Annotated in this window: 107 protein-coding genes and 3 pseudogenes (1 of these 110 running past the window's edge); 67 read left to right on the top strand and 43 right to left on the bottom strand. The window is 53.7% G+C overall.

The window, feature by feature from the left end; translation table 11 throughout:
• From KVT28_RS11020 to KVT28_RS11000, 5 genes are all read right to left on the bottom strand, one after another.
• Nucleotides 1-1,792, bottom strand: partial view of a MacB family efflux pump subunit gene (locus tag KVT28_RS11020; protein WP_217548386.1) — the 5' portion only. 146 nt of this gene lie to the left of the window's left edge; the window shows 1,792 of its 1,938 coding nt (coding positions 1-1,792); it begins with the start codon at nucleotides 1,790-1,792; the stop codon falls past the left edge of the window.
• Nucleotides 1,789-2,964 carry an efflux RND transporter periplasmic adaptor subunit gene (locus KVT28_RS11015; protein WP_217548383.1) on the bottom strand — a complete coding sequence of 392 codons (1,176 nt, stop codon included), beginning with the start codon at nucleotides 2,962-2,964 and terminating at the stop codon, nucleotides 1,789-1,791. Before KVT28_RS11015 ends, KVT28_RS11020 begins: the two co-directional genes overlap by 4 nt.
• Before the next feature lie 354 nt (nucleotides 2,965-3,318).
• Entirely contained in the window at nucleotides 3,319-5,019 is a 1,701-nt protein-coding gene (locus KVT28_RS11010) for an ABC-F family ATP-binding cassette domain-containing protein (RefSeq protein WP_217548381.1), read from the bottom strand.
• A 364-nt stretch (nucleotides 5,020-5,383) separates the two neighbouring features.
• Nucleotides 5,384-6,532 (bottom strand): glycosyltransferase family 4 protein, encoded by a 1,149-nt coding sequence (locus KVT28_RS11005; RefSeq protein ID WP_217548379.1) that lies wholly within the window; start codon nucleotides 6,530-6,532, stop codon nucleotides 5,384-5,386.
• 391 nt (nucleotides 6,533-6,923) lie between these two features.
• On the bottom strand, nucleotides 6,924-7,808 hold the full coding sequence (locus KVT28_RS11000; protein WP_110866803.1) for a LysR family transcriptional regulator: 885 nt from the start codon (nucleotides 7,806-7,808) through the stop codon (nucleotides 6,924-6,926).
• A gap of 173 nt (nucleotides 7,809-7,981) precedes the next feature.
• Between KVT28_RS11000 and KVT28_RS10995 the strand changes: the two genes are divergently transcribed.
• From KVT28_RS10995 to KVT28_RS10970, 6 genes are all read left to right on the top strand, one after another.
• The gene (locus KVT28_RS10995; RefSeq protein ID WP_217548377.1) at nucleotides 7,982-9,118 is read left to right on the top strand and encodes an alpha/beta hydrolase; all 1,137 of its coding nucleotides are present in this window, start codon (nucleotides 7,982-7,984) and stop codon (nucleotides 9,116-9,118) included.
• Nucleotides 9,119-9,425: 307 nt separating this feature from the next.
• Entirely contained in the window at nucleotides 9,426-10,607 is a 1,182-nt protein-coding gene (locus KVT28_RS10990) for an MFS transporter (RefSeq protein ID WP_217548374.1), read from the top strand.
• A 94-nt stretch (nucleotides 10,608-10,701) separates the two neighbouring features.
• A complete protein-coding gene (locus tag KVT28_RS10985; RefSeq protein ID WP_101761592.1) occupies nucleotides 10,702-11,184 on the top strand; it encodes a glutathione peroxidase in 483 nt (160 codons plus the stop codon).
• Nucleotides 11,185-11,342: 158 nt separating this feature from the next.
• A complete protein-coding gene (locus tag KVT28_RS10980; protein WP_110866807.1) occupies nucleotides 11,343-12,101 on the top strand; it encodes a MurR/RpiR family transcriptional regulator in 759 nt (252 codons plus the stop codon).
• A gap of 117 nt (nucleotides 12,102-12,218) precedes the next feature.
• Nucleotides 12,219-13,727 carry a PTS transporter subunit EIIC gene (locus KVT28_RS10975; RefSeq protein WP_217548371.1) on the top strand — a complete coding sequence of 503 codons (1,509 nt, stop codon included), beginning with the start codon at nucleotides 12,219-12,221 and terminating at the stop codon, nucleotides 13,725-13,727.
• 18 nt (nucleotides 13,728-13,745) lie between these two features.
• Entirely contained in the window at nucleotides 13,746-15,179 is a 1,434-nt protein-coding gene (locus tag KVT28_RS10970) for a 6-phospho-beta-glucosidase (protein ID WP_217548369.1), read from the top strand.
• Nucleotides 15,180-15,217: 38 nt separating this feature from the next.
• On the opposite strand, the gene KVT28_RS10965 is transcribed toward KVT28_RS10970, so the two are convergent.
• Nucleotides 15,218-15,904, bottom strand: a complete 687-nt coding sequence (locus KVT28_RS10965) for a hypothetical protein (RefSeq protein ID WP_217548553.1) — start codon at nucleotides 15,902-15,904, stop codon at nucleotides 15,218-15,220.
• A 178-nt stretch (nucleotides 15,905-16,082) separates the two neighbouring features.
• Between KVT28_RS10965 and KVT28_RS10960 the strand changes: the two genes are divergently transcribed.
• The 4 genes from KVT28_RS10960 to KVT28_RS10945 all read left to right on the top strand — a co-directional run bounded on the left by KVT28_RS10960 (nucleotide 16,083) and on the right by KVT28_RS10945 (nucleotide 18,665).
• On the top strand, nucleotides 16,083-16,436 hold the full coding sequence (locus tag KVT28_RS10960; protein WP_101761588.1) for a DUF1428 domain-containing protein: 354 nt from the start codon (nucleotides 16,083-16,085) through the stop codon (nucleotides 16,434-16,436).
• A gap of 225 nt (nucleotides 16,437-16,661) precedes the next feature.
• Entirely contained in the window at nucleotides 16,662-17,303 is a 642-nt protein-coding gene (locus KVT28_RS10955; protein ID WP_217548366.1) for a LysE family translocator, read from the top strand.
• Between the two features lie 121 nt (nucleotides 17,304-17,424).
• Nucleotides 17,425-18,288, top strand: coding sequence for a substrate-binding domain-containing protein (locus KVT28_RS10950; protein WP_217548363.1), 864 nt, complete (start codon nucleotides 17,425-17,427; stop codon nucleotides 18,286-18,288).
• Between the two features lie 26 nt (nucleotides 18,289-18,314).
• Entirely contained in the window at nucleotides 18,315-18,665 is a 351-nt protein-coding gene (locus tag KVT28_RS10945) for a DUF3147 family protein (protein WP_008102074.1), read from the top strand.
• A gap of 199 nt (nucleotides 18,666-18,864) precedes the next feature.
• Here KVT28_RS10945 and KVT28_RS10940 read toward each other — a convergent pair whose 3' ends face one another.
• On the bottom strand, nucleotides 18,865-19,155 hold the full coding sequence (locus KVT28_RS10940; RefSeq protein WP_101761585.1) for a hypothetical protein: 291 nt from the start codon (nucleotides 19,153-19,155) through the stop codon (nucleotides 18,865-18,867).
• A 117-nt stretch (nucleotides 19,156-19,272) separates the two neighbouring features.
• Nucleotides 19,273-19,524, bottom strand: coding sequence for a regulatory protein YcgZ (ycgZ, locus tag KVT28_RS10935; RefSeq protein WP_110866812.1), 252 nt, complete (start codon nucleotides 19,522-19,524; stop codon nucleotides 19,273-19,275).
• A 274-nt stretch (nucleotides 19,525-19,798) separates the two neighbouring features.
• Between ycgZ and KVT28_RS10930 the strand changes: the two genes are divergently transcribed.
• The 3 genes and pseudogenes from KVT28_RS10930 (at nucleotide 19,799) to KVT28_RS10925 (ending at nucleotide 20,499) form a co-directional block, all read left to right on the top strand.
• On the top strand, nucleotides 19,799-19,984 hold the full coding sequence (locus KVT28_RS10930; RefSeq protein ID WP_217548361.1) for a type II toxin-antitoxin system RelE/ParE family toxin: 186 nt from the start codon (nucleotides 19,799-19,801) through the stop codon (nucleotides 19,982-19,984).
• A gap of 31 nt (nucleotides 19,985-20,015) precedes the next feature.
• Nucleotides 20,016-20,180 (top strand): annotated as a pseudogene (locus KVT28_RS28190) (type II toxin-antitoxin system RelE/ParE family toxin); the annotation flags it as partial.
• A complete protein-coding gene (locus KVT28_RS10925; protein ID WP_217548358.1) occupies nucleotides 20,173-20,499 on the top strand; it encodes a DNA-binding transcriptional regulator in 327 nt (108 codons plus the stop codon). The pseudogene KVT28_RS28190 and the gene KVT28_RS10925, both read left to right, overlap by 8 nt.
• Nucleotides 20,500-20,601: 102 nt before the next feature.
• On the opposite strand, the gene KVT28_RS10920 is transcribed toward KVT28_RS10925, so the two are convergent.
• Entirely contained in the window at nucleotides 20,602-21,435 is an 834-nt protein-coding gene (locus KVT28_RS10920) for an oxidoreductase (protein WP_217548356.1), read from the bottom strand.
• Nucleotides 21,436-21,546: 111 nt separating this feature from the next.
• On the opposite strand from KVT28_RS10920, the gene KVT28_RS10915 reads away from it, so the two are divergent.
• Together KVT28_RS10915 and KVT28_RS10910 are read left to right on the top strand one after the other, a co-directional pair.
• Nucleotides 21,547-22,482: an AraC family transcriptional regulator gene (locus KVT28_RS10915; RefSeq protein ID WP_217548354.1), complete on the top strand. Its 936-nt coding sequence runs from the start codon at nucleotides 21,547-21,549 to the stop codon at nucleotides 22,480-22,482.
• Nucleotides 22,483-22,536: 54 nt separating this feature from the next.
• Nucleotides 22,537-23,739 (top strand): FAD-dependent oxidoreductase, encoded by a 1,203-nt coding sequence (locus tag KVT28_RS10910; RefSeq protein ID WP_217548351.1) that lies wholly within the window; start codon nucleotides 22,537-22,539, stop codon nucleotides 23,737-23,739.
• A gap of 158 nt (nucleotides 23,740-23,897) precedes the next feature.
• On the opposite strand, the gene yddG is transcribed toward KVT28_RS10910, so the two are convergent.
• Both yddG and KVT28_RS10900 read right to left on the bottom strand, forming a co-directional pair.
• Entirely contained in the window at nucleotides 23,898-24,785 is an 888-nt protein-coding gene (gene yddG, locus KVT28_RS10905) for an aromatic amino acid DMT transporter YddG (RefSeq protein ID WP_217548349.1), read from the bottom strand.
• A gap of 126 nt (nucleotides 24,786-24,911) precedes the next feature.
• Nucleotides 24,912-25,763 (bottom strand): Vmh family MBL fold metallo-hydrolase, encoded by an 852-nt coding sequence (locus KVT28_RS10900; RefSeq protein WP_217548347.1) that lies wholly within the window; start codon nucleotides 25,761-25,763, stop codon nucleotides 24,912-24,914.
• Nucleotides 25,764-25,885: 122 nt separating this feature from the next.
• Between KVT28_RS10900 and KVT28_RS10895 the strand changes: the two genes are divergently transcribed.
• On the top strand, nucleotides 25,886-26,764 hold the full coding sequence (locus KVT28_RS10895) for a LysR family transcriptional regulator (RefSeq protein WP_217548345.1): 879 nt from the start codon (nucleotides 25,886-25,888) through the stop codon (nucleotides 26,762-26,764).
• A gap of 120 nt (nucleotides 26,765-26,884) precedes the next feature.
• Here KVT28_RS10895 and KVT28_RS10890 read toward each other — a convergent pair whose 3' ends face one another.
• Entirely contained in the window at nucleotides 26,885-27,655 is a 771-nt protein-coding gene (locus tag KVT28_RS10890; RefSeq protein WP_217548343.1) for a helix-turn-helix transcriptional regulator, read from the bottom strand.
• A gap of 117 nt (nucleotides 27,656-27,772) precedes the next feature.
• On the opposite strand from KVT28_RS10890, the gene KVT28_RS10885 reads away from it, so the two are divergent.
• On the top strand, nucleotides 27,773-28,561 hold the full coding sequence (locus tag KVT28_RS10885) for a sulfite exporter TauE/SafE family protein (RefSeq protein WP_217548341.1): 789 nt from the start codon (nucleotides 27,773-27,775) through the stop codon (nucleotides 28,559-28,561).
• Between the two features lie 93 nt (nucleotides 28,562-28,654).
• Here KVT28_RS10885 and KVT28_RS10880 read toward each other — a convergent pair whose 3' ends face one another.
• Both KVT28_RS10880 and KVT28_RS10875 read right to left on the bottom strand, forming a co-directional pair.
• On the bottom strand, nucleotides 28,655-29,725 hold the full coding sequence (locus KVT28_RS10880; protein ID WP_217548339.1) for an ABC transporter substrate-binding protein: 1,071 nt from the start codon (nucleotides 29,723-29,725) through the stop codon (nucleotides 28,655-28,657).
• A gap of 87 nt (nucleotides 29,726-29,812) precedes the next feature.
• Entirely contained in the window at nucleotides 29,813-30,463 is a 651-nt protein-coding gene (locus KVT28_RS10875) for a TetR/AcrR family transcriptional regulator (RefSeq protein ID WP_254633520.1), read from the bottom strand.
• Nucleotides 30,464-30,554: 91 nt separating this feature from the next.
• Between KVT28_RS10875 and KVT28_RS10870 the strand changes: the two genes are divergently transcribed.
• The 3 genes from KVT28_RS10870 (at nucleotide 30,555) to KVT28_RS10860 (ending at nucleotide 31,716) form a co-directional block, all read left to right on the top strand.
• Nucleotides 30,555-30,812 (top strand): YdgH/BhsA/McbA-like domain containing protein, encoded by a 258-nt coding sequence (locus KVT28_RS10870; protein ID WP_217548336.1) that lies wholly within the window; start codon nucleotides 30,555-30,557, stop codon nucleotides 30,810-30,812.
• Nucleotides 30,813-30,888: 76 nt separating this feature from the next.
• Complete coding sequence (locus tag KVT28_RS10865; protein ID WP_217548333.1) at nucleotides 30,889-31,332, top strand: DUF417 family protein; 444 nt, start codon at nucleotides 30,889-30,891, stop codon at nucleotides 31,330-31,332.
• Nucleotides 31,333-31,380: 48 nt separating this feature from the next.
• A complete protein-coding gene (locus KVT28_RS10860; protein WP_217548331.1) occupies nucleotides 31,381-31,716 on the top strand; it encodes a multidrug efflux SMR transporter in 336 nt (111 codons plus the stop codon).
• Between the two features lie 39 nt (nucleotides 31,717-31,755).
• Here the strand turns inward: KVT28_RS10860 and KVT28_RS10855 are convergent, their stop codons facing one another.
• The gene (locus KVT28_RS10855) at nucleotides 31,756-32,808 is read right to left on the bottom strand and encodes an SDR family oxidoreductase (RefSeq protein WP_217548329.1); all 1,053 of its coding nucleotides are present in this window, start codon (nucleotides 32,806-32,808) and stop codon (nucleotides 31,756-31,758) included.
• Between the two features lie 97 nt (nucleotides 32,809-32,905).
• Between KVT28_RS10855 and KVT28_RS10850 the strand changes: the two genes are divergently transcribed.
• The 4 genes from KVT28_RS10850 (at nucleotide 32,906) to KVT28_RS10835 (ending at nucleotide 37,465) form a co-directional block, all read left to right on the top strand.
• Entirely contained in the window at nucleotides 32,906-33,805 is a 900-nt protein-coding gene (locus KVT28_RS10850) for a LysR family transcriptional regulator (protein WP_192413109.1), read from the top strand.
• Between the two features lie 199 nt (nucleotides 33,806-34,004).
• Nucleotides 34,005-35,453 carry an amidase gene (locus KVT28_RS10845; protein WP_217548326.1) on the top strand — a complete coding sequence of 483 codons (1,449 nt, stop codon included), beginning with the start codon at nucleotides 34,005-34,007 and terminating at the stop codon, nucleotides 35,451-35,453.
• On the top strand, nucleotides 35,446-36,765 hold the full coding sequence (locus KVT28_RS10840; RefSeq protein WP_217548324.1) for a cytosine permease: 1,320 nt from the start codon (nucleotides 35,446-35,448) through the stop codon (nucleotides 36,763-36,765). The genes KVT28_RS10845 and KVT28_RS10840 overlap by 8 nt, the downstream gene beginning before the upstream one ends.
• The gene (locus KVT28_RS10835; protein WP_217548322.1) at nucleotides 36,758-37,465 is read left to right on the top strand and encodes a cysteine hydrolase family protein; all 708 of its coding nucleotides are present in this window, start codon (nucleotides 36,758-36,760) and stop codon (nucleotides 37,463-37,465) included. Before KVT28_RS10840 ends, KVT28_RS10835 begins: the two co-directional genes overlap by 8 nt.
• On the opposite strand, the gene KVT28_RS10830 is transcribed toward KVT28_RS10835, so the two are convergent.
• Nucleotides 37,462-38,364 (bottom strand): alpha/beta hydrolase, encoded by a 903-nt coding sequence (locus tag KVT28_RS10830; protein ID WP_217548320.1) that lies wholly within the window; start codon nucleotides 38,362-38,364, stop codon nucleotides 37,462-37,464. The two genes, KVT28_RS10835 and KVT28_RS10830, sit on opposite strands and share 4 nt — an antisense overlap.
• Before the next feature lie 150 nt (nucleotides 38,365-38,514).
• On the opposite strand from KVT28_RS10830, the pseudogene KVT28_RS27795 reads away from it, so the two are divergent.
• Nucleotides 38,515-38,730: pseudogene (locus KVT28_RS27795) on the top strand (hypothetical protein); the annotation flags it as partial.
• Nucleotides 38,731-38,772: 42 nt separating this feature from the next.
• On the opposite strand, the gene betA reads toward KVT28_RS27795, so the two are convergent.
• From betA to betI, 3 genes are read right to left on the bottom strand one after another with little or no spacing between them, the layout of a single operon-like run.
• A complete protein-coding gene (gene betA, locus KVT28_RS10825) occupies nucleotides 38,773-40,452 on the bottom strand; it encodes a choline dehydrogenase (protein ID WP_101761565.1) in 1,680 nt (559 codons plus the stop codon).
• A 28-nt stretch (nucleotides 40,453-40,480) separates the two neighbouring features.
• Nucleotides 40,481-41,953 (bottom strand): betaine-aldehyde dehydrogenase, encoded by a 1,473-nt coding sequence (gene betB / locus KVT28_RS10820; RefSeq protein WP_217548317.1) that lies wholly within the window; start codon nucleotides 41,951-41,953, stop codon nucleotides 40,481-40,483.
• A gap of 13 nt (nucleotides 41,954-41,966) precedes the next feature.
• The gene (betI, locus tag KVT28_RS10815) at nucleotides 41,967-42,560 is read right to left on the bottom strand and encodes a transcriptional regulator BetI (protein WP_101761563.1); all 594 of its coding nucleotides are present in this window, start codon (nucleotides 42,558-42,560) and stop codon (nucleotides 41,967-41,969) included.
• 255 nt (nucleotides 42,561-42,815) lie between these two features.
• On the opposite strand from betI, the gene KVT28_RS10810 reads away from it, so the two are divergent.
• Both KVT28_RS10810 and uvsE read left to right on the top strand, forming a co-directional pair.
• Nucleotides 42,816-44,846 carry a choline transporter gene (locus KVT28_RS10810; RefSeq protein ID WP_192234750.1) on the top strand — a complete coding sequence of 677 codons (2,031 nt, stop codon included), beginning with the start codon at nucleotides 42,816-42,818 and terminating at the stop codon, nucleotides 44,844-44,846.
• Nucleotides 44,847-44,929: 83 nt separating this feature from the next.
• Nucleotides 44,930-45,904, top strand: a complete 975-nt coding sequence (gene uvsE, locus KVT28_RS10805) for a UV DNA damage repair endonuclease UvsE (protein ID WP_217548315.1) — start codon at nucleotides 44,930-44,932, stop codon at nucleotides 45,902-45,904.
• Here the strand turns inward: uvsE and KVT28_RS10800 are convergent.
• The 3 genes from KVT28_RS10800 to KVT28_RS10790 are packed head-to-tail and all read right to left on the bottom strand — an operon-like array spanning nucleotide 45,891 to nucleotide 48,137.
• Nucleotides 45,891-46,364, bottom strand: coding sequence for an OmpA family protein (locus KVT28_RS10800; protein WP_217548312.1), 474 nt, complete (start codon nucleotides 46,362-46,364; stop codon nucleotides 45,891-45,893). The two genes, uvsE and KVT28_RS10800, sit on opposite strands and share 14 nt — an antisense overlap.
• Nucleotides 46,361-47,575: a diguanylate cyclase gene (locus KVT28_RS10795; RefSeq protein ID WP_137387329.1), complete on the bottom strand. Its 1,215-nt coding sequence runs from the start codon at nucleotides 47,573-47,575 to the stop codon at nucleotides 46,361-46,363. The genes KVT28_RS10800 and KVT28_RS10795 overlap by 4 nt, the downstream gene beginning before the upstream one ends.
• Nucleotide 47,576: 1 nt before the next feature.
• Entirely contained in the window at nucleotides 47,577-48,137 is a 561-nt protein-coding gene (locus KVT28_RS10790; protein WP_192413482.1) for a YfiR family protein, read from the bottom strand.
• 475 nt (nucleotides 48,138-48,612) lie between these two features.
• Between KVT28_RS10790 and KVT28_RS10785 the strand changes: the two genes are divergently transcribed.
• A complete protein-coding gene (locus KVT28_RS10785) occupies nucleotides 48,613-50,661 on the top strand; it encodes an FUSC family protein (RefSeq protein WP_217548310.1) in 2,049 nt (682 codons plus the stop codon).
• Between the two features lie 176 nt (nucleotides 50,662-50,837).
• Here KVT28_RS10785 and KVT28_RS10780 read toward each other — a convergent pair whose 3' ends face one another.
• The gene (locus tag KVT28_RS10780) at nucleotides 50,838-52,274 is read right to left on the bottom strand and encodes a 6-phospho-beta-glucosidase (protein WP_101761556.1); all 1,437 of its coding nucleotides are present in this window, start codon (nucleotides 52,272-52,274) and stop codon (nucleotides 50,838-50,840) included.
• A gap of 11 nt (nucleotides 52,275-52,285) precedes the next feature.
• Nucleotides 52,286-53,737: a PTS cellobiose/arbutin/salicin transporter subunit IIBC gene (gene ascF, locus KVT28_RS10775; protein ID WP_217548308.1), complete on the bottom strand. Its 1,452-nt coding sequence runs from the start codon at nucleotides 53,735-53,737 to the stop codon at nucleotides 52,286-52,288.
• Between the two features lie 249 nt (nucleotides 53,738-53,986).
• Between ascF and KVT28_RS10770 the strand changes: the two genes are divergently transcribed.
• Nucleotides 53,987-55,006: a LacI family DNA-binding transcriptional regulator gene (locus KVT28_RS10770; RefSeq protein WP_217548305.1), complete on the top strand. Its 1,020-nt coding sequence runs from the start codon at nucleotides 53,987-53,989 to the stop codon at nucleotides 55,004-55,006.
• Between the two features lie 123 nt (nucleotides 55,007-55,129).
• On the opposite strand, the pseudogene KVT28_RS10765 reads toward KVT28_RS10770, so the two are convergent.
• Nucleotides 55,130-55,288: pseudogene (locus KVT28_RS10765) on the bottom strand (acyl-CoA thioesterase); the annotation flags it as partial.
• 232 nt (nucleotides 55,289-55,520) lie between these two features.
• On the opposite strand from KVT28_RS10765, the gene KVT28_RS10760 reads away from it, so the two are divergent.
• From KVT28_RS10760 to KVT28_RS10725, 8 genes are all read left to right on the top strand, one after another.
• Nucleotides 55,521-55,946 carry a RidA family protein gene (locus KVT28_RS10760; protein ID WP_008106850.1) on the top strand — a complete coding sequence of 142 codons (426 nt, stop codon included), beginning with the start codon at nucleotides 55,521-55,523 and terminating at the stop codon, nucleotides 55,944-55,946.
• A 13-nt stretch (nucleotides 55,947-55,959) separates the two neighbouring features.
• Nucleotides 55,960-56,634, top strand: coding sequence for a DUF1028 domain-containing protein (locus KVT28_RS10755; protein WP_101761553.1), 675 nt, complete (start codon nucleotides 55,960-55,962; stop codon nucleotides 56,632-56,634).
• 8 nt (nucleotides 56,635-56,642) lie between these two features.
• A complete protein-coding gene (gene argE / locus KVT28_RS10750) occupies nucleotides 56,643-57,794 on the top strand; it encodes an acetylornithine deacetylase (RefSeq protein WP_192234766.1) in 1,152 nt (383 codons plus the stop codon).
• A gap of 39 nt (nucleotides 57,795-57,833) precedes the next feature.
• On the top strand, nucleotides 57,834-58,982 hold the full coding sequence (locus KVT28_RS10745) for an ABC transporter ATP-binding protein (protein ID WP_217548303.1): 1,149 nt from the start codon (nucleotides 57,834-57,836) through the stop codon (nucleotides 58,980-58,982).
• An 18-nt stretch (nucleotides 58,983-59,000) separates the two neighbouring features.
• The gene (locus KVT28_RS10740) at nucleotides 59,001-59,999 is read left to right on the top strand and encodes an NAD(P)H-quinone oxidoreductase (RefSeq protein ID WP_254633500.1); all 999 of its coding nucleotides are present in this window, start codon (nucleotides 59,001-59,003) and stop codon (nucleotides 59,997-59,999) included.
• Nucleotides 59,996-60,607 carry a glutathione S-transferase family protein gene (locus KVT28_RS10735; protein ID WP_217548299.1) on the top strand — a complete coding sequence of 204 codons (612 nt, stop codon included), beginning with the start codon at nucleotides 59,996-59,998 and terminating at the stop codon, nucleotides 60,605-60,607. Before KVT28_RS10740 ends, KVT28_RS10735 begins: the two co-directional genes overlap by 4 nt.
• 64 nt (nucleotides 60,608-60,671) lie before the next feature.
• Complete coding sequence (locus KVT28_RS10730) at nucleotides 60,672-61,121, top strand: type II 3-dehydroquinate dehydratase (protein WP_137387340.1); 450 nt, start codon at nucleotides 60,672-60,674, stop codon at nucleotides 61,119-61,121.
• Complete coding sequence (locus KVT28_RS10725; RefSeq protein WP_217548297.1) at nucleotides 61,118-62,047, top strand: glyoxylate/hydroxypyruvate reductase A; 930 nt, start codon at nucleotides 61,118-61,120, stop codon at nucleotides 62,045-62,047. The genes KVT28_RS10730 and KVT28_RS10725 overlap by 4 nt, the downstream gene beginning before the upstream one ends.
• A gap of 32 nt (nucleotides 62,048-62,079) precedes the next feature.
• Here KVT28_RS10725 and KVT28_RS10720 read toward each other — a convergent pair whose 3' ends face one another.
• The gene (locus KVT28_RS10720; protein ID WP_101761546.1) at nucleotides 62,080-63,042 is read right to left on the bottom strand and encodes a LysR substrate-binding domain-containing protein; all 963 of its coding nucleotides are present in this window, start codon (nucleotides 63,040-63,042) and stop codon (nucleotides 62,080-62,082) included.
• Between the two features lie 79 nt (nucleotides 63,043-63,121).
• On the opposite strand from KVT28_RS10720, the gene KVT28_RS10715 reads away from it, so the two are divergent.
• From KVT28_RS10715 to KVT28_RS10695, 5 genes are all read left to right on the top strand, one after another.
• Nucleotides 63,122-63,421 (top strand): hypothetical protein, encoded by a 300-nt coding sequence (locus KVT28_RS10715; RefSeq protein ID WP_192234777.1) that lies wholly within the window; start codon nucleotides 63,122-63,124, stop codon nucleotides 63,419-63,421.
• Nucleotides 63,411-64,442, top strand: a complete 1,032-nt coding sequence (locus KVT28_RS10710; RefSeq protein WP_217548295.1) for a polyamine ABC transporter substrate-binding protein — start codon at nucleotides 63,411-63,413, stop codon at nucleotides 64,440-64,442. The genes KVT28_RS10715 and KVT28_RS10710 overlap by 11 nt, the downstream gene beginning before the upstream one ends.
• A gap of 63 nt (nucleotides 64,443-64,505) precedes the next feature.
• Nucleotides 64,506-65,360 carry an ABC transporter permease gene (locus KVT28_RS10705; RefSeq protein WP_101761544.1) on the top strand — a complete coding sequence of 285 codons (855 nt, stop codon included), beginning with the start codon at nucleotides 64,506-64,508 and terminating at the stop codon, nucleotides 65,358-65,360.
• A gap of 1 nt (nucleotide 65,361) precedes the next feature.
• Nucleotides 65,362-66,180 (top strand): ABC transporter permease, encoded by an 819-nt coding sequence (locus KVT28_RS10700; RefSeq protein ID WP_101761543.1) that lies wholly within the window; start codon nucleotides 65,362-65,364, stop codon nucleotides 66,178-66,180.
• A gap of 126 nt (nucleotides 66,181-66,306) precedes the next feature.
• Nucleotides 66,307-67,557, top strand: a complete 1,251-nt coding sequence (locus tag KVT28_RS10695; protein ID WP_217548293.1) for an NAD(P)/FAD-dependent oxidoreductase — start codon at nucleotides 66,307-66,309, stop codon at nucleotides 67,555-67,557.
• 90 nt (nucleotides 67,558-67,647) lie between these two features.
• Here KVT28_RS10695 and mqo read toward each other — a convergent pair whose 3' ends face one another.
• Nucleotides 67,648-69,294 carry a malate dehydrogenase (quinone) gene (gene mqo, locus KVT28_RS10690; RefSeq protein ID WP_137387347.1) on the bottom strand — a complete coding sequence of 549 codons (1,647 nt, stop codon included), beginning with the start codon at nucleotides 69,292-69,294 and terminating at the stop codon, nucleotides 67,648-67,650.
• A gap of 456 nt (nucleotides 69,295-69,750) precedes the next feature.
• Here mqo and leuC point away from each other — a divergent pair, with 456 nt between their 5' ends.
• The 4 genes from leuC to KVT28_RS10670 are packed head-to-tail and all read left to right on the top strand — an operon-like array spanning nucleotide 69,751 to nucleotide 73,714.
• Nucleotides 69,751-71,172 (top strand): 3-isopropylmalate dehydratase large subunit, encoded by a 1,422-nt coding sequence (gene leuC, locus KVT28_RS10685; RefSeq protein WP_217548291.1) that lies wholly within the window; start codon nucleotides 69,751-69,753, stop codon nucleotides 71,170-71,172.
• 1 nt (nucleotide 71,173) lies between these two features.
• Nucleotides 71,174-71,809: a 3-isopropylmalate dehydratase small subunit gene (gene leuD / locus KVT28_RS10680; RefSeq protein ID WP_217548289.1), complete on the top strand. Its 636-nt coding sequence runs from the start codon at nucleotides 71,174-71,176 to the stop codon at nucleotides 71,807-71,809.
• The gene (locus tag KVT28_RS10675; RefSeq protein WP_217548287.1) at nucleotides 71,806-72,720 is read left to right on the top strand and encodes an alpha/beta fold hydrolase; all 915 of its coding nucleotides are present in this window, start codon (nucleotides 71,806-71,808) and stop codon (nucleotides 72,718-72,720) included. Before leuD ends, KVT28_RS10675 begins: the two co-directional genes overlap by 4 nt.
• A gap of 31 nt (nucleotides 72,721-72,751) precedes the next feature.
• A complete protein-coding gene (locus KVT28_RS10670) occupies nucleotides 72,752-73,714 on the top strand; it encodes a LysR substrate-binding domain-containing protein (protein ID WP_217548285.1) in 963 nt (320 codons plus the stop codon).
• Between the two features lie 23 nt (nucleotides 73,715-73,737).
• Here KVT28_RS10670 and KVT28_RS10665 read toward each other — a convergent pair whose 3' ends face one another.
• The gene (locus KVT28_RS10665) at nucleotides 73,738-74,043 is read right to left on the bottom strand and encodes a DUF1471 domain-containing protein (protein WP_101761538.1); all 306 of its coding nucleotides are present in this window, start codon (nucleotides 74,041-74,043) and stop codon (nucleotides 73,738-73,740) included.
• 350 nt (nucleotides 74,044-74,393) lie between these two features.
• Nucleotides 74,394-76,262, bottom strand: coding sequence for a low affinity potassium transporter Kup (gene kup / locus KVT28_RS10660; protein WP_137387352.1), 1,869 nt, complete (start codon nucleotides 76,260-76,262; stop codon nucleotides 74,394-74,396).
• A gap of 348 nt (nucleotides 76,263-76,610) precedes the next feature.
• Here kup and KVT28_RS10655 point away from each other — a divergent pair, with 348 nt between their 5' ends.
• On the top strand, nucleotides 76,611-77,720 hold the full coding sequence (locus tag KVT28_RS10655) for an SDR family oxidoreductase (protein ID WP_217548282.1): 1,110 nt from the start codon (nucleotides 76,611-76,613) through the stop codon (nucleotides 77,718-77,720).
• A gap of 41 nt (nucleotides 77,721-77,761) precedes the next feature.
• Here the strand turns inward: KVT28_RS10655 and KVT28_RS10650 are convergent, their stop codons facing one another.
• The 3 genes from KVT28_RS10650 to KVT28_RS10640 form a co-directional block, all read right to left on the bottom strand.
• Nucleotides 77,762-78,562: a MetQ/NlpA family ABC transporter substrate-binding protein gene (locus KVT28_RS10650; RefSeq protein WP_217548281.1), complete on the bottom strand. Its 801-nt coding sequence runs from the start codon at nucleotides 78,560-78,562 to the stop codon at nucleotides 77,762-77,764.
• Nucleotides 78,563-78,653: 91 nt separating this feature from the next.
• Nucleotides 78,654-79,457, bottom strand: coding sequence for an MBL fold metallo-hydrolase (locus KVT28_RS10645; RefSeq protein ID WP_199559699.1), 804 nt, complete (start codon nucleotides 79,455-79,457; stop codon nucleotides 78,654-78,656).
• Nucleotides 79,458-79,598: 141 nt separating this feature from the next.
• Nucleotides 79,599-79,928 carry a gamma-glutamylcyclotransferase family protein gene (locus KVT28_RS10640; RefSeq protein ID WP_137387355.1) on the bottom strand — a complete coding sequence of 110 codons (330 nt, stop codon included), beginning with the start codon at nucleotides 79,926-79,928 and terminating at the stop codon, nucleotides 79,599-79,601.
• A 134-nt stretch (nucleotides 79,929-80,062) separates the two neighbouring features.
• Between KVT28_RS10640 and KVT28_RS10635 the strand changes: the two genes are divergently transcribed.
• Nucleotides 80,063-81,082: an MBL fold metallo-hydrolase gene (locus KVT28_RS10635; protein WP_217548279.1), complete on the top strand. Its 1,020-nt coding sequence runs from the start codon at nucleotides 80,063-80,065 to the stop codon at nucleotides 81,080-81,082.
• A gap of 27 nt (nucleotides 81,083-81,109) precedes the next feature.
• On the opposite strand, the gene KVT28_RS10630 is transcribed toward KVT28_RS10635, so the two are convergent.
• The 5 genes from KVT28_RS10630 to KVT28_RS10610 all read right to left on the bottom strand — a co-directional run bounded on the left by KVT28_RS10630 (nucleotide 81,110) and on the right by KVT28_RS10610 (nucleotide 93,028).
• On the bottom strand, nucleotides 81,110-81,655 hold the full coding sequence (locus tag KVT28_RS10630; protein ID WP_217548277.1) for an RNA polymerase sigma factor: 546 nt from the start codon (nucleotides 81,653-81,655) through the stop codon (nucleotides 81,110-81,112).
• Between the two features lie 5 nt (nucleotides 81,656-81,660).
• Nucleotides 81,661-82,104 (bottom strand): hypothetical protein, encoded by a 444-nt coding sequence (locus tag KVT28_RS10625; RefSeq protein ID WP_217548275.1) that lies wholly within the window; start codon nucleotides 82,102-82,104, stop codon nucleotides 81,661-81,663.
• Between the two features lie 139 nt (nucleotides 82,105-82,243).
• On the bottom strand, nucleotides 82,244-82,954 hold the full coding sequence (locus tag KVT28_RS10620; protein ID WP_217548273.1) for an SDR family oxidoreductase: 711 nt from the start codon (nucleotides 82,952-82,954) through the stop codon (nucleotides 82,244-82,246).
• A gap of 134 nt (nucleotides 82,955-83,088) precedes the next feature.
• The gene (locus tag KVT28_RS10615) at nucleotides 83,089-84,459 is read right to left on the bottom strand and encodes an amidohydrolase (protein WP_217548271.1); all 1,371 of its coding nucleotides are present in this window, start codon (nucleotides 84,457-84,459) and stop codon (nucleotides 83,089-83,091) included.
• 106 nt (nucleotides 84,460-84,565) lie between these two features.
• Nucleotides 84,566-93,028 carry a glucoamylase family protein gene (locus KVT28_RS10610; protein ID WP_254633499.1) on the bottom strand — a complete coding sequence of 2,821 codons (8,463 nt, stop codon included), beginning with the start codon at nucleotides 93,026-93,028 and terminating at the stop codon, nucleotides 84,566-84,568.
• A gap of 406 nt (nucleotides 93,029-93,434) precedes the next feature.
• On the opposite strand from KVT28_RS10610, the gene KVT28_RS10605 reads away from it, so the two are divergent.
• Nucleotides 93,435-93,596 carry a YnfU family zinc-binding protein gene (locus tag KVT28_RS10605; RefSeq protein WP_217548267.1) on the top strand — a complete coding sequence of 54 codons (162 nt, stop codon included), beginning with the start codon at nucleotides 93,435-93,437 and terminating at the stop codon, nucleotides 93,594-93,596.
• 4 nt (nucleotides 93,597-93,600) lie between these two features.
• A complete protein-coding gene (locus tag KVT28_RS10600; protein WP_101761527.1) occupies nucleotides 93,601-93,846 on the top strand; it encodes a hypothetical protein in 246 nt (81 codons plus the stop codon).
• A gap of 17 nt (nucleotides 93,847-93,863) precedes the next feature.
• Here KVT28_RS10600 and KVT28_RS10595 read toward each other — a convergent pair whose 3' ends face one another.
• A complete protein-coding gene (locus tag KVT28_RS10595) occupies nucleotides 93,864-94,136 on the bottom strand; it encodes a hypothetical protein (protein WP_217548264.1) in 273 nt (90 codons plus the stop codon).
• Between the two features lie 195 nt (nucleotides 94,137-94,331).
• Here KVT28_RS10595 and KVT28_RS10590 point away from each other — a divergent pair, with 195 nt between their 5' ends.
• Entirely contained in the window at nucleotides 94,332-94,808 is a 477-nt protein-coding gene (locus KVT28_RS10590; RefSeq protein WP_137387363.1) for a ferritin-like domain-containing protein, read from the top strand.
• Nucleotides 94,809-94,974: 166 nt separating this feature from the next.
• A complete protein-coding gene (clcA, locus tag KVT28_RS10585; protein ID WP_217548262.1) occupies nucleotides 94,975-96,357 on the top strand; it encodes a H(+)/Cl(-) exchange transporter ClcA in 1,383 nt (460 codons plus the stop codon).
• A 108-nt stretch (nucleotides 96,358-96,465) separates the two neighbouring features.
• Here the strand turns inward: clcA and ampR are convergent, their stop codons facing one another.
• Nucleotides 96,466-97,350, bottom strand: a complete 885-nt coding sequence (gene ampR, locus KVT28_RS10580; RefSeq protein ID WP_101761523.1) for a LysR family transcriptional regulator AmpR — start codon at nucleotides 97,348-97,350, stop codon at nucleotides 96,466-96,468.
• 116 nt (nucleotides 97,351-97,466) lie between these two features.
• Here ampR and blaPSZ point away from each other — a divergent pair, with 116 nt between their 5' ends.
• Together blaPSZ and KVT28_RS10570 are read left to right on the top strand one after the other, a co-directional pair.
• Nucleotides 97,467-98,600: a PSZ family class C beta-lactamase gene (gene blaPSZ, locus KVT28_RS10575; protein ID WP_217548549.1), complete on the top strand. Its 1,134-nt coding sequence runs from the start codon at nucleotides 97,467-97,469 to the stop codon at nucleotides 98,598-98,600.
• 65 nt (nucleotides 98,601-98,665) lie between these two features.
• Nucleotides 98,666-98,806 (top strand): hypothetical protein, encoded by a 141-nt coding sequence (locus KVT28_RS10570; RefSeq protein ID WP_167391175.1) that lies wholly within the window; start codon nucleotides 98,666-98,668, stop codon nucleotides 98,804-98,806.
• Here the strand turns inward: KVT28_RS10570 and KVT28_RS10565 are convergent.
• From KVT28_RS10565 to KVT28_RS10555, 3 genes are read right to left on the bottom strand one after another with little or no spacing between them, the layout of a single operon-like run.
• Nucleotides 98,793-99,905, bottom strand: coding sequence for an MFS transporter (locus tag KVT28_RS10565; protein ID WP_217548260.1), 1,113 nt, complete (start codon nucleotides 99,903-99,905; stop codon nucleotides 98,793-98,795). The genes KVT28_RS10570 and KVT28_RS10565 overlap by 14 nt on opposite strands.
• Entirely contained in the window at nucleotides 99,902-100,444 is a 543-nt protein-coding gene (locus tag KVT28_RS10560) for a TetR/AcrR family transcriptional regulator (RefSeq protein WP_210080351.1), read from the bottom strand. The genes KVT28_RS10565 and KVT28_RS10560 overlap by 4 nt, the downstream gene beginning before the upstream one ends.
• 58 nt (nucleotides 100,445-100,502) lie before the next feature.
• On the bottom strand, nucleotides 100,503-101,450 hold the full coding sequence (locus KVT28_RS10555; protein ID WP_217548258.1) for a MurR/RpiR family transcriptional regulator: 948 nt from the start codon (nucleotides 101,448-101,450) through the stop codon (nucleotides 100,503-100,505).
• A 288-nt stretch (nucleotides 101,451-101,738) separates the two neighbouring features.
• Between KVT28_RS10555 and KVT28_RS10550 the strand changes: the two genes are divergently transcribed.
• From KVT28_RS10550 to KVT28_RS10490, 13 genes are all read left to right on the top strand, one after another.
• Nucleotides 101,739-102,047, top strand: coding sequence for a PTS sugar transporter subunit IIB (locus KVT28_RS10550; RefSeq protein ID WP_101761519.1), 309 nt, complete (start codon nucleotides 101,739-101,741; stop codon nucleotides 102,045-102,047).
• A 59-nt stretch (nucleotides 102,048-102,106) separates the two neighbouring features.
• Entirely contained in the window at nucleotides 102,107-102,448 is a 342-nt protein-coding gene (locus KVT28_RS10545; protein WP_110866883.1) for a PTS lactose/cellobiose transporter subunit IIA, read from the top strand.
• Nucleotides 102,441-103,754, top strand: coding sequence for a 6-phospho-beta-glucosidase (locus KVT28_RS10540; protein ID WP_217548256.1), 1,314 nt, complete (start codon nucleotides 102,441-102,443; stop codon nucleotides 103,752-103,754). Before KVT28_RS10545 ends, KVT28_RS10540 begins: the two co-directional genes overlap by 8 nt.
• Nucleotides 103,755-103,785: 31 nt before the next feature.
• Complete coding sequence (celB, locus tag KVT28_RS10535) at nucleotides 103,786-105,138, top strand: PTS cellobiose transporter subunit IIC (protein ID WP_137387379.1); 1,353 nt, start codon at nucleotides 103,786-103,788, stop codon at nucleotides 105,136-105,138.
• Between the two features lie 442 nt (nucleotides 105,139-105,580).
• Nucleotides 105,581-105,841, top strand: a complete 261-nt coding sequence (locus KVT28_RS10530; RefSeq protein WP_101761515.1) for a biofilm/acid-resistance regulator YmgB/AriR — start codon at nucleotides 105,581-105,583, stop codon at nucleotides 105,839-105,841.
• Between the two features lie 158 nt (nucleotides 105,842-105,999).
• On the top strand, nucleotides 106,000-106,341 hold the full coding sequence (locus KVT28_RS10525) for a hypothetical protein (protein WP_137387380.1): 342 nt from the start codon (nucleotides 106,000-106,002) through the stop codon (nucleotides 106,339-106,341).
• Between the two features lie 209 nt (nucleotides 106,342-106,550).
• Nucleotides 106,551-107,015: a nucleoside deaminase gene (locus KVT28_RS10520; protein WP_217548254.1), complete on the top strand. Its 465-nt coding sequence runs from the start codon at nucleotides 106,551-106,553 to the stop codon at nucleotides 107,013-107,015.
• A gap of 214 nt (nucleotides 107,016-107,229) precedes the next feature.
• Complete coding sequence (locus KVT28_RS10515) at nucleotides 107,230-107,940, top strand: FadR/GntR family transcriptional regulator (RefSeq protein ID WP_217548251.1); 711 nt, start codon at nucleotides 107,230-107,232, stop codon at nucleotides 107,938-107,940.
• Entirely contained in the window at nucleotides 107,927-109,093 is a 1,167-nt protein-coding gene (locus KVT28_RS10510; protein WP_217548249.1) for a PLP-dependent transferase, read from the top strand. The genes KVT28_RS10515 and KVT28_RS10510 overlap by 14 nt, the downstream gene beginning before the upstream one ends.
• Nucleotides 109,094-109,113: 20 nt before the next feature.
• On the top strand, nucleotides 109,114-110,385 hold the full coding sequence (locus tag KVT28_RS10505) for a sugar ABC transporter substrate-binding protein (protein ID WP_217548247.1): 1,272 nt from the start codon (nucleotides 109,114-109,116) through the stop codon (nucleotides 110,383-110,385).
• A 24-nt stretch (nucleotides 110,386-110,409) separates the two neighbouring features.
• Nucleotides 110,410-111,330 (top strand): carbohydrate ABC transporter permease, encoded by a 921-nt coding sequence (locus KVT28_RS10500; RefSeq protein WP_217548245.1) that lies wholly within the window; start codon nucleotides 110,410-110,412, stop codon nucleotides 111,328-111,330.
• 9 nt (nucleotides 111,331-111,339) lie between these two features.
• Nucleotides 111,340-112,164: a carbohydrate ABC transporter permease gene (locus KVT28_RS10495; RefSeq protein WP_217548242.1), complete on the top strand. Its 825-nt coding sequence runs from the start codon at nucleotides 111,340-111,342 to the stop codon at nucleotides 112,162-112,164.
• 3 nt (nucleotides 112,165-112,167) lie between these two features.
• Nucleotides 112,168-113,235 (top strand): ABC transporter ATP-binding protein, encoded by a 1,068-nt coding sequence (locus KVT28_RS10490; RefSeq protein ID WP_217548240.1) that lies wholly within the window; start codon nucleotides 112,168-112,170, stop codon nucleotides 113,233-113,235.
• Nucleotides 113,236-113,276: 41 nt separating this feature from the next.
• On the opposite strand, the gene KVT28_RS10485 is transcribed toward KVT28_RS10490, so the two are convergent.
• Nucleotides 113,277-113,498, bottom strand: coding sequence for a hypothetical protein (locus KVT28_RS10485; RefSeq protein ID WP_101761506.1), 222 nt, complete (start codon nucleotides 113,496-113,498; stop codon nucleotides 113,277-113,279).
• Nucleotides 113,499-113,750: the final 252 nt, after the last annotated feature.

Here is a 113,750-nt window from a genome sequence, read left to right as displayed (position 1 = left end):
CCAGCAGGCTGATAATCGGTCCAATCACCAGCGCCAGCGCGACGCCGAGCGATCCGCCCACCAGACAGACTAAAACTGCTTCGATCATAAACTGCTGCATGATGTCGCCGCGCCGTGCGCCCACCGCCATGCGCACGCCGATTTCATGGGTACGCTCCGTTACCGACACCAGCATGATATTCATCACGCCGATGCTGCCAATCATCAGTGCAATTGAGGCGACCAGCAGAATCAACAGCGTTAACGTCGCGGCGGCATCTTCAATCGCTTTGCGGTATTTGTCGCGGTTGAACACCAGGAAATCTTTGCTGCCGTGACGCGCAGTTAGCAGTTGCGTCAGCGATTCCACCGCCGGGCCGCTCACCACATCGTCCTTCAGTTTAATGCTGATGCTGGTTAGCGCGGTTTGCCCGCTAATGCGATACATCACGGTGCTCCACGGCAGCCACACGCTGAGCCGATTGGGCGACATGCCATCGTTATTATCCGCCACGCCAATCACGCGCACCGGCACCGAACCCAGCACGATCATCTTGCCAATTGGGCTTTCCCCGTCTTCGCCAAACAGTTTGTTGCGCGTGTTGGTATCGATAATGATCTCCTGACGTGCGTGGCGTTCATCGCTGAAGTTGCTGCCTTCCAGCAATTTAATGCCCTGAATCTGGAAATACGCTTTGCCGACGCCATACACCGAGGTTTTGGACGCATTAGAGAGATAGCGAATCGGCTGATTGGCGATCATCTCCGGGCTGACCGCTGCGACAAACTGCTGACGCCCAATCACGTCGGCATCGGCCATCACCAGCGTCAGCACCGGATGCGCTTCATCCTCGACAAAATCACCGCCGGCATAGATCGACACCACGTTGGTGCCGAGCCCGGAAATACTCTCCAGCGTTTTTTGCCGCGCGCCCTGGCCGAGCGCCACCACCGTGACCACCGCCGCGATGCCAAAAATAATCCCGGTCATGGTCAGCGCGGTGCGCAGCCGATGCGCGTTCATGGCATTCAGCGCCATGCGCAATGATTCGCGAAAGCGATCGAGCAAGCCGCGCAGCTTGCTCTGGCTTTTAGGCGCGGCGGGGACATATTGCGCGCGGGTTGCATCCTGTTTGCGGCCGCTGTCGGCAAAAATCTCGCCGTCCTGAATCTCAATAATGCGATCGGCGTGCTGCGCCACTTTCATGTCGTGCGTGACGATGATCACCGTGTGACCTTCGCGATTGAGATCGTGTAGGATGCGCAGCACCTCTTCGCCGGAATGCGAATCCAGCGCGCCGGTCGGTTCATCGGCAAGAATAATTTCGGCACCGTTAATCAGCGCGCGCGCGATACTGACGCGCTGCTGCTGGCCGCCGGACAGCTCGCCCGGTTTATGATGTTCGCGGCCCTGCAAACCTAAACGTGCCAGCAGATCCGCCGCGCGCTGCAGCCGTGCTTTGCCCTGCAGATTGGAGTAGATCGATGGAATCTCGACGTTGCTCAAGGCGCTGAGATCCGGCATCAGATGATAACGCTGGAAGATAAAGCCGATATGCTCGCGGCGGACTTTCGCCAGAGCATCCGGCGACAGCGTGGCGGTGTTTTGGCCACTAATGAAATAGTCGCCGCTATCCGGCGCATCCAGGCAGCCAAGAATATTCAGCAGCGTCGATTTACCCGAACCGGACGGCCCGATAATCGCCACCAGCTCGCCGCTAGCGATACTCAGGTTAATGTCTTTCAGCACATGCAGAGATTGCGAACCGTTAACATAGCTGCGCTGGATGTTTTTCAGTTCGATGATATTCACATCAACACCTCGTCAGTGCCCGCCGTCTGCGTAGCAAGGATCACTTTCTCGCCGACTTTTAAACCGCTCAGCACCTGAATATCAACGCTGTCAGTGATGCCAGTGGTGATGATGCGTTTGACCGGCTGGTTATCCTGATCGGGGATTTCCACGTAGGTTTTGCCATCCGCGTCTTTCTTCGTCGCCTGCACCGGCACCAGCAAAGCATCTTTAGCGGAATCACGCAGCAGGTTGACCTGCGCCGTCATGGAGATGCGCAGCGCGTTGTCGGGGTTTGGCACATCCAGCAGCGCGTTGTAATAGACTGCGGCGTTGGTGATACTGGCTGGCGTGCTTTCGCTGTTGCCCATCAGCGCGTCATCTTTCATCACCGATTCCGGCGCCAGTTCGAGGCTGCGCAGCGTGGCGTTGTAGCGCTTGTCTGGATTGGAGAAGGTAGTGAACCACGCTTGCTGGCCTGGCTGCACGTTGTTGATGTCGGCTTCGGAGATCTGCACTTTAATCGTCATGGTGCCGAGCTGCGCCAGCTTGGCGATGGTTGGCGCGGTTTGTACCGCGTTCACCGTTTGACCTTGCTTAGTGACGATGGCGATGACCGTGCCGTCCATTGGCGCCATGATGCGGGTATAACCGAGATCGAGCTGCTTCTTATCCACCTCAATCTGCGCCTGAATCACGCGCGCTTTTTGCGCGGTTAGCTCGGCGCGTGCACTGCGCCACTCTTGTTCGGCGGTATCAAAATCCTGACGCGAGATCGCATTGGTTTTAATCATTTGCTGCAAGCGCTGATATTGCGCTTGCTGTCGCACCAGCGCGGCTTCGCGGGTTTCCAAATCGGCCTGCGCCACGCTCAGCGCCGCCTGCGCGTTACGCAAATCGCTGCGCTGCGGTTGATCATCAATTTCGGCGATTAGCTGGCCTTTGCTGACGCTATCGCCAGATTTGATATAGAGCTTTTTCACCTGACCAGAAACCTGCGCACCGACGTTGACACGTTCAACCGCATCCATTTTGCCGGTGGCAGCAATCACGTTTTCGATATTTCCCTGACGCACTTCGGCGGTGACCACCGCGTTAGGTTTATGGCGTGAACCGGCGAAATGCCAGATCAACAGCAGGAGAATGACGGCAGCGAGCGTGGCGAATAGCCACTTTTTTGAGATATTGAGCATAAGCGTCCCTTATATGAAGTGAGAATCATAATCACTAAAGGGAACAAACTGGAGAAAATTCGCCGGATTTATCTGGGTAATGCGCGCTGGTTGAAAAATGATTAAAGTTTTCCGAATAGAAAGGGCGGTTAGGTTGTTTACAGCGTATCTGAGTCACTGATTGGGCGTAGGGTCGCCATTTATGGCGTAATGTTTGTCAGTTAAGCCATGAAACCCCCTCATCACCGAGAGCACACATTGTAGCGGCGCAATTTATTGCGCGATAAGTCGCGCCGTTACGGAAGGTGCGGTGATTTGATACAATGCTTAACTGAGCGGCATTACGCCATTTATGGCGACCGTTTCACTGCCGATTTACAGATCGAGCTGGGTTTTCAGCTTCGCGATCTCCTCACGCCACTGCGCTTGCAACGCGGGTTTCTGATGCTTCGGCTTACGCGCCAGATCCTCATCCAGTTTGCTTTCCACCTCTAATAACGCCAGCAGCAAAGCATCTTCATCCAACGCGTTTTCCGTCGCCGCAGGTGCAACAACCTCAGACATGGATATCACCTGTTCAGCACGCAGGCGCTCGGTCACCGCGTCAAAATCGTGCCACTGGCTGAGTTGCTGGTCCTCTATCAGCCAGAAACGATTGCAGCTGTTGGCGATTAACTGACGATCGTGCGACACCAGCAACACCGCGCCCTCGAACTGATTCAGCGCCTCCGCCAGCTCCTCTTTCCCTACCATATCCAGATGGTTAGTGGGTTCATCGAGCAGCAGCAGTGAATAGCGCGCCAGCGTCAGCCCCACAAACAGTAAACGCGAGCGCTCGCCGCCGCTCAGTGATCCAATCAGCTGCTGGTGACGCAGATACGGAAAACCCGCAGCGATCAACGCCATCTTGCGCTGCTCATCGCTGAGCGGCGCAAAATGCGCCAGCGCATCACTTAGCGTTTCCGCATCGTGCAATTGATGCAGACTTTGATCGTAATAACCGAGGCGCGCGCGGGGATGAAAAAGCGTGCTATCTGCTTGTTGAAATTCACGCCACAAATGGCGCAGCAGCGACGATTTACCGCAACCGTTGCGGCCAACGATCGCTACGCGATCGCCACTTTTCACCTGCAGCGTTGGTAGTGAAAACAGTGCAGGTGCGTCATCGGCCGGCCGAATCGACATCTGCGGCAACGCCAGCACGCGATCGGCGTCCAGCGCTTCACCTTGCAGCTGCAGCCGCCATAGCGATCCTTCGCTCAGCGTGGTTTGTGCTTCTTTCAACCAATTGGCGCGTTTCTCCATCTGCTGCGCTTTGCGCGACAAACCTTCGTTATCGTAAGTGCGGCCCCAGATCGCCAGACGTTTGGCGCTTTTCTCTACGCGTTCGATCTCTTTCTGCTCGGCCTGATAACGCTGCGTGTCAGCGTCATCCTGCTCGATCAGCGCCTGACGCGCCGCGCTGCAGGGCAGACGGAAGAATTGCAGACCGCGATCGCGCAGAATCCAGCTGCAGTTGGTCACCCGATCGAGCAGGGTGCTGTCATGGGAAACCAGCACGAAGCTGCCGCTCCAGCCGTTGAGGAAATTCTCCAGCCACAATAGCGTCGGCAAATCGAGGTGGTTGCTGGGTTCATCGAGCAGCAGCAGATCCGGTTGCAGGATCAGCGCACGCGCCAGCAGCAGGCGCATATGCTGACCGCCACTTAGCGTTGCGGCAATTTGCGTTTGTTGCTCAGCGGTGAAACCCAGGCTGCCCAGCAGCGCTTCGGCGCGCCAGCGATCGGCTTGTTCCGGTAAGCGCGCCATCACGCCATCCAGCAGCGACGCGTTGTGCAGTTCTGCTGGCAGATGCTGCTCGATGCGCGCCAGTAAACAGTGATTAGCCGACGTGACGCTGCCGTGGCTGGCTTCCAGTTCACCACTGAGAATTTTCAATAAGGTGCTTTTACCGGTGCCGTTATCACCCAGCAAACCGATGCGATCGCCCTTTTTCAGGCTGAAATGGATATCGTGAAATAACGTGCCGAAGGCGTTATCGAAACCGACAGCGTGGGCGGACAGTAAAGTGCTCATGTGCTTACTCATAAGTTGCAGGCGCAAAAAGGCCCGACGTCAGAAATCGCTGACGACAACCCGGTAAGCCGGAGGAAGGGATTAGATTTTCAGTTAACTTCGCTCAGGACGGATTATCGCAGCACGAGTGCGGAAATGCCTGAACGCGGCCAATTACTGTAGAAGTGTGAGTAAATAAACAATTCACACAGTGGCATAGTAATCCTCCTTAGTTATCAGTGGGTGAATAAGTGAGCTGATGATAGTGGCGGAAAGGTCTGTTTTCCAGTTAAGAATGCCCGAAATGTTGGGAGGGCAGGTTATCCGTATGAGCAATGTGAACAATACCCATACAGAAAACGGTTAATTTCTTTATTTGTCTGGCTCAAAACCCCCTGTATATCGCACTCAGGTAATTTCTGAACTCCACAGGATCGTGTTCATTACGTATGCGAGCGACTGACTGTATAGCGCGCACTTTGACAATTTTTCTGTCGCTTAAGATATGTAAAATATGGGCTTTTAACTGAGAAACGATGGTGCTTCTCAGTGCGGCTTTATCATTGAGCGATCCAACCGTCAGCTCCGACATGCTATTCAGTGGACAGCGAATCAGCCAGCCGGCATTTTCCGGATTGATTTCCGGCAAGGCTCTGACATTCGTCGTTATTACCGGGCAGCCGCAGGCCTGCATTTCCAGAACGGAAAAGCCGTATGTCTCCTGCCATGTGGGCAGCAGCCCGACATCAGAGGTCTTAATCAACGCCAGTACCGCGTCGTTGGTCAGCGACGTATGGTGCTGGAATAGAGGGCATTCACGAAGTGTGTCCTCCACGCTTCTTCTAAATGCGTCATCATCCTGGAACGCCTGGTGAGCCACGTTATGCATTTTGCCAGGATCACCAACCAGATTTACGCGTACGTCGTTCACACTTATCAGGTTTTCCCTTAATAACTGGCTAAAGGCTAGCACAACTTCTGCCCCTCCTTTGCGATAGAACTCCTTGCCCACGAAGGTAAAATTCAGCGGACCTCTTTCAACCAGAGCATTTTTTTCCTGCAGTACCGGCTGCGGGGGATGCAGTACGTGCAGTTTGGGCCCAATGATAGCCTGCTCCCTGGGGAAATGTTCCAGCAGCCGCAGTTGGATCTGTCGTGTGGCTTCTGAGATAGCGATGATACCTTTGCAGCGCGGAGAGCAGACGTACCGGAGTTCCCGCGCCAGCTCGGGGTTGGCAAATTTGGGTATTCCCTCAACGGGAAGAACACGGGGCAGTTCGGTTTCAAAGGTCGCTACCCAGTCGCCTGGCGCCGAAGAAACTTCGTTAAAAAGGTGGATAATGTCCGCATCACCTGAAGACATCAGGGGAAGCGGTCGAAAAATAAACAGTTTATTTTTATGCAATAAGCGCCGCCTTATAACGTTGATCCAGGTCCAGATATTTCTGGGACGGTAATCCAGATAGCGATTTGCAGGGTCTGTAATGATGTTTCTCTTTTCTGGGTAGCCGTTTCCACCGACGATAATCTTCATTCTTCCCCCTGCTGGCGAGTGCAAAAAATTAACAGAATTAATTTAAATGTCCTCGTTATTAAGAGGATAAAAAAGTATTTGGGTTATGTAGGCTATGTTTTTTCAGATAAGATCTGAATTCATCATGGTTATTCAGACTGTTGATACCAGAGCAAAATCTGCTTTTTGCGCCGCTTCCCGACATTTCTAATTATGCACGGCCAAACAGCAAAAATACGTGTATTTGCTGGTGTTTAATCGATTTCCAGAAAACGTCGGGAGGGAGAGTGCCAATGCTGATTAAAGTTTCAGGTTGCTAAGAAGCCTTTATTTACTTCAGGATTAATTAACAGTGGGCGAATGAGAGAGATGATGATATTGGCAGGTATACATATTTTCCATTGAAAACCTTTTAAATTCTCAATGTATCAATAACCGCGCGCAAAGCGGGTGACACATTGCGATGCGGATAATAGAGAAATGAAGCTTCCAGACGTTGGCTGTGCCGTTGCAGAACCCTGATCAGCTTTCCTTGTTCCAGATCCTCAGAAACCAGCTCTTCCGGGACATAAGCCAGCCCGAGCCCGAGAGTAGCGGCTTTCGCTTCCATATAGCTGTCAGCAAAAACCCATTGCCCTTGCGGCCTATGGGTGATTTTTTTGCCATCCTGATGAAGTTCCCAGGCATAAAGGCTGCCATCGCCTAACTGATAAGCGATGCAGGGATGAACGGCCAAATCTGCGGGGATCTGCGGAAAGCCGTAGCGACGAAAGTGTTCTGGCGTACCGACAACGGCCATCTCCATGTCGGGCGAAATGCGTACAGCGATCATGCCGCTGCCAACCTCCGGCCCCAGACGTACACCCGCATCGAATCTCTCCGCAATGATATCCACAAACCGGCTTTCGCTGATGAGCTCCAGTCTGATATCGGGATAGCGTTGTTTGAATACCGCAAGTTTTGGCAGGAGTACTTTATCTATCGCGTGCTGGCTGGCATTGATACGCACAGTACCGGATGGGGTCTGGCGATAGTGGGCCAGCTTAGCGAGCCCCATATCTAAAGCATCGAATCCTGACTCAACGGTTAGATAAAGCTGCTCACCGGCATGGGTGAGCGATAATCTGCGCGTGGTGCGAACAATGAGTTGAACGCCAAGTCTTTCTTCAAGTTCACGCACTGAACGACTGATACCTGATTGTGCCAGGCCAAGGCGTTTCGCCGCAGCGGTAAAACTCCCCTCGCGCACCACCAGCATGAACAGGTAGAGATCGTTGTAGTTTTCCCGTTTTGCCATCATCCCGCCCTTATGACTACATCGTTATTTGGAACAATTTGATATCAATCTTAGCAAAAATTCCCCTCTAATCAGAACACATGCTGCTAACTAGAATGTGCACATTGCAACAAAGCACAGCAGCGTTGTCGGTATGAAACCTGCCTCTTTGATGTTTATTCAGGAGGATTTTAATGACTGTTTTCACTAAAAAATTGACAGCAGTGTTACCTGCAATGCTGCTATGCGCATCATTAAGTGGAGTTACAACGATGAGTTATGCTGATACCAGCAATCCGAACGCACCTATTTCGCTGGTCAAAAATTGGGATAAAACCTTTGCTGAAAGTACGAAAGTTGATCACCGTAAGGTTACCTTTCAGAACCGCTATGGGATCACTTTAGTTGGGGATCTCTATCTTCCAAAGGATCGCGGCGAGCGCAAGCTGGCAGCCATTGCCATCAGCGGGCCCTTCGGTGCAGTCAAAGAACAATCCAGCGGCCTGTACGCGCAAACGCTGGCTGAAAAGGGATTTGTCACCCTCGCGTTTGACCCTTCATATACGGGCGAAAGTGGCGGCTACCCGCGTAATGTGGCGTCTCCGGATATCAATACTGAGGATTTCAGCGCGGCAATTGATTTCTTAGGTCTGCAAAATGAGGTAGACCGCGACCATATCGGTCTACTCGGTATTTGCGGTCTGGGCGGCATGGCGTTAAACGACGCTGCGATGGATACACGCGTTAAAGCAGTAGCAACCAGCGTGATGTATGACATGAGCCGCGCGATGGGCCACGGCGTAGGCGATGGCAAAGATCGTTACACCAGCGCCGATCGTCGTGCTGTGTTGCAGTATCTGAACGCGCAGCGCTGGAAGGATGCGGAAAACGGCACTTTCGCGCCCGGTGGTCACGACATTGATGTTGACGAAAAAGGCAAAGTCAGCGCTTCTGAGCGTATTCTGCCGGAAACGTTACCCGCTAATCCAAATCCAGTCTTGAAAGAATTCTTTGATTATTACCGCATGCCACGCGGTTTCCATGCGCGTTCGGTCAACTCAACCGGCGCATGGAATGCAACAATGCCACTGTCATTTATGAATATGCCGCTGCTGAGTTATGCAAATGAAATCACTATCCCTGCGCTTGTTGTGACCGGTGAAAAAGCCCATTCACGTTATTTTGCTGAAGACGCTTTTAAGGCGATCGGGAGTAACAAGAAAGAGCTGGTGATTATTCCCGGGGCAAATCATGTGGACTTATATGGCAACGTGGCTGGAAAGATCCCGTTTGCTAAGTTTGAACAATTTTTCAAATCAAATTTAAGGTAATTTTCTGAAATAATTTGCATTTACCATGCCACCCCTACTTCACGGCTGGCATTAACTCCCCTGATGCCGTTCAGTTAAGCGCCGTATCAAATCGCCGCACCTTTTGTAGCGGCGCGATTTATCGCGCAATAAATTGCGCCGCTACAATGCGTGCTCTCGGTAATTACGGGTTTTCATGTCTTAACTGACGAGCATTAGGCATTAACTCGCCTGATGTAACGCAGTGAAATGATGATGTTATTCCCTGAAAAGCGCATCTCCCACTTTCGCCTGAATCAGGTCGGATCGATTTGAAGAGTAGTTGATAATGTCCACAGTAAATATTAAATCCTCTCACCATAAAACTCAGTCGTATTGGGGGGGCGTTTTTGCCATGACGCTCTGCGTTTTTGTATTGATCGCTTCTGAATTTATGCCGGTCAGTCTGCTAACACCTATTGCCCGCGACTTGCATGTCACGGAAGGACTGGCAGGACAGGGAATTGCCATCTCTGGCGCGCTGGCGGTGATTACCAGCCTGACTATCTCCCGCATTGCCGGGGACCTGAATCGGAAATATCTTCTGCTGGGACTAACGATTTTGATGGCGGTATCGGCAATCATTGTCGCGCTGGCGGCCAGTTATTCGGTTTATATGCTCGGGAGAGCGTTGATTGGAATCGTCATCGGTGGATTCTGGTCAATGTCGGCCGCAACAGCCATTCGGCTGGTACCACAGCACAAGGTTACCCGCGCGCTGGCGACTTTTAACGGCGGGAACGCGCTGGCCACCGTTGTGGCGGCACCGCTGGGTAGCTACCTGGGGGCGACTGTCGGATGGCGGGGTGCCTTTTTATGTCTGGTACCGCTTGCGATAGTTGCGTTCATCTGGCAATGCCTCAGCCTGCCTTCGATGGAAAGCGATAATGCGCGCAAGCCACAGGGATCGGTGCTTGGTCTTTTCAGAGCCTCTATCGTATCAATGGGGCTGTTGGCTTGCGGACTCTTCTTTATGGGGCAGTTTTCCTTATTTACTTACGTGCGACCGTTTCTGGAGAACGTGACCGGAGTGAGCGCGCCTGGCCTGTCCTGGATTTTACTTGCTATAGGCGCAGCAGGTTTTATCGGCACAACGTTTGTTTCGACCATCCTGAACTCAAGGTTTTATCCGACATTAATCTTGATACCACTGCTTATGTCAGCGATTGCCGGTACGTTACTTTTGTTTGGCCACAGCATGTGGATTGTTGCCGTTTTGCTGAGCCTGTGGGGAATGCTTGCGACAGCCGCGCCAACCGGATGGTGGACATGGCTCGCGCGGACGCTACCCGAAGATGCAGAGGCAGGTGGTGGTCTGATGGTTGCTGTCATCCAACTCTCCATTGCGCTGGGATCAACCGTTGGGGGTTTGATTTTCGACAGTCTGGGTTGGCAAAGTGCTTTCGGCTTGAGTGGTTTATTACTTCTTGGTGCGGTAGTCATGACTTTTCACACATCACGTCTAACATGAATCGCAGGCGCTTTAATCATAGAATAAGGCGCAGAGGCCGCTGATTAAAGCACCGTCTTTAATGCCGAACTGATTCTGCTCTGAGGATTGATACATGACCACCTTTCATCAACTTAATGCCATCAGCTTGCGAGGCCAGCCCATCTCTATGGCCGATTACGCCGGGAAGCTGGTTCTGGTGGTGAATACCGCCAGCCATTGTGGATTTACTCCTCAATATGCAGGCCTTGAAGCGCTCTACAAGAAGTACGCGGACAATGGGCTGATGATATTGGGTTTCCCCTGCAATCAGTTTGGCAAGCAGGAACCTGGCGGAGCCGATGATATCGCGCAGACCTGCCTCATCAACTACGGTGTGAGCTTCCCGATGTTCGAGAAAGTCGAAGTTAACGGCGCCGCAACGCACCCCGTATTTCGCTACCTGAAAGCCGAATTACCCGGTGTGTTGGGCGGGCGGATCAAATGGAACTTCACAAAGTTTCTGATCGGGCGTGACGGCAAACCGATCAAGCGATTTGCACCGATCACCAAACCAGAAAAAATGGAAGCGACGATCCTTACTGCGCTGGAAAACTAATATGCATTCCGCCATGCTTGATCCAAATTGTGCGAGCTATCACAATTAATACAATTTCTTTTGGTTTGCCGCGCGGGTTTACTCGTTAAACATCCCTCAGATGTCACGGTTTGTGACATGATAAGCGTCATAATTGAATCGTCAGGATGTTTGAATAGATGTTTAACGCCAGAAAACTATCAACCTTAAATGCCCTCGAAAGCAGCGTGCATAATTACATTATTAAAAACATCAATGCCGTTATTTATATGACGATAAGAGAGCTAGCTGATAATTCTGGCGTATCTACCGCGACTGTTCTGAGATTCTGTAAAAAAATGGATTTCAAAGGTTACTCAGAACTCAAAGCCAGTATGAAGTTGCACCTGAACAAAAATAGCACATTACTGATTCCTCATGGAGCTGAGGAAATATTGACCTTTTTTAAAAGCATCAGAAACGATGAATTTGATGAGATGATCAATCAGGCGGCTCAATACATTCGTGATGCCGAACGGGTGTTCTTTGCTGGCGCAGGCAGCTCTGGCACGCTTGGCAGGTATGGTGCGCGTTTCTTCTCTAATGTAGGCAAGTTCAGTAATCACATTGATGATCCCTATTATCCGGTGAGTACCGATATGGTGCAGAGTTCAGTGGCTATCGTGCTTTCTGTCTCTGGCGAAACTCCCGAAATATTGAAGCTTGCCAGGCAGTTTGTTATTCACAAGTGCAAAGTGATTTCTATTACCTGCAACCCGGATTCAACACTGGCAAAACTTTCTGACTTTATTGTTCCTTACCATGTTTCTCGCATTTTGATTGAAAGCGAATACGATATTACCACTCAGGTTCCGGTCATTTTTATTCTTGAATCGATAGGCAGAAAGCTGGTGGTGAATAATGTCAGCGATATGTCACGCGGTGTGACATTTTTGTAATTAGCGACCCGTTATAACATATTGTGACCTCGTGACATTGCCGGGATGATTTTCTAACATTGCCGGAATTAGTCCGCTCCTGACGGGCTGAATTCCCTCTGGCAATGGAAGAAAACCATGGCAATAGATTATGCGGATTCTGCGAAAGAGATCGTTAGACTGATAGGTAGCGATAATAATGTGATAAGTGTGACACATTGCGCTACACGTCTGAGGTTTGTGCTGAAAGATTATTCTCTGGTCGAGGTTGAATCACTAAAGCGGGTAAAAGGCGTTATCACCGCGATGCAGGCCAGCGGCCAGATGCAGGTGGTGATTGGCAATCACGTTGGTGATGCTTATCGCGAAGTGCAGAATCTACTCACTTTCGACGAAAGTACAGCAGTACCACCGCCTAGTGTCGGTATGGTTAGCCGCATTATGGATATCATCTCCAGCATATTTGCGCCTTTTCTCTATCCACTGGCAGCCTGCGGTGTGCTGCAGGGCATCATTTCGCTGCTGACCGCCATCGACCTAATGGATCCGGCAAGCGGCACTTATCGCATCCTTAACTTCGTTTCGTGGACCGGCTTTACCTTCCTGCCCGTGATGGTGGCGTTTACCGCCGCCAAAAAATTCAACGTCAATCCGTTCACAGCGGTTATCTCCGCCTGCGCGCTGGTGTCGCCGGATTACCTGAATATGTTGACGGCCAACAAAATCCTTACCGCCAACTCAGCCGATCCAGCAGTGCAGGCTTTGATGAAGAGCGCGGTTGAAAATCCCGAGATTTCAAGGGTGATGGTGCAGATCGCTGGCATTCCGCTTGATGCCGCGCCGCTGACCTTTATGGGGCTGCCGGTAGAGTATTTGAGTTACACCTCGTCGGTAATACCCATTATTTTGATGGTGTGGGGCATGTCGTATGTACAGCGTTTCTTCGAGCGCCTGCTTCCGATGGTGATACGCAACCTGTTCACGCCCATGTTCTGCCTCGCCATCATGGTTCCGTTCACGCTTCTGGCATTCGGTCCGATCGGCAATATGATCGGCGGCGCCATCGGTGGCGTCTATAACACCCTTTATCATCTCAGTCCTGCCATTGCCGGATTTGTGGTGGGTGCCTTCTGGATGCCACTGGTTACCTTGGGCGTGCATTGGGGCATCACGCCAGTGACCGTCGGTAACTATGCCACCCTGGGCTACGACACTTTTACCGGACTGCAAGCCTCCGCGGTATTCGGTATGGCGGGCGCGGTGCTGGGCGTATACCTGAAGGCGAAAGACGCTGAGCTTAAGCGCATGGCGCTTTCTGCGGGTGTAACGGCGCTGTTCGGCATCACTGAACCCGCCATTTACGGTGTGGCTCTGCGTCTTAAACGACCGATGATTTGTGGCTGCCTGGCGGGCGCTGCCGGCGGCATGATCGCCGGGGCTTTCAACGCGGTTTCATGGAGTTACTGCATTCCCGGCATTGCCGTCCTGCCGGTGTTCTTTAAAGAGGGGCACATGACGCAGTTCCTCGGCTTCCTGGTATCCATATTCGTCGCCTTCATATTGGGCATGGTTTTCTCTTGGGTCGCGGGATTCAAAGAAAACAGCCAACCTGACGTTCGCTCTGTGCCGCAGCCTGGCACCCTCTGATAAATAGAGATACAGATTATGAATAAGCCATTTCCAGAAAATTTCATGTGGGGCGGTGCTGTTGCCGCTCATCAGGTCGAGGGAGCCTGGGATAAAGGCGGTAAAGGCCCGAGCATAGTCGATGTCCTGACCAGCGGGGCGCACGGTGTTGATCGCGTCATCACCGCCGACATTCAGGATGACTGCTTTTATGCCAATCACGAGGCATCAGACTTTTACCATCGCTATCCTGAGGATATCGCGCTGTTGGCAGAAATGGGCTTCCGCTGCTTCCGCACCTCAATTGCCTGGTCGCGTATTTTTCCACGCGGCGATGAAGCCGAGCCGAACGAAGAGGGGTTGCATTTTTACGATGCGCTATTCGATGAGCTGCTGAAATACGGGATTGAACCGGTAATTACGCTGTCCCATTTTGAGATGCCAAACTTCCTGGTAACCGAATATGGCGGCTGGAAAAATAGAAAAGTTTTGGAATTCTTTGTCCGCTTCAGCGCGGTGGTCATTAATCGTTTCCAGCACAAAGTAAAATACTGGATGACCTTCAACGAAATTAATAATCAGCGCAACTGGAAAACCTCGCTGTTTGGTTATTGCTGCTCGGGCGTTATTTTCACCCACGAGCCTAATCCTGAAGAGTGCATGTATCAGGTTCTGCACCATCAATTTGTGGCGAGTGCTCAAGTGGTGAAGTTGGGACATGAAATTAATCCTGCACTACAAATTGGCTGCATGATCGCCATGGTGCCGCTCTATCCGTTTTCCTGTCATCCGGATGACGTGATGTATGCTCAGGAAGCGATGAGGGAGCGATTCCTATTCAGTGACGTGCACATGCGCGGTCATTATCCGGCTTATATTCTCAATGAATGGCAACGCAAGGGATACCATATTGCAATGGAAGTCGATGATGCGCAGATCCTGCGGGAAGGCTGTGCCGATTATATCGGGCTGAGTTATTACATGAGTAATGCGATCAGTAAAGAAAATGCCGGCAGCGGGACGGCGCTTTCTGGCTTTGAGGGCAGCGTACCGAACCCGCACGTTAAAGCCTCAGATTGGGGCTGGCAGATCGATCCGGTTGGGCTGCGTTATGTACTTAATATTTTGTACGAGCGTTACGAAAAGCCGCTGTTCGTGGTGGAAAACGGTTTTGGTGCCATCGACAAAATGGATGAAAAGGGCGAGATCAATGATGACTACCGCATCGATTATCTGCGGGAGCATATTGAACAAATGAAGAAAGCCGTGACCGAAGATGGCGTCGATCTTATGGGATATACCCCTTGGGGATGTATTGACTGCGTATCTTTCACCACCGGCCAATACAGCAAGCGCTATGGTTTTATTTACGTAAATAAAAACGATGATGGTAGCGGAGATTTTTCCCGCTCGAAGAAAAAGAGTTTTGACTGGTATCGCCGGGTCATCGCCAGCAACGGCGAAGAACTTTAGCGAAATATGTGCGACAGGGATGTCGCACATTGAGATCCTTATGGCTTCTCTTTTTCGTCTTCAACTGGAATCAGCGGTTCATCAATAGCGATGGATGAATTGGATTTCAGCAACTGAATATCCAGAATCACGTAGGTCATGGTGGTGATGAACAGTGAAATCACGCTGCCAATCACGCCGCTGGTGGTGAACGTGAAATAGTTATACATCACCACCCAGGTCACACAAATATACAGCGCTAGCGCAACGTTAATTGCCGATTGCGAATAATCAGTGGTGCGTGATCCCATTTCATTAATTTGCCGACTGAAATTCGCGCCGCTGTATTTCTCCAGCACAAATATTCCCTGTTCCCAATTACGCAAGCGTCGAGCGCCACTGCGAGTCAGAAATACGTACAGCAGCGAGATGAATAAACCAGAAAAAGCAATCAGTACCGGCACCGCTTCCAGCGCGTAAGCGAGGCTTTTATGGCTCGATGCCTGCGGCGTGAGATCCAGCGTTAACGACGCACCGAGTGCGGCATATAAAAATACAAACAGTAGCAGAAACAGCGCGTTGCGGCGCCAGTCGAGGTCGGCTTCGTGATTCTTCTGCTGTCGTGCGCTGTGTAGCGCCTGCTGTAATAAGGTGGCATCGGTGGATGCGGTGTCAATACTCTCAATCTCTTCACCCAACAAACGGTGAATAAACGGCTGATCGGCCGGTTCAATGGTGATGCGCATAGATTTCTCGGTGACGTAACGATCAAAGGCGTCAGTGTAACGTAAATCGTCTGGCGCGCGCAGAATCTGCGAGTAAGCGCGCAAATTTTCATCTCTGTTTCGGCTCAGCTTGCACATCATTTATACAATTAATGCGCGGTTATTACTGACCGCGCAAATGACGACGGAGTAACGAGCTATGTCGTATGTAGATGGTTTTGTTGTAGCGGTGCCGGAGGCTAATAAGGAGGATTATCGTGCCATGGCGGCTAAAGCCGCACCGCTGTTTAAAGAGTTTGGCGCCACGCGTGTTGTCGAGTGCTGGGCAGACGATGTTCCCGAAGGCGCGCAGACCGATTTTTATCGCGCGGTAAAAGCCGAAGAGGGCGAAACGGTGGTGTTCAGCTGGATCGAATACCCATCGCAGGAAGTACGTGACGCCGCCAATGCCAAAATGATGTCCGATCCGCGTATGAAAGAGATGGGCGAGAATATGCCGTTCGATGGTAAGCGTATGATCTATGGTGGATTCGCGATTTTGCTGGAGGCGTAGTTGAGCATTTGCAACTGCAGTGAACCGTAGCGGCGCAATTTATTGCGCGGTAATTCGCGCCGCTACAAAATGTACGGTGATTTGATGCGGTACTTAATTGATCGGCCTTACGCGATTTATTGCGCTATTTTTTTAATCATTGTGTGTCTCTTACTTCTATTGTGTGCAATTAATTGCGCCGCTACGATAGGCGCTGGAATTATTCACCTTTCACAAGGAGTCACTATGCTGGATATCACGCACTTTCCGCTTTTCCTCGCATCCGTATTTCTGCTGTGTATTACACCGGGACCGGATTTAGCTTATGTCGTAGGACAAAGCGTAGCGAATGGACGACGTAGCGGTGTGTTATCAGCGAGTGGCGTAGCGCTAGGAAGTTGCACGCATGCCATTGCCAGCGCCGTCGGTTTGACGGCGCTAATTACCGCTTCGCCACTGTTATTTACGGTGATTAAATATATCGGTGCGGCGTATTTAATTTATCTGGGCAGTAAAATGGTGTGGGGAACTTTTTTTAGCCGTGAAGAAGAGAAAACACCGCAGGCTGAAATTCCACGCTCTAATACGCGCAGCTTATTAATTCGCGGTTTTATTACATCGATTACCAATCCAAAAGTATTGCTGTTTTTCATCTCCTTCTTTCCACAATTCGTGGTAGTTGATGGCGATCATCATGCCAGCTCGTTTCTGTTGCTCGGCCTGACGTATGCGGTTGTGGGTTTAATGACTGACGTGATATTTGCTCTGGTTGCTGGCAGCGCGGCTAGCGCGGTGTCGCGCAATGTGATGTTGCAGAAATTGCTTGATCGTGTGGTGGGCATCACCTTTATCGGTTTAGGCGTGCGCCTGGCGCTGACGCGTCGTTAACAAATTCATCTTAGGAACAACGGCCAGCGATTGGCGCTCGCGGATTATTCGGGTAACGTGGAATGCTTAACTTTGTTACCTACAATAATTACCGCACGCTAAGTTGCAGGAGAGTCATTTCATGGCCGTTAATTCTAATATCGTCGGCATTGTCAGCGATGAGTTCATCAATCCCAACACCGTAAAGCTGCTTAATGAAGTCACGCGCCAGTTGAATGAGCGTGGTTTTATTACGCTGCTGCTGAATGCGAATTCCCGCGAAAGTTTTCAAAGCGCGCTGCGTAATGCGGCGCAACTTCCTGTCGGCGGCTTGGTTTTTCTGACTTCGCTGTTTAGCGATGAATTGAGTGTGTCGGCCGAGATTCTGCCGCAGACGGCAACGGTTCATCTCAGCCACAGCGCCAGCGCGGATGCTAACGTTGTGATTGCGGATGGTTATGACGCAGGCGAAGAGATGGGACTGCTGCTGCTGTCGCAAGGTCATCAACGTTTCGGCTTTATGCACAGTCAGGAAAATAGCGCGCCGGCGCGCCAGATGGACGGTTTTGTCGCTAGCCTGCAAGCTGAACAGAAAGAACTGAATATCGAGCTCTCTGCCGGTGGCAACGATCGCGAACTGGCTTATCAGGCAATGATGGCGTACTTGAAGAAAACGCGCGCTGCCGAGCGCATCAATGCGCTGTTTTGCGAAAGTGATGTGCTGGCGTTCGGCGCGTTACAAGCGGTGCGCGACTTCGCGCAAGGCGCACATGTTGCGGTGGTGGGTTTTGATGATGTCGATGAGGCGCGCGCGTCAACCTGGCATCTCACCAGTTGGGCGCAGCGAAGGGATTTGCTGGTGGCCGAAGCGCTGAATCGTTTACTGGAAAACCGTGCCGATACCAGTAACGCCTGGCAGCAGGGCGAATTGCAGGTGCGCCATTCACATCACGGCAAACATGTGCCGGGCGAAATGTCGCAGTGCGGATGTGCGATTCGGCATTAATCGCCTGCAGCAGGAAGGAAAATCGGATGCTCTGGCTCATCGCCAAATACGCCATAACCGCTGGCATGGTGGTGCTGATATCTGAAGTGGCTAAGCGTAGCGATCGCCTTGGCGGGCTGATTGCCGCGCTGCCTTTGGTTACGGTGCTGGTGCTGATTTGGATGAAGCTGGAAGGCCAAAGTCAGGCCAAAATTGCCAGTCACGCGTGGTACACCTTCTGGTATGTGGTGCCAACCTTGCCGATGTTTGTCGCCTTTCCATTTCTCTATCAACGCCTCGGATTCTGGCCGACGTTGATCGCGAGTTGCGTACTCACCATCTTGCTATTTCTACTTTGGGCCACGCTGCTCAAGCGTTTTGGTATTGAGTTGATGTAAGTTTATTAGGATAACGCTTCACCAATGTCCGATCTTGCAATGCATCCATCTGCATTTCAGGAATAAGCTAAGTCAGGAGGCTGCTCTCGGCGAAAGGCGATCCTTCCGGTCCAGTGTGGCGCGCAAAGAAAACAAGCATGATGTGTTTACATTGAAAAACAAAAGGGCGAACGCGGATCAACCAGCATTCGCCCAACGTTTAGTGCTTGGTTCCATTACCTGAACCGTCACGATTGCGGAAAATATGCGTCACGTTATCGGTGTTTTTGATCGCTATTCCGCTCTGCTGCGGGGTTTCGATATGATTCATCACTTCCGACATCGCACGGCTCAGCGCTTGCTGGCGCGGCGGATCGCGTTCAATCGAAGCCATCACGCGCAATTTATCAAGCAGCGCGCGAGTAGAAACCGGGCCGGATTTTTTCAGCAACTGTAAAATCGCATCGCCCATGATGATGTCGGTGAGCCGTTCTTCATCACTTCTGTACATATATTCTCTCTGATTACCGCGGCAGACCTGCGGCAAATAACGAAGTGGATTCAGTCTAACCAGTAGCTGAATGAGGCGGAAACCACTTGGTTAATTCTCAGGCCAGCGGCGCCTGATTTAGGCTTCTCGTTCTACGGAAAACATCAGGCCGATTAATTGCTGATAGTGAATTTCCGCTTCAGTACCGCGTGCTTGCTCCATACGGCACAGCAGCTTGGTGCATAGCGTTTTACGGCTTAACGTTCGGCCTGAACGCAAGATCTCGACCACAATCTGCCCCAGCGTTTCCTGCTGCGAAGGCAATGAGGCTTCTTTGAAGTAGCGTGCAATAGCTTCCGACGCTGTGGAAAAGTTACGATCCTGACGCATGGTTCCATCCTCAAGGTTGACGTATAACTTTAGCCATCAAACTTATACAAGTTTAATTAATATGTACAGGAATATGGCGAATCAGTAGCGTAGTCATTTGGCCAAAAGTGCTAATTTATTGTTAACAATCACTTAAGGAACAGGTCAGGGAGGTTGAGTGTATTTCATACAATGCTCAGTGATGAAGGCTGTTCTTGAGTATATGTATTGCACTTAGTACAATAGGTTTCCATGCCAGGACAAGGAGAGTCCTCATTAAGAACGGAGGGAACACATGGCAATTTATGTCTTAAAGCCATTCGATAGAAACACCAAAGGTGACGCTATCGATAGTGCAAAATTATGCAAAGCGGCGCTGGAAGTCATGGCAGGGATTTATGAAGCCAGTTTCGGCGGGGGAGTTTACAAGAAGCGCATTCCTTTAGTTGCTGGAAAAGTGGCGGGGCCCGGGCGGTTGTAGCCTTTAAAACTGAAAAACATCTTTTTTCGTCAACGGCTATGCTAAATCCGCATTCAAAAGTAGTGGTCGAGAGATATCTGAATCTGATCTCGCTCTCTACAAGGAAGTGGCCAAACAACTGTTTGAAATGACATCAGAACAAGCAAAAGTAGCCATTAATACTGGCAAAATGCGTGAGGTAAAATGTGATGGTTAATCATCTGAAAGATTTACAAGAGATCGCCAAGGATTTTAATGAAATTGGCGTGCTCACCGATGAGCTAAAAGAAAAAATTGATTCTCGTGTGAGATTGCGTGAATTGCGCGCTTCGCTACCTGTCCTGCACATGATGTCGGGAGATGAAATAAATCAGTTACGTCAACGTTATAATCTGAGCCAGGCGATGCTGGCCGCCTACGTCGGCATGTCAGTGGGGACGGTAGTGAAGTGGGAACGAGAAGAGAAAAAACCTAACGGAGCAGCACTGCGATTGCTCAATCTTATCGAGCGAAAGGGGTTGGAAGTGCTGCAATAATGCCTGTCAGTTGAGGGTAAACCGGTCGCCATGAATGTCAGCGTGGCGAGATTTTATAGGGTGCGCATTCATGCGCACCTGAATATCACCGCAATTATTCCATCAGCCATCCGTCGATCGCGTCAGTGCTTCCCAGCGATCAATCTCCGCGCTAAATGATTCCATCTTCTGCCGCACCAATGCCAAAGCATCGCTGCCCAGCAACAGATGCGCGGGTGGATTGCTGCTTTCGATCACATCGAGCATCGCGCTGGCGGCTTTAAACGGATCGCCCAACTGTTTGCCACTCTTCTCTTCACGCGCCTGTCGAATCGGATCGAACAGCGCATCATAATCGGCGATGCTGCGTGCGCTGCGCACCATCGAACGCCCGGCCCAATCGGTGCGAAACGATCCGGGTGCGACGGCGGTCACATGAATATTGAACGGCGCCAGCTCTTTGCTCAGGGTTTCCGAAATCCCTTCCAGCGCAAACTTGCTGCCGCAGTAATAGCTGATGCCAGGCAGGGTGATAAAACCGCCCATCGAGGTGATGTTGAGAATGTGGCCCTGACGGCGCTGGCGCATAAAGGGCAGCAGCGCTTTAATCATCGCCACCGCGCCAAACACGTTGACGTTAAACTGGCGGCGCATCTCGTCCAGTGATGATTCCTCCATCACGCCTTCGTGACCGTAACCGGCGTTGTTCACCAGCACATCAATTGGGCCAACGCGGGTTTCAACATCGGCAATTACCGCCTCAATGGCGGCGAAATGGGTAACATCCAATTTATAGGCGAAGGCATTTTCCGTGTGCAAATTTTCAAACTCGGCTTTTGCCGTAGCATTGCGCACCGTACCGAACACGCGATAGCCACGATTTAGCGCAACCTGCGCCAGCGCGCGCCCAAATCCGCTGCTGACGCCAGTGATGAATAATGTTTTAACGTTGGACATTTGCGGTTTCTCCTCAAAAAGTAGAGGATGCATAATATTCTGGCGATGAAACAGCCATAAGGCCTTATCTTGTTTAATTCTTGCCTAATATTATGAAGGTGATGTTATTCGATGAAAGAAACGCTCCAGCAGCAAACCGTACAACTGCTTAAAACGTTAGCGCCGCAGGAAGGTTACAACCTCACCGCGTTGCCGGACGTGCGCATCCTGCGTTCCAATCGGCCGCTGGCGCGTACGCCGGTGCTGTACGACCCGGGCATCGTGATTGTTTGTCAGGGATCGAAACGCGGCTTCTTTGGCGATCAGGTTTATCTCTACGATGAGCAGCACTATCTGGCGGTTGCGGTGCCGGTGCCTTTTACCATGGAAACCGCGGCATTGACGGAACATCCGCTGCTGGCGATTTACCTGCATCTCGATTTCAGCGTGGCGACGGAGTTGCTGTTGCAGCTGGAGCAGCAAGATGTGGCCCTTGAGAGCCAGGCGGCGCAGAGCATGATGTCGAGCCCAATGGATCAGACGTTGCGCGAGACGGTGTTGCGCTTTCTCACAACGCTAAATCATCCGCTGGATGCGAAGATGCTGGGTCCAGCGCTGGTGCGTGAACTCTATTACCGCGTGCTGACCGGTGCGCAGGGCAGCGCGCTGCGTGCGGCGCTAACCTTGCAAGGCCAATTTGGTAAAGTGGGCAAAGCGCTGAGCCACATTCACGCGCACTATGCGCAGCCGCTAACGCTGGGGCAACTCGCGTCGCTGGCGGGCATGAGCGTGCCCACTTTTCACACCCATTTCAAAAGCATCACCAATCAGCCGCCGATGCAGTATGTGAAGTCGGTGCGATTGCATCAGGCGCGCATGTTGATGGTACGTCAGGAAATGACCGCGGCGGCGGCCAGCCACGCGGTGGGCTATGAAAGCGCCTCGCAGTTTAATCGTGAGTTCAAACGCCTGTTCGGTTTACCGCCGGCCGAGGAGATCAAACGCATGCAGCGTAACTTTGCCGTGCCGCCGGCGCATCAGGCCTCGACGTTCGTTTCATCACATTAGCGCAAGGTTATGCTATAAATGATAACGATTATCATTTTTGGCGTGAGGCAGAGGATGCAGGTAGCACAGGAAAACGCGATAAGCGCGGATTGTTGTATCGTTGGCGGCGGCCCGGCGGGATTAATGCTGGGCTATTTACTGGCGCGCGCGGGCTTACGCGCCGTGGTTATTGAAAAACACCCCGACTTCCTGCGCGATTTTCGTGGCGACACCATTCATCCCTCAACGCTGGAGATCATGCGCCAACTGGGATTGCTCGATGAGCTGCTCACCTTGCCGCACCAGCGCGCGGAGAAGCTGCAGGCGGAAGTGGCGGGTGAAGAGATCACCATGGCCGATTTCTCACGTCTACCGGTTGAGTGCCGCTTTATCGCCTTTATGCCGCAGTGGGATTTCCTCAATTTTCTCGCTAAAAAAGCCGCCGAATTTCCGGGGTTTACCCTGCTGCAATCCACCGAATTTAATGACTTTATTTATGAAAATGGCGTAATCAGTGGCGTAAAAACGTTACAGGGTAACGAGTGTCACATCATACGCACCGCTTTAGTGGTAGGTGCGGATGGCCGCAATTCGCAGGTCAAAGCCAAAGCCGGATTAACCGGAAAAAGCTTTGGTGCGCCACGCGATGTATTGTGGTTTCGGCTTGAGAAACATCCCGACGATCCGCAACTCGGCATGGGCCATAAAGGGCCGAAGCAAAACTTTATCGTCATTGATCGCGGTGATTACTGGCAGTGCGGCTACACCATTCAGAAAAATCAGTTAGACGAGTTAAAACTGGCGGGATTGGATGCGCTGAAAAGCACCATGGCTCAGGTGACTCCGTTCAGTGCAGAGCGTATGGCGGAAGTTGATGAGTGGGACAAACTGAAGCTGTTGTCGATTCGCATTGACCGACTCGATCGCTGGATGAAACCTGGCGTACTTTGTATCGGCGATGCTGCGCATGCCATGTCGCCGATTGGCGGCGTGGGGGTTAACCTGGCGATTCAGGATGCGGTGGCCGCAGCCAATATGCTGACCAAACCGCTGCAGCAGGGCAATGTAGCCTTGCACGATCTGCAAAAAGTGCAGCAGCGCCGCCAGTTCCCAACCGTCGCCACCCAATTCCTGCAAATCAAAATGAGCAGCAACAAGCGCAAACGCAGCACACCAAGTAAAGTGCCGCAGATCATCAGCCGATTTCCGTTCCTGCGCCATCTGTTTGGCCGCTTGATTGGCCTCGGCTTCCGCACCGAAAAGCCGCGTTATTTATAACCGGCAAAAAAAAGCCCGCTAAGCGCGGGCCAGGTAAAGGTTACCAATCTGAAATTCTCGTAGCAACGCATTGCTGTGTGTTGCGTCGCTATAATAGCAACAGATCGCCATCTGTGCAGGAAAGGATCAACGAGTTAATTTTGTTCTAAGGATAAGCATTATGCTTGCTGCACCCGCGTTGACCACCAGCACATCAGCGATCCCAGGCTGACCATCGCGGTACCTTGCCAGAAGGCGACGTTCAAATGTGAGCGCAGAATAAAGGCGGCGAGAATCGAAGAGATGATCGGAATGAAGTAGGACGCAGCGGCCAAAAGGGTCACGTTGCCATGCAGTATGCCGACATTCCATGCGGCATAGCCAAAGCCCATCGCCATCGCAGCAAGCGCCAGACTGATGCAAACCTCAGCGGATAGCACAAACGGCGGCTGCGGCGAGAGCAAAAACTTCAGCCACAGCGTCAGCGCAGTCAGGATAAAGAACAGCGTTATCCCATTGTTGCCGTCAGCAATTTTTTTGGTTACCACACAGTACACCGCCCAGATAACCGCGCCGCTCAATGCCAGGCCGTAACTCAACGGATTATCCATCACGTTATGGGTGATTTCGCTGAATGAAAAACCTTGGTCGCCGCCCAATACGCGACAAATGCCGGCAACCGCCAGCAACAAACCCGGAACAATCAGCGGATGGGTTTTTTGTCGATTGACTATCACCGCGAAAACAATGGTCAAACTTGGCCACAGATAATTGACCATGCCAACTTCAATCGCCTGGCGACCGCTGTGGGTAAAGCCTAATGAGAGTGACAGGCAGAGTTCATAACAGACGAACAGCACGCTGCCGATAATCAAATAGCTGCGCGGAAAAGTGCGCAACTTTGGCAAGCCTACGGTGAAAATTAGCAAAACCGCACTGGCGCTGTAGATCAGTGCCGCACCGCCTACCGGGCCGAATCCTTCGCTGACATTTTTAATCAGTCCTACAATCGCGCTCCACAGCAGAATGGCCATCAAACCAATCAGCGTCGCCTTCTTTTGGGGCATGACCCGCCACCTTATTTCGCAAATTCGGGCCAAAATCCTATCAAATCAAACGCGCTTTGTATTTGCTCGATTTACTGCTGCGATGCTGGTCGCCATTTATGGCGACCTCACTCACTGAAACATCAATTACCACTTCATCTCGCCGGTATTCACTTTGGCGCTCAAATCCAATGAACTCTCCTCCGGCAGATGCGGATAAGCGGCTTTCATGGTCTCGATCACCTGCGCGGAACCTTTGTGCTGCTGCAGCGTTTTCTCAAAGGTTTGCAGATAGTTCAGGGTAAAGGTAACAGCCGCATCGCCCGCCGGGCGCTCGCCGAGATAATGGCCCGGAATCACTTGCTTAGGTTGCAGCTTTTGCATCTCGCTCAGCACATTGCGCCACCGCTGACGAATGGCAGGCGTTTGCGTATCGGCGGTCCAGACGTGAATGCCGGAAGCCACGCCAGTGCCGCCGAGAATCGCTTTGTTCGCCGGGATCCACACGTAAGCCGCGTAATCATTGGCGTGACGCAGTTCCAGCGTTTCACCATCAATTTTAAACGTCGTTGCATGCGTAACCTGCGGAACATACAGCTGCTTTGGCGCGCCGTCCTTCATCTGCGGCCCCCAATATGCCAGCTTGGCGGCTTTACTGGCTTCGATGTGTTGTACCACCTCCGGCGTTGCCACGATCTTCACCTGCGGGAACGCTTTAACAATGGGTTCCAGACCAAAATAGAAATCAGGATCGCCGGAGGTAATAACAATCTGCATCAGCTTCTTGCCGCTGGCATTGATCATCTGCACCAGCTTCTCGCCGTCTTTGGTGCTGAACTGCGCATCAAACAGTATCGCTTCATGCGGACCAGAAACCAGCGTCGAAGAGACCGGGAAAATGCCGTTCTCCTGCGGGTTATACACGTCTAAATTAAGCGGCGCAGCGAAGGCCGGCAGGGCGGCAAAGGCCAATGCCAGCGTCAACGTTTTCATTTTCATCGAATTTTCCTTTATCCGGCACCTCGCCGTCTTTGAGGGCTTTATTGTAGAGAAATTGCTGGCTGGTAGAATTCCCGAAACTGGATATGATCAGTTTCATAAAACGATCAGATGGAGCTCACATGGACAGAGTCACGGCGGCAACGGTGTTTAACCGCATTTGCGAGCTGGGCAGCTTAAGTGCTGCGGCGCGTGCATTGGATATTTCGCGGCCGATGGTCAGCCGCTATCTGGATGAAATGGAGAAGTGGGCCGGTGCACGTTTGCTGCACCGATCATCGCGCAAACTGACCATTACGCCCGCTGGCGAGAAGATCCTCGAAAAATCGCGCGCGCTGGCGAGATTGGCTGAAGAGATTGCCGATCAGGGCGCGGATAGCGAACCGCACGGCACCTTGCGCGTCGCCTGCGCACATTCCACCGCCACGCATATTCTGGGCCCGATAATTCCGGCATTTCTCGCGCGTTTTCCGGCGGTGCGTATCGAACTGGAGATCAACAATCAACCGGTGAGTTTAATCGGCGAACGCATTGATGTGGCGGTGCGGATTACCGACGATCCCGAACCTGGCGCCATTGCCCGACGTTTAGGCGAATGTGTTTCGGTGGTGTGCGCCTCGCCTGGCTATCTGCAGGCGCGTGGTGCGCCGCAAACGCCTGCCGATCTCGCACAGCATAATTGCCTGCATTACAGCCGTTTCGCCGGGCAGAGCTGGCAGTTTTCCGATGCGCAGGGCGAAACCCTTTCAGCGGCAGTGCACGGGAATTTCAGCGCCGGTATCTCGTCGGTGTTGTGTGATGCGGCGATTGCCGGTTGCGGTTTAGCGATGGTGCCGGAAATGGAGGCGCGTCACGCCCTCGACAATGGACAGCTACAAACCGTGCTGCCGGCTTATCAGCCAAAAACGCTGGCGATCTATGGCCTCTACATGTCACGCGAACGGCAACCGGCGGCGCTGCGGGCGTTTCTCGACGCGGTGCAGCAGCAGTTAACCGCCTGAATTTCGATACATATCTGTTTCAAAATAAATTAGATTATTTTCAGTGTGTTATGCATGAGATCGTAGCCTCAAAAAGCCGAGTTTCAGCCTGAAATCGCCAAGTGAGTGGTGAAACTTTGCTCAGTTATGGTCGATGTAAAATGATGGCGCCTGACCGGTGACGCGACGGAACATGGTGGAGAAAGCGGAGCTGCTGTCATAGCCGAGCGAGAGCGCCACGTCGTTAACGGATTTGCCCGCCACCAGCCACGCCAGCGCCGTCACCACGCAGGCGCGCTGTCGCCAGGCGGAAAAAGACAAACCGGTCTGCTGCAGGAAATGGCGGCGGAAGGTGCTGGGACTCATAAACAGTGTGCTGGCCCAACGATCGGCCGGGTCGTGAATGGTTGGTGCTTGTAAGAAGTTCTGGCATTGCGCCAACAGCGCCGGATGTTGCGGCAGTGGAATATCAAATTCCCTTACAGGCATCGCCGCTAGCTCCAGCAGCAGCAACTGCACCAGCGCTCGATCGCGATCGGATGCGTATAACAGCGGTAAATCAACGGCTTCAATCAATAGCTGTCGCAGCAGCGGCGAGACGCTGATGACGCGACAGCGATCGCTTTCACGCAGAGCTGCCGCACAAACCGGCTCGATATACAGACTGCGCGTCGAGACACCCACAAACTTCACGCTGTGCGCAGTGTTTGGCGGAATCCACACCGCATGCTGCGGCGGTACCACCCATTCGCCCGCCTGCGTTGCGACGTGCATCAAACCCGTTGCGCCATACAGCAGCTGCGCGCGGCGATGGCGATGCTCTGGCAGCACAAATCTCTGCGCGTAGTCATTGCCCAGCGCCACCACGTCACGATCAATATGGTCGTATTCATCAATGTGGCTATTTCGCATCCCCGACATCCACCGCAAATTGACTGATTTGCAAGGGTAAATGAGCGCTGCGCAAATGGGAAGTGGGCAGCTTGCTGCGTAAGCTGCATCACTCTTTTCATGATGCAGAGAAAGGCGATGAACGAGCTGTTAATTATTGGGCTGGCGGGTTTTGCTACCGGCATCACCACGGTGCTGTTTGGTTTTGGCGGCGGTTTTGTGGTGGTGCCGTTTGTCTATCAATTGTTGTTGCAGCAGCCGTTACTGTCGGCTCAGGCGATGCATATCGCGGTGGCGACCTCGACCGCCGTGATGATTTTCAACGCCGGCTGGGCCAGTTATCAAAACTGGCGGGCTGGCAAATTAAATACAGATATTTTACTGCCGCTAATCGGGTTTATCGCGCTCGGAGCAGTGATGGGATCGTGGCTGGCGGGCGTGATGAGCGACATTTGGGTGCGCAGGCTGTTTATGTTTTACATGGTGGTGACTATCGCTGATTGCCTGCTGCGGAAAGGCTTCATTAGCCGCACTGCACCGCGAAGGTTGTCACGGTTGACCGTCAGCGCGGGCGGCACAGTGATTGGTGTGATCGCCGCCATGCTCGGCGTTGGCGGCAGCGTAATGACCGTGCCGCTGCTGCGGCGTCATGGTTATGCCATGCGCGACTGCGTCAGCGCGGCCAATCCGCTGTCGCTGCCGGTCGCCGTTTTTGGCGCGATAACTTACGCCATCAGCGGCTGGCAGCAGATTCCCGTCAGCGGTTATCTCGGCTTTATCAGCCTGAAGATATTGTTGCTGCTGGTGGTCGCCGGATTTTTAGGAATTCTGTTTGCCCGGCGCTGTATTCCGGCGGTGCCCGATGTCTGGCATGCGCGTGTCTATGTGCTGCTGTTGTGCATGGTGTTGTTGGCTATCGCGGTTTAAACCGTGGATTGGAAGCCATGCTGGTACAAGATGAGCTGCGCTGTGGCTGAAGAGATAAATGCCGCCACCAGATCCGGCCACGCCGCGCGCAAACTACCGGCTGTCAGAATATTTAGCATTGTCATGATAGTGCGTCCGATAAAAGCGCTGATACCAGCGATCAGCCTGCTGCTGCATGTCGATGTCGCGGAATTTTTCCGGATAGAGCTTTTTCGCCATCCACAGCTCTCCGAGGCCAATCGCTTCCGGCATCGGATAGCCCCACGCTTTGGCGTATTCCGGCATCAGCCACACCCGATGATTTTTCACCGCATCAATGGTTTGCCAGCGCGCATCCTGCTGGATCTCCTGCACCACGTTGGGATAGCGATCCTGCACGAAGATTACCTGCGGGTTCCACGCCACTACTTGTTCCATGCTGACCTGTTTGAAACCCTGCACGGTCGCGGCAGCGACATTCAATGCGCCCGCATGCGCCATCATCAAGCCAGTATATTTGCCCGAGCCGTAGGTGGTGAGGTCGGGATTCGCCATATAGGCGCGCACGCGCTGCTGCTCAGGCAGATTTTTCAGACGGTCGCTGACCATTTTGCGCCCGGCAAAGGCGGCATTAATCAGCGCCTGCGCCTGTTTTGGCTTGTTAACCACATTGCCAATCAGCGTAATGCCTTCCTTAATGCCGAGATCATAAGCCTGATCTTCATTCTGCATGCTGGGATTGATTTTGCCTTGCTGACCTGCATCATCGTGACGCAGTGAAATCGCCAGTACCGGAATGCCCAGGGCAGAAATCTGGTCGATCATCTCTTTAGGCGCATAGTTGGTGACAAACACCACCTGCGGATGCAGCGCCACCAGCTTTTCGAGATCGACATGCGTCAAATCACCGAGCATCGCTTTGTGCGTCAGTTCCGGCACTAATTGCGCATAACCCTCACCTAGCTGCTGTTTCCAGTTTGCCAAAATCCCGACGATTTTATCGGTGGCGTTGATCTGCACTAGCAGGTTCAGAGTTTGGTGCTGCAGCACCACCACGCGATCAATCTTGTCCGGAATCTCCACCTGACGGCCAATTTGATCGGTGACGATGCGGCTGGCATAGCTATGCAACGAGGTAAAAGTCAGTAATCCCGCGAGAATAATCCGCTTAAAAGAGAGGTGCATAGAGGCTCCTGAATTCGATATGCACCGGAGTATATAGCGATTAAGTAAGCGGAGATATGGCTTTTTTTAACATCACAATGCTCAGTATCACTCGCACATTACTGCGTCGATCATCTTATCGATCACGCTGTTAATCACTTCCCGGTTGGGATTATCCAACGCCATCAAGGCTAAACCACTTTCGAAAGTCAGAATAAATTCAGCGACTTCTTCAGGAGATAATTTGCCTGAAAGGGTGTTGTTCTGCTGTGCAAGCTGCGCTTCCTCGATTATCCACGCTTTAAATGCATGGCGTTCGTTGAATAACTCAGCGCCTAACGATGAGGCTTCAGGGCGAAATGTGAGCGCGGAAAACACCAGCAAGCAGCCTGGCGGTTTACCTTCGCAGGAAAAAAGGTTAAATGCCGAAAACAGGAACTGCTTAATCTTGTTGCTAAAACTCAATTCTTCAGAGGAAAGAATCGCCTCTAAATCTGGCAGCCACGTCGCTTTGTAATGTTCAAGCGCAGCGATAAACATCCCTTCTTTATTACCAAATGCCTGGTACAAGGTGGCGGGCTTGGTACCGGTTGCCTGGGTAAGATCGTTGAGTGAGGTGGCTTCATAACCTTTGTCAGCAAAGATCGAGAACATGATCGCCGCCAGCTCTTCTTTGGGTAACAAACGTGGTCTGCCTGATTTTTTGTTGACATTCATTGACATAACTCCCTTCCCACCTGAACTTTCTGATAAATCCATCACATATATTAGCGTTCACTAATAAAATGTGGTGCGTTTGCTCTTCGGTTGCGTTATATATTTTAGCGAACACTAACAAAAGGAAGATATTATGAAAAGCGCAATCATCGCAGTTTTGGTTTTGATCCCATTTTTCTCTAACGCAGCTCAGGAACTCACGCGTAACAGCAGTGAAAATGTGGTGCGTTCCGGCAGTATCAGCGTGCAGGGCGGCACGCACAGTGAACTGGTGACAAAACTAATGGCGAAAGCCGAGATGACGGGCAGTGATTTTTATCGAGTGACCTATATCAATACGCGTCAGCAGGGTTATGCCACCGCCACCTTATATGACAGCGTTGAGATGTAATCGACATCATGAACCATGACTTTATGCCAGCTCATTTCTTATTGAGCTGGCTGCATAAATCACTGGAGAGTTTATTATGACAACAGCTAATCAAGTCTGTACTTCACGAGTGGTCCATTTCCTCGCGAGCAAAGAACCGATGGTATTGCGATTATCGGTGATTATTATTTTCCTGGTTTTTGGTGTGGCTAAGTGGTTTGAATTCGAAGTTCAGGCGCTGGAACCCATATTTATAAAAACATGGCTGAGTATATTTCCCTACTTCCTCGGTCTCCATGGCAGCAGCTATTTCCTGGGCGTAGTGGAGATGACGACGGTTATTCTGCTCATCGCAGGCTTTAAACGTCCACTGTTAGGTATGATCGGCGCTGGATTGTTGATACTTACCGGGTTAGTTACCTTGAGTTTGTTACCGCAGTTAGGCGGACTCGATTCGTTTATTTTTAAAGATATTATGGTGGTGGCGATTGGTCTGACGTTACTGAAGCGCGATTTAATCCGTTGGAAAAACAACCTCTAACAGCTACTCTATAACGCATGTTTACTCTCGGACATTTAAGAGGGCTTTATGAAAAATGTTTACGTGATACTGGCGATATCCATCGTCGCTGAGACGATTGCCACAACCATGATGAAGGCCTCGCAAGGATTCTCACGCCTTATTCCCAGCGTAGTTGTGGTAATAGGTTATGCCATTTCATTTTATGGATTATCTCAAGTGGTTAAACAGATGAATGTCGGCATTGCTTATTCTATCTGGGCCGGAATGGGTATATTTTTGGTGTCGGTCATGTCTTATTTTTTCTACAACCAGAAACTAGATTTCGCTGCAATGGCGGGCTTGATGTTAATCGGGTTAGGCATTGTGGTGATTCAGGTTTTCTCCAAAACCATTCTGCATTAATGAAGTAATAACAGGGAAGCACAGGCTTCCCTGTTAGCGTTAAGGAATAATGCGTGCTGCGCGTAACTGCGCAAACAGAGCAAAGAACATCTCATCCGTTGCCTGATAGCCGTTAAAACCCGCGCGCCGTATTTTACTGCCGTCACCAAACATGTCGTAATTCCAGCCAAAGACAAAATCGGCAAACTGCCCATCATTCAGCTGCAAGATATCTGGCTCTATCAGCTGATGTTCTATAGCGATGGTTTGCCATAGCGCGCGGTAATCCTGAAACAGCTGAGAAAACGACAGATTCACCGCCGGCGCGCTTTCCAGTTCAAACCACCGGGCAATCGCAGGCCACAGCTCACTCCAGCGCCATAAATCGCCGTTGTTAACGTTGAAAGCTTGATTGCGCGCGCCAGGCGCATTGGCCGCCCACAGCGTGGCCTGCGCGAGTAATCTCGCATCGGTATGATCGACCATGCTGTGCCAGGCGTGCGATGAACCGGGAAAACGTAGCGGTAAGCCCTGAGATTTACACAGCGATGCGTAGAGCGCGATGCTCAGCGCCAGGTTCATGGCATTTCCGGGTACCGCGCTGCCGACCACACCGGGACGCAAGGCGTGCCAGTGCCAGCTTTTACCGCGCTGAAAGTCACTTAGCCAACGCAGCTGTTGCGCATTGAATTCGGCTCCCGCGACGCCGGGATCGCTTTCGCGCGCGGGCGTTTTGAACGGTCCCAGATGCGCGCCATAAACTTTGTATCCCTGCATCAAACTGACGCTGCGCAACTGCGCGATTTTATCGATGTTAACCACCAGATTGCGCAGCATCGTCACGTTGGGTTCGACCATTTCACGCCAGTTGGCAGCATTCAGCCAGGCGCTGTAGAAAATATGCGTGACCTGATTGAGCGGGGCCAGCGCCTGTGCACTGTGCTGCGCATCCAGCAGATCGACATGGATGAAAGGGATATCCTGCGTTGAGATTGCAGGCTGGCGCGTCAGGCCGATCACCTGCCAATCCTGCTGACGCAGCGTTTTTACCAACTCACTGCCGACAATGCCGGTTGCGCCCGCGACCAGCGCGACGTGATGTGTTTGCGACATGATGATTCTCCTGTGAACAAGACAGGCACAGTGTTATCTATTATTTTTATTGCTGATATCCCACTATCCAGATGCCACTTATCAGAAAAATCATTAAATGAATAATAAACTCAATGCCATCAATACCTTCATTCGCGTGGCGGAAGCCGGATCGTTTTCGGCAGCAGCGCGCCTGAGCGGGATGAAGCAATCCGCCGTGAGCCAGCAAATCGCGGCGCTGGAGGAAGAACTCGGCATCGTGTTGTTGCACCGCACCACGCGCGCGATGAAATTGACTGAGCAGGGCGAGCGATACTTACAGCAGATGCAGCCGCTGCTGGCCGCGATGCAGGATGTTGAAAGCCAGTTGCGCCCGGCGCAGCAAGCGCTGCAAGGCAGCGTGCATATCCAATTACCCAGCGGATTAGGCCAGCGCTTGCTGCCGCCTTTGCTGGCGCTGCAACGCGCGAACCCAGAACTGCATCTGACCATCGCGCTCGACGATCGCGTGGCCGAACTGGTGAGTGAAGGCGTGGATATCGCGTTGCGCCTGAGTGAAATGCCGCCGGAGATGTTTCCGGCGAGATTACTGGCGCGTATTGAAACGCCGCTGTTTGCTGCGCCTGAGCGGGTACGCGCAACACCGATTACCTCGCTGGCAGAGCTGGCCGCGCATCCGCATGTTCGCTTTAGCGGTATCGACAAACAGGCACCGCTGCGCCTGATATCCAACCAGGAAACCGTCGCGCTAACCGTGAATACCGTGTTTCGCGCCAACAGCAGCGAAGGGTTGTTGCAGGCGCTGCAGGCGGACATCGGCGTCGGCGGCATGCAGTTACCACTGGTGCAGGAGGCATTAAAATCAGGTTCGCTGGTACGTATCTTGCCACAATATCGTCTGCCAGACCGTTTTCTCTACGCGGTATTCCCCGATGCGCGCTTTATCCCGCTGCGCGTCAAACGTGTGGTGGAAGTGATCGAACAGGTTGTGGATGCGTTAATTCCTGCGGCCGGTTAAGCCGCTCTCCATGGTGGCGCAAGAGTGCGCCATTTTCGTGCTTCTTATCGCAACCGCTGCATTGTAAAGAAACATAAGTATTCGATCTTGTATCCAAGAGCGTATCCCATCTGGCCTGGCCGCTAGCGCCCTCGTTTATGGAATTTTCTGGCACGCAAACTGCAACGTTTCCGATAAGTGATAAATCGGGAGTATTCGCATGTTTGATGCACTGTTGGATGAAGATGCCACTACGCTGGCGGCGTTAATCCGCGGCGGAGACGTTTCGGCGCAGGAAGTGACGCAAGCGGCCATCAATCGCATGGAGCAGCGCGAGCCGCAGATTCAGGCGTTTTGTACCGCTACGCCAAAGCTGGCGCTGCAACAGGCGGCCGCTGTTGATGCAAAACGCGCGCGCGGCGAAACGCTGGGGGCGCTGGCGGGCGTTCCGCTGGCGGTGAAAGACCTGATTTGTACCGCAGGCGTGAAAACCACTTCTGGATCGCATGCCTACGCTGATTTTGTCCCGGAAGAAGATGACATCACCGTTGAGCGCCTGCTGGCGGCCGATGCGGTGCTGCTGGGGAAAACCACCGCACCGGAGTTTGGCTATAGCGGCGTTGGGCACAATCCACTGTTTCCATCACCGCGTAATCCGTGGGATCTCTCTAAAACGCCGGGCGGATCGAGCGCCGGTTCCGGCGCGGCATTGGCGGCGCGCCTGTGTCCGATTGCGCTGGGCAGCGATGGCGGCGGTTCGGTAAGAATTCCCGCCGCGCACTGCGGCGTGTTTGGCCTGAAAGCGTCGATGGGGCGCGTACCCTTATGGCCGGGCTGTCGCGACGAGCGTTATCCCGGCGTTTCCAGTTGGGAGTCGCTGGAGCATATCGGCCCGATGACGCGTTCGGTGCGCGACAGCGCGCTGATGATGTCGGTGATGGCGGGGCCAGATATGCGCGATCGCCACTCGATTCCCTGCAACGACGTGGATTGGCTGGCCTCGCTGGAAAAACCGCTGAGCGGTCTGCGCATCGCTTTCAGCGCGGATTTCGGCTACATCGCCGTTGATCCCGAAGTGCGTGACATTGTCACGCACGCCGCGCGTCGTTTTGCCCGTGAGCTCGGCGCTGAACTGGATGAAGTCGATCCCGGTATCGCCGATGAAGGTGCCACCTTTGCCGCGCTGGTGGCTTTTGAGAGCGATCTCACCGGCATGCGTCACGTGCACGCCGAGTTGGGGGCACGCATGTCACCGCATCTCAGCGCCATGCTGCAACGCGACTGGCGCGCTGAAACCTTTACCGACGCCAATACCACACGCAAAAAGCTGTGTAACCAGATGTGGCGCTTTATGCAGCATTACGATCTGCTGCTGTCGCCGACGCTGGCGGTGCCGCCGTTCCCGCTCAATATGCAGGGACCCGAGATCATCGATGGCCGCATGGTGCGCAGCGATCACTGGCTCTCATTCTGCTTCCCGTTCAATTTCACCGGCCAACCGGCGGCGTCTGTTCCTGCGGGCTTTACCGCCAGCGGATTGCCGATTGGCATGCAAATCGTGGGTCGTCATCTGGACGATGGCCTGGTGCTGGCGGCGAGTGCCGCGTTCGAGCGCATACAACCCTGGAATCACATCACACCTGTTTCAATCGGAGTTGCCCATGACTAACAAAAATTCACCAGCTTTAGAGCAGGAGTTCGAGCATGAACCGGTTCCGCTCAGCCATCGCCACTCGACGGGTTCGGTATCGGCGGTGTGGTTTGGTTTCCCGATGATCCTCACCAATGCGTTATTTGGCGGCATCATTACCTGGCATCTCGGCTTCTGGCCGGCGCTGATTGCCATTCTGCTGGGAAATCTGGTGCTGTTTGCCTATGTGGGTGCGCTGAGCTGGTTCGCCGGTAATACCGGCATGAACTTCGCGCTGCAAGCGAAACGGACCTTTGGCACCAAAGGCTACATTTTGGTTTCGGGCTTCCTTTCTACTGTGGTGATCGGCTGGTACGCCTTCCAGACCGGGTTAACCGGCACGGTAATTAATCAAACCTTTGGCTGGAATGCACTGGCGGTGACGGCGTTTGCCATGGTGCTGTATACCGCCATCACCTTCCTCGGCGTGCGCGCATTGTCTGTGCTCGGCATGATCGCTGCGCCGCTGTTCGTGGTGTTGGGATTGGTGGCGCTGTGGCTGATCAGTAAGGATCACGATTTCAGCACCATCACGCAGTTTACCGGCAGCAGCAGCGCAGTGGGCGCGATGAGCATGGGCACCGCCGTCACCATGGTGGTGGCCGGTTTCGCCGATTCAGGCACCATGACGGCAGATTTCACCCGCTGGTCAAAAGACGGTAAATCGGCGGTGATTGCCGCGTTCTCAGCGTTCCCGGTGGCGAACGTTATCTCTTATCTGTTTGGCGTGGTGATTGTGGCGGTGGGCGCGGCGGTTGATCCGGCGAGTAACGGCGGCAACTTCCTGCCAATGCTAATGGGGCACGGCATGCTGCTGTCGGTGATTGCTTTCCTGTTTGTGTTTATCAATCTCGGTTCGGTGTGTACGCACTGCCTGTATAACGGCGCGGTCGGCTTTAGTCATCTTTTCAGCAGCAAAATGCGTCTGTGGACGGTGATCCTTGGCGTGATTGGCGGGGCGCTGGCGCTGGCTGGCGTGTGGTCCTATTTCCTCGAATGGCTGAGCTTGCTCGGCATCGTTGTGCCGCCGTTTGGCGCAGTGATGATTGTTGATTTGATCTTCATGGCCAAAATCAGCGAGCAGCGCCAATTGCGCCAATTGCGCCGTATGCGCGGCAGCGCCTTTGCCGCCTGGGCGATTGGTAGCTTGTGTGCGGTGATTGCGCACATCGCTTTCCCACAGTTCGGTGAAGCGGTGATTGGCCTAATGACTGCTGCCGCCAGCTATACGCTGATTGTGAAACTAAAAGGTGAAAGCACAGTAACGGTGATGGAGGAAAAAAATGCCTGATTACGCCATTGATTCAACCCCTTACTCGTGGCCGTATGACGGTCGCTGCAGCCCGCAGGATACCGCACTGATCGTTATCGATATGCAAACCGATTTCTGCGGTAAGGGCGGTTACGTCGATAGCATGGGCTACGACATTGCCTTAACGCGCGCGCCTATCAAGCCGCTGCAGCAGGTGCTGGCAACGATGCGCGAGTTGGGCTTCCCGATCATCCATACGCGCGAAGGGCATCGGCCGGATTTAAGTGATCTGCCCGCAAATAAGCGTTGGCGATCCAGGCGCATGCAGGCGGAAATCGGCGCGCCCGGTCCGTGCGGGCGCATTCTGGTGCGCGGTGAACCGGGCTGGGAAATTATCCCGGAACTGGCGCCATTGCCGGGAGAAGTCATCATCGATAAACCGGGCAAAGGCTCGTTTTACGCTACCGATCTCGAACTGATTCTGCGCAGCCGCGGTATTCGCAATCTGATCATCAGCGGCATTACCACTGATGTCTGCGTCCACACCACGCTGCGCGAGGCTAACGATCGCGGTTTTGAGTGTTTGGTGTTGTCAGATTGCTGCGCGGCGACGGAGCTGAAACACCACGCAGCGGCGCTTAGCATGATCCATATGCAGGGCGGAATTTTTGGTGCCGTAGCCAGTTCGCAGACCTTGCTGGCGGGATTAATTAGCAAGCAAACGGTTGAGGTGGATTAGCTCTTTAACCACTTTTCGTAGTGCTCTGGCCACGCCATGGTCGGCGTGCCGGGCCTGCCCATACCAAATCCATGTCCGCCGCTACTGTAGCGATGCATCTCAACCGGCACATGCTCACGCTTACAGGCGTCAGCCATAATCAGCGTGTTATGCGGATCGGAGATCGGATCGTCCTCTGCCTGCACCAGAAAGAAGGGCGGCGATTGCGGATTGACAAACTCCTGCACTGACCATGCGGCGTTTTCACTGGCGGGCGCGTGGTTACCAACCAGCATTTTGTGGGTTGAAGTGTGGGTGTAAGGCGCTTCCAGCGTGATGATGGGATAGATCAGCGCCGCGCGATCGGCCGTGGCGGGCAGGTTATCCAGGGCATCGGTTGCCCTATAAGATCGAAAATCTGCTCGCGTGACCGCCATACCGAGCAGATGACCGCCAGCGGAAAAGCCTAACACGCTGAGATATTTTTCCCGTTGCCGCACCAGGCGCAGCGCGCGCTGGGCATCCTGCAGAGAAACTATCGCACCATCTTTCCAGCCTTCATGCGGTAAACGATAACTCAGCACATAAACGGTATATCCGCGCGCCGTCAGCCAGGCTGCGGCAGGCCAGGCTTCTTTACCCATTTCAATGCGCGAATAGCCGCCACCTGCGGCAATCAATACCGCGCGACCATTAGGCGAGGGCGGCGTTAATAAGGTGAGTGTGGGCTGTACGATATTACGCTGCGCGCCTTTGGTTGAAATCACCAAAGCGCCAGCAGGACCGCCACCGCCCGGCGGTAAATCTGGCCATAGCGGCAAGATTTGGGTTGTTACGCGTTTAGAAGCAGCCCAGATTAGCCCGCTGCGCACTGTCAGCGCGGAAAGAGTGAGATACGACAAAAAATGGCGGCGCTTCATGGCAGATCCTCATGAAATCGGAGGCTTATTGAAGCAGATAAATCAGCAGAAAAGATGAAGAGGGCGTTGCTATGTATGAACAAATGCGACGGGACAAACATTAAGGTTTGTAGTTACAACATACTTTTAAATGTTTCCTTAATCGTGAGCCTGGCAGCAGTGCGGTTGCCGTTGTGACAGTGAAGCGCGGCTATAGATGCTACGACGAAAGTGACAATGGCCTTGGCTGCGTCTGGTACTTCGATTGGTGCTAATGATGCGGCGATCGCCGGACATGCCATTGCGGCAGGCACAATTTTAGTCCCTGACAATACTCGGGAATTCGCTCGGGTAGTTGATTTGGATCTTCAGGATTGGGCTAGCTAGCCACCAAAGAAAAGGGCGACCAACGTCGCCCCCAAATCAACCTCAACCACGCATCGGTTCAGCGCGGACCGGTTTATCACCGGCAACAAAGTAATCCGCTTCGCTGCGCGGCAGCGGCTGTCGACCACGAATGTTATCTGCGATTTTCTCGCCGATCATGATGGTCGTCGCGTTCAGGTTACCGGTGATGATCAGCGGCATGATTGAAGCATCTACCACGCGCAGGGCTTCAACGCCATGAACGCGGCCTTCACCATCGACGACAGACATCTCGTCGTTACCCATTTTACAGGTGCCGCACGGGTGATAAGCCGTTTCGCCGTGATTTCGCACAAACTCATCTAACTGCTCATCGGTCTGGCAATCCAGGCCAGGGCTGATCTCTTTACCGCGATATTTATCCAGCGCCGGCTGGTTGATGATCTGGCGCGTAATACGAATCGCATCGCGGAACTCCTGCCAATCCTGCTCATGTGACATGTAGTTGAACAGAATCGCTGGATGGCGACGCGGATCGCGTGATTTCAGGCGCACATGACCGCGGCTCGGTGAGCGCATCGAACCAACGTGGCACTGGAAGCCGTGCGCTTCCACCGCGTTCGAGCCGTTGTAGTTAATCGCCACCGGCAGGAAGTGATACTGAATATTCGGCCAGCTGAACTCTTCACGGCTGCGGATAAAGCCGCCGCCTTCAAAGTGGTTGCTGGCGCCGACGCCGGTACCATTAAACAGCCACTCCGCACCGATTTTAGGCTGGTTCCACCACTTCAAGGCCGGGTAGAGCGAAACTGGCTCTTTGCACTCATATTGCAGGTACATTTCGAGGTGATCCTGCAAGTTCTCACCCACGCCCGGCAAATCATGCACGAGCGGGATATCGAACTGTTTCAGCAATTCAGCGGATCCTACTCCGGAACGCTGCAGAATCTGCGGCGAGGCGATGGCTCCGGCGCACAGCAGCACTTCACGACGTGCATGCGCCTGGTGCGAGGTATTGCTGGAACCCAGCAGATACTGCACGCCAACCGCGCGTTTACCTTCAAACAGAATGCGGTCGGTGGTCGCATGGGTGACGATTTTCAGGTTCGGACGGGTTTTCGCGGTATCGAGATAACCGCGCGCGGTGCTGGAGCGGCGACCTTTCGGCGTCACAAAGCGATCCATTGGCCCGAAACCTTCCTGCTGATAGCCATTCAGGTCATCAGTGCGCGGATAACCTGCCTGCACGCCCGCTTCAATCATCGCCGCAAACAGCGGATTGTTTCCAGGTTTACAGGTGGTAATGCTCACCGGACCTTCGCCGCCGTGATAATCATTGGCACCGATATCGCGCGTTTCTGATTTGCGATAGTAGGGCAGGCAGTTCAGGTAGCTCCAGTTTTCCAGGCCAGGCTCCCTGGCCCAGTTATCGAGGTCCATCGCGTTACCACGGATGTAACACATGCCGTTGATCAGCGACGATCCGCCCAAGCCTTTACCGCGCCCGCACTCCATGCGGCGGTTGTTCATGTACGGCTCAGGTTCGGTTTCGTACGCCCAGTTGTAGCGTTTTCCCTGCAGCGGGAACGCCAGCGCCGCGGGCATCTGCGTGCGGAAGTCGAAGCGGTAATCTGGGCCGCCCGCTTCTAAAAGCAGCACATTGACGCTGCTATCTTCGGTCAGTCTTGTTGCCAAAACGTTCCCTGCGGATCCGGCTCCGATAATGATGTAATCAAATTCCATTAGTCGTTCCTCAGGTTAAAAGCCAAAATTAAAATACGGACTGAAAACGGGTCATTTCGAGCTGCACAGATTTCACCTGCGTGTAGTTTTGCAGCGTCATCAGGCCATTTTCACGGCCCACACCCGAATGTTTGTAACCGCCCACCGGCATTGCGGCGTCAGATTCGCCCCAGGTATTGATCCAGCAAATGCCCGCTTCAATCTGGTGAATTACGCGGTGCGCGCGGTTAAGATCCTGGGTTACCACACCGGCCGCCAGGCCAAATTCGGTGGCGTTGGCGCGGCGAACCACTTCTTCTTCGCTTTCATAAGTCAGAATCGACATCACTGGCCCGAAGATCTCTTCACGCACAATGGTCATCTCATCGCGGCAGTCGGTGAACACGGTCGGTTCCACCCATGCGCCGTTATCGAAAGCCGCACCGCTCAGACGTTTACCGCCGCACAGCAGGCGCGCACCTTCGCTGATGCCGGATTCAATAAAGCGCATCACGTTGTCGCAATGCGCGAAGCTCACCAGCGGACCGAAGTTGGTATCTGGATGGTTGAGATCGCCGGCCTTAATACGCGCCACGCGCTCAGCGATTTTGGCTTCAAACGCCGCTTGCAAATTAGCCGGGATAAACACGCGCGTGCCGTTGGTGCAAACCTGGCCCGAGCTGTAGAAGTTCGCCATCATCGCGATGTCAGCGGCGAGATCGAGGTCAGCGTCATCGAAAATGATCAGCGGAGATTTGCCGCCCAGCTCCATGGTGACATCTTTCAGCGTCGAACCGGCCGCATTGGCCATCACTTTCTTACCGCTGGCAACGCCGCCGGTGAAGGAGACTTTATCGATGCCCGGATGATCGGTAAGCAGCTGGCCGGTGACCGCGCCGCGACCGTTTAACACGTTGAACACGCCGTTCGGCACGCCCGCTTCAGTATAGATTTCCGCCAGTTTCAGCGCGGTCAGCGGCGTGACTTCGCTGGGTTTGAAGATCATCGCGTTACCGGCGGCCAATGCTGGCGCGGATTTCCACAGCGCGATCTGAATCGGATAGTTCCACGCGCCGATCCCGGCTACCACGCCCAGCGGTTCGCGGCGGGTGTAAACGAACGAGGTATCGCGCAGCGGGATCTGCTGGCCTTCCAGAGAAGGAATCAAGCCCGCGTAGTACTCGAGCACGTCGGCACCGGTGACGATGTCCACGTATTGGGTTTCGCTCAGCGGTTTGCCGGTGTCGAGGGTTTCCAGCGCGGCCAGTTCGTCATTGCGCTCACGCAGAATATCGACCGCACAACGCAAAATGCGCGAACGTTCCATCGCGGTCATCGCCGCCCAGATTTTCTGGCCTTTTTTCGCGGCGGCAACAGCGCGATCAACATCTGCGCGTTCCGCTTCATGCACGTCGGCCAGCACTTCGCCGTTCGCCGGGTTGATGGTCTGGAATGTTTTACCTGCCGCAGCGGGAACCAATGCGCCATCAATATAAAGGTGTTGCTCGGTGAATCGGGACATGATTTCTCCTTCCTCAGTGATTCTGGTCAGCCAATTGCTGACGAATGAATTGGGTGGTGAGCTGTCTGGCGATAGCCAAATCGAACGGTTTGCCGCTGAGCGCCGCGCGCAGCCACAGGCCATCAATCAATGACGCGAGGCCATGTGCCGCCAGACGCGCCTTTTCGCGCGGGATAACGCGACGAAACTCGGCGGCCAATGTGGAAAACAGGCGCCGGCTGCTCACGCGTTCTAAGCGGCCCAACTGTGGCTGATGCATGCTGCTGGCCCAGAAATCCAGCCAGGCTTTCATTGCGGCGCTGTGCACCTGAGAATCATCAAAGTTGCCTTCCACAATCGCCAGCAGGCGCGCTTCTGTTGTGGCGTCTGCCAGCGGTTTTAACCTTGCTGCTACCGCATCACGTAGCTGACGTGTTACGTCACGCATCGTGGCTTCCAGCAGACCGTTCTTGTCTTTGAAGTAGTGGCTAATGATGCCTGTCGATACGCCAGCACGTCGCGCAATCTGCGCAATGGTGGCATCGTTGATCCCGACTTCGTTGATGGTGCTCAGGGTCGCATCAATCAGTTGCCGACGACGTATCGGCTGCATTCCCACCTTTGGCATAACACTCCAGCTCCACTTCAATCTTAGAACACTATTAAAACTTTTTTTGATTGCACGTTCAATATAAAAAAGAAATTTGTTAGGATGCTGTGCTTGGATTGTTACAAAAACGAAGCGGGGAATCGAAGGGACTCAGCGGATGCGTATGCACGCGCATCCCACGAAAACCGCATTTTGCCTCGTCGGGATGCCGTTAATGGCGATCTCCGCGAGCTTCTTTGGCACGTACTACAGGAAATTAACCAGAGGTAATCGATGATTAATCCACCTGCCAGTGAAAAAGACAGAATCAATCCTGTGGTGTTTTACACCTCCGCCGGACTGATTCTGACATTTTCACTTGTCACGATTTTTTACAGCGAACTCGCTGCCAGCTGGCTTCTGACCGCCGTTAACTGGGTCACCTCCACGTTTGGCTGGTACTACATGCTCGCTGCCACGCTGTACATCGTGTTCGTCATCTATATGGCGTGTTCGCGCTACGGCGCCATCAAGCTGGGGCCGGAGCAATCTAAACCCGAGTTCAGCTTACTGAGCTGGTCGGCGATGCTGTTTGCCGCTGGCATCGGTATTGACCTGATGTTCTTCTCGGTTGCCGAGCCGGTAACCCAATACATGCAGCCGCCAGAAGGTGCAGGGCAGACCATGGAAGCCGCGCGTCAGGCGATGGTATGGACGCTGTTCCACTACGGCGTCACTGGCTGGTCGATGTACGCATTAATGGGCATCGCGCTCGGCTACTTCAGCTATCGCTACAACCTGCCGCTCACCATCCGTTCGGCGCTCTATCCGATTTTCGGCAAACGCATTAATGGCCCGATTGGTCACACGGTGGATATCGCCGCGGTGATCGGCACCATCTTTGGGATCGCCACCACGTTGGGAATTGGTGTGGTGCAGCTGAACTACGGCCTCAACGTGCTATTCGATATTCCGGAAGGTTTCACGGCGCAGGCCGCGCTAATTGTGCTGTCGGTGATCATCGCCACCATCTCAGTAACATCCGGTGTGGATAAAGGCATCCGTATTCTTTCTGAGCTGAACGTCGCGCTGGCGCTGGGCTTAATTCTGTTCGTGCTGTTTATGGGCAAAACCGATTTCCTGCTCAACGCGCTGGTGCTGAACGTTGGTGATTACATCAATCGCTTTATGGGCATGACGTTGAATACTTTTGCCTTCGATCAGCCACGCGAGTGGATGAATAGCTGGACGCTGTTCTTCTGGGCGTGGTGGGTTGCCTGGTCGCCGTTTGTCGGTCTGTTCCTCGCACGTATTTCGCGCGGTCGTACCATTCGTGAGTTCGTGTTGGGTACGCTGATTATCCCGTTCACCTTTACGCTGCTGTGGCTGTCGGTGTTTGGTAACGCGGCGCTGTATGAAATCATTCACGGCGATGCCGGCTTTGCGCAGGAAGTGATGGCGCATGCCGAACGCGGCTTCTATAGCCTGCTGGCGCAGTATCCGGCGTTTAAATTCAGTGCTTCGGTGGCCACCATCACCGGCATGCTGTTCTACGTGACGTCGGCGGATTCCGGTTCGCTGGTGCTGGGTAACTTCACCTCGAAGCTGAAAGACATCAACAGCGATGCACCGAACTGGCTGCGTATCTTCTGGTCGATTGCGATTGGTGTGCTGACGATGGGCATGCTAATGACCAACGGGATTTCTGCCTTGCAGAACGCCACGGTGATCATGGGCTTACCGTTTAGCTTTGTAATCTTCTTTGTGATGGCCGGGCTGTATAAATCGCTGAAGGTGGAAGATCACCGCCGCGCCAGCGCCAGCCGCGACACTGCGCCGTACATTTCAGCCAGTAACGATCGCCTGAGCTGGAAGAAGCGCCTGTCGCGTCTGATGAACTATCCGGGCACGCGCTATACGCAGAAGATGATGGAAGAGGTGCTGTTCCCGGCGATGCAGGATGTGGCGAAAGAGCTGGAGCTGCGCGGTGGACGTGTATCACTGGAGCGTGCCGAGCCAGAAGAAGGGCAGCCGCTGGGCCACCTTGATTTGCGCGTGTTGCTGGGCGAGGAGCAGGATTTCGTTTATCAAATCTGGCCACAGCAGTATTCGGTACCGGGCTTTACCTATCGCGCACGTAGCGGTAAATCGACCTATTACCGCCTGGAAACCTTCTTGCTGGAAGGCAGCCAGGGCAATGATTTGATGGACTATAACAAAGAACAGGTGATCATCGATATTCTCGATCAGTACGAACGTCACCTGAACTTTATCCACCTGCATCGTGAAGCGCCGGGCAGCAATATGACCTTCCCGGACGTGTGATCTCAGCCAGGTGCGCCTCGATGCGCACCTGGCACTTTCTCCGATCGCAGCTACACTTTCACGCTGATTAAACGGGGGATGAAATGAAATTAGGCTTTGCTTGTAAGTATCTGGATCAACAGGCTAAACAGCCTTATCCCTTCAAAAGCACCACCCGCACGCGCTTTCTTAGTCTCGATGATGAATCACGCATCACGCTGCTAAACCAACTGGCGCAAAACAATCTGCAAAATCTCACTCTCACGCTTGAAATGCTGGCCACGCAGCCCGACGCGCTGCGCATGATGCGCATCGGCAGCGATCTATTGCCGCTTTACACGGTGCCGCAAGCGACTCAGCTGTACGGTGAATTATTGCCCGATCTTACGCCGTTACTACGCCGCTGCGGCGAGCTGGCGCGCGCTAATAATATTCGGCTTTCATTCCACCCCGGCCAATATACGGTGCTGGCCTCCGATAATGACGGCGTGGTCGATCGCGCGATTGAGGATGTGGAGTATCACGCCACCTGTGCGGTATTAATGGGTTATGGCCGACAGTTTCAGGATTTCAAAATCAACATCCATATGAACGGCAAAAAAGGCTTTGAGGGATTCCGCGCCGCGTTTCTGCGGCTCACCCCTGAAGCGCGCAATATGCTGACGGTGGAGAATGATGAAATATCCTGTTCGCTGGACGATGTGTTGCAGGCGCGTGAGTTGTGTCCGGTAGTGCTGGATATTCACCATCATTGGGTGAAAGAGAATCACTATATTCAGGCTGATGATGCGCGCATCGCGCTGATAAAAGCGTCGTGGCGCGGTGTGCGGCCAGTTTTGCACTATTCGATTGCGCAGGAAGGTTTGATTCCCGATCACGGTTTCCCGGATCAGCAGGATTTAGCGGTGTCGAAAACCAAACTTCGCGCCCATGCCGATTATTACTTCAATCAAAGCTTAAATGATTGGGCGCTGTCGTTTGATGCCTTCGATATTATGTGCGAAGTGAAGATGAAGAATTTAGCGCGCGACCGTTTGTACGATTATGCAGTCGAGCGCCAGATCATCACGGCGCCGTAATCACAATCGCCACGCGGCGGTTTTGCGCACGGCCCTGCGGGTTATTGTTGCTGGCAATCGGCGCGCTCATTCCTAAGCCGCGCGTAACGATATTTTCGCGCGGAATTGCTGCGCCTTGCGCCCATTGTGTCGCAACGGCGTTGGCTCTTTTCAACGACAGCTGCTGGTTGTAATCCGCTTTGCCATAATTATCGGTATGACCATCAATACGCACATGCTTAATGCCGGTTGTCGCCAGATTTTTCGCCATTGTCTGAATGGTGTTTTTACTAGCGGGAGTGAGTTCCGATTCGTTGACGCCAAACAGAATTTTGTCCGACAAACCTAATCCCCAACCTTCGCTATTTTGGCTGAAACCGGCATTACGCATCGCCGCGATCTGTTCATCACTGAAACGTCCTTTTGCCTGGCAACCGACCAGTGTCAGCACACACACCATCAGGAAAATTTTCATCTTCATCTCCGCACCTTACTCTTTCCCTTGTTTTTGTACATGTTCATATCTGCGCGTTCCAGAATCGACTCAACCGTATCGCCGTGCTGCGACCAGGCGTAGCCAATGGTCACCGAGGTGGAAATCGGAGTGCCTTCAGCAATAACAATTTTCTGGCTGATGGCTTCATTAATATCCTGCATCAGCAACTGCAATTGCGCCTCGCTGGCGCGGCTGCTCACCAGCATGGCAAACTCATCGCCGCCTAAACGCGCGACTAAATCCTGTTTATATGCCAATGCGGAAAGGCGCGAACCAATCGCTTTAAGTACTTCATCACCGGCGGCATGGCCCCAGTTATCATTGATGCTTTTAAAGCGATCGCCATCGAGAAACAGCAAAACAAAGCGCTCTTTCGCCAGTTGCTGATCGAGCAGTTGGGTTAACCGCGCCACAAAGGCGGCGCGATTGGCGAGGCCGGTTAGCGGGTCTTCCAGCGCTTTGGCGGCCAGCGTGCGATTATCGCGGATCAGAGAAGCCTGCAGCGTCTGCATCTCTGTCAGCAACGAGTTGAGGTCATTGGAAAACAGCTGAAATTCGCGCGTCGGGCTTTCCGGGATACGTAAGGAAAAATCACCAGAATGGATCACGTAGTGGATCGAGCTGGTGATATTACGCAACGAGGCAAGTATGCCGCGATGGAGAAATTCACTCAGCAGGAAGGAGATGATTAACACGCACAGCATGCCGCTGGTCAGAATCATCAGCGAATAACGGATGAAATCGGCCGCACCGGTAACGGTGCCTTCCAGCGTCAGCGTACCGACATTGGCTTCCGAGTGGTTAATATTAACGCTGAGCGGTTTAAGATAAATCCACTCACGTAATAATCGCGGATACCAGCCGGTCTGTTCTTGTCGATCATGCCAGTCAACTAAAACAGTGTGATCGTCAGTCACCAGTTTTGCGGAATCGAACATGCCTTCATTGCCGAGGCGCGCGATTTTATTATGCGCGTCGTAGCTGTCTTCAAATACCGTGGCGGCCGTCAGCGTGGTGCTGAGCGTGGCGGCAATTAATTCCAGATTTCTTTTCTCGTAGCTTTTAATAAACAGCAGGGAAGTCGACGAGAGTAGCAGCCAGCACAGCAATAAAATCACCGCAGAGTTGATGGTGCTAATCTTGCGCAGCTTGTTACGAATCGATGATTTGTCATTTAGTGAATTTTCTATTTTCATCTTATTTGCTTCCATTGCGGGACAGCAACAGTACGTCCGGACTCACCTTGACGCCGCTCCTGGCAAGCGAATCAAGGTTGACTGAGAAAAGCGTGTGGTCGGGTTTAAAAATCAGGCAGAAGGCGGCGCCAATGGTACATTCCGCATTGTTTTCAGCGAGGGTTAATACCGCCTTACCTTTGAGGTGATTAAAAAGTTCAACCTGTTGTTGCGGCGTCTGATCGCCAAAATAGACCGCATCGCAATGCTGCGTTGCCAGTTCACTTTCACTGGCGAGATAAACCACGCTAAACGGAACGGCTGAAGGCACACTATTTTGTGGCAATGAGAGATGTTGCGCGGAGGAAAATACGCAGAGTTGCGGCGCGCCGGTTAAACCCGGCCAATGGGTAAAACTAATAATACCGCTGACAATGCGATTGGCTTTATCGTCTTTTATTTCAGCAATTGCTGAGCGAGAAATAAACAGCAGCAGAAATAGGGCAGTTACGACGATTTTGCAGATATGGAGCAGGGAAAGCAGTACGTCGGCTTCCCGATGAAGTTGATGTTTACGTAACATACTGCGTTCCCGAGAGTTCTTCGCATTATTCAGCGCGCAAATAGTAGCACCGCTACGGTTAAAAATGTACCTACAGTTCGTAGGGTCGCTATTCATGGCGACTTTTCTCGCAAAATGCTCACCCGAGCATTCCACAAATTTCTGCGATATTTGTAGACGGCATTGCGCGAAATTATTTTATGGATAAACGACCAAAAAGGGCGCACTTCACCAAAGTGTGATCCAGCACACATTTATCGGCCTGATAACTGCTACGCGTTAAAACGGCTTAAATCGCTGATGCCGGATAAATTAGCGACAAAACCGCATCTTTAACGTGGATTTTCATTAGCCGTGCTTACGCATCTGCGCCACGTGCAAACCGCGCGATGAACATGGTTTTCGATTACGAAATAATTCGACATATTTATCGAGGTGAGGCTTTTTCACATTCTGGCAGGATACGCAACATTCAGTACATCCTGGTCACCGTGTCATGCAGTGGTTTTCAAAAAACGCCGTTTTTTTTGCTGTAAAAACCTGTCTGGCCGCCTTTCTGGCACTCTATTTCGCACTCGAACTGAATCTGGATAAACCGGCGTGGGCGGTGACCACGGTGTTGCTCGCGTCACAGCTCTATTCCGCCTCAACCATTTCCAAATCGGTGTTCCGTCTGCTGGGGACACTATTGGGCGGCGTATTCGTCTTCTTTATCTTTCCGCCGACCGTGCAGCATCCGCTGCTGTTCTGTTTCTGCATTTCGTTATGGGTCAGCGTTTGCCTCTATCTGTCACTGCACGACCGCACGCCGAAGAGTTACGTGTTTATGCTGGCCGGTTACAGCGCGGCGATCATGGGTTTTCCGGAAGTCACCACGCCGCTGTCGATCACCAGCACGGTGATTTCGCGTATAGAAGAGATCACGCTCGGCATCGTCTGCAGCAGCCTTGTGCATGCGCTGTTGTTTCCGGTATCGATGCGCAGTCTGCTGGAGCAGAGTGTCAGCCACTGGTATCTCAACGCGCGCAAACTGTGCAGCGATTTGCTTTCCGGCATTCCCAGCGACAGTTCGCCCGAGCGTGACGATATTCTGATCCGCATGGCAACGCATCCGCAGCAGGTGGAAGTGCTGATCACCCACTGCGTTTATGAAGGTGACGCCGCGCGGAGACTGATTCGCCTGGTTAGCGTGCAGTATCAACATCTCTCCTATTTGATCCCGACTCTCACGGCTATCGAGATGCGCCTGCAGCGGCTCTCGATACTGCAAATCGCCTTTCCGGAAAACGTGGCGCAAACCTTTCAGCTGTTTCTACAGTGGCTCAATGATGGTGAAGCGGTAGGGGAAACCAGCGGCATCCAGCAGACGTTAAGCACTTGTCAGGCTGAACTTAACCTCGCCTGGCAAAACGGCGAATTGCCTACTGAAAACTGGCTGCTTTTTACCGGATTAATGGAACGGCTGGCGGATTTTGTCCGTATTGCCGGGGCCTATCAAAGCGTTGGTGGATTGGTAAGCGACCTGTCGGGCGACACTACACTGGCGCGCGGCAAACGCACGCACCGCTTTTTTGATAAAGGGTTAATTCGGCTTTCGGCGTTAACCGCGTTCTGTGCCACCTTCGGTTCCTGCTTGTTATGGATGGGAACGGGCTGGCGTGATGGCGCATCGGCACCGGTGATGGCGGCGATTCTCTGCTCATTGCTCGCCAGCCAGGATACGCCGCTGACTTCAATGAAGCTGTTTGTGCGTGGCGTAATCGTGGCGATCATTATCAGCGTAATTTACGTGGCGCTGCTGCTGCCGCAAGCCACTTCGTTTGAGGCGCTGATGATTTGTCTCGCGCCCGGACTGATGATTCTGGCGCTGATGATCGCGCGGCCCTCGACCAACATGATAGGCCTGAGCGTAGCGATTCAGATCCCCGGCTTTATCGGCCTCGGCCACCATTTAAAACCCGATTTGGTGCTGCTAATCAATAACGCGATTGCCACCATGGCGGGCGTGATGTTTGCGGTAATCATCACCGCCATCATGCGTAACAAACGCCCATCATGGACCGCGCGCCGCGCCGTGCGACAGGGTCTGCGCGAGCTGTTGCGCTTTATTAAAGAGACTGAACGAAACGGTTCGTCACTGCTGGGACGGCAACGTTTTATCAGCCTGATGCTGGATAAAGTGAATGTGGTGTTGCCGCGCTTACGGCTCGATCCGCATCCCGATATGCGTTCAGCCGGCATGTTGCTCAAGGAAGTGTGGCTGGGCGTGAATAGCTTTGATTATTACGCGCGCCACAAAGAGCTGCTGCAGCAATATCATCTGGATAGTGGACAGATGTTTCATGAGCTGGCGCTGTTTCTCAAACGCCGCCTGAAGTCACTGCAAACCCCACCGCATGCGGATTTGCAGGATGAGCTGGATTTACTGTTGCTGAAGCTGGAACAACTGGCGAAACACGACGAAAGGGTGCTGACGCCGCTGTTCCATCTGTTCAGTATTCGGCTCTATCTTTTCCCGCAACAAGCGTGGCCAATCATTAAGTAGGGTCGCCATTCATGGAGTAATGCTCGTCAGTTAAGACATGAAAACCCCTCATTACTGAGAGCACACATTCTAGCGGCGCAATTCATTGCGCGATAAATCGCGCCGCTACGGAAGGTGCGGTGATTTGAAACGGCGCTTAACTGATCGGCATTACGCCATTCATGGCGACCACTTATTTACAGCGCCTCCAGATTCCGCCCGTTGCTGGCGATCACTTGCTTGTACCACCAGAATGATTTTTTGCGGATGCGTTCCAGGCTGCCGTTGCCTTTGTCATCACGATCGACATAAACAAACCCATAACGCTTACTCATTTCGCCGGTCGAGGCCGCCACCAAATCGATGCAGCCCCACGTGGTATAACCGATCAGCGGGATACCATCGGCAATCGCTTCGCCCATCGCCTGAATATGCTCTTTCAGATAGCTGATGCGATAATCGTCGTTAATCTCGCCGTCGGCATTGATTTCATCGTGCGCGCCGAGGCCGTTTTCCACCAGAAACAGCGGCTTCTGGTAGCGGTCATACATCATGTTCATGGTGATACGCAGACCGAGTGGATCGATGCCCCAGCCCCAATCGCTGCGTTTAACATGCGGATTGGTCAGCGATTTCACCACGTTGGCGGCGCTGCTGTTTTGCTCGTTCATCTCTGCCGAGGCGCAGCGTGAGGCGTAATAGCTGAAGGAGACGAAATCAACGGTGTGACGCAGCGTAGCGGCATCTTCCGCTTCCATCGCAATCTCCACGCCTTTCTCGCGGAATACCCGCGCGGCATACGAAGGATAAGCGCCGCGCGCCTGCACATCGATAAAGAACAGGTTTTCGCGATCCTTCTCCAGCGCGGCCCATACATCCTCCGGCTTACATGACCACGGATAGAAGTTGCCACCCGCCAGCATGCAGCCGACCTGGTTTTCCGGGTTAATTTCATGGGCGATTTTGGTCACCAGCGCGCTTGCCACCAGCTCGTGATGCGCCGCCTGATACTTCACCTGCTCCGGGTTTTCGCCCGGTTCGAACACCAAACCTGCGCCGGAAAACGGGCTGTGCAGCAGGATATTGATCTCGTTAAAGGTCAGCCAATACTTCACCAGACCGTTAAATTCTTCAAAGCAGGTACGCGCATAGCGGCTGAAAAATTCGATCATTTTGCGATTGCGCCACGAACCGTATTCGGTCACCAAATGCATCGGTACATCGAAGTGGCACAGCGTCACCAGCGGCGTGATGCCATATTTCTGGCACTCTTCAAACAGGCTGCGATAGAACGCGATGCCTTCCGCGTTAGGCGTCAATTCATCGCCTTGCGGATAAATACGGCTCCAGGCAATAGAGGTACGGAACACGGTAAAACCCATTTCTGCCATTAGCGCGATATCGTCTTTGTAGCGACGGTAAAAATCGATGGCGTCATGGCTTGGGTAATACTCATCGCTGCGCAGTTCGAAGCGCTTTTCCAGGCCCAACTTTACCGGCATGCGATGCGCGCCGTGGGGGATCATATCCACCGTGGTTAAACCTTTACCACCCGCCAGATAGCTCCCCTCTGACTGATTAGCGGCTAATGCGCCGCCCCACAAAAATCCCTCTGGAAATGTCACTTCAGACATAAAAACCTCATTTACACCTTGGATAAATTAACGTTGGCGGGTTTGGCATCATCCGTCACCGGCTTTGGCTGTGCGGGCTCGGTGACCGGGATATCTTCAAAGCCGAGAATCAACGTCAGAATGAAGGAGAGCACCACCGACAGCACCATCACGCCAGCGACCCACACGATGCTCATCGGATTGGTGGGATCGAAAAACTGTACGCTGGTGAACAAGCCTGGTGAGGCCATTGAATGGCTGGCAAGCCCACCAATCCCTGCCACTGCGCCGCAGATAAAGCCGCTGATCAGGCTGGCGATCAGCGGACGTTTCAACCTGACCGCCACGCCATACAGCGCCGGTTCAGAAATGCCCGCGACAATCGCCGATGCCGCCGCTGCAAACGCGGTTTGACGCAGTTCAGGGTTCTTGGTTTTGAATGCCACCGCCAGCGAAGAACCGCCCAGCGACAGGTTGGCCCCGATCTCCGACGGCATCACCATGCCTTCTTTGCCGGTTTCGGCGATGGTTTGAATGATGGTGGGGGTAAATACGCGATGCATCCCGGTCATCACCAGCAGCGGCCACAGTGCGCCCATAATCGCCACCGACAACCAGCCAAGATAGCCGTGAATGGTGTAGACCAGCGCGGAAATGCCGCTACCAATCCAGATGCCAAGCGGTCCAATCAGCACAATGGCAATCGGGGCGGCCACCAGCACAATCAGCATCGGCTTGAGGAAGTTCTTGGTTACCGCAGGCGTGATGCGATCAACCCAGTATTCGATGTGCGACAAAATCCACGTCATCACTAACGCCGGAATAACCGTGTAGGTGTACTTCACCGCCGTCACCGGAATAAAGGCAAATTCCACCGCCTGGCCTTGTGCGGCTTTCGCCATTAAATCGACAAAGTTGGGATGCACCAGCACACCCGCGATGGCAATCGCCAGCGACATGTTGGTTTTGAATTTCAGCGCGGCGGAGGCGGCCACCATAATCGGCAGGAAGAAGAACGCGCCGTCACCTATCACGTTGAGGATGATCAGTGTGGAAGAGCCTTTCTCCAGCACGCCGCTCATCTCCAGTACCATCGCCAACAGCTTTACCATCGAGCCACCAATAATCGCCGGGATCAACGGTGACATGGTGCCCACCAGCGCATCAAGAATACCGGCACCGATGCTGCGTAGGGTGATTTTGCGTTTCACTGGCGCGGCGCCTTCGCTGTTCGGCGTGCCGAGCTTCAACACTTCCTGATAAGCGAGGTTCACATTGTTACCAATGATCACCTGACACTGCGTGTCGGTGTGCACCACGCCCATCACGCCGTGAATGGCTTTCAGTGTGGCGTTATCAATGCTGGCGCTGTCTTTCACCACGAAACGCAGGCGCGTCATGCAGTGCGTCACCGCTTCGATATTGTTCAGGCCGCCGAGCGCAGCCACGATGGCGCGCGAGACATCCGCATAATTTTTAGCCATGGATTTTTAATCTCTGATTATTTGGTAGGGGTACAACGGTTTCTGCGTGATTTTTCATCATGAGAAACCGGTTTCACAAAATCATGAAGATGCAATGTAATCCAGGCAAGAAATTTAAAATTCGATAGTTGAAAGTGTGAAGTTGATCGCTTTGACTAATTGGACGGCTATGCGGTAATGGCAGAAAAATTGCCGCCTGTTTCGGAGCTTAGGTACACTGCTGCAATGAGCATGGAAAAAGAGTGAATCATGGCGACGATAATCGAGGTGGCAAAAGTAGCAGGCGTATCCAAAGCGACTGTATCGCGTGTGCTGTCTGGCAACGGCTATGTCAGCCAGGAAAAACGCGAGAAGGTGTATCAGGCGATTGCCGCTACTGATTTCCGCCCTAACTTGCTGGCGCGCAATCTGGCGACCAAATCCAGCCAGACGATTGGGCTAGTGATCACCAATACCCTTTACACCGGCAGCTACTTCAGCGAGTTGATGCAGCACTCTGCGCGCCTGATGGAACAGCAGGGACGTCAGTTGTTGCTGGTGGATGGTAAACACAGCGCCGAAGAGGAGCGTGCGGCCATTCAGTTCCTGCTCGATTTGCGCTGCGATGGCGTGATCATCTATCCGCGTTTTCTCACCACCGATGAAATGGACAGCATCATTGCGCAGCATAAACACCCGATATTGGTGATCAACCGCCGTCTGCGTCAGCACGACAGTTACTGCATTTACTCGGATCAACAGCGCAGCAGCAGCGCAGCGGTGGAGCAGCTGATTGCGCTGGGCCATCGCGACATCGCCTTTATCACCGGTTCGCTGGATTCGCCGACCGGCCGCGAACGTCTGGCGGGCTACCACGCCGCGCTGACCAAACATGGCATTGCCGTTGAAGATGCGCTGGTGGTCGAAGGAAAATGGCAGGCGCAAAACGGCATGACAGCGGTACAACAGTTACTGAACCAGGGCAGAAATTTCACGGCGCTGGTGGCCAGTAACGATGATATGGCGGTGGGCGCGCTCAAAGCGCTGGCGGCCGCGCAGATTGCGGTGCCTGCAAAAGTGGCAGTGATCGGTTTCGATGATATCCCGCTGGCGCCGTTTACCATTCCGGCGTTATCCAGCGTGAAAATGCCGGTAACCGAGATGATTCAGGAAACCATTGAACGCCTGATTTCCATGCTGGATGGCGGCGAAATGCGCAATGACAAAACCTTTGCCGGGGAATTAATTATGCGTGAATCAGTTGGGCCGGGACCGCATCACCATCAGTGATGAAAAATTGGGGTTTCTTATTCCAGTCATTTAGCCACTGATGTTATGTGGAAATTTATTTCTCTATTAACAGGCTGAGGGGAAAACGGGTTCCCCCCGCACCGCAATCCGGTGCGGGAGCGTAATTTTGCCCTGTTTAAACTCTTCTTCAATATCGATACCTAAAGCTTCACGCATGTAAGCGTGGCGCGTCCACTCCATATAAAACGGATAATAAAGGCCATCGACCACGCCCTGAAAATCGACATGCTTTTCATCCACCTCATACTGCTTTGCAAACATTTTTATATCCTTATCTGAGAGTTAGGGGAATAAGGAGGGTGGTTTACCTCATAACGCACGTCCGGTAAACACCGGTTAGTCGGCAGGTGATGATGTTCACAATTTAATGCTAAAAATCACTATCGTTAGCTCCTTCGGATTTTTTAAAGCAACACCTCAGTTAATGCTGTTTTCGCTGCCAGGCGTAGGAGGGTATACCTTGCGAAAACCTTTTTTCGCAGAGCAGGCCAGCATGACCACACATACTCGCATCCGTAAATTCAACACCAAAGAAACCTATCCCAATCAGGCGCTGGATAACGATCTCTGTCAGGCGGTGCGCGCAGGCAATACCGTGTATGTCCGTGGGCAGATTGGCACCGACTTCGCGGGCAACCTGGTAGGATTAGGCGATCCCGCCGCGCAAGCCGAACAGGCGATGAAAAACGTTAAACAGCTTCTGGAAGAAGCGGGCAGCGATTTATCGCACATCGTCAAAACCACCACTTACATCATTGATCCCCGCTATCGCGAGCCGGTGTATCAGGTGGTCGGCAAGTGGCTGAAAGGTGTGTTCCCGATCTCCACCGGTTTGGTGATTTCCGGTTTAGGTCAACCGCAATGGTTGATGGAAATCGATGTGATCGCGGTTATTCCTGACGACTGGCAAGCGGAATAAGAGGCGCGAGACGATGACGTTATCCATTGTGGGACGCTGCGACGCAACCGGTCAAATCGGCATTGCCATTAGCTCATCCAGCATTGCGGTAGGCGCACGTTGCCCATGGCTACGCGCGGCAGTGGGCGCAGTATCAACCCAGAACATTACCTTACCCGCGCTAGGCCCGCGCATTCTTGATCGCCTGCAACAAGGCGACAGCGCAGAAGCCGCGCTCAAAGCCGGGCTCGCCAGCGACGACTCTTCCTCTTATCGCCAGGTGACGGTGTTAGCCGCCGATGGCCAAACGGCCTGCTTTAGCGGCGATAAAACGCTCGGCATTCATAACGCGCAAACCGGTCATCACTGTGTTGCGGCGGGCAATCTGCTGGCTAATCCTGAGGTGATTCCGGCGATGGTAAGCGCCTTCGAACAGCATTCCGGTCATTTAGCCGAGCGCTTAATGGCGGCGATGCAAGCGGGCATGCAGGCGGGCGGGGAAGCGGGGCCGGTGCACTCTTCTGCCTTGTCGATCGTTGATGATCAGGTGTGGCCGATTGTCGATCTGCGTGTTGACTGGACGGATGGCGATCCAATTAGCAAACTCGACCAGCTGTGGCTGGCTTATCAACCGCAAATGAACGATTACGTGACGCGCGCCATCGATCCAACGCAGGCACCCCGTTATGGCGTGCCGGGCGACGAGTAGGAGTTTCCATGTTTACCAGCCGACAACTGCTTGAAAAGCTGGTGGCGTTTGACACCACCAGCCGTGAATCCAACCTGGCATTGATCGATTTCGTCTGGCGTTACCTGAATGATTTGGGTGTAAGCGGTGAGCTAATTCACAACGCGGAACGCAGTAAAGCCAATTTGTATGCACGTCTTGGACCCGCTGGCGATGGCGGCGTGATGCTCTCCGGCCACAGCGATGTGGTGCCGGTGGAGGGACAAAACTGGAGCGTGCCACCGTTCACGCTCACCGAACGTGATGGCAAGTTATACGGGCGCGGCACCGCTGATATGAAAGGTTACATCGCCTGCATGCTGGCGGCAGTGCCCCATTTTCTGGCACAGCCGCTAAAGCAGCCGCTGCATCTGGCAATCTCCTATGACGAAGAGGTCGGCTGCCTGGGCGTGCGCACCTTGCTGGAGGCGCTGTTGCAGCGCCCGGAAAAGCCGTCAATCTGCCTGATTGGTGAACCCACCGAATTGCAACCGGTGCTCGGTCATAAGGGAAAACTGGGTGTGCGCTGCGAAGTGAAGGGCGCGGCTTGCCATTCTGCCTATGCGCCGCAGGGTGTCAATGCCATCGAATATGCTGCGCAGCTAGTTCACCAATTAACGGCGATCGGCGAGCGCCTGGCGCAGGCTGAACAACATGACACACGTTTCGATCCCCCTTTTACGACGGTGCAAACCGGGATTATTCGTGGCGGCACCGTATTGAACATCGTGCCCGCTGAATGCGTCTTTGATTTTGAAGTGCGCACCTTGCCCCAGCATGACGCGCAAGCCGTTGCCGCTGAGATCGAGACCTTCGCGCAATCAGAGCTGGTGCCGCGTATGCAGGCCGTCGCAGTGGACAGCGCGATCCGTTTTTATCCTATCAGTGGCTATCCCGGGTTATTAACCGATGCGCAAAGTGACGCTGCGCGATTGATCGCCTATCTCACTCAATCCAGCGACTTCAGCACGGTAGCCTTTGGCACCGAAGGCGGCTTGTTCCACCAGGCCGGTATTCCCAGTGTCATTTGTGGGCCTGGCAGCATGGCGCAAGGTCATAAACCCGACGAATTCATCAGCATCGCTCAGTTGGATGCCTGTGACGCCATGTTGCAGCGCTTAGCCGCATGGATGAGTCAATAATTACTGTGACAACGTCACACCAATTGCTTTGGAGAGTTCATGGTTAGTGCAGAAATCACCCGATTCCCACAGCCCGATATGCCGCGCCCCGCAGTGAAAAGCAGCAACATCGCCGTACAGTTAGATGGCGTGCTGAAGAAGTTTGGCGACGCTATCGCACTGCACAAAATTTCCCTGACTATTGAGGAAGGGGAATTTATTACCCTACTCGGCCCATCGGGCTGCGGCAAAACCACGTTGCTCAATTTGATGGCCGGTTTTGCTGAAGCTGATGGCGGCGAGATTTTTATTGATGGCGAATTGGTCACGGAAATTCCCCCTTACCAGCGTGAAATCGGCATCGTGTTCCAGAACTACGCGCTGTTTCCGCATATGACGGTGGAAAAAAATGTGGGTTATGGTCTGCGTATGCGCGGGGTGCCAAAGGCCGAAATCGCGGAGCGCGTTGAGCAAGCATTAGCGTTGGTCAAACTGGCGGGTTACGGCCATCGCAAACCGCGTGAACTCTCCGGCGGACAACAGCAGCGTGTGGCACTGGCGCGTGCGCTGGTGATCCGTCCAAAAGTCTTGTTGCTGGATGAGCCATTTTCCGCGCTGGACAAGAATCTGCGTTTATCGATGCAGGTCGAACTGAAAGCCATCCAGCGCAAGTTAGGCGTCACCACGGTGTTTGTCACCCACGATCAGGGCGAAGCGCTTAGCATGAGCGATCGTGTGGTGGTGATGTCAGCGGGGCATGTGCGTCAAATCGGTACACCGGATGAAATCTATCGCCAGCCGCGCGATCCGTTTGTGGCGGGCTTTGTCGGTGACGTCAACATCTTGCCTGGACGTTATGCCGGGCGCGATCACGCTGCGGTGCTTGAGCTGGGCGGCAATGTGCTGCGTCTGCCGGCAGAGCGCGTGCAGGCGAGCGTTGGCGAGCGACTCGATGTGTATGTGCGTCCGGAAAACATTCAATTGGGGCCGCTCTCTTCGCACTGTTTCCTGAGCGCCACGGTGATCACCCATGTGTTTCAGGGCGATCACGTTGATGTGCATCTTGATGTGCCAGCGCTCGGCAGCGCCTCGCTGTTTGCGCGCCAGTCGGGTCTGGAATCCCTAACCCGCTGGCCAGTGGGTAGCGTAGTGGGCATCACCTTTGATGATGAAGGCGTGTGCGCCTTTACCGCCGCTAAGCAAGGATAAGATCCGATGGTGCCTGAAATGATGAACGCGGTAATTGCCCGCCAGCCGGGCGGCGCAGAGGTGTTAACGGTGGTAGAACGTACCGTGCCACAACCTGCGGCGGGTGAAGTATTGATTCGCGTCGCCAGCGCGGGTGTTAATCGTCCTGACATTATGCAGCGTAGCGGCATGCCAATCCCACCGGGCAGCTCAGATGTATTCGGTCTGGAGGTAGCAGGTAACGTGGTGGCGTTAGGTGCAGGGGTTAGTGGTTTCACCATCGGCGACGCGGTAATGGCGCTGCTGAACGGTGGCGGTTATGCCGACTATTGCGTGGCGCGCGCTGAATTGTGTTTGCCGGTGCCCGATAATCTGCCGTTGGCGCATGCAGCGGGCATCCCCGAAGCGGCATTTACTGTGTGGCACAACCTGTTTGAGCTGGGCCGTTTAGCCCCCGGTGAAACCGTACTGATTCACGGTGCCGCCAGCGGCGTTGGCACCTTTGCCATCCAATGTGCGCACGCCTGTGGAGCACGTGTGGTGGCCACCGCAGGCGGTGCCAACAAAACTGCGGCGCTGCAACAGCTTGGCGTCTGGCGCGCCATCGATCGCCATAAAGAGGATTTTGTCGCGGTGATTGCAGCGGAAACCGCAGGGCAAGGCGTGGATGTGGTGCTGGATAACGTGGGTGGTGATTACGTGGCGCGTAATCTTAGCGTGTTAGCGCAAGGCGGACGTCATGTGAGCTTGTCATTTATGCAGGGCGCGAAGATCGAGCTCGATCTGCAATTGGTGATGCGTAAAGGATTGAGTTTAACCTCTTCCACGCTGCGCCCCAAAAGCGCTGCTGAAAAGGCGCGCCTGGCGACGTGCATCCGCAAACATCTGCTGCCGCTGATCGTAGCAGGCAAAATCAAACCCACGCTGCATCAAATTTTGCCGCTGGCGCAGGCGGCGGAGGCACATCGAATCCTTGAGGCCAACGCCAACATTGGCAAAGTGTTGCTGAGCGTGGATCAGCAGGGAGCGTTGGTATGATGCAACTGTTTTACGCCACCACCTCTGCCTATGTGCGTAAAGTGATGGTGACTGCGCATTGTCTTGGGCTCACGAATGAGATTGAGCTTCTGGATTCGGCGGCGCATCCGGTTGAACGTGATGAGCGCATCGCCATCGTTAATCCGTTAGCCAAAGTGCCCGCACTGCGAACCGAACAAGGGGCATGTCTCTACGACAGCCGCGTGATATGCGAATACCTCAATGCCCGCGCGAAGGGCGACTTAATCCCGTCAAAGGGTGATGCGCGCTGGTTGAGTTTGTCGCGCCAGGCATTGGGCGACGGTTTGATCGATGCCGCCTTGCTGGCGCGTTACGAGTACAGTGCCCGCCCATTGGAAAAGCAGTGGCAAGGCTGGGCCGATGCTCAGCTGAAAAAAGTCCATGCGGCGCTACGGGAAATTGAGTGTCAGGTTGCGGGTTTTAGTACGCAGCCTGATGACGTGGGTTTGATTGCCATTGGCTGCGCGCTCGGTTATCTCGATTTTCGCTTCGATGTTCTTAACTGGCGGGCAAACCATCCGCTGACTGCCGCGTGGTTCGCCCTGTTCGACGCCCATCCCGCGATGGCCGCCACGCGCCCGCATTGATCGCCATTAATCGTCATTCGGTCACCCTTTCGGGCGACAACGGCACAGTGACTCAGGAGCTCAGATGACACAGCAGATTTTTTTTCTTAACGGCCCGAACGCTAATCTATACGGCATGGACAAGAACGGCACTTACGGCAGCGAAAGCTTTGCCAGCATTGATGAACGCTGCCAGCGCCGGGCAGCATCACACAACATCACACTGCAATTTCGCCAAAGCAATCACGAAGGCGTGCTGGTTGACTGGATTCAGGAAGCGCGTCAGCAGGCTGCCGGATTGATCATTAACGCCGCCGGTTTAACCTACAGTTCGGTGCCGATTCTCGATGCATTGCTGATGTTTGATGGCCCGATCATCGAAGCGCACATGAGTAATATCTGGAAACGCGAGCCGTTCCGCCATCATTCGCTGGTATCAAAAGCCGCCACCGGCGTGATTGCCGGTTTGGGCGTGATCGGTTACGAACTGGCAATTGATGCGGTAGTTGAGTTGATCAAGGCGAATGCGGCATGAGTATTTTGGTCTTTTACAGCGAGTTTGACAGTTTTGAACAGTGGTCAGCGTTGCTCGCTCCGCATCTGCCGGGCGTAACGCTTTGTCGGGCGGAAGAGGTGCAAAACGATGTTGAGGTGCATTTCGCGTTGGTGTGGAAGCCGCCGCAAGGTTTTTTCGCCCCTTATCGCAACCTGAAACTGCTTATAAATCTGGGTGCGGGCGTTGATTCGCTGGTCGGGCGCGATGATTTGCCGGATATTCCCATTGTTCGTTTGTCTGACCCGCATATGGCGCGGATGATGGCCAGCTTCGTGCTGTTTGCCGTGCTGCGTTATGTGCGTGACATTCCGGCTTTTGAGCGGGCACAACGTGAACGACGCTGGCATTACCTGCATCCGCGTTCGCCGGAAACCGTGCGCGTTGGCGTGCTGGGATTGGGTGAATTGGGCGCGCACGCCGCGCTTGAGCTGACGCGCCAGGGATTGGATGTGCGCGGCTGGTCACGATCGCAGAAAACCATCGACGGCATTACCTGTAGCAGCGGAATAGACGCGCTGGATGCTTTCCTCGCCGGCAGCGATATTTTGGTAGTGATGCTGCCGCTCACGCCGCAAACCCAGGGCTTACTGAGTGCTAAACGACTGGCACGGTTACCGCACGGCTGTGCGTTTATCAATGTGTCGCGCGGAGCGATTGTTGATCAGGCGGCGTTAACGCAGGCGTTGCAGTGTGGACAGATCGCCGAGGCGACGCTGGATGTGTTTGACCGCGAACCGTTGCCGCCCGAAGATGCGCTGTGGGGTATGGATAATGTATTGATCACGCCGCATCTGGCTTCGGTTGCCATTCCGGCCAGCGCGGCATCGCAGGTCGCCGCGAATATCCAGCGCGCCGCACGCGGCGAAGCGGTATTGCATCAGGTCTTCCCGCAGCAGGGGTATTAACCGCTGGTCGCCATTCATGGCGACCAGGGATCTCACGCCACTCGCACCACTTGCGGATCGAAATAACTCGGTGCCGCCATGCCGGGAATATATTGGTCGGAAATAAACATGCGGCAACGCTCGGCAAAAGCGCTCACCACCCTGGATTGCTGTACCTGCGCCATGGTGGCATAACCCAACTGCATCGCCTTGTTAACCCCCGCCAACCGCACGCGAATCAAGCGTTTACCATCCTGCGACAAATGCGCTTTAGGTCGTACGTTAGCGATACCGAAGCCGACACCGTTGGCCACCATCGCGCGCACCGTTTCCATACTGCTGGAGCGCATCACCACATTTGGCGTCACCCCGGCTTCGCTGAACAAGCCAAGAAAATATTCACGACTCCACGGCATATCCAGCAGCACCATCGGCGCTGCAGCCAGATCCTGCATCGAAACCGCGGATTGTGTGGCGAACGGATGATGCTCACCCACCATTACATAGGGCGGCAGTTGCGCCAGCGACTGGAAAGTCACATCGCTGGCGGGCACCAAATCATAGGTGAGGGCGATATCGATATCCGCTGAGCGCAGCTGTTTTAACAGCAACTCATGATTGCCTTCCACCAGCGAAATACGCACGCCGGGAAAGGCGCGGCCAAAGCCAAACACCAATTCCGGCGTCAACATTGGCGCTAACGTATCGAGGCAACCAACACGCAGCGGGCCGCGTACGTTGTTCATTGATTCCGATGCAATGGTGTAAAGGTTCGACATCTGTTCGAGGATCAGTTTGGCCTCTTTTAATACCTGGTGGCCGATTGCGGTGAGTGAAACGCCCTGGGCATGGTGACGCACAAACAGCTGCACGCCAAGCTCAGACTCAATGTGGGTGATGGCGGCGGAAATCGACGGAGAGGAGACGTGAATACGCTCCGAGGCGCCAATAATGCTGCCCGCTTCACCGGAAGCGACAAAATATTCCAGCTGACGCTGGGTGATGCGACTGAGCATGCAGGTTCTCCTGAGATCGCTGACACGCTCATGTCGCGTCAGTCATTCTAATATGGTCGATTCAACTCAAGCATTTCTCATGCCAAATTCCGACTTACAGCATAATCACCTGTCCTTGCGCCAGCGACCATTCGCGTCTGCCTCACTCCTGCTTCAGAAAATCCTTGTTAAGCAGGCCGCTTTTTTAGCCTCAGAAATCCTGATGCAACAGCGAGGGAAATGCTGTTTTACCCAATCTCACCGCAACGGCATTATCGCTTCAACACCCGAGAGCCGCCTTCGCACTGTTTTAGAGCATTGCGACGCGATGGACCAGACGGTGGTGCAAAGCAGCGACAACAGCCATTTCATTCATTGGGGACAAGAATATGTTGCGTAAGATGGGTGCCTTAACGTTATTGACCGCGTGTGTATTGAGCGTAGGGAATGCAGTGGCCGCAGATAAGCTGATTGTCAGCACCTGGGGCGGCAGCTTTAAGGATCTGATTGATCAAACTATCGCCAAAGAGTTCACCAAAGAAACCGGCGTAGAAGTGCAGTTCGTCACCGGCGGCACCATCGATCGTTTGAACAAAGCCAAGCTGGCGGGCGGTTCGCCGGAAACTGACGTCACCTTTACCACCGCGCATGTCGGTTATCTGTATGCCAACAGCGGCCTGTTTGAAAAGCTCGACATGAGCAAAATCCCTAACGCGGTGAATCTGGTACAGCAGGCCAAAGTCAGCCCGTATCACCTTGGCGTGTGGGGCTACGTTTACACCATCGGTTACCGTCCAGATTTAGTGCCGAAGGGTGAAGAATTTACCAGCTGGAACGATCTGTGGCGTCCGGAGCTGAAGAGCTCGATTGCGCTGCCAGATTGGGATCCGAGCCATATCATCGCGGTGTCCGCCAAACTTTCTGGCTCGGATGCAGCGCATTGGGAACAAGGCCAGTCCAGGCTGAAAGCGCTGATCCCGAACATCAAATCCTTCTATACCGATGATGCCAACAGCCAGCAGCTGATCTCCACGGGCGAAACGCCGGTACAGGTGATGCTGTCGATGAACGCCTACAGCATGATTGCAGAAGGCGTCAACATTAAGCTGGCAGTGCCAAAAGAGGGCGCAATTTTGGGCGTTGATACCGTCGGTATCAATAAAGGCAGCAAACATGCGGAACTGGCCTACAAGTTCATAAATATTGCGCTGAAACCGGAAATCCAGCAGGAAGTGGCGAAAATTTATCGCGGCAGCCCAACGGTGACCAATGCGCATATCGATCCAGAACTGGCGAAGCTGCCTGGCATGCTGACCACGCCTGAACAGTGGAATGCCACCATCAACACCGATCCGCAACTGCGCGCGGAGAAAACCGCCGAGTGGCGGCAGTGGTTCTCTGAAAACATCATGTCACATTGATAAATAGCGGCGGCCGATTGGCCGCCCGGTGAGTCGCAACACTTTATTCAGGCAACAACGTCTATGACGAAAAAACCGACATTCTTACCCTGGTTCATTATCCCCGCTACGTTCACGGCGCTTGGGCTGGTAGTGGCCATGTTTGCCGTGATGCAGTTTAGCGTGCGGGCCTATATTCCAGGATCGCTAGATGTAGGCGGATTCACGCTGGCGAACTTTAACGGTCTATTTAAGAAAATCTATGCCGATGCGTTTATCAACACGGTGATGCTCAGTGCGAAAACGGCGATTTTTGGGCTGCTGATGAGTTATCCGCTGGCGTATGCGCTGGTGAGAACGCGCACTACCTGGATCAAATCCACCATCTTGATTATCGCCATTACGCCGCTGTTTCTCGGCGAAGTGGTACGGACATATTCGTGGATCATCGTGCTGGGTAATAGCGGCTTCCTCAATAGCTTGCTGCTGGCGATGGGTCTGATAAACAAGCCGATCCAGTTTATGTTTACCCAAACCGGCGTGGTAGTCGCGCTGGTGCATGTGACCATGCCAATCATGGTGATGATGCTGGCAACTGCGCTGTCGCACATCAATCCTGATTATGAGAAAGCCGCCACCAGTCTGGGGGCGGGGCCGATTCGCACCTTGCTGACGGTGACCATTCCGCTATCGATTCCCGGCATCGTTTCCAGCCTGACCACCGCGTTTGCCTGGACGTTCAGCGCCTTCGCTACGCCGCAGCTGATAGGTGGTGGACGCGTCAGCACCGTGGCTACCATGGTGTATCAACTGGGCTTCTCTTCAATGAATTTTCCGTTTGCCGCTGCGCTCAGCATTGCCGGTTTGATTTTGACCATTCTGCTGTTGATGGCGCTGAAACGTATGAGCCGCTTCCTCCATGCGATGGGAGACCACTGAAATGACCCGATCCCTCAACGACAAATTGATTACCCTGGCGGGACGCTCGCTGGTGATTGCGATTTTGTTGTTCGTGTTGCTGCCAACCATTGTGGTGTTGATCTCTTCCTTCAGCAGCACCTCGGTGCTGTTCTTCCCACCGAAAGGCTGGTCGCTGCGTTGGTTTGAGCGTGCAGTGAACTACGATGACTTCCGCCACGGCTTCTATTCGGGGTTGATTGTGACAGCATGGGCCTCAACGCTGGCGGTAATTATTGGCGCCACGCTGGCGATTGCCATTGAACGTTACACTTTCCCCTGTAAACAGGTACTGGAAGGCGTGCTGTTGTCACCGTTGTTTATTCCGCACTTCACTATTGGCCTCGGCTTACTGATGCTGGTCTCGCAGTTAGGCATTGGACGCGGTTATTCACTGGTGATCTTCTGCCATGTCGTGCTGGTACTGCCGTTTGTGCTGCGCAGCGTGTATGTGTCGCTGAAAAACCTTGAGCAACGCATTGAAATGGCGGCTGCAAGCCTCGGCGCTTCGCCGTTGCGCGTGGTATGGACCATAACCGTGCCGTTGATTTTGCCTGGCTTGTTTGGCGGTTGGTTATTTGCCGCAATTCTCTCCTTCAACGAATTTACCGCTTCGCTGTTTATTACCACGCAAGCGACGCAGACCTTACCGGTGGCAATGTACAACTATGTGCGTGAATTTGCCGACCCAACGCTGGCTGCACTGTCGGTTATTTATATTGCTGTTACGGCGACGATGTTAATTATCGCGAATAAGTTTTTAGGCTTGGGGAAAATATTGAACGTCGAAGCAGGGCATTAATGTATTCGCACGGAATGCTGTGCTTATTGAATAGCACAGCATTTATTAATCTGAATAGTAGTCATCCGACACCTGATTACTCTTTTCCATGAAAAGATCGGGGTCGATCATCTTTAGGGATCTCACATGTCAGTAGAAAAAATTAATACCGTGGTGGTCGGAGCGGGTCAGGCAGGTATTGCGATGAGTGAACATCTGTCGTTAATGGGCGTGCCACATGTGGTGTTAGAGCGTAGCCGTATTGCTGAACGCTGGCGTTCAGAACGTTGGGATTCATTGGTGGCCAATGGCCCAGCCTGGCACGATCGTTTTCCTTCAATGAAATTCGATAATATTTCCCAGGAAGCGTTCCCACCGAAAGAGCGGATGGCGCAATATTTCGAAGACTACGTAAAAATGCTCGATGCGCCGGTGCGCACCGGCGTGGAAGTCCATTCGGTTGAGCGTCTACCAGAACGTAGCGGTTTTAAGATACTGACGTCGGCCGGTGAATTTGAAGCTGACAATGTGGTGGCGGCTACCGGTCCTTTCCAGAAACCCGCTTTTCCACAGATCGTGCCGGAAAGCGCTGCGCTGCATCAGATCCATTCATCGGCGTATAAAAATCCGCAGCAGCTGCCGCAGGGCGGCGTGCTGGTGGTGGGCGCAGGTGCTTCAGGCTCACAAATTGCGGAAGAGTTGCGTAAATCTGGCCGTGAAGTGACGCTCTCCATCGGCGAACATTACCGTCCGCCACGTTCCTATCGTGACCGCGATTATTGCTGGTGGCTGGGCGCGCTGGGCTTATGGGATGAAGTCAAAATCAAGCCGAAGAAACAGCACGTTGCTTTTGCCGTGAGTGGTTATGAAGGTGGCAAAACGGTCGATTTTCGCCGACTGGCGCACATGGGCATTACGTTGGTGGGGATCACCAAAACCTGGGATAACGGCGTGCTGAGCTTTGCTGAGGGTATAATGGACAATATTGCTGAAGGCGACAAAGCGTATTTCGACGTACTGCGTGATGCCGATGCCTATATTGAACGTAATGGCCTGGACTTACCGCCCGAGCCGCAAGCATGGGAATTATTGCCAGATCCAGAATGTTTAATTAATCCATTATCAGAACTGGATCTACAGGCCGCAGGTATTACCAGCATTATCTGGGCCACCGGTTTTAAATTTGATTTTAGTTGGCTGAAAGTGGATGCCTTTGATGCTAATGGTGCGCCGTTCCATAAACGCGGTATTTCCGCCGAACGGGGTATTTACTTCCTTGGCTTGCCCAATCTGGTGAATCGCGCATCATCGTTTATTTATGGCGTATGGCACGATGCCAAATATATTGCCGACCATGTGGTTTTACAAAACGCCTACACCGATTATAAAAAGTCGTAAAAATCTCCGTGAGATCGCCGTTAATGGCGCCCCTAGAAAAGACAATAAAAAAGCCGGACAGTGTCCGGCTTGATTCACTTCTGGCGGGAATTACAGCGCCATATCCTGTTTGCCTGATTCAGTACGCGGCTTAGCCTGCGTTGGTGCAACCGTCTGATCACCCATGTTGATGACCGGCGGCTTGGTCAACAGCAGCGTCGCTGCGGTGTTGTCCCAAACTTGCTGCGTCAGCGCGGTGTTGCCGTTCAGCTTCTGACCGAAGCTTGGCACGATAGCGCGGATCTTCTGCTGCCACTCTGGCGAAGCGAACTGCTCTGGGAACAGCTTTTTCATCACGTCGAGGGTGATTGGTGCAGCAGTCGATGCGCCCGGTGACGCGCCCAACAGTGCCGCCAGGGTTTTCTGCTGATCGGTCACGATTTCGGTACCCAGTTTCAGCAAGCCACCTTTTTCGGCATCTTTCTTGATGATCTGCACACGTTGACCTGCCTGAATCAGTTTCCAGTCCTCTTTACGCGCGTTTGGATAGTACTCTTTCAGCGCAGCAAAACGGTCGTCGTCATTCAGCATCACCTGACCAATCAGGTATTTCACCAGATCGAAGTTGTCGATGCCCACATGCGTCATCGGCATAATGTTGCTGGTGGTGGTCGCGCTCAGCAGATCGAACAGCGAACCGTTTTTCAGGTACTTGGTGGAGAAGGTAGCGAAAGGTCCAAACAGCACCACTTTCTTACCGTCGAGGGTACGTGAATCGATGTGTGGAACCGACATCGGTGGCGCACCTACGGAAGCCTGACCGTACACTTTTTCCAGGTGACGATTAGCGATCTCTGGGTTCTCGGTCATCAGGAACGAACCGCCGACCGGGAAGCCACCGTAGTTGTCTGCTTCCGGAATGCCGGTTTTCTGCAGCAGCTTAATCGCGCCGCCGCCTGCACCGATGAACACGTATTTCGCATCAACTGAACGCTTATCGCCGCTCTTCACATCTTTGATGGTGACGTGCCACGAGTTATCGCCGTTACGCTTGAAATCAGTGACTTCTGACAAGGTTTCCAGTTTGAAGTTCTGATCTTTCTTCAGGCTACCGATCAGCTGACGGGTGATTTCACCGTAGTTAACATCGGTACCGACTGGCGTCCAGGTTGCCGCAACTTTCTGGTTCGGGTCACGACCTTCCATCACCAGCGGCGCCCATTGCTGGATCTGCTGATGATCGGTAGAGAATTTCATGCCCTGGAACAGGGTGGTTTTCTGCAGCGCATCGTAACGCTTCGTCAGGTACTCGACGTTTTTGTCGCCCCAGACGAAGCTCATGTGCGGCGTAGAGTTAATGAAGGAGTGCGGATCGTGCAACACACCGCGCTGCACCTGCGACGTCCAGAACTGGCGCGAAATCATGAAGGATTCGTTAATTTCCAGCGCTTTGCTAACGTCGATTGAACCGTCTGCACGCTCAGGCGTGTAGTTCAGCTCCATGTTAGCAGAGTGACCCGTACCGGCGTTGTTCCAGCCGTTGGACGATTCCAGCGCGACGCCGTCCAGCTTCTCAACCATCAGCTGTTTCCAGCCCGGTTGCAGCTCTTGCAGCCAGGTGCCGAGCGAGGCGCTCATGATGCCGCCGCCAATCAGCAGAACGTCAGTTTTTTCTGGTGCGTCTTCAGCGCGAACCGCTGATGAGACAAGCAGCGCTGCCAGCGATAGGGCAGACACGATCTTTTTGGTGTGAGTCATTCCAGTCCTACTTATTATGCAATGCAGGTGAACGTTAAAAATTCGGTTTGCACATTAAGAGATTGTTACGGAATGATTAACTTGTTTTTAGTTAATAAAGTATTGGTGTTAATTAATTAACTTAAAAAAATAAAATAGCGTGAAATATAAGCAGAAGGGGGAATTAATCGGAGATAAACCGCTTAAGCTGCGCGGTTATTCTTTATATCGGTAGACGCGACTTAGGTCAAATAAAACTCCTGCTATTTTACGCACATTGCGTAGCGGCGCGATTCATCGCGCAATCAATTGCGCCGCTACAAAGCGTGCGCGAAGTTTTTGCTGTTCATGGCGACCAACTTAGCTACTGCACATTTCATAAAACATCACTTCACGAAGCGTGTTCGTTCCCCGCGCACAAACTGATTTACCCTAACGTCTCTAATGACTTGTTTTACTTTTCGCGTGGGCAACGGCATGGCTAACAAAACACTGTATGAAAAACTGATCGATCAGCATGTGGTTCGTAAGTTAGATGACGAAGGGCATGTGCTGCTCTACATCGATCGCTCGATTCTCAATGAATACACCAGCCCGCAGGCGTTTAGCGGCCTGCGCGATCACCAGCGTCTTGTGCGCAATCCGGGCACCATTTTGCTAAATGTCGATCACGTTAACCCAACGCGCCCCGAGCGTGATGAGGCGATGACCGACGCGGGCGGACAGTTACAAGTCGATTACTTCCGCCAGAACGCCGCGCATTTTGGCATCGAACTGTTCGATGTGCTTGACCCGCGTCAAGGCATCGAACACGTCGTCGCACACGAGCAAGGCCTGGTAATGCCCGGTATGGTGATTGCCGCAGGCGACAGCCATACCACCACTTACGGCGCGTTTGGCGCGCTCGGATTCGGCATCGGCACCTCGGAAATCGAGCACCTGCTGGCGACGCAAACCCTGATTTATCGCACCCTTAAAACCATGCTGGTGACGGTGAGCGGTGAGCTGCCGTTTGGGTGTTCGGCGAAGGACATCATCATGGCGCTGATCGAGCAGATTGGTGCATCAGGCGCGACCGGATTTGCCATTGAATTTGCCGGTGTTGCCATCGAAGCGCTGAGCATGGAAGGGCGCATGACGCTGTGCAACATGGCAGTGGAAGCCGGTGCGCGCGGTGCGATTATCGCGCCGGATGAAAAAGTGTTTGCCTATATCGCCGGCAAACCGCAAATGCCGACCGGCGAGTTGTGGCAGCAGGCCGTTGCGGAGTGGCGCGATTTACGCAGCGATGCGGACGCGCGGTTCGATAGCCGCATCGCCATCAACTGCAGCGATCTTGAACCCAAAGTGACATGGGGAATCAGCCCGGATCAAGCCAGTGCCATTACCGGCCACGTGCCCGACCCGGCGCAGGAAACAGATGCGGTGAAACAGCAGACGCTGCGGAGCGCGCTGCAATATATGGGGCTGGAACCCGGCATGCCGTTAGCCGAGATCGCCATCACGCATGCCTTTATTGGTTCCTGCACCAACGGCCGCATTGAGGATCTGCGCGCTGCCGCCGCGATTATCGACGGACACAAAATCGCGCCGCACGTACGCGGCATTATCGTGCCGGGATCGACGCAGGTGCGTCAGCAGGCAGAAGCGGAAGGGTTAGCCGCGATTTTCGTCAACGCCGGTTTCGAATGGCGTCAATCGGGCTGCTCGATGTGCCTGGCGATGAACGAAGATGTGTTAGCGCCTGGCGATCGCTGTGCGTCTGGCACCAACCGCAATTTCCCTGGCCGCCAGGGCGCGGGTGCGCGCACGCACTTAATGAGCCCGGCGATGGTTGCCGCCGCCGCGATTGCTGGCCATCTGGTTGATGTCCGCAAATTCATGACTGCAGAGGTTTGAGATGGAAGCATTTAACAACATGACGGGCACGCTGGCGCCACTACCGGCGGCCAATATAGATACCGATGTGATCATGCCAAAGCAGTTTCTCAAAGGCATCGATCGTAAGAATTTGGATCGCGGTGTGTTCTTCGACCTGCGCTTCCTGCCCGACGGCCGCCCAAATCCCGCTTTCATTCTTAATCAAGCCGGTTGGGAAAACGCCACCTTCTTACTGGTGGGCGCCAATTTCGGCTGTGGATCCAGCCGCGAACATGCGGTTTGGGGACTTAATCAGCTCGGCATCCGCGCCATTATCGGCACCAGTTTTGCCGGCATCTTCGACGATAACTGCCAGCGCAATGGCGTTTTGACGCTGACGTTAAGCGAAGAGGATTATCAGCGCCTGAGCGATGTTGCGAACAATGCCGCCAGCAATCGCATTACCGTGTCGCTGGAACAACAGGCGATCCTCTTCAATAATCAACGCATTGCCTTTTCGATCAGTGCCTTAAAACGCGAGATGTTATTGGGCGGCGGCAGCGCGGTGGACTGGACGTTGCAGTACGAATCCGACATTACACAGTTTGAAGCGCAGCATTTTGCTCAGCGTCCGTGGCTGAAGCGCGATCAAATCCAACAGGACGCACCAGCATGAGTGAGATTACGCCACGCGGTGATTCACCCTTTATCAGCGGCTTTACGCTGAGCGATGTGCGTCTGGCGAACGGCGTGACGCTGCGCGTTGCGATGGGCGGCGAAGGTCCGCCACTGCTGATGCTGCACGGACATCCGCAAAATCATCTGGCGTGGCGCAAAATTGCACCGCAGCTGGCGCAGCAGTATCGCGTAATCCTGCCGGATCTGCGCGGTTACGGCGACAGCGACAAGCCGCCGAGTGATGAGGCGCATCGCGCTTACTCGAAACGGGTGATGGCGCAGGATATCAGCCTGTTAATCGAGGCGTTGGGATTAGAGCGCGTGGCGTTTGTCGGGCACGATCGCGGTGCACGCGTGGGCCATCGGCTGGCGCTTGATCATCCGGAAAAACTTTCCTGCTGCGTGTTTGTTGATATTGCGCCGACCGCGACCATGTACGCCTTAACCAACAAAGCGTTTGCCACGCGCTATTTCTGGTGGTTCTTCCTGATTCAACCTTATCCATTACCTGAAATCCTGATCGGCCACGATCCGGCATTATTCCTGCGTAAACACATTGATGGGCAATTAAAAACGCCGGGCGCCACCGAGGAGGTCATATTCAACGATTACCTGCGCTGTTATCAAAATAAAGAGATGATTCACGCGGTATGCGAAGATTATCGCGCCGCGGCGACGATTGATTTAGACGATGATGCGCAGGACAGCGCTAAACGCATTGAAGCGCCGCTTCTGTTGTTATGGGGAGAAAAGGGCACGGTTGGCCAGTTATATAACGTGGTGGAAACCTGGCGGGATAAAGCGCGCAATATTCAGGGCAACGCATTACCTTGCGGTCATTCACCGCATGAGGAAGTGCCTGAACTGTTTTTAAGTCAGCTTCAGCGCTTTCTGGATTCTGTGTTATAACCGGCTAAATTTCGCTAACGCCGTGATGGTGATGAAAATACTGCTTGCCGGAAAAAGTTATCAGAAGCCGCTTCAGGGTTGGCCGTCAGTCGAAGATCTGTATGTCTTTATCAGCGTAGCGCGCTATGAAGGTTTTGGCCGCGCTGCGATTGAGCTCGGCCAGTCGCCATCCTACATCAGCAAGCGGATTGCCATCCTCGAAAAGCAGTTGGAAACCCGGCTGTTTTTCCGCACCAACCGCGTGATGCGCCTGACGCCAGAAGGTGAAAAGGCGCTGGAAGGTGCGTTGCACGTGGTGCACGAAATGGATTCCTTCCTGAATAACTTTCAGCAGTGGCGCGGCGAATTAACCGGCGATTTGACTGTGGCCTGTTCATTTGGCTTTGGCCAGGATTATTTGTCCGATGCGATTGCCGAATTTATGACGCGTCATCCGTCACTGAACATCAAATTGATGCTCAGCGATCGCGATATTGATTTATTGCAGTCAGGCACTGACGTCGATATTCGGGTGGGTGATGATGTGAATCACGCCTACATTGCGCGAAAATTAGCCGCCAATCGGCGTATTCTTTGTGCTACGGCAGATTATTTAGCCCGGTCACGTCCGCTGGAGACGCTGGATGATTTAATCGATCACAGCTGTCTTATTATTAATGAAAATAATAATACCTTTGGGCATTGGACGTTAACCGATGGCGAAAATAAAATCGTTTGTCGCCTGAATAGCCATTACTCATCGAATAGCGGAAAAGTGATTCTGAATTGGGCATTAAAATCGCACGGGATTGCGTTGCGTTCTGTGTGGGATGTGGCGCCATATTTAAGCGAAAACCAATTGCTGCACGTATTACCGCAATGGTATCAGGAAGCGAATGTCTGGGCGGTTTACACGCAGCGCGCGTCTGAATCGCCGCGCATTAAAGTGTTTATTGATTTTCTTGTCGACTATTTTGCAAAAAAAAGCCTGCCGATGATGAAGGGCAGGCTGTGATTTAAGCAGATCGAAGATAAACATTAGCCATAAGCCACTTTGCTATTGATGTGATAAAGGGTGGCAGTGGCGGCCATGACGTGCTGACCATCGTGCGCCGGTTCGTGGGATTCCACTTCGGTGATGTGATAACCCACCGCACCGGCAGCAACGGCTTTCTGCACAAAGGCGTCATTCAGCTCTTCCATTGAAGTCGCCCAGCTCACCGAAGTAAAGCCTACCGGATGAATCGATGAAAGCTCGCGATGGGTTAAATCGCCGCGAATTAAAACCGGTTTAACGGATTGCGGTGTGAAAATAGATATTACGTCATTAATTAATTGTTTCATGGCGATACTCCTCGCAAATAATAACTGAGCCAATGGCCGCAGCTACGAATCTTTCAATTGTTGGTAATGTGCTGACACCCTAGATGTTTACGGCGAGTGATGATTGCCGGTGAAGTTAATAAACACCTTTTCAAGTTAAGCGTTTTAGCTTTAATTGCTAATTAGATGTTAAGAAAGATTCAGCCACAACTCATTCAACCTTGCGCGACTATTTTTGCATCTGGTTACATTTGGTGTGTTAACCCTAACAGTCGACTGGATGTTGAATATAACGCCTGATCCGTAGCGGCGCGATTTATCGCGCAATGAACTGCGCCGCTACAATCCCTGCGTTTTATGTCATCGGCAGATTAAAATTCGCGCTGCCCGCCCAATTCAATGACCCGATTCGGCGGGATATTGAATTGCTCATGTGCGCGCTGCGCGTTGCGCTGGCAGAAGTGGAAAATACCGCCTTTAATGCGCATCAAACCTTTTCTCTTCTTCATCACCAGCGTGTCGTGCGAGGTGAAGAACGAGGCTTCATTGACGGTACAACCTAATCCTTCCAGTCCGCACAAATGCAGGATCTCGGCCATCGATGGCGTCTCGCGCCAGCCGTAAGCGGCGGTCACTTGCCAGAAGGTTGGCGACAATTGAGTGATGCTCAGACGCTTCTGGTTGTAGACGCGCGGGATATCGGTGGTGCGAATATGCAGCAGCACCACACGTTTATGCAGCACGCGGTTGTGTTTAAGGTTATGTAACAGCGCCTGCGGAATCTCATGCTCTTTACGTGAGAGGAAGATTGCGGTGCCCGGCACACGACTGGGCGGATGGGTTTCCAGCGATCGCACCAGCGCCTGCAGGCTCTCAGGATCGTTATTCAACTTGCGGATTAGGCGATTACGCTCGCTGCTCCAAATGAGCATCAATCCCATCATGCTCAGCGCCAGCAGCACCGGCACCCAACCACCGGACAGCAGTTTCATCAGGTTGGCGCTGAACAGCGGCACATCTATGCTTAACATACACAGCAGGAAAACCAGCGCCACCGGCAGCGGCCACTTCCAGTTACGCAGCGCTACCACGCCCGCCAGACAAGCGGTGATCACCATGGTGCCAGTCACCACTATGCCGTACGCCGAAGAGAGCGCCGAAGATTGTCGGAACGCCAGCACAATCACCGTCACCGCGACAAACAGCAGCCAGTTCACCACCGGAATATAGATCTGACCGGACTCCGTGTGCGAGGTGAAGATGATGCGCATCGGCGGCAGAAATCCCTGACGGATCGCCTGATGCGTCAGCGTATACACGCCGGTAATCACCGACTGCGCGGCGATCACCGTGGCCAGCGTTGACAGCACAATCAGTGGGATCTGTCCCCAACCCGGCGCGAGATTAAAGAACGGATTATTGAGAGCCTGCGCATCGGCAATGACCAGCGCGCCCTGCCCAAAGTAGTTGAGCACCAGCGCGGGCATGGCGATCACCAGCCAGGCCATGCGAATCGGCGCTTTGCCCAGATGTCCCATATCGGCGTACAGCGCCTCCGCGCCGGTCACCGCCAGCACCACCATGCCCAGCGCGGCAAACGACAGCGCTTTGTGGCTAAGCAGGAACGTCAGCGCATAGGAGGGATTCAGCGCGTAAAGCACTTCAGGATTAAGCAGGATGCCGCGAATGCCTAACAGGGCAATCGACACAAACCAGACAAACATCACCGGGCCGAACACTTTACTGACCTTCTCGGTGCCGTGTTTTTGAATCATAAACAGTAACGTGAGAATCGCCACTGCCAGCGGCACCACATATTTATCCAGCTCAGGTGACACCACTTCGATACCTTCGATCGCCGACAGCACCGAAATCGCCGGCGTGATCACGCCATCGCCGTAGAAGAACGCGCCGCCAATCAAGCCTGCTAACACAATGATGTGCGAGGCTTTCGGCCCAACATGCTGGCGTGCCAGCGACATCAGCGTTAATACGCCGCCTTCGCCATCATGATCGGCGCGCATCACAAAGCAGACGTATTTCAGCGTCACGATCAGCGTCAGCGCCCAGAAAATCAGCGACAAAAATCCCATCACTGCGGTGGTGGAGACGGCGCCATTAGGCAAAATGGAGAGGCACTCTTTAAGGGTATAAAGCGGGCTGGTGCCGATATCCCCAAACACGATCCCTGCGGCCGCCAGCATGCCAGCAGGCAAGGACTGTTTTTCACTTTGACTCATAGATTTCCTGTGGTTTATCAGGGTTGAGGCTAATGAGGGCGAACATACCTGTTTGCGACCGAAGCGAACAGTGGCAGGCGAATTTACGTACAGCATTTTTACGCGTAACGCCGATATTTTTACACCATTTTTATATCGCGCTCATTTTTCACGCTGAGCGCAGTGGAATATTTGACTGCGCACCAAGACCCAAATATCACATTTAAACATATATAAACCAAAGCTCACTGGCGCGGTTTTACCCGCAGGAAAGCTTAGGACATTTATTCATCATTTACCCACGCGAGCATAGATTCTAGCCAGTTAAATGCACAGTTTTTCCTGTAACGAACCGATGGGTTGAAAAATATGAATACAGTACTCATAACGGGTGCAACTGGATTTTTAGGCGGTGCGGTCGCGGTTAATCTGCTCAAGAAAAGTGATCATTACCGACTACTTTTATTAGTGCGGGCTAATAGTCAAGCTGCAGGATTAGACCGAATTAAGGAAAACCTGATTAAATTTGGCGTTGAAGCCGGTCAATTAAACAGGCTCACCCACGAGAACATCTTAATAGGCGATCTTGCTGAGCCGGAACGGTTTATTGACGATGCGCGCTTGACCAAGGTTACGCATGTGCTTAACTGCGCCGCTGTCGCCTCTTTTGGCGCGAATCCCCTCATCTGGAAAGTCAATGTAGAAGGCACCTTCGCATTTGCCAGTCGTATGGCGCGGGTGAAAGGGCTCAAGCGCTTTGTGCATGTCGGTACCGCTATGTCGTGTGCGCCCGAAGCCAATTCGCTGGTGGTGGAAAGTGAGTTGAATACGCTGCGCGAACAACACGTTGTGGAATATACGTGGAGTAAAGCGACGGTTGAAAGAATGATGAGCGAGATGTTACCTAATCTGCCCTTAGTCATCGCGCGACCATCCATTGTGGTGGGGCATTCGGACTGTGGCTGTGCGCCGTCGCCAAGCATTTTTTGGGTATTTCGCATGGTGCTCACGTTAGGCAAATTTATGTGTGAGCTGAATGACCGTATTGATGTGGTGCCGGTCGATTACTGTGCCGATGCGCTGGAGTTGTTATTGACGGCTCCCAACGTGGAGAAGACGATTATTCATATTTCAGCGGGTGAAAATAGCAGCGTCACGTTTGCTGAGATTGATCAGGCGATGGCACAAGCCTCGGGACACGTTGCGGTGGCCGAAACGTATCAGAAAGTGAATTACCGTGAACTGGCAGCGAGCAGGAGCTCATTTACTTCGCTGTTTGGTCCCTGTAATGAACGCATCTTATTACGCGCCATGAATCTGTATGGACATTTTTCAAAACTGAATGTGGTGTTCAGCAATGAGAAATTGCTGGAGCTGGGTATGCCGCCATCGTCAAAGTTTACTGACTATTTGCATCATTGTGTCGCTTCAACGCGTAATGCAACTATTGCGGAATTGATGGAGGTCGATTTTAAATAAGCTGAAACTGCGCAGTTAATATCTGCGCAGTTTTCGCCGAATTACCAGCCTTTGATAATATCGCCTTTGTAGATCTCGTTCGCTTTATCCAGCACTTCCTGTGACTGGAAGGCTTGTTTCAGCTTCTGCACGTTGGCGCTGTCTTTATTATCTTCACGCGCCACAATCGCATTCACGTAAGGTGAGGCTTTGCCTTCCATAAACATACCGTCACGCCAGGCAGAGAGATTAACCAGCGCGGCGAAGTTGTTGTTGATGATCGAAAGATAAACCTGCGGATCGTCCAGCGTACGCGCCAGCTGCGGTGTATCCACCTCAACAATTTTCAGCTTCTTCGGATTGTCGGTGATATCCAGCGTGGTTGGCAGCAAGCCCGCTTCCGGTTTCACTTTGATCAAGCCCTGCGCCTGCAACAGCAGCAGGCTGCGGCCGAGCGTGGTGGCTTCGTTGGAGAGGGTCACGGTGGCGCCGTCTGGCAACGCTTTCAGCGATTTAATCTTGCGCGAGTAGCCTGCAATCGGGAACACGAAGGTGTTGGTGACCACGGCGAAGTGGTAGCCGCGCTCTTTGGATTGCATCTCCAGATAAGGCAGGCTCTGGAAGGCGTTGGCATCGACATCTTTGTTGAACAGCGCTTCATTCGGCTGCACGTAATCATTGAAGGCCACCACATCGACATCCAGCTGATATTTGTCGTGCGCAACTTGCTTCACGGTATCCCACAGCGCCTGGTCAGGTCCGGTATTAATGGCCACTTTGATTTGATTTTCATCATCTTTGTTGCAGCCACTAAGCAGCGCCACGGATGCAGCCAGCAGCGTCGTGAGTAAAATTTTCTTCATTGCGCGGATTCCCTTTAAACGTAGAGAACGGACTATAATGGATGTTTAGACGTCTGTACATCCATCCGCAGCGCGTTTGCTTACAATTCGTTCAGGAGAGAGACTTCTGCAAGCAGGCAATATATTTCTCGCCCGACTGCATCACGATCCGCTGCGCGTCTGCGACAATTTCTCGCTGCTCGAACGCGCCGTATAAGCGCGAAAATTTTAGCGCCGCCAGCCGACGCATAATATCGCTGACTGCCGCCGCCGGTAACGGCAGCATATTTGGATAGCTCCACATAAATGACACCGCATCCGCGCCGGGCGTAACTTGCACGATATCGCCACTCAACAGCACGCCGTCATCGTGCGTCCAATGCAATACGCATCCGCCAGCAAAATGCCCGCCAAGGCGGACCAGTTTCACTTCCGGCACAATTTCCAGCTCGTCATTTTGCCAAAGATGAATGTGCGGGCTGTCGCGCATAATCCATTCACTATCGTTAGCATGCAGATAGATCGGCGCGTCGAATGCCGCTGCCCAATCCTGCATGGTGCTGTAATAGTGCGGATGCGAAATAGCGATGGCGTGAATACCACCGAGCGCGGTAACAATCGCTTTGGTGGCATTATCGAAATTGGCGATGCAATCCCACAGAACATTGCCGTGCGGCGTTTGCAGCAGAAACGCGCGTTGATTAATAGCAAAGCTGGGCACGGTTTGCAGACTGAACAGGTTGGCAGCGTGCTGCTGCCATTTATTGCAGTGTGTGGCTTGCAGGCTATGCAGTGAAGTCCATTTTTGCCCGCTGGCCGGCACAAACTGTCGTTCATCTTCACATATTTTGCAGTGTTCGATTTGACTCTGTTGCTCATCGTAAGATGTGCCGCAGGCGGTGCAGACTTTGATCATCATGAATTCCTCTCGTCTATTTGAGATTCATTCTAGAAGCCGAAATCAGGGCGTGCGCAGATCATTACAGATTGTATTGAGGACGTTGCACCGCATTTGGGGTGTAATACGAAATCGGGCGTAAATACTGGCATTGTGAAGTTAAAGTTGCGGCTGCAACTGATAAATCCACGCCATTATTTGCTCGCCATTGCTGGTGGTGACATCAACTTCCACGCGATCGTAGCCATCTTCAAACTCATCCAGCATCGGCCAATGTGGCTCGAGCTTGTCAGACATAAACAGATAACCCGGCACGCGCGGGCCGTTTTCCTGCAACACAATGCCGGGAAAATCCGCTGCTGCGCCCCAGCCGCGTTCATAAAAGGTGCCAGAAACCGTTCCCGCCAGCCATTCGCCACCGATGTTTTCCAGAATATGCGCATTTGAATGGCCGGGCTGGAGCGTACCGTAAACAAATAAACGTTTCATTTTCCCTCATAAAATCAAGCAAAAGCGCTAATTTAACTCTCGGCGTTAGCGAAGTCATCAACCGCCCAATATGCGATGTGCGTTGCCGTAAAAGTGACTATTCTGAAGGACCCGGGATGAGAGGTAAAAGATCAATGTTGAATAGTTCGGGCATTTGTCGCTGCAATATAAAACGCTATCCGCAATCCGCTCAGTTTGATGGCAAAAGGTTTAACAATAAGATCCCACGCCAGCAGTTAGGATTAACTGAGTTCGCCAAACTATTCTGGGATTTTGCCTTTAACAAACCTAAAAATACCGCACCTGAATCTGCGCTGCCGCTCATCAAACTCGACGCGCAGCAACTTGCGGCTGCGGCGGATAACAGCGTATTTCGCCTTGGCCACTCATCATTGCTATTTAAAATGCAGGGCAAATACTGGCTGACCGATCCGGTATTTACGCAGCGTGCTTCGCCCTTTAAGTGGTTTGGTCCCAAACGCTTCCAGCCTGCGCCGATTGCGCTTGAAGATTTGCCGCCCATCGAAGGGATCATTCTTTCGCATGATCATTACGATCATCTGGATTATCACACCATTTTGCAGCTCAAAGATCGCGTGCGCTATTTCCTGACGCCGCTGGGTGTCGGTGATTTACTGATATCCTGGGGCGTTGCGCCGGAAAAAATCACTCAGCTAGATTGGTGGGAATCAAAGAATATCGGCGGTATTCAATTTGTCGCCACGCCATCGCAGCATTTTTCTGGCCGTGGCATGTTCGACAGTAATAAGCGGCTGTGGTGCTCATGGAGCATTATCAGCGATGATTTCCGCCTGTTCTATGGCGGGGATTCCGGTTATTTCGATGGTTTCAAACACATCGGTAATAAATTCGGCCCGTTCGATATGGCCTTTCTGGAAAACGGCGCTTATGACCGTCGCTGGGCCGATATTCATATGCTGCCACAAGACACCATCAAAGCCTTTATTGACCTTAACGCGAAATGGCTGTTCCCGATTCACAATGCCGCTTTCGATTTAGCGTTTCATGCATGGAATGATCCGCTTAATCAAATCGTGACGCTGGCGCAGGAACAGCAGATTAATGTGTCGATGCCACAACTCGGGCAAGGCGTGCAATTTTTGCAGCCGCAGCAAGAGAAAAAGTGGTGGTAAATGATGCCCGATTGCCAGGCAATCGGGTTATCCGGTTATTTCGTCATACAGGTTACGCAGGCGCGTGCGTAGAAATAGCAACGCTTTGTGCTTGCGCGATAATAACGTCTGCACGCTGCTGCCGCTCTCTTGCGCCAGCTGGTTAAAGCTGTAGCCGAGCAGTTCGGTTTTCTCGAATACCTCGCGCTGCGCGTCAGGTAATTCGGCTAAGGCTTCTTCCAGTTCTTCCCACAGCAGCGTTTTCAGATACTCATCTTCTGGCGTCTGCGGCACGCCAAATAAAGTCTCTGCCAACTCATCTTCCGGGAAATCCTGCTCTTCGCGACCACCAAAATAATCAGCCAGCGGCAGCTCACGTTTTTTTCGCGCCCGGTCGGTCATTTCATTGCGTGCCGCCCGGAACAGCCAGGCGGCGACATTCTCCACCGGCTGCTCCACCTGCATCAGCTTATAAGTGACTTCCTGCAAGATATCGTCGGCATCTTCACGTACCGCGGTTCGCCCGCGAATGAACGCATTCAGCTTTGTGCGGCAGGAGGTGATTGCCGACATCAGCAGTGAATCCTGCGCCATCACGCTTACCCGGCGTCGCCGGATTTGGGCGGATTATTCTCTGGCTGCGGACGCGTTTCACCTCGCTCATCACGACGACCATGCCAGTCGCAACGATCGTGATGACCACGATGACCAAAGCGATTGCGGCGATGCTGCATAAACTCTTCGCGCTGTTCCGGCGTCATCTGCATCCAACGTTCGTGCATGCGGCGACGCGCCATGCCGAACATGCCCGGACGGAATCCCAAACCGCCAAACAAGATGCGGCACAACGCCAGCAAGCCCAGCGCCTGCCAGAAACCGATGCTTTTCACACCGATGATGCCCGGCAGCAACGCATTCCACAGCGACATCACCAACAAGCCCAGCGCGGCGATAATCACCGCGCCCATCAGCAGCGGTTTCGCCAGGCGATGACCGCCAAAATGATCCCGATGACCGTGTCTGTGCATATCAAAATCTCTCATTGTTTTGTCCTCATGACATTAACGGATAACTGCTGGTGATGAGGTAGACGAATGAGCAGTGAGAATATTGCTAAAAAAACGTAAAAAAGAAAAAGGCCGCCGGATGGCAGCCTCGCGTTATGGATTTTTTACTGCTGAATCAGCGCCTGGCTTTATCGCGGCGTGGACGAATAACAATATCTGCAATCTGCGTATCTTCCGGACTATCCACAATAAACCGCACGGCGCGCGCCACCGAACTCGCATCGAGATACTCCTGCGGATTGATCGGTGCATGGTTACCCGCGCGGGCACGCGAGGCTTGATTCATCGGCGTATCGGTTGGGCCGGGCGCGACTGTCGCAACCCGCACGCCATGTTCGCTCTCTTCGCTACGCAGCGCATGCGCCAGCGCGGTAAGGGCAAATTTGGAGGCGGAGTAAATGACGTGTCCCGCTAACGCCAGCGTCCCCGAACCGGAGTTGATAAACACCACTTTGCCCTGCGAGGCGCGCAGGGCGGGCAAGGTCAAGCGCGTTAGTTCTGCAGGCGCAATGACATTAATGTTCAGGTGCTGTTGCCACAGTTCTGGCGTGGCGGAGAAGGTAGTGCTGAGAATCGAGATCGCCGCCGAATGCACCAGCACGTCAACCCGATTTAATGTGGCGGTGAACGCGGCCACGGCGGCAAAATCTGTGATATCCAGTGCAAGCGGAATCACATTGGTGACCTGTTCTAAAGCCTCCAACGTTTGCTGATTGCGCCCAATCGCGTAAACCTGATGATCGGCCGCCAATAACATCACGGTTTCCAGGCCAATGCCGCTGTTGCCGCCGGTGACAATCGCGACCGGTAATACTGATGCTGTCATAAGTTCCTCTCCTGTTGATGATTTCAAGCTATGGAAAAGGACGGCCGCAGGCAAATGCCTAAATTGACTATGAATTGCTGGCTTTCGCCATACAGCTTTTTTAGGGTGCGCATTGATGCGCACCAGGTCGAAATTCACACCTTTTTCAGGCTGCCAAACGTCTGTTTGCCGTTAAAGAACGTCGCCATCACCGGCGCGATGTGCGCAACAGCTTCCGCAGAGCAACTGGCGTTAACCAGCATCATAGTGGCGTGGTCCTGCGCTTTCGGCCATTGCTGTTCGCCGTGGCTATTCAGCGGCAACACCTCGTTGGTGGCAATACCCAACGCGCGGCTCAGAGAATACTCATCCGGCCCACGATAGAGCTGCGAATAGACGTTGGCTTTCTCCAGCATGCTGCCGCTGCCAAAGGGCTGCCAGTGATCGGCGATGGTGTCGGTGCCCGACCACACCGGCACGCCAGCGGCGCGCAACTGCGGCAGCGGCATGATTACGCGACCAATCGGTACGGTGGTGGCGATACTAAACTGCTGCTCTATCAGCTCCTCAATCATCGCCGTCAGTTCGTTACCCTGTAACGTCCCCAGGGCAAAGGCGTGGCTGAGGGTGACTTTGCCTTTCAGCTGCGGATTGTCGCGCACCGTTTTCAGCATGTAGCGAATCGCCGCCACGCCGTGCGGCTCGGTTTCGTGCAAGTGAATATCGATCGGTGCAGCGAAGTCGAGCGCGATGCTGAACAGGGTATCCAGTGACTTCTCCATCGCGCCGTCAACGTTGGTTGGGTCCAGTCCGCCGACGTAGTTCGCGCCCATCTTCATCGCTTCGCGCATCATGCCTTCGACGTTTGAGCGAAGTAATCCGTGTTGTGGGAAGGCGACAATGTCGGCATGAAAATCATCACGATGGTTGGCAATCGCCTGCTGCAGATGCTCCAGACCGTGTAATTTGCTGACCGGATCAATATTGCAATGGCTGCGTGCAGAACTGCTGCCTTTGGATTGCAGCAGGCCAATCAGTTTCCCGGCACGGATTTCAGAAGTCGGCAGCAGTTCGGGCAGGATCTGTTCTTCCTGATGGATCATATCGATCACGCTGTGGCGCGGCAGCGGGGCGCGCCAGCTTTCGCCGTAGAAGGTTTTATCGAGATGGATATGCATGTCGCGCGTGGCGGGCAGCAGCAGATAACCTGCGGCGTCCCACGTTGGCAGATTAATGCTGACGCCCGCAGGATGAACGGCGGCAATCTTGCCAGCATTCACCTCAACATCATAAAAACCGGTTTGCGTGGCGGTGATGACATCCTGTTTGCGGATAAAGGCTTCTTCCAGGCGCACATTGCGCAGCAAAAAGTGCGTGACATCAACGCGGCTGGCATGGGCTGGTTGGCAGGTTTCTGCCGCCTGAATGCTGCGGCTCATGCCCGCGTTGAGTAAGGTGCCTGCGGCGGTGAGTTTCATGCCGGCGGAAAGAAAATCCCGGCGATTGCCGGGTGATAAGAGGCTCATGAATTATTCTCCTTGTAGGGGAGAATAACCCTAAAATAGCCGCTGGCAGGGCGCTGCGATATTTTCCACTGCTGGCTATGGTGAAAACTAATGACCGCAGTGATTGCTACTCAGCGAGATGAATTCGTACCTGATGATTTCCGACGTCGCAGCTGAGTGCGATGGCATCATCGGCACTCAGCACATCATCCAGCCACAGCTGATAAGCGCCGGGCGTGCGCCGCATCTCAATCTCATAGCGCGCGGACCCTTCATGATAAATCACATTCGCGCCTGGCCATGCTTTGGGCAGACGCGGACGCAGCCGCAATTTATCGCCGTGGCGCGTGATGCCGAGTAGGCTTTCGATGATCAGCTGATAAGTCCAGCCCGCCGATCCGGTGTACCACGTCCAGCCGCCACGACCTTCATGGTTCTCGGCGCTGTAAACATCCGCCGCCATCACGTAAGGTTCGACTTTGTAAGTTGCAACAGCATTCGCATCCAGGCTGTGATTGATCGGATTGATCAGCGCCAGCAACGCCCATGCGCGCTCGACCTGGCCCATTTCGGCGAACGCCATAATTGCCCACAGCGCGCCGTGCGTGTATTGCCCACCGTTTTCACGGATGCCAGGCAGATAACCGCGAATGTATCCCGGATTGGGGCCTGTGCCATTGAACGGCGGCGTCAGCAGTTTAATCAGGCCGTTATCGCTATCCACCAATTGCTGATCGAGTGCCTGCATCGCCGAGGCGCATTTGTCGTGATCGCCAGCCGCAGACAGCACCGACCAACTCTGCGCGATGGCATCAATGCGACATTCGGCGTTGCGCTGTGAACCCAGGGTTTCACCGTTATCGAAGTAGCCACGCAGGAACCATTCACCATCCCAGGCGAGCTGATTGAGCGCCGTTTTCAGCTTCTCCGCCTGTTGTTCGCACAAGCTGGCGGCTTCCGGCTGATCGATACGTGTGGAGAGCGCGGCAAAGCGCGTGAGCACGCTGTAGAGGAAAAAGCCGAGCCAGACGCTTTCACCTTTACCGGCAATACCCACTTCGCTCATGCCGTCATTCCAGTCGCCGGAACCCATCAGCGGCAAACCATGCTCACCAAACCTCAGACCATGCTGGATGGCACGCAAGCCATGCTGCCACAGGTTTTCCTGCAGCTGACTGACGTTCGGCAGGCTGTAAACTGACTCTTCTTCGGCGGTGAGCAGTGGCGCTTCAAGATAGCTAATCGGCTGTTCTAACAGCGCAAGATCCTCCGTGGCGGTGATGTAGTGGCAGAGTGCAAAGGGCAGCCAGAGATAATCATCTGAGCAGCGGGTGCGCACGCCGCGTCCGGCAGGCGGATGCCACCAATGCTGCACATCGCCTTCAGGGAACTGGCGGGAAGCGCACAGCACCAGCTGATCGCGCAGTAAGTTTGGCGCGGCGTGGGTGAGCGACAACGTATCCTGCAACTGATCGCGGAAGCCAAACGCGCCACCGGACTGATAATAACCGCTGCGCGCCAGCAAACGGCTGGCCAGCGTTTGGTACAGCAGCCAGTTATTCGCCAGCAGATTTACCGCCGCATCGGGCGTTTGCACCTCGACTTTGTTTAACAGATTGCGCCATTGCTGCTGCACTTTCGCCAGTTCGGCTTCCGCCTGTTCGCTGGGAAGAAATTGCTGCATTAGCGTCAACGCCGCTGCGGTACCTTCCGCCGCGCCTAACACAAACACCAGCGTGCGCGTATCGCCGTCAATCAAGGTGGTCAGCGTTTGCAGAGTGGCGCAGGGATCGAGCCCCGCGCCGGTGTTGCCTGATAAACCGCGCGCTTGCATCATCGCTGGCTTACGCGTCGAGCCATTGCGGCCCAGACACTCAAGGCGATTACCGCTGAAAGCAATCTGATTGCCGGATGCGGCGAAGAAGGCGGTGCGCATCGATCCGCTGCTGGTATAGGGATTTACCGCCAGAATGGCGCTGCCATCTGCCACTATCGCCGAAGAAGTTTGTACATGGCGGGCAGATTGGCTCACCAGCTCACCCAGCACCCATTCGACGTAGCCGGTGATCGACAAATGACGGGTTTTGCCAGACAGATTACTGAGCTGAATCAGGGTGATTTTCGCCGCCTGTTCGCCAGCTACGAAGGTGGTGAGCGTGCTGCTAATGCCTTGCTCCTGATGCATAAAGCGGCTGTAACCCATGCCGTGCTGCGTCAAATAATCTCCGGCGCCGCGCATCGGCAGCGGCATAGGTGACCAGACATCGCCGCTCTCCTCATCGCGCAAATAAAAGGCTTCGCCCGACGTATCGCTGACCGGATCGTTGTGCCACGGCGTCAGGCGGTATGCATGCGCATTTTCATACCATGTGTAGGCCTGACCACTTTCTGAAATCACGCTACCAAACTGTTTATTTGCCAGCACATTGCACCAGGGCGCGGGCGTCTGCTGATGTGGGGACAACAAAATGTGATATTCACTGCCATCGGCGCTGTAGCCGCCGGTGCCATTAAACAACTGCATGTTTTCCGGCTCAGCGAGGCGAGCGGGCGCAGGAAAGGCCTGTTTATGCGCCAGGAAGCGGCAAGGCGGCGCCACCGGCTGCGGTTTTAACAGCACCGTCAGCTGGTCGGCCAAACTGCCGTTGCGGCCTTCCAGCACCACGGCAGCTACGCTGAGTAGCAGCGTGACATCTTCGGCCGCAAAGTGCTCGCTTTGGCGCAGGAAGATGCCGCCAGGCTTGTCGGTCAGCATCTGCATCTCGCCCGATGAAATCATTTTGATCAGCTGATTTTGCAACAGCTGCTGATAGCCGATTTGCTCGCCGTTGAGGATCACCAAATCTACCGTCAATCCTTTCTGGCGCCAGTATTGATGCGCTTTAATCAGATTGCTCACCAGGCTGAGCTGGGTACCGTTTTCGATGCGCACCAGCACGATCGGTAAGTCGCCAGACAGCGAGTGTCGCCACAGCGACGATTGTCCCAGGCGATTCTGCTGCAGACGCTGGGTGTCGCCGCGCATTTCAGGGCTGGCAAAAATCACCGCACTGGCGAGCTGGTTATACAAACTGGCATCTTCGGCGAGGATATTCAGCTGGCGCAGCGCCACCTGACTGTGCGAGGCCGCCATTTCAAATACCCGATTGGCGTAGACATTGTTGCGATACTTCTCTATCAAGCCAAGGCAGACATCACGCTGCGTGGTGACGCCATACACCAGATCGAGGGTGACGGATTTACCCGCTTTGATGGCGATTTTCTGGCGAATCGACAGCAGCGGATCGAGCACCGCACCGGCGCTGCCGCTGAGTACACCATCGGCTGCCATCGCCTGCGGATCGGCGGCGGTTCTGCCGCGACCAATAAACTGTGCGCGGTCGGTTTCATAATGCGTATCGCGCTCGCTGGTGCCGTGAATCAGCAGGGCGTGGAACGTCCACAGCGGTTCGGTTTTCTCATCGCGCGGGCGGCGATGCGCCAAAATCGCTTCCAGTTCAGTGACGATTTCGGTTTGCACAAACAGGTTGCTGAACGCCGGATGCGCCATATCGCTGGCGGCAGAAGCCAGCACCACTTCCGCATAGCTGGTGATGTCTATTTCACGCAGCTGGCGTGAATGGTTGGTCAGGACGATGCGGCGGATTTCCACATCATCTTCTGGCGACACCACCACCTGAGTGCGGGTGCTGAGCGTTTCCATGCGCGATTCAAACTCCGCGCCGGCGTCGGTAAAGCGCGCAATGTGCTGCGGGCGCGCATCACCGCTGGGCTGGAACGTCGGGCTAATCAGCTCGCCGGATTGGCGATCGCGGATGTAGCAGAAGATACCGTGCTGATTGCTGGTGCCATCGGCGCGCCAGCGGGTTAACGCCAATCCTTTCCACTGGCTATACCCGGTGCCGGATTGCGTCACCATCACATGATAATTGGCATTCGACAGCAGCTGGATTTGCGGCAGATGCGTCGCCGAGCCGCTGAACTCGCGCAGTTCGGGCGTATCTGAACGCGGTTTGATCTCGCTGGTGTCAACGAACTGCCGACGCGGGGTATACAGCTCAATGTCATCCGGCACGCGCTCCTGCAGCAGCAAGTAGGAAGACTGGAAGCGCGCACTCGACATAAACCGCGCCACCATCGGCGCTTCATGCAGCAGGTGCGAAATCGCCAGAAAACCCATGCCCTGGTGATGCGCCATGTAGGTTTTCACCGCGACAAATTGCTGGCCGCGTACCAGGCGCTGCGCGGTGAAATCGAGCGCCTCGTAAAAACCGTATTTGCCGCAGGCACCCATTTTCTTCAGTCGCATCAGGTTGTCGGTGGCCTGATGCGGCAGCACCATCAGCGCCAACAGCGAGGCGTAGGGCGCAACCACATGATCATCGTTGAGGCCACGCTTCAGCCCTAACTCTGGCGTACCAAAGGCTTTGTATTGATAGTTTTGGCTGTCATCGAACGCGGCGTAAGCCGACTCGGAGACGCCCCACGGAATCTGCGCGGCATCACCGGACGCGATCTGCTGCTTCACCGCCGACAGTGCCATTTTTTCCAGCAGCGTATCCGGGTAAACCGGCATCACCAGATGCGGCATCAGGTACTCAAACATCGAGCCGCTCCACGACATCACCGCCGGTTTGTTATCCAGTTGGGTGAACAAACGGCCCAGCACGAACCAGCTTTTTACCGGCAGCTGATTGGCGGAGATGGCGTAGTAGTGCGTCAGGCGCACTTCGGACGGGAAGAGATCGTAATGGCCTTTATCGAGCGCGCCGCTGTCGAGATTGTAACCCACGCTGAGCAGCGCGGTTTTATCAACATAGAGAAAGCGGAAATCCATTTTTGCATGATCTTCCAGCCGTCCTTCCAGCTCCAGCAAGGTCGCCATGCGTTCACGTGCGGCCCACATCACAGACGCCGCGAGCTGAGAATGGAGGCCGGGGCGATGACGCTCTAACTCACTCAGCCACAGCAGAGAAGGTAAGGCGGCAGGCAGATCATCATCCGGCGTGAGCCAGCTGAAAAACAGCGTCCACTCCTGCTGCAAATCGCTGAGCTGGTGGATAAACCGTTCGAACCATTTCACCTGCAACGGCGGCAGCTGCATCTGCGCCAGCAGAATTTCACTCTGCGCGATCAGCGACGAGAGATGACTGGCAATCGCAACGGGCGCGGCCTGTTGCAGCGCAGTAAACTGCTCGCTTAACTCATCCCAGCGATCGTTACGCTCAGCGCCCATTTGTGCTTTCGCCAGTGACAAGGTGTCATGCAGACCGGCCATGATCACTGGCAAGGCGAGCACCGGCAGATGCTTCCACTGCGCAAGCCCGGCCTGCAGGGTGGCGAGGTGCGCGGCGAGGTTGCCGCTATCGACGGTGGAGACGTAGCGCGGATTTAACGGCTTTAGCGTGTAAGTGTCATACCAGTTGTAGAGATGTCCACGAAAATGCTCCATGCGATCGAGGCTATCCAGCGCGGCGAGCGAACGGGCTATCACCGGTTTCTGCGTAATGTAGCCAAAATCCCATGCGGTTAAATTGGCCAGCAGCGACAGGCCGATATTGGTTGGCGAGGTGCGATGCGCCACCACCGGCTGCAACACTTTCTGAAAATTATCCGGCGGCAAGTGGTTATGTTCGGCGGTGACGAAATCTTCAAACCAAGCCCAGGTGTGACGCGCGGTGTGGCGCAAAAACTGTTGCTGCTCGGTGGAGAGCTTTTTCTGGCGCGAATGGGCCGGTTTACTCAACTGCCACAACAGCCACGGTGTGATCAGCCACAGCAGCGAGATCGGCAGCGCCAGCGCAATCAATTCAGGATTAACCAGCGCGGTTAAAAGTGACAGTGCAACGCCCGCCGCTGGGTTAAACCACATCGCCTGATAAAAATGGCGCAGTGACGGCGTGGGCGATGAACTGCCCGCCGAGGCGCTTTTCCATTCATGGAGAAACTGCCCGCTCACGTTGAGTCGCCACAGCGTGACGATAATCGCCTTCAGCGACCAGTAGCTTTCATGCGGTAGTGTCGCCAGCGTCAGTCCCGCGCGGCTCAGGCGCATTAATGCATCCGAAGACAGGATAGAGAGATGATGCTGCCAGGCGCGCGTCTTACTTTTGCGCATGCCTTCCATGCTCAACGCTAAGGCGCTGGGCAACAGCAGGAACAGCGCAATGCAGCCGAGCCAAAACGGCGGATTCGCCACCCAACTAAATGCCAGAAACATCAGCAGCAGCAAGGCGGGCGCAATCAGGCTGCGACGCAGGTTGTCGAACAATTTCCAGCGCGACAGTGCACTGAGCGGATTGGCCTGATAGCCGCCATTCTCCAGTCGCACGCGTAGTTTTAGCCAGTTCAGAAGCTGCCAGTCACCGCGTACCCAGCGGAAACGCCGCGCGACATCGCTGAGATAGTTATCCGGGTAGTGTTCGTACAGCACCACATTACTGACCACACCGGAGCGCGCATAACAGCCTTCCAGCAAATCATGGCTGAGCACCAGATTTTCCGGGCAGGTATTACGCGTCGCGCGGGTAAAGGCCGCCACATCGTAAATGCCTTTGCCGACAAACGAACCTTCGCCAAACAGATCCTGATAGATATCGGAAGACATCGATGAATACGCATCGTTGCCCGGCACGCTGCTGGAGAGACGCGCGTAGCGGCCCTGGCCAAAGGGCGGAATCTCCTCCGCCAGACGGGGCTGCAGAATGGCATAACCTTCCACCACGCGATTCAGGCTGTCATCAAACACCGGCGCATTGAGCGGATGCGCCATAATGCCAATCAGCTTGTGCGCGGTTTCTCGCGGCAGAATGGTGTCGCTATCGAGGGTAATGACGTATTTCACCGTGCGCATTTGCGACTGGCTGGCACCGACGATGACGTTAAATGTCTCTGCTTCGCCCTGCAGCCAGCGATTGAGCGCATGCAGTTTGCCGCGCTTACGCTCATAACCCATCCACACGCCCTGCGAAGGGTTGTGCACGCGGTTGCGATGCAGCAGAGAAAACAGCACATCATTGTGCGACTTGCTGCTGTAACGGCGGTTGAGCGCCTGAATTTTCAGCACCGCATAACCGATGATTTCAGCATCATCGTCATCGTGTTCGGCTGCGCTGTCGGTGAAATCGGCCAGCAGCATAAAGCTGATGTTGTCGAGCGCGTTACCGAGATAGCTGGTTTCCAGCGACCTCAGCAGCGCATCGGTGCCATGTTTGCTGCTGATTAAACAGGGGATCACCACCAGCGTGCGATCGCCATCCGGTACCGCCCGCTCGTAATCAAGTCGCGGAAGCGGTACCGGATGGCGGGTGCGGGTTGTCACTTCGCTGAGCAGCTGCTGGGCGAGCTGGCTGCTGATTAAGATCACCGCCGGCACCAGTAATAGCCACAGCACCACCGACATCGCGGATTGATGAGTGAAAAACAGCGCTTCGGCGCTGAAAGCGGTGGTCAATAACGTCAGGCTGCCCAGCCAGGAGAGCAGCGGCGTTTGGCTGAGATGATGGCGCACCTGATTCAGCCAGGAACGGCACGGCTTTAGCTGTTGCTCAAGCTGCGCACGCCCTTTATCCAGTAGGAAGTAACCAATATGCTGTTGGCGCGCTGGCAATGCAGCCTGACGACTCAGCGCCAAAACCTGATTGGCCACGTTTAGCTCGTCGAATTCGCTCTGGCGAGCCAGCTCTTCAACCACATGCCGATATTGATCGCGGCTGTCAAAATGCATCTGGGGATAAATCCCGGCGGGATCCTGCGCCAACACCTGCTCGACCAGGCTCAGCGACTCCACCAAATCCTGCCAGTTGATTTCGCCAAGCTGGCGCAATCCGGCAATGCTGTTGCTGACCGAGAGCTGACTCAGTGCCAGCTGGCGGTTGAACTGTTCAATCACATCCGCAGTATTACGCCCGGTGTTCAGCAGATGTTGCTCCACCCACGTTAGCGCCAGCGAGTGATTCTGCCCATTCAGTTTGCGTGCCAGTTCGGCGACAAACGCGCCGGAAAGCTGATCGTTTTTGTGCGCCATATCGGCGATCACCTGAATCACGCGAGTGGCGTCCCTGGCGGAGTGATGAACGATCTCATTAATCCACGCTTCGGCCTGGCTGCGCTCCTGATGAATCTCAGCAACGCCTTGCGCAATACGTGCGAGGTTATCGAGCAGCGCAAAGCGCAGCATGGCGGGAAGCGCCCAGAGTTCACCCATCAGCAGCGGCGTCACGCGTTGATAAGCATGAATAAAGGTCGCCAACACTGCTGACTCTAAGCGGCCATCACTGTGGCTGATCATCTCATCCGCGATCGCCTGAATGCGCAAAGAGTGCGCGGGGTCTTTCAGCGCAGGTAAACCCTGACCAAATTTGGTGGGCAACAGATGGCGCACCATCCGAATTTGCTCTTCGATAATATAAAAATTATCCAGCAACCATTCGCCAGCCGGTGTCAAATTACGCTTCTCACCGGTACTTAATATTTCAGCGCTTTTTATCAGCGCCTGTTCGTTTTCCGCCAGCCGCTGCAATAATTTATAGCTTTTTTTGGCGTCGGAAAGATGATGCGTTTTTGCCAGACGCTCGCCATATATTTCCATTTGCCGCTCGGAAAAAACATCTGGCCGGTTCGCCTGGTAAACACCGCTGTGATGTAAAAACTCAAAACTACTGCGTGCCGTTGCCGGAAGCGCACTACTGCTAATGAATGACCCGGTGGGAAGTTTATTTTTCATAATGGCGTCGCAAAAAATCCAATGGATTATAAAAGTCAGCACTATCAACAGGAAAGTCGACGGTATAAGAGAGGGCGAGGGAAAATATTTGTCTTATTTGAGTATAGTGCCAAATCGATCTTACGGTTGGTATATAAAATAAAAGTTAATTTAAAACATTTAACTGAACGTAATGATGGGGTTGAGGATCTTTAACGTGGTTGTCAAGTGGGAGTGGCAATGAAAAAAATCAGGTGTGTTAGAATCAGTTAACGGAAAAAGGAAATAAATTATGAGCTGGTTAAATCAATTTTTAGAAAGCTTATCACGCCGGGAAGTCAAAACTCAGTGTCCAGTCTGTAAAAAGTTTTGCCCACAATCTTCCTTAAAGCAAGCGCGCGGACAGGCTATGTTGTGCCCGCACTGTAAATCACTGTTTATTGCCGAGGAGTAAGCCAATGCGCCATATTCTTGAATGGATTGATGTAAATGAACAAGCACCCGGCTACAAGCAGGAGTGCATCGTGCAATTTGAAAATGGTGAGGTGCAGGGCGGCTGGCTTTATGGCGGGCAATCGCGCAGCGGCGAGCATATTTTCCTTGAAGCGCATGCGGAATATGAAACCAGCATGGAGGTGAATTTCTGGATGTCATTGCCGCCAGCGCAACCGGACCAACTCGCTGCGTTTCATTCGCCGATATGAAAGAGCACAAGATAATATTATCGCTCATATTCGATAAATGACCGTTGCGCTTCAGCCTGATCGACAAACTGAAAAGCGTAAGGATGTATCAGTTGTTCATCACAATACCAGCAGTCATTAATGCGTTTAAAAACGTCACCCTGATGAAAGGGTTGAGATTTATCCAAACGCATAACGGCATATTTGCCATTGTTGAAGGTAACTTCATACAGAGAAATTAATCCGAGCGGCATTAATCTGCGTTCGTGAATGATTTCGCCGTTGAGCTCTGGCGGGCCTGGCTTTTTCATTATGTTCTCTCCGATTGACCTGGTTTAAGTCTGGCAATGATTTAAACAATGCGGTGAGTTTATTTTCAGGCTTCGCTTGTGAATTATCTATTGTCCGCCAGGATTAAGTCAGGCTTATGTGCCGGCGTAATTCCTTATTCACTCTCGCCCACGTTTTTACCTACCTGATATTCTACTCTACTAAAAGGCCATATTATGACGATTAAAACACTGCAAGATCTGTTTGTGCATGATCTTTCTGATATTTACAGCGCAGAAAAACAGATCACCAAAGCGTTACCAAAAATGATTCGCGCAGCCTCTGATCCTAATCTGGTTGCGGCTTTTAAACAGCACCTCGAAGAAACGCGCGGACAAATTGAACGTATTGATCAACTGGTTGAGCTCACGGAAGGCGTGCAGATCAAACGAATGAAATGCCATGCGCTGGAAGGTCTGGCCGAAGAGGCGCAGGAAATTATCGATGAAGTAGAAAAAGGGCCGGTTTGCGATGCTGGACTGATCGGTGCCGCACAGAAAGTTGAGCACTATGAGATCGCCACCTACGGCACCTTGCGCGCCTTAGCCCTGAAGCTGGATTATCAGGATGCCGCCAGGTTACTGGGCGAAACGCTGGAAGAAGAAAAAGCCACTGATGAAAAACTGACGCTGATTGCTGAAGAGCAGGATTAATTCCCCGTAGAAGAGGTTGATGCATCGCCTAAAAATGCCCAACCTCTTCGATCCTGAAAAATCCGCTTGCGAATTCCTGGGTTAAAAATCACTTCATTCTCAGTATGCTAATCCCTATTTTTTCAAACTAACGTTTGAACACTGTTCTGAATACAGAGGGATTTGCATGTCTGCTCATCATCACTCCGCAGAGCCCAAAACGATTTTACGTGCTGGGCGCTTCTTATTGATGCAGAAACTATTACGCCGCGACAAAACGCCCGTTGCACTATTACTGCTGGCTGCGCTGGTCGGTGTGCTAACCGGTTTGGTTGGCGTGGCCTTTGATAAAGCCGTAAATTTTGTGGTGCAGACGCGATTGAGCTGGCTGGCGGATGCCGGTGACAATCTGCTGGCGAAAATAATCGGTGCGTTTTTCCTTTCGGCATTATTAGGCGCTATTGGCTATTTCCTGGTGCGACGTTACGCGCCAGAAGCGGGCGGATCGGGTATTCCTGAAATCGAAGGCGCGCTGGAGGAGCTTCGACCGGTGCGCTGGTGGCGCGTACTACCAGTGAAATTCATTGGTGGCATGGGCGCGTTAGGTTCAGGCATGGTGTTGGGTCGCGAAGGGCCAACCGTGCAACTGGGTGGCAATATCGGCGGCATGTGTGTCGATTTGTTCCGCGTTAAATCTTCTGAATCTCGCCACACGTTGCTGGCAACCGGCGCTGCCGCCGGTTTATCGGCTGCCTTCAATGCGCCGCTGGCGGGCATCCTGTTTATTATTGAAGAGATGCGTCCGCAGTTTCGTTACAGCCTGATTTCCATCAAAGCGGTGTTTGTTGGCGTTATCGTCTCCAGCATTGTTTTCCGCGTGTGTAATGGTAATGAGGCGATCATCAATATTGGTCAGTTGCAGGATGCGCCAACCAATACGCTGTGGCTTTATCTGGTATTAGGCGTGTTATTCGGTGGCTGCGGCGTGGCATTTAATCGCTTCATTTTCCTCGCGCAGGATCAGTTTCAGCGTTTGCACCAAGGTCGCGTGGCACCTTGGGTGATGTGGGGAAGTTTACTGGCTGGCGCGTGCGGCGTGATTGGCCTGGTGCTGCCACAAGCCATCAACGGCGGGATTGCCCTGATCCCCGATTTCTCCAGCGGTAGCTATAGCGCGCTGGCCTTGTTTCTGCTCTTCGCACTGCGCACGCTCATCACTGTCTGCTGTTTCTCTTCCGGCGCGCCAGGCGGTATTTTCGCCCCGATGCTGACGCTAGGCACGCTGCTCGGCACCTGCTTCGGCCAGCTCTGCATGCAGTGGCTGCCGGGTTTACATTTGGAGCCGGCAACCTTTGCCGTGGCCGGAATGGGCGCGCTGTTTGCGGCGTCGGTGCGCGCGCCGCTGACCGGCATTGTGCTGGTGCTGGAGATGACCAACAATTATCAGCTAATTTTGCCGATGATCATTACCTGTCTCGGCGCAACGCTGGCCGCGCAGTTCTTCGGCGGCAAGCCGCTGTACTCAGCACTTCTTGCGCGCACGCTGGCGAAGGCGAAACAAATAGCGTAAGGCCTGGCTTACGTGCGGGCGCTGACACATCTGCTGCGGCGCGAGGACCACCGGACCAAAAGTGACTCCGGCCTGCGCTCTCGCGCTATAAATCACGTGTTCGTTTAATTAGTGCGCACCGGGCAAAAAGGTATTCATCAACCAGCCAGAAAACGCGGTCATCGCGGCGCTTTCGTGCCGCGATTGCAAACGCGTTAACCAATAGCCGCCGAGATCGATTTCAGCGGCGAAAGGGCGCACCAGCTTCTCACTTTGCAGCAGGTGATTGAAAATCCTCACCGGTGCCAGCGCAATCCCCGCACCTAACAACGCCGCTTCAATCATCGTCAGCGACGAGTCAAAAATCATCACCGGATGCGCAGGCGATGGCGCATGTTCGTTCATGCTTTGCAGCCATTGGCTCCACTCATCACGGCGGAACGAGCGCAGCAGGGTAAATTTGTGCACGTCTGCAGGCTGTTGTAGCTGCCGGGCAATGGCCGGATTACACAGCGGTGATAACGGCGCAGGACAAATACACTGCGCCTCGGTGCCGTGCCAGGCGCCGCTACCAAAGCGAATGGTGTAATCGTGGCCTTCGGCAGCCGGATCGACGCGATTGTTGTGGGTGGAGAGTTGCAGCTCAATGTGCGGATAACGGCGGTTAAAATCCTCTAAGCGTGGCAACAGCAAGCCGGTGGCAAAGCTTCCCACCACACCAACTTTCAATTTTTCGCGCATTTGACCGGATGAGAAACGATCCAGCGTATCGGCAATCCGATCGAAAGAGTCGTTGAGCACCGGCAACAGGCTTTCGCCTTCTGTGGTCAGCATCAAACCGCGCGAGACCCGCACAAACAGCTGGCAACCGAGCTGCTGCTCCAGCGATTTTACCTGCTGGCTCACGGCTGCATGGGTTACGTGCAGCTCAATCGCCGCATTAGTAAAACTTAGATGACGTGCAGCTGCTTCAAAGGCTCTAAGCGCGTTCAGGGGAATATAGGGTCGTGTCATGCGCCTACCTGTAAGATTTTCTATTGTCTGGCGCTAAAATTAACAGTTTGTTGCACCCTGTCAAATTGGTCAAACTGCCTGCGGAACAACAACCCGGAAGGTTAACTACAGTGAAATTGATTTCTCAAACATTGATAGCTACAGCGCTGACCTCGGCGTGCTCCATGGCGTTCGCCGCGAAGGCGGATGTGCAGGCAACCGTTGATCGGGCGATCAAACCGCTAATGCAGCAGCAATCGATTCCCGGCATGGCGGTGGCGGTGGTAGTTAAAGGCCAGCCTCACTATTTCACCTGGGGCATGGCGGATGTCAAACAGCAGCGCCCGGTCACCCAAGACACGCTGTTTGAGCTGGGTTCGGTGAGTAAAACCTTCACCGGCGTGCTGAGTAGCGTTGCGGTGAATAAAGGCGAGATCGCGCTGAGCGATGCTGCCAGCAAATATTGGCCGGCACTGAATACGCCGCAGTGGCGCGACATCACGCTGCTGCAGCTGGCAACTTACACCGCTGGCGGCTTGCCGCTGCAGGTGCCCGATGCCGTGACCGACGAAAAGGCGCTGGCGAACTTCTATCAACAGTGGCAACCGCAGTGGGCGCCGGGCAACACGCGTCAATATGCCAACAGCAGCATCGGCTTATTTGGCTGGCTGGCGACGAAACCCAGCGGGCTGACTTTTGAACAGGCAATGCAGCAGCGCGTATTCACGCCATTGCAGCTCAAGCACACCTTTATCACCGTGCCTGACGCCGCGAAAAATGCTTACGCATGGGGCTACCGCGAAGGCAAACCGGTGCGCTTGTCGCCGGGCATGCTGGATGCTGAAGCCTATGGCGTGAAGTCGTCGATTAAAGATATGGCGCGCTGGATGCAGGCCAATATGGATCCGCAGCAGGTTAACGATAAGCCGCTGCAGCAGGCGCTGGATTTCGCGCAAACGCGTTTCTATCGCACCGATGCGCTCTATCAAGGTTTGGGGTGGGAGATGCTGGATTGGCCCGCTCAGGCGGAGATGGCGGTGAAGGGCGCGGATAACAAGGTGGCGCTTGGGCCGCAGCCGGTGCGGGATGCCGAATCACATCCGCGTGTCAGCGCGTCGTGGGTGCATAAGACCGGCGCAACCGGTGGGTTCGGTGCTTATGTCGCCTTCATCCCGGAGAAGCAGGTCGGCATTGTGATATTGGCAAACAAAAATTATCCCAATACCGAGCGGGTTAAAGCCGCGATGCAGATTCTGAAAGCGTTGCAGTAAGCGTATGGGGCGAACGCCTCGCCCCATCAACTACACTTAATGGGTGATCAACAAAGGAGCTTCAGATGAGCAATCACCCTAAAGATAAACGCGACGTGAATGATGAAAAGCATCCCGCCAAGGACAATCCCAGCGAACACGGTGAGATCCCCAGAACGCGCGATGACAGTGAAGACGACAAAAAAGATCCGTTTAACGACGAATAACAAACATCATTAGCAACGGCAGCGCGGCAAACAGCGTTAATGCGGTTGGCGCGCCTGCCAGCATAAAGAGTTGTCCAAACAGCAGCGATCCCATCACCTGACCCGCAGCCAACATAAAGAACAAGATGCCTACGCCAACGGCGGGGGCATTGTTGGTTGCTTCTGCGCCCCACACCAGCAACACGCCCGAGAGCGTAACATACGCCGCGCCACCCAGCGCCACGGCGGGAAACAGCCAGGCTGAATAGTGATGGCTGAACGCCAGTAGCAATAAGGGCACGGCAAGGCAGCATTGCGACAGCCAATAAACCCGCTTCATCCCCATCCATTTCGCCATCGGGCCGGTGAGCGCGCCGATAATGCCTGCTGCGCCAGCGATGAGCCACAACAGGCTAACCATGCGGTCGCTGACGTGAATGTGATGCAGCAGATCCGGGCCGAAGCTCCACCAAGCCGCGCTGGCGACGCCGCTGAACAGTGCAATGAAGATAAGGCGCTGCAGCGAACGCTGCCGCAGGTGGTTTAACCAGGATTCACGTTGAGCGTTTTCACTGTGATTGGGTAGCTGGCGCCAAATCGGCACCAGGCAGATCATCGCCAGCGCGGCAAAAACCGCACAGGCGATGCGCCAACCGCCGGGCAGCCAGTACAAAATTGGCACTGACAACATAATGCCCATGCTGGTTCCGGCATTGATAACCGTGTTCATCTGCGGCTGTTGCTCAGCCTCAATACGCTGGCTGACGGCGCTCGCTAACGCAGGCGAGGCGAGACCGGCGCTCATACCGGCGATAAACAATCCCACGCCGAGCATCCACGGCGATACCGCGCTCGCGATGATCAACAAACCCAACGCGGCACACAGCGCGGCAACCGCAGCAGGAAATCGCGGCCCGGCGCGGGCGGTCATCATCGGCGCGATCAACACCGCCACACAGTAAGCGGCAAAGCTACAGGCCGAAAGCACGCCAGAAACGCGCCGGGTAAAGGGGATGTCGTGCATCACCTCGGGCATCATCAAGCCCCAGGCGAAACGCGCCATACCGTAGGTCACCGCGATAAGTGCAAATCCGGTGATGCCGAGCGCCGTACCCTTCATGTCTGTTCACTGAACGCGATAAGCTGCAGCGCGGCGTTTTTACCGGCTTCGCACGCCTGCGCCGCGCCGATGATCAGCGCGGAAGTCAGCACACCTTCAAACAGCAGCCAAACCGCATCCGCTAGCGCGACATGCTGCTTGCCGAGCGCCTGCTGAATGGCGCGTGCAATGTAATTGCGCATCTTGTGGCGGTAAGCCAGCGCCTGTTCGGCTAACGCGGCATCTTCTCCGGCGTATTCGCCCCATGCCTTGAGAAACAAGCAGCCATTGTTGCCGTATTGCTGCATCCAGTCGGCCATCGCATCGAACATATGGCTGACCGCTTGCGGATGGTCCGGCGATTGCAACGCGGCGAAGAAACGATCTTGTCGCGCCTCCAGCACCGCGGCCGTTAGCGCTTCACGCGAGGGGAAATAGCGATACAAGGTGCGCGTCGAGACATTCGCCTCGCTGCAAATGCGATCGGTGCTGATGGCGTGAAAGCCGTTGAGATAGAACAGCCGCTCAGCGGCATTGATGATATCGAGTTTCTTTTTCATCCTCTAAAAGTAAACCGATCGTTTTACTTTTGCAAATCTAAGGATGTTGGAGATTTACTTAGAGAACAGTTAATGCTGACTCCAGCCGATCCAGCGCAAACAAAATGCCGTAACGGCGCGCGTGTTGCGCTTCCGGCAGCGGCAGCCAAATATCGGCTTGATTGGCGAGATCTAATGTCTTCGCACAAAGCGCAATCACCGGCGTTTTTTGAATGTGCGCATGGTGTACTGCGCTAAGCACGTGGCTGTTAACGGTATCAGGCGCGAGAATCAGCAACAGATCGTCCGGTTGCAAACGGCTCAGCGTCATGCTCAGCAGGTTGTCATCCTGAATCCACGCGCTGGCCAGTCCGGCGTTTTGCAGGCGCTGATGGACGTCCGCCACCAGCGTAGTATGCAGCCCCGATGCGCCAATCAGCAGTACGCTTCGGGCTTTACGCAGCATCTCTGCGGCACGCTGCCAGGTCGCCGCTTCCGCTTGACCATATTGCTGGGTTAACGCTTGAGTAATGGCCTCAATCGGCGCAATCGCGTGAGTGGTTTGTCTCTGTGGCGCGCGCGCCAGCCGCATACGCAAATCGCGGATATCTTCGCAACCCAGCGAACGCGCAAAGCGGGTGATGGTGGCGGCGCTGACTTCTGCGCGGCCGGCAAGTTGCTCGATGGTGGCGGAAGCGGCAAAAGCAGTGTCGCTGAGAATCGCTTCGGCAACGCGTTTCTCCTGCTGACTCAGCGACGATTGCCGCTGGCGGATGACATCGATAAATTCAACATCCTGCTGCTGACCGGCTTTCCGCACCTGATGCAGAAAATCATCAAGATCCTGACAGCCCGCCGAGGTGGCAAAGCGTCTTAGCACATCCGGACTCACACCAGCCTGTGTAGCCAGACTCTCCATGGTGACGTGTACATTGGCGTGCAGGTTCGCCAGAATAAAACGCGCCAGCCTCGATTCCTGCGCATCCGCGCGCTCCGACTGCTGCCGTAATTGCCAGACAATATCCATCAGCTCATCACATCCTCAGTTGCGAAGGTCCATCATGCATGAAATTATTTTTCATGTTGAGTTTTTTTTCATCTCATCGCGGGGTGTTAGCGCCGTTTGTTGGGCTTTTTACTGTTAAATTACGGTTAAGATCACACTCATGAAAAATATTTTCATTACGATTTTAATCGTATCCATCTGACTTGTATCAATAAATTATCCATCCATCAGAAAATCCTCTGCCCACAGCCACTTTACAGCGTCTCTGAGACAGGTCTTAAATGGCCGGAACAAATCACAGGAGAAGAAATTATGCGCATCGTACTTTGCTGTGCTGCAGGCATGTCAACCAGCATGCTGGTGAGCAAAATGCAGCACGCCGCTGCAGGTCGCGGTCTGGAAATTGACATTAAAGCCGTGCCGGTGGCGGAATTCGAACGCATTCTGCCGGATGCCGATGTGGTTCTGCTTGGCCCGCAGGTGCAGTTCGAAGCAGCCCGTCTTAGCGCCATTGCCGCGCCGCAAGGCAAATCTGTCGCCGTCATCGACATGATGGATTACGGCATGATGCGTGGCGAACAGGTGCTCGATAAAGCGCTGGCCTTACACGCTTCTTAAACGTCCTTTTTAACCCATCCAACTGACATTACACGGCGTTGTGCTGTGGGGGATTCTGCATGTCTGAAATCGTGGCTATCGAGTTTGAAGAGGAAATTATGCTGTTGCTGGTGCAGGCCGGCGCAGCCCGCAGCGCGGCCATCAGCGCGCTACGACTGGCACGAGAAGGGCGCTTCAGCGAGGCGCAGCAACAGCTGGCGGCGGCAGGCGAAAGCATCAGCGCTGCGCACCAGCAGCAGACCGCGCTGATTGGTCTGGATGAAGGCAGCGGTAAGTTGCCGGTCACGCTGATTCTGGTGCACGCCCAGGATCATCTTATGAACGCCATGCTGATTCAGGATTTGGCTGGCGAAATCATTGAACTCTACCGCCGCACAGCGGCAGGAGGCATAGATGCTTAAGATCGCAATTATTGGTGGTGGCAGCAGCTATTCACCGGAGCTGGTGGAAGGGATCATCAATCGCTATGCGCAGCTGCCGGTGACGGAACTGGCGCTGGTGGATATTGAGCAAGGGCGCGAAAAGGTTAATGTCATCGCCGATCTTACTCGTCGCATGCTGCAGCAAAACGGGCTGGAGCAGGTAAAAGTGAGCGTCCATTTTGAGCTGGATGACGCGATTCGCGGTGCTCGTTTTGTTCTGACGCAGCTGCGTGTGGGATTGTTGGCCGCGCGCGCGGCGGATGAGCGCCTCGGGCTGAAATATGGTCGGCTCGGCCAGGAAACCACGGGCGTTGGCGGCTTTGCCAAAGCGTTGCGCACCATTCCGGTGATGCTCAAGGTAGCGCGCAAAGTCGAGGAGCTGGCGCCGGATGCCTTCATCATCAACTTCACTAATCCGGCGGGGATTGTGACGGAGGCGGTGTCCCGCTATAGCAAGGCGAAAATCATCGGGCTGTGCAATGTGCCGGTGAATATGCATCACATGATTGCCGGCATGCTCGACGCGCCCTGGGATGACGTGCAGCTGCGCTTCGCCGGGCTCAATCATCTGGTGTGGGTGCATCAGGTGACGTGCCGGGGCGAGGATGTGACCGCGCAGGTGATCGAGCAACTGTGCGATGGCCAATCGCTCACCATGAACAACATCAAAGATATGCCGTGGTCGCCGCAGTTCTTGCGCGCGCTCAAAGCGATTCCGTGCCCGTATCACCGTTATTACTGGCAAACGCCGCAGATGCTGGCCGAAGAGCAGGAGAAAGCGCAAAACGGTCATGAAGGCACGCGCGCGGAGCAGGTGATGAAAGTGGAAGCGGAACTGTTCGCGCTGTATGCCGACCCGCATCTGGCGCACAAACCCGAGCAGCTGAGTTTCCGCGGCGGGGCGTATTACTCCGAAGTGGCGGTCGAGCTGATCAGCGCGATTCACAATAACAGCGGCAAAAATCTGGTGGTGAACTGTCGCAACAATGGCGCGATTCATGGCCTGCCGGATGACGCGGTTGTGGAGGTGAACTGTCTGGTTGATGCGCAAGGCGCGCATCCGCTGGCGTTTGGTGAGTTGCCGCCGCTGATGAATGGCCTGACGCAGCAGATCAAAGCGTTTGAACGCCTGACTATCGAAGCCGCAGTGCATGGCGATCGTGAGCACGCGCTGCTGGCGCTGCTCGGCAATCCGTTAGTCGGTGATGTCGCGACCGCCGAAGCTTTGCTTGACGAAGTGCTGACCCTAAACAAGCCGTGGCTGCCGCAGTTCGCCAAGCCATAATCCGTTGCGCCACTGAGCCAGAGGAACACCTATGTCTAACCGTACTTTTATAGACCGTTATGTCTTGCCCGTCGCACTGAAAATCGCCGGTCAGAAGCATGTGCTCTCCGTGCGCGACGGCATCATTCTCAACATGCCGTTTATGCTGATTGGCAGCTTCTTCCTGATCTTTGCCTATCTGCCGATTCCGGCGTGGGGCCATTTAATGGCGGATCTGTTTGGCGAGACGTGGCGCAACAAACTGCTTTATCCGGTGCGCGCGACCTACGACATCATGGCGCTGATCTCCAGCTTCGGCATCGCTTACCGCCTGGCGGAGAAGTATCGCACGCTCGATCCGCTCACCAGCGGCGCGATGGCGTTAGTGGCATTTGTGATGACCATTCCGCAGCAGACGCTGTTTGCCCCGGTGGAAGGCGCGCCGACGCAGTTGGTCACCGGCGTGTTGCCGATTTCACTGATTGGCAGCCAGGGTTTGTTCGTGGCTATCGTGGTTGCGCTGCTCTCGACCGAGATTTACCGCTTTGTGCACAACCGTAATCTGGTGATCAAGATGCCGGAGGGCGTGCCGCCTGCGGTGGCAAAATCCTTCCTCGCGCTGGTGCCCGGTTTTTGCGTGCTGGCGGTGGTGTTGGTGATTCGTCTGGCGGTGGAAGCATCGCCGTTCGGCGATATCAATAACCTGATTGCTACTGTAATTGGTTTGCCGATGCATCACGTGGGCGGCACCTTGCCTGGCATGATTTTCTCGGTGCTGCTGATTGGGATTCTCTGGACGCTTGGACTGCACGGCGATGCGATTGTGCTGGTGTTTATTCAACCGGTTTGGCTGTCGAATATGAGTGAAAACCTCGAGGCGTTTCAGCATAACCAACCGATCCCGCACATCTTTACCCAGCAGTTTTATGATTTGTGGATTGCACCCGGCGGCACCGGCGCGCTACTGGGATTGGTGATTTTCATGCTGATTCGTTCACGCAGTCGCCAGATGAAACAGCTCGGTAAAATTGCCGCGCCGGCGGCGCTGTTTAACATCAGTGAGCCATTAGTGTTCGGCATTCCGCTGGTGATGAACCCGTATCTGTTCCTGCCCTTTATCCTGACGCCGGTGGTGCTGGTGATTGTGTCGTGGGCGGCGATGAGCACCGGTTTGGTGGCGCCGCCAGCGGGGATTGCGCTGCCGTTTACCACACCGATTTTCGTCAGCGGCTATCTGGCCACCGGCGGGCATATTTCCGGCACCGTTTTGCAGGTGGTGAATCTGACAATTTCACTGGTGATTTACTATCCGTTCTTCCGGGTCTGGGATCGTCTGAAGTTCCGCGAGGAAGAGGCCAGCCTGCAGCAAGCAAAAGTGGTGAGCGGCGAAGCGGTAACGCCTTGAACACCGGGGCAGAAGCGCATCAATGTGCGCTTCTGTGATCTGTAAACCGATAAACCACAATGCGCATTAATCACCTAACAGGACTAATTTACAATTCTCTTTGGACTCTAACTATCACTCAACTGACTGTTATCGCTGATTTTATTTCAATTGCTTAAAATAACAGCGGTTTTATTAAAAGAAACTTCTGTACTCTTATTACGTGTTTGTATATTTTTGTGATCAAGTGGTGACATAACTTCTTTCACCCCGAAACCCACGCTACTCAATGTAAACGTCAGCAGGCTCTCTTGATAGACATTTTCTCTAAAATTAACAATATTCCCCTTTTATTAAATTTAACCAGCTTAACGAGATCATTTGCGATCTCATTTTTCAGACTATTCCATTAATTTTTTATTACTCCATAAAGTGCTGGCACTAACGTCGCCAGGGGAAACGCATGCAAAAAATGAATATCAGTACCGATTTTATCGCTTATTTCAATTGTGGTTCTGTAAAGCTGAAATCTGAGGCCGAAATATTGGGCTCAATTATCACCGCTATCATAAAAGACAAAAAAACTGTTACCAATAAGAGTATTATTGCCTATCTGCTGGCAGAGCTTGAGAGCACCAATGATGTGATTTTCCAGGATTGCCTGCGGAATACGCTGCAAATCGTGGTAGGAAAGACGCCGGATGATGACGGCTTTTTCAGTTAAGATAATCTCCCATAATTAAGAACGTGGGTTTTAAACCGATTCAATTTTAAAAGTTCAGGATTTATCTGACAGTATCAGGCCATGAAAATGGCGTTATAATTACTGGCCCGACCAGAATAATCTGGCACACAGATAAATCCAACAATAAGTGATATTTTATGAATTACAGCAATTTTTCAGCAAAAGTGAGTTTCTGGCCCAATATGCATTTCACCGCAATTGAAATTGTACAGTGCGGCGATCTCTACGAAATATATGCGACGGACATTTCCCGTCTCGCTAAAAGTAAGCTTTTTGTCGGGCGCACCCATGATAAAAATTTGGCAGATTCCTACGCGAAACAGTTCGAAGAGTGGTTACCTAAAGTTAACCGTGAAATGAAACTGCGTGACATTACGCAGTTAACAGGAAATATGCCGTCGCAGGCTTTTTGTGGAAAACGCGATCTTGAAATTTTGCCGAGCCAGGCAGAATTTTTGCGTAACCCTCATCAATGGTAGTCCTCAGTAATTAGTCTTAAAATGCGAGCTTGCGATTAAGATTATTACTCTTCTAAAGGCGGTGCTGCCCATCACCGCCATCAGAAATAAACTTTTACTCATTCAACGGTTAAATCGTATACGTTTAGCCTGCTCATCGCTTTCGCATTATACAAATCTGAACCAGGCTCAACATGTCATGGTTAATTATGTATACAAGCGAGGAACGAATGGATTTTGTACAACGCACGATTGATTTAGCAATGAAAAACGTTGAAGAGGGCGGTCGCCCATTTGCAACAGTCATTGTTCGCGACGGCAAGGTAATCGCTGAGAGCGCAAACCAGGTCGCACAGACGAATGATCCCACGGCTCATGCAGAAATACTGGCCATCCGCGAAGCCTGCCGTGAATCAGGCAGCGAAAACCTCACAGACTGCGACATTTACATTCTTGCCAGCCCTTGTCCAATGTGTCTGGGTGCACTCTATTATTGCAGTCCAAAGCAGGTGATATACATCACCAAACGCGAAGAATACTCGACGTATTACCGTGACGATCGTAAATACTTTGAACTGGACACCTTTTACGCTGAATACAGCAAGCCAATTGAACAACGTCGCTTGCCGATGCAATATCAGCCTCGACCGCAGGCGCTCGACGTCTATAAACGCTGGCAGGTTTTAAATAAATAAAAGCGTGTCAGTTGCTCGCGGCTAAATCCCTCCCAAGATGATCAACACCCTTGCCACGTACCCAACTGGTGCAAATCCCCTCGATTTGCACCAGCAAAACTCATAATGTCCACTTATAACCCCGCACAAAATTCATTTAATTCAGCGCATTAATAATCTGGCACGCGCGTTGCTATTCGATTGGTAGAGATGTTGGACCAATTAGGGCATTGCCATGCAGATACCGGCTGAGCTTCATCCTATTTCCACGCCGCGCAGCGATACGCTGATTCTCAATGCGCTAACGCGCTATATGGCGCAGTCGGGTGCGCAGCCCGGCAGCCGCTTGCCGCCGGAACGCGTGCTGGCGGAGAAGCTTGGCGTCAGCCGCAATACGGTGCGTGAAGCACTCAAACGCTGGGAAGCGCTAGGCATTATTCTGCGTAAAAAGGGCAGCGGGACTTTTTTGCAGGCGGAAGTGGGCGTCAACGACAGCTTCTTATCACTGCGCTTTAAAAACGACTCGGCCAACATGCTGCACGCGCTGGAAGTGCGTCGCATTATCGAGTCGGAATCCTGCGCGTTGGCGGCTCAACGTGCCTCGGCTGCCGATCTGATCGAAATCGAACAACGTCTTAATGAGATGGAAAAAGTGCATCTGGCGATCGGCTCTGCCGGTGCGGAAGACTGGGCATTTCACGCCAGTATCTATCGGGCTGCCGGAAATCCATTGCTGCTACAAATGCTCAACGGCATTTACGACTCATTTCATGCATTTTTTGAATCACCGCCGGAACAGGCGCTGTTTTCAGACTCTTTCCCGCTGCATCGTGAACTCTTTAACGCTATCCGCCAGCGCGATTGCACGGCAGCGCGCGCCATCTGCCATCAAATTCTCGATATCACCGAACGCGACATGAAGGATGTAATGAATGCCAAACGATAAGTTGATTTCGCAACAAACGCTGCTCACTCACGATCAACGCCATGAAATGGGCGCGGTCACTACGCCGATTTACCAGTCTTCGCTGTTCACCTTCAGTGATTACGACAGCATGATCGCGCGCTTTCGCGGCGAGAGCGATCAGCCGCTCTATTCGCGCGTCGATAACCCGACGGTAAAAGCGCTGCAGGACAAGATGGCGGCGCTGGAGGGCGGCGAAGCCTGTCTGGCTTTTGGCAGCGGCATGGCGGCGATCAGCAATGCGATTCTCAGCGTGGTGGCGCCGGGTAAAAAAGTGGTATGCGTTAATCACGTTTATCCCGATACCTATCGCTTTCTGCGCGGCTTCTGCCAGCGCTTTGGCATCGTTACCGAGTTTGTCGATGGTGATGACGAAGCTGCAATTGGTGCGGCCTTATCGGATGCCAGCCTGCTGTATCTGGAAAGTCCCTCAAGCTGGGTGATGAGTGAACAGAATCTGAATAAGCTCGGCGCGATGGCGCGCGAAGCGGGCGTGGTCAGCATGATCGATAACAGCTGGGCTTCACCGATTTTCCAGCAGCCGCTGCTGTGCGGCATCGATATCGTGGTGCACTCGGCGTCGAAATATATCAGTGGCCACAGCGATGTGGTGGCTGGTCTGGTGATCGCCAGCCAGCAGCACATCAACAACATTACGCGTCACATCAGTCCTTACCTTGGCGGCAAACTTTCGGCGCATGAAGCGTCACTGCTGATGCGCGGCCTGCGCACGCTGCCGCTGCGCATGAAACACCATCACCAAAGCGCGCTGACTATTGCTGAGAAACTGGCGGAGCATCCGCTGGTAACGGACGTCTGCCATCCGGGGCTGAAATCGCAGTCGTGGTCCACCTTGCGCGGCTACAGCGGTCTGTTTGCCTTTGAAGTGGCGGAGCAGGTGGATATTCCACAGCTGTGCAACGCGCTGGAGCTGTTCCACATGGGCGTGAGCTGGGGCGGATTTGAGAGTCTGGTGATGCCGGCGATTTCGGTGATCAACCAGGCCAGTGAATTTAACTCGGCGGTGGATTTCGGCGTCTCGCCACGCCTGATCCGCATCTCGGTCGGCCTTGAAGAGACCAACGATTTGTGGGCCGATTTGCAGCAAGCCCTTGCCAGCGCGAATCGCGCGTAATCACTCACTGGAGAAAAGTCATGACGCAACGTTTTGCCGTGAAAGCATTAGTGTTAGCCGTGGGTTTGAGTGCAGCGATGAGCAGCCTCGCCGCCAAGCTTACCGTAGTAGAAGTGATTACCAGCCCGCCGCGCACCGCGCTGCTGCAAAAAATGCTCGATGAGTATAAAACCCAGCATCCCGGCACGGAGATTGAACTGATTTCACTGCCGTGGGGCCAGGCGTTTGAAAAGCTCGGCACCATGCTGCAGAGCGGTCAGGTGCCGGATGTGGTGGAAATGCCGGATACCTGGCAAGGATTGTATGCCAGTAACAATATGCTGGAAGACCTCGAGCCGCGCCTGAAAAGCTGGGATGCCACGCCACAGCTCACCGATAAAACGCTGGCCATGGCGCGCGCCGCCAACGGCAGAGCCACCATGGTGCCGTATGGCTTTTATCTGCGCGCGCTGTTCTGGAATAAAAAGCTGTTCCAGCAGGCAGGATTGAGTGCACCGCCCAAAACCATGGAGGAATTCGCCAGCGATGCCCAGCGCATCAGCAAATTGGGGAATGGCATCAGCGGCTACTGCATGCGCGGTGGCGTGGGCGGCACCAACGCCTGGATGATGTTTATGGCGGCGATGAACGGTTCGCCGGAGTTCTTCGATAAACAAGGTAACAGCACGCTGACCGAGCCGGGTGCGATGAAAGGCGCGCAGCTGCTGGTGGATATGTATCAAAAGGGCGGCGCCTCGAAAGACAGCGTTAACTGGGGCTTCAATGAGATCGTTTCGGGCTTCTATTCAGGTAAATGCGCAATGCTCGATCAGGATCCCGACGCGCTGATCGCCATTAAAAACAGCATGGCGGCCGATGATTTCGCTGTGGCTCCGATGCCGGTTGGCCCGTCAGGCAAAGCTTTCCCGACCATTGGCTATACCGGCTGGTCGATGTTCAAGCAGGGTAAACAGAAGGATCTCGCCTGGCCGCTGATTACCTTCCTCAGTGACAAAACCAACAACCTCGCATGGTCAAAATTCGTCGGCACGCTGCCGATTTACAAAGGTGCCGAGCAAGACCCGTTTTACCAAACGCCGCAGTTCGCCGGCTGGTTCAAAGAGCTGAACGATCCTAACTATGTGCCACTCACCATGCCAACCCATCTCAAAGGCTGGGGCTATTTCAACTCGGTGATTGTGAAAGAGAGCAGCCAGGAAACCTTGCTGGGTGAGAACGATACCGAAAGCATGGTGAAAGATTGGGCGAACTATCTCAGCAAAGAGCAGAAAGCCTGGCTTGCTACGCAGTAACCTTTAACCACGCGGAGTGTGATTATGATGCTTGATGCTTCTCTGCCCAACAGTCCGGCGCGCCGCCGCCTCCGCTGGAGTCGGCTGGCTGAGCCGTGGTGGTATCTCTCGCCTGGCCTGTTGCTGATCGCTTTGTTCATCTTTGTGCCGATGGCGATCGGCATCTCCTATGCGTTTCAGAGCATTAACCTGCTGAATCCGCTGGAGACCGGTTGGGTCGGCTTGGATAACTTCAGCGAGATGTTTGATGACCGGCGCTTTTTCAAAGCGCTGGGCCACACGCTAAACTGGACGCTCAGCTCGCTGCTGCTGCAGTTCTTCTTCGGGTTGGCACTGGCGCTGCTGCTCAATCGCGAGTTCCGTTTTCGCCGTTGGGTACAGGCGCTGGTGTTCTTGCCGTGGGCGGTCCCGGCATTTCTCTCTGGCTTGACCTGGTCATGGTTGTTCAATCCGGTCGTCGGGCCGCTGCCGCAGTGGCTGAGCGATTTGGGCGTGCTGAGTGAGCCGTACAACATTCTGTCCGATCCGCAGTTGGCTATGTGGGGACCGGTGATTGCCAACGTCTGGTTTGGCATTCCGTTCTTTGCCATCACGCTGCTGGCGGCGCTGCAGTCGATTCCCAAAGACCTGTACGAAGCGGCCTCGATTGACGGTGCCAGCGGCTGGCAGCAGTTTCGTCGCGTCACGCTGCCGTTTCTGGCACCGATGATCGCTATCACCGTGATGCTGCGCACCATCTGGATCGCCAATTTTGCCGATCTCATTGTGGTGATGACCGATGGCGGTCCGGCGGGATCGACCTCGATTCTCTCCAGCTACATCTTCACCACCGCCTATCGCAAGCTCGACTTTGGCTATGCCTCAGCGATGGCGGTGTTTCTGTTACTGCTGATGACCTGTTATGCGCTGGTGTTGCTGCGCATCCGTCATCAGCTGCTGAAATAGGAGGCGACGATGCGACTCTTACCGCTGATTGGCCATCGCCTGAGTATTGCGGCGTATCTGCTGTTCGCGCTGTTTCCGCTGTACTGGATCATCAAAATCTCGCTGACGCCGGACCAACTGTTGTTTAGTCAGGGCGTAACGTTATTGCCGAGCGGCGTGACCTTTGGTCATTTCAAAAAAGTGCTGACCGACAGTGATTTCCCGACCTTTTTTACCAACAGCCTGATGGTCTCGTTTAGCACCGCGTTTCTTACCACGTTGATTGCCGCTGCGCCCGGCTATGCCTTTTCGCGCTTTCAGTTTCGCGGCAAAGTGCTGATCGCCGGGCTGCTGCTGTTCACGCAGATGTTTCCGCTGGTGATGATCATCGCGCCGATTTACAAGGTGATGGCGCCGCTGGGCCTGACCAACAGCTTGCTGGGGCTGATTCTGATCTACACCGCGTTCAACGTGCCGTTTGCCACCTTTTTGATGCAATCCTTCTTTGATGCGATTCCCAAAGATCTGGAGGAGTCGGCGATGCTGGAAGGCTGCACGCGTTTTCAGGCGCTGTATCGCGTGCTGATGCCGCTGACCTTGCCGGGCATGGCGGCCACATTGGGTTTTGTGTTTACCGCAGCGTGGAGCGAGCTGCTGTTCTCGCTGATGCTGATCAACAAAAACGAAGTGATGACCTTCCCGGTTGGGCTGCTCAGCTTCGTGTCGAAGTTTGCCGTTTCCTGGGGCGAGATGATGGCGGCGGTGGTGCTGGCGCTGATCCCGGCCTGTCTGTTCTTCGCCTTTATTCAACGCTATTTGGTTCAGGGACTCACCGCCGGTGCGGTTAAGGGGTAAATCATGGCTGAAATCACGCTCAAACAGATCGACAAGCGCTATGGCAACGTTGAGGTGCTGCGCGATATTAACCTCACCATCAAAGACGGCGAATTCGTGGTACTGGTGGGACCTTCCGGCTGTGGCAAATCGACGCTGCTGCGCACCATCGCCGGACTGGAGCTGGCGACCGGCGGCGATATTCGTATCGGCAACCAGCTGATGAACGATGTGGCACCCAAAGATCGCGATATCTCGATGGTGTTTCAAAGCTACGCGCTCTATCCGCATCTAACGGTGGCGCGCAATATGGGCTTCAGCCTGGAAATCCAGAAGCGTCCGCGTGCGGAAATTGAAGAGAAGGTGAGGCGTGCGGCGGAAATTCTCAGCCTGACGCATTTGCTTGATCGCCGACCCAAAGAGTTATCCGGCGGTCAGCGCCAGCGTGTGGCCATGGGACGCGCCATCGTGCGTCAGCCGCAGGTGTTTCTGTTTGATGAACCGCTGTCGAACCTGGATGCACAGTTGCGCGGTCAGATGCGCGTCGAAATCAAAAAGCTGCATCAGCAGATGAACAACACCATTGTGTACGTGACGCACGATCAGGTTGAAGCCATGACGCTGGCGGATCGCATTGTGGTGCTGAACAACGGCGTGATTCAGCAGGTCGGTACGCCGCTCGAGCTGTATGACACACCGGCGAACAAGTTTGTCGCCAGCTTTATTGGCTCGCCATCAATGAACTTCATCAATGGCATGATGACCGCGCAGGGCGTGCATATTGGCGATAGCGCACAGCTGCCGTTGAATCAGCATTGGTCGCAGCATCAGGCTGGGCGAGCGGTAATTTACGGTATCCGACCAGAGAATGTGGCGATTGCCGAAGCGGGCGCGATGAATGCGCTGCCGTTAGAAGTGTCGCTGGTGGAGCCGACGGGATTATCCGAGCTGATTCATGGATCGCTGTTGGGGCATGACATCATGCTATTCACCACGCAACGTTCTGGCGCACAGGCGGGGGATATTCTGCCTGTGACCATTGATGCGGATCGCGCGATGCTGTTTGATGCGGATTCGCAAAAACGTTTATAACGCGTGTTACAGCTGCCTGTTTGCACAGGCAGCTCAGGGAATTACTTAGACTGCTGCTGTTTGCTGTCCGCTTCTTTCTGCTTTTTGTTCGCCATATGGTGACCAACCGCACAACCCGCTGCTGCACCCGCAACGCCGTGATGCGCCACGTGGCCCGCCACGCCGCCGACAACCGCTCCTTTGATGCAGCCCTTCGCTTCGACCTGAGAAGTGACCGACAGCAGCACGCCCGCAGTTAATACAATCAGAGAAAATTTACGCACTGGATTTATTCCTTATAAAGTTAATAGCGTGTAAATACACGCTTCCAGTGTAGTAAGTGGAATAAATCCTACCGTTATAAACTGTAAACAAAGATATTTTAGCGTAATACCCTAAAGCGGTTTAGTGAACGCTTTTTAATCGGCTTATTTAACATTATTAATCATTGATAAAAGTCACAGACGAATGGAATGCGCTGGCGAGTGTTTATCACGCCTGTAGAAGAGAGTGCAGCCTCCTTGCTGCCCGCATTA

Origin of the sequence: Pantoea sp. GbtcB22 (assembly GCF_019091025.1) — a bacterium.
GTDB classification, from domain to species: Bacteria; Pseudomonadota; Gammaproteobacteria; order Enterobacterales; family Enterobacteriaceae; genus Pantoea; species Pantoea leporis.
Note: the sequence above shows the minus strand (reverse complement) of the source record. Positions and strands in the feature narration are given on the sequence as shown.

Coding starts and splice junctions, on each gene's coding strand:
- KVT28_RS11015 (WP_217548383.1), bottom strand. CDS start 2,964: ATGCTCAATATCTCAAAAAAGTGGCTATTCGCCACGCTCGCTGCCGTC.
- KVT28_RS11010 (WP_217548381.1), bottom strand. CDS start 5,019: ATGAGCACTTTACTGTCCGCCCACGCTGTCGGTTTCGATAACGCCTTC.
- KVT28_RS11005 (WP_217548379.1), bottom strand. CDS start 6,532: ATGAAGATTATCGTCGGTGGAAACGGCTACCCAGAAAAGAGAAACATC.
- KVT28_RS11000 (WP_110866803.1), bottom strand. CDS start 7,808: ATGGCAAAACGGGAAAACTACAACGATCTCTACCTGTTCATGCTGGTG.
- KVT28_RS10995 (WP_217548377.1), top strand. CDS start 7,982: ATGACTGTTTTCACTAAAAAATTGACAGCAGTGTTACCTGCAATGCTG.
- KVT28_RS10990 (WP_217548374.1), top strand. CDS start 9,426: ATGTCCACAGTAAATATTAAATCCTCTCACCATAAAACTCAGTCGTAT.
- KVT28_RS10985 (WP_101761592.1), top strand. CDS start 10,702: ATGACCACCTTTCATCAACTTAATGCCATCAGCTTGCGAGGCCAGCCC.
- KVT28_RS10980 (WP_110866807.1), top strand. CDS start 11,343: ATGTTTAACGCCAGAAAACTATCAACCTTAAATGCCCTCGAAAGCAGC.
- KVT28_RS10975 (WP_217548371.1), top strand. CDS start 12,219: ATGGCAATAGATTATGCGGATTCTGCGAAAGAGATCGTTAGACTGATA.
- KVT28_RS10970 (WP_217548369.1), top strand. CDS start 13,746: ATGAATAAGCCATTTCCAGAAAATTTCATGTGGGGCGGTGCTGTTGCC.
- KVT28_RS10965 (WP_217548553.1), bottom strand. CDS start 15,904: ATGCGCATCACCATTGAACCGGCCGATCAGCCGTTTATTCACCGTTTG.
- KVT28_RS10960 (WP_101761588.1), top strand. CDS start 16,083: ATGTCGTATGTAGATGGTTTTGTTGTAGCGGTGCCGGAGGCTAATAAG.
- KVT28_RS10955 (WP_217548366.1), top strand. CDS start 16,662: ATGCTGGATATCACGCACTTTCCGCTTTTCCTCGCATCCGTATTTCTG.
- KVT28_RS10950 (WP_217548363.1), top strand. CDS start 17,425: ATGGCCGTTAATTCTAATATCGTCGGCATTGTCAGCGATGAGTTCATC.
- KVT28_RS10945 (WP_008102074.1), top strand. CDS start 18,315: ATGCTCTGGCTCATCGCCAAATACGCCATAACCGCTGGCATGGTGGTG.
- KVT28_RS10940 (WP_101761585.1), bottom strand. CDS start 19,155: ATGTACAGAAGTGATGAAGAACGGCTCACCGACATCATCATGGGCGAT.
- ycgZ (WP_110866812.1), bottom strand. CDS start 19,524: ATGCGTCAGGATCGTAACTTTTCCACAGCGTCGGAAGCTATTGCACGC.
- KVT28_RS10930 (WP_217548361.1), top strand. CDS start 19,799: ATGGCAATTTATGTCTTAAAGCCATTCGATAGAAACACCAAAGGTGAC.
- KVT28_RS10925 (WP_217548358.1), top strand. CDS start 20,173: ATGGTTAATCATCTGAAAGATTTACAAGAGATCGCCAAGGATTTTAAT.
- KVT28_RS10920 (WP_217548356.1), bottom strand. CDS start 21,435: ATGTCCAACGTTAAAACATTATTCATCACTGGCGTCAGCAGCGGATTT.
- KVT28_RS10915 (WP_217548354.1), top strand. CDS start 21,547: ATGAAAGAAACGCTCCAGCAGCAAACCGTACAACTGCTTAAAACGTTA.
- KVT28_RS10910 (WP_217548351.1), top strand. CDS start 22,537: ATGCAGGTAGCACAGGAAAACGCGATAAGCGCGGATTGTTGTATCGTT.
- yddG (WP_217548349.1), bottom strand. CDS start 24,785: ATGCCCCAAAAGAAGGCGACGCTGATTGGTTTGATGGCCATTCTGCTG.
- KVT28_RS10900 (WP_217548347.1), bottom strand. CDS start 25,763: ATGAAAATGAAAACGTTGACGCTGGCATTGGCCTTTGCCGCCCTGCCG.
- KVT28_RS10895 (WP_217548345.1), top strand. CDS start 25,886: ATGGACAGAGTCACGGCGGCAACGGTGTTTAACCGCATTTGCGAGCTG.
- KVT28_RS10890 (WP_217548343.1), bottom strand. CDS start 27,655: ATGCGAAATAGCCACATTGATGAATACGACCATATTGATCGTGACGTG.
- KVT28_RS10885 (WP_217548341.1), top strand. CDS start 27,773: ATGAACGAGCTGTTAATTATTGGGCTGGCGGGTTTTGCTACCGGCATC.
- KVT28_RS10880 (WP_217548339.1), bottom strand. CDS start 29,725: ATGCACCTCTCTTTTAAGCGGATTATTCTCGCGGGATTACTGACTTTT.
- KVT28_RS10875 (WP_254633520.1), bottom strand. CDS start 30,463: ATGGATTTATCAGAAAGTTCAGGTGGGAAGGGAGTTATGTCAATGAAT.
- KVT28_RS10870 (WP_217548336.1), top strand. CDS start 30,555: ATGAAAAGCGCAATCATCGCAGTTTTGGTTTTGATCCCATTTTTCTCT.
- KVT28_RS10865 (WP_217548333.1), top strand. CDS start 30,889: ATGACAACAGCTAATCAAGTCTGTACTTCACGAGTGGTCCATTTCCTC.
- KVT28_RS10860 (WP_217548331.1), top strand. CDS start 31,381: ATGAAAAATGTTTACGTGATACTGGCGATATCCATCGTCGCTGAGACG.
- KVT28_RS10855 (WP_217548329.1), bottom strand. CDS start 32,808: ATGTCGCAAACACATCACGTCGCGCTGGTCGCGGGCGCAACCGGCATT.
- KVT28_RS10850 (WP_192413109.1), top strand. CDS start 32,906: ATGAATAATAAACTCAATGCCATCAATACCTTCATTCGCGTGGCGGAA.
- KVT28_RS10845 (WP_217548326.1), top strand. CDS start 34,005: ATGTTTGATGCACTGTTGGATGAAGATGCCACTACGCTGGCGGCGTTA.
- KVT28_RS10840 (WP_217548324.1), top strand. CDS start 35,446: ATGACTAACAAAAATTCACCAGCTTTAGAGCAGGAGTTCGAGCATGAA.
- KVT28_RS10835 (WP_217548322.1), top strand. CDS start 36,758: ATGCCTGATTACGCCATTGATTCAACCCCTTACTCGTGGCCGTATGAC.
- KVT28_RS10830 (WP_217548320.1), bottom strand. CDS start 38,364: ATGAAGCGCCGCCATTTTTTGTCGTATCTCACTCTTTCCGCGCTGACA.
- betA (WP_101761565.1), bottom strand. CDS start 40,452: ATGGAATTTGATTACATCATTATCGGAGCCGGATCCGCAGGGAACGTT.
- betB (WP_217548317.1), bottom strand. CDS start 41,953: ATGTCCCGATTCACCGAGCAACACCTTTATATTGATGGCGCATTGGTT.
- betI (WP_101761563.1), bottom strand. CDS start 42,560: ATGCCAAAGGTGGGAATGCAGCCGATACGTCGTCGGCAACTGATTGAT.
- KVT28_RS10810 (WP_192234750.1), top strand. CDS start 42,816: ATGATTAATCCACCTGCCAGTGAAAAAGACAGAATCAATCCTGTGGTG.
- uvsE (WP_217548315.1), top strand. CDS start 44,930: ATGAAATTAGGCTTTGCTTGTAAGTATCTGGATCAACAGGCTAAACAG.
- KVT28_RS10800 (WP_217548312.1), bottom strand. CDS start 46,364: ATGAAGATGAAAATTTTCCTGATGGTGTGTGTGCTGACACTGGTCGGT.
- KVT28_RS10795 (WP_137387329.1), bottom strand. CDS start 47,575: ATGAAAATAGAAAATTCACTAAATGACAAATCATCGATTCGTAACAAG.
- KVT28_RS10790 (WP_192413482.1), bottom strand. CDS start 48,137: ATGTTACGTAAACATCAACTTCATCGGGAAGCCGACGTACTGCTTTCC.
- KVT28_RS10785 (WP_217548310.1), top strand. CDS start 48,613: ATGCAGTGGTTTTCAAAAAACGCCGTTTTTTTTGCTGTAAAAACCTGT.
- KVT28_RS10780 (WP_101761556.1), bottom strand. CDS start 52,274: ATGTCTGAAGTGACATTTCCAGAGGGATTTTTGTGGGGCGGCGCATTA.
- ascF (WP_217548308.1), bottom strand. CDS start 53,737: ATGGCTAAAAATTATGCGGATGTCTCGCGCGCCATCGTGGCTGCGCTC.
- KVT28_RS10770 (WP_217548305.1), top strand. CDS start 53,987: ATGGCGACGATAATCGAGGTGGCAAAAGTAGCAGGCGTATCCAAAGCG.
- KVT28_RS10760 (WP_008106850.1), top strand. CDS start 55,521: ATGACCACACATACTCGCATCCGTAAATTCAACACCAAAGAAACCTAT.
- KVT28_RS10755 (WP_101761553.1), top strand. CDS start 55,960: ATGACGTTATCCATTGTGGGACGCTGCGACGCAACCGGTCAAATCGGC.
- argE (WP_192234766.1), top strand. CDS start 56,643: ATGTTTACCAGCCGACAACTGCTTGAAAAGCTGGTGGCGTTTGACACC.
- KVT28_RS10745 (WP_217548303.1), top strand. CDS start 57,834: ATGGTTAGTGCAGAAATCACCCGATTCCCACAGCCCGATATGCCGCGC.
- KVT28_RS10740 (WP_254633500.1), top strand. CDS start 59,001: ATGATGAACGCGGTAATTGCCCGCCAGCCGGGCGGCGCAGAGGTGTTA.
- KVT28_RS10735 (WP_217548299.1), top strand. CDS start 59,996: ATGATGCAACTGTTTTACGCCACCACCTCTGCCTATGTGCGTAAAGTG.
- KVT28_RS10730 (WP_137387340.1), top strand. CDS start 60,672: ATGACACAGCAGATTTTTTTTCTTAACGGCCCGAACGCTAATCTATAC.
- KVT28_RS10725 (WP_217548297.1), top strand. CDS start 61,118: ATGAGTATTTTGGTCTTTTACAGCGAGTTTGACAGTTTTGAACAGTGG.
- KVT28_RS10720 (WP_101761546.1), bottom strand. CDS start 63,042: ATGCTCAGTCGCATCACCCAGCGTCAGCTGGAATATTTTGTCGCTTCC.
- KVT28_RS10715 (WP_192234777.1), top strand. CDS start 63,122: ATGCCAAATTCCGACTTACAGCATAATCACCTGTCCTTGCGCCAGCGA.
- KVT28_RS10710 (WP_217548295.1), top strand. CDS start 63,411: ATGTTGCGTAAGATGGGTGCCTTAACGTTATTGACCGCGTGTGTATTG.
- KVT28_RS10705 (WP_101761544.1), top strand. CDS start 64,506: ATGACGAAAAAACCGACATTCTTACCCTGGTTCATTATCCCCGCTACG.
- KVT28_RS10700 (WP_101761543.1), top strand. CDS start 65,362: ATGACCCGATCCCTCAACGACAAATTGATTACCCTGGCGGGACGCTCG.
- KVT28_RS10695 (WP_217548293.1), top strand. CDS start 66,307: ATGTCAGTAGAAAAAATTAATACCGTGGTGGTCGGAGCGGGTCAGGCA.
- mqo (WP_137387347.1), bottom strand. CDS start 69,294: ATGACTCACACCAAAAAGATCGTGTCTGCCCTATCGCTGGCAGCGCTG.
- leuC (WP_217548291.1), top strand. CDS start 69,751: ATGGCTAACAAAACACTGTATGAAAAACTGATCGATCAGCATGTGGTT.
- leuD (WP_217548289.1), top strand. CDS start 71,174: ATGGAAGCATTTAACAACATGACGGGCACGCTGGCGCCACTACCGGCG.
- KVT28_RS10675 (WP_217548287.1), top strand. CDS start 71,806: ATGAGTGAGATTACGCCACGCGGTGATTCACCCTTTATCAGCGGCTTT.
- KVT28_RS10670 (WP_217548285.1), top strand. CDS start 72,752: ATGAAAATACTGCTTGCCGGAAAAAGTTATCAGAAGCCGCTTCAGGGT.
- KVT28_RS10665 (WP_101761538.1), bottom strand. CDS start 74,043: ATGAAACAATTAATTAATGACGTAATATCTATTTTCACACCGCAATCC.
- kup (WP_137387352.1), bottom strand. CDS start 76,262: ATGAGTCAAAGTGAAAAACAGTCCTTGCCTGCTGGCATGCTGGCGGCC.
- KVT28_RS10655 (WP_217548282.1), top strand. CDS start 76,611: ATGAATACAGTACTCATAACGGGTGCAACTGGATTTTTAGGCGGTGCG.
- KVT28_RS10650 (WP_217548281.1), bottom strand. CDS start 78,562: ATGAAGAAAATTTTACTCACGACGCTGCTGGCTGCATCCGTGGCGCTG.
- KVT28_RS10645 (WP_199559699.1), bottom strand. CDS start 79,457: ATGATCAAAGTCTGCACCGCCTGCGGCACATCTTACGATGAGCAACAG.
- KVT28_RS10640 (WP_137387355.1), bottom strand. CDS start 79,928: ATGAAACGTTTATTTGTTTACGGTACGCTCCAGCCCGGCCATTCAAAT.
- KVT28_RS10635 (WP_217548279.1), top strand. CDS start 80,063: ATGTTGAATAGTTCGGGCATTTGTCGCTGCAATATAAAACGCTATCCG.
- KVT28_RS10630 (WP_217548277.1), bottom strand. CDS start 81,655: ATGGCGCAGGATTCACTGCTGATGTCGGCAATCACCTCCTGCCGCACA.
- KVT28_RS10625 (WP_217548275.1), bottom strand. CDS start 82,104: ATGAGAGATTTTGATATGCACAGACACGGTCATCGGGATCATTTTGGC.
- KVT28_RS10620 (WP_217548273.1), bottom strand. CDS start 82,954: ATGACAGCATCAGTATTACCGGTCGCGATTGTCACCGGCGGCAACAGC.
- KVT28_RS10615 (WP_217548271.1), bottom strand. CDS start 84,459: ATGAGCCTCTTATCACCCGGCAATCGCCGGGATTTTCTTTCCGCCGGC.
- KVT28_RS10610 (WP_254633499.1), bottom strand. CDS start 93,028: ATGGAAATATATGGCGAGCGTCTGGCAAAAACGCATCATCTTTCCGAC.
- KVT28_RS10605 (WP_217548267.1), top strand. CDS start 93,435: ATGAGCTGGTTAAATCAATTTTTAGAAAGCTTATCACGCCGGGAAGTC.
- KVT28_RS10600 (WP_101761527.1), top strand. CDS start 93,601: ATGCGCCATATTCTTGAATGGATTGATGTAAATGAACAAGCACCCGGC.
- KVT28_RS10595 (WP_217548264.1), bottom strand. CDS start 94,136: ATGAAAAAGCCAGGCCCGCCAGAGCTCAACGGCGAAATCATTCACGAA.
- KVT28_RS10590 (WP_137387363.1), top strand. CDS start 94,332: ATGACGATTAAAACACTGCAAGATCTGTTTGTGCATGATCTTTCTGAT.
- clcA (WP_217548262.1), top strand. CDS start 94,975: ATGTCTGCTCATCATCACTCCGCAGAGCCCAAAACGATTTTACGTGCT.
- ampR (WP_101761523.1), bottom strand. CDS start 97,350: ATGACACGACCCTATATTCCCCTGAACGCGCTTAGAGCCTTTGAAGCA.
- KVT28_RS10570 (WP_167391175.1), top strand. CDS start 98,666: ATGAGCAATCACCCTAAAGATAAACGCGACGTGAATGATGAAAAGCAT.
- KVT28_RS10565 (WP_217548260.1), bottom strand. CDS start 99,905: ATGAAGGGTACGGCGCTCGGCATCACCGGATTTGCACTTATCGCGGTG.
- KVT28_RS10560 (WP_210080351.1), bottom strand. CDS start 100,444: ATGAAAAAGAAACTCGATATCATCAATGCCGCTGAGCGGCTGTTCTAT.
- KVT28_RS10555 (WP_217548258.1), bottom strand. CDS start 101,450: ATGGATATTGTCTGGCAATTACGGCAGCAGTCGGAGCGCGCGGATGCG.
- KVT28_RS10545 (WP_110866883.1), top strand. CDS start 102,107: ATGTCTGAAATCGTGGCTATCGAGTTTGAAGAGGAAATTATGCTGTTG.
- KVT28_RS10540 (WP_217548256.1), top strand. CDS start 102,441: ATGCTTAAGATCGCAATTATTGGTGGTGGCAGCAGCTATTCACCGGAG.
- celB (WP_137387379.1), top strand. CDS start 103,786: ATGTCTAACCGTACTTTTATAGACCGTTATGTCTTGCCCGTCGCACTG.
- KVT28_RS10530 (WP_101761515.1), top strand. CDS start 105,581: ATGCAAAAAATGAATATCAGTACCGATTTTATCGCTTATTTCAATTGT.
- KVT28_RS10525 (WP_137387380.1), top strand. CDS start 106,000: ATGAATTACAGCAATTTTTCAGCAAAAGTGAGTTTCTGGCCCAATATG.
- KVT28_RS10520 (WP_217548254.1), top strand. CDS start 106,551: ATGGATTTTGTACAACGCACGATTGATTTAGCAATGAAAAACGTTGAA.
- KVT28_RS10515 (WP_217548251.1), top strand. CDS start 107,230: ATGCAGATACCGGCTGAGCTTCATCCTATTTCCACGCCGCGCAGCGAT.
- KVT28_RS10510 (WP_217548249.1), top strand. CDS start 107,927: ATGCCAAACGATAAGTTGATTTCGCAACAAACGCTGCTCACTCACGAT.
- KVT28_RS10505 (WP_217548247.1), top strand. CDS start 109,114: ATGACGCAACGTTTTGCCGTGAAAGCATTAGTGTTAGCCGTGGGTTTG.
- KVT28_RS10500 (WP_217548245.1), top strand. CDS start 110,410: ATGATGCTTGATGCTTCTCTGCCCAACAGTCCGGCGCGCCGCCGCCTC.
- KVT28_RS10495 (WP_217548242.1), top strand. CDS start 111,340: ATGCGACTCTTACCGCTGATTGGCCATCGCCTGAGTATTGCGGCGTAT.
- KVT28_RS10490 (WP_217548240.1), top strand. CDS start 112,168: ATGGCTGAAATCACGCTCAAACAGATCGACAAGCGCTATGGCAACGTT.